The following is a 115,343-nucleotide window of genomic DNA, read 5'->3' as shown; positions in this document are numbered from 1 at the left end:
CTTTTCTGGGATCGCCCAAAGTGAGCAGATTGGTACGCAACTCGACCCCATCACCATTTTCTACATTCACACCCAAGACTACGCCATTCAATGGTGCAGTCACAATATTATCTTGGAGTTGCTGCTGAATAAGTTGGCGCTCCAATTGCAAAGTCTGAATTTTCAGGGCGGTTGTACGTGCCTCTGCTTGACTATCTCGCAGGCTAGCGCGAGCAACGCGTACAGTATCTTCCTGCGTTTTGGCTTGTTCTTGGGCAATAGCTCCCTCTCGCACCAAGGGAGCAAGCCTCTGGAGTTGTTTTTCTTCGGCTGTTAGTCGTTCTTGGGCTTCAATAATTTTCTCGCGACTACGTGCTAGGTTGAGTTGCTCTTGTTGAATTTGTAATTGCTGATTGGTAAGAGCAACTTTTCGTTCGGGGTAGCGCAGGGTCAGCAGCACTTGACCAAGTTTTACCCTCTCACCAGGTTTTACCATGACTTGTTCTACCGCACCCTCTTTTGGGGACTTCAAGATTCGCTGTTCCTGTAACTCAACAGTACCGCTCTCATTAATTGTGGTTTCAACATTACCTCGCTCCACGGTTAACAAGCGTACTGCTAATGGTTCGGGAGGTTGATTTAGAGCTAAAAAGTAGGTTAGCCAACCGCCAGCACCAGCTAAAGCCAAAACTCCTGACCAGGCTAGCCATCGACTTGGGATATTAAATTTAGCTTTTTCATATTTCCAGTTCATGACAACTCGATCCAGTGAGTTTGCAGTTGATTGCAAGTGAGGCTTTCACCGCAGATTAATGCTGGTTGAAGAATCTCATAGCGAGAGATCGAACACGATAAGGCGACTGTTGTCCAAAACGCGGCAAAAATTTGAACTGAGATAATTTCGTAGACCAGAGTAATAATCAAGCCACCAGAAAGCGGGCCAGGCGATGAGCATAAAACTTGCTCCCGTTTGACGCATTCGTTCCAGTTCCCGGATGGCGATTTCGTCATTCAGTGGCGCTCCCCAGTATTGACCCTCATGTTCTAAAAAGGGTAGAGCATCGAATTGCGGCAGAATCTCGCAGCCCAATTGATTTTCATCGACCAAAATCAAACGCTTCCCGGCGGGAATCACAGATGTAATTTCCTGCATCGCAATTCGCAGGCGTTCTGACCAGCTCAAATTAAGTTCAGGTATCAATTCAGACGTGAACTGACTGCGACGCATACTTATATGCAACAGGCGCTCTGCTAGCCACTGACGATAAGATGCATCCTCTGCACGTGGCGACTTTAACAAATAAGCGATCGCATCAGTACGTTCTGCGATCACACCAAGTGGGCCTGTTCCTCCAAAACTAAAATTAATTTGGGAATCTTGTTCAACGTGATATCGGACTTGGGCTAATTGTTTAGCAATAAAGAAGAGATCGAATTGCGCCGCCATACGTAAGTATAAGTTCAAATCAAACATGTACTTGGAGTGCGGTGCGTCGATTCCCCCAACCATTGCCAGGGCATTAGCGCGAAACACGATCGCTGAACATAGCAAAATCCATTTCCGCCCATCAGCAATTTGGTGGATGAACTCTAGACCATCAATTGACCCTTCTGGAAAGTTATCTGAAAGCTCTCTGCCTGTCATATGCACTGGAACACCATTAGTGTCGATAATTTCAGCTTGCGCAACTGAAAAACCAGCATCTGGATGGTTGTCTAATGCTAAGACAGATTCATGGATGAAGTTGGGCAGCAGAATGTCATCGTCCGACAAGAGAGCTAGATAGGGACTAGAATTTACCTCAATAGCTCGCTGCCAATTGCGAAACATTCCAATATTCGTTTCGTTGCGTATATAAGTGATGCGCGAATCCGCAAATGAACATACAACTGCCTCTGTATCATCGCTAGAAGCATTATCTAAGACAAGAACTTGAAAATCTGGATAGTCTTGTGCCAATGCGCTCTGCAAGCTAGTTTTTAATAACTCCGAGCGATTGTAAGTTGGAATTACAATGCTAACTTTGGTTTTAAGTGCCATGTTTTTATAATTACCGCCTTTTTAACTAAAAATTTTTAAATATAGCAAGGGACTGGGGACTGGTGACTGGGGATTGGGTGAAAAGTCTTGTTGTGTCTAAGTTTTATCATCTGTTAATGTCCTAACCACGAAGGCTTGTGCTATAAAATTAAACAGACATACGTAAATCAAAGACAACCAAGCGCTCATTATCTAAAACACAGCGAAACTTAGTACGTAAATAGCAAGCGAACTCAGCATAATAATCAAACCACCAGAAAGCTGGCCATCCAAACACAATGAAACTTGCTCCTTTCCGGTACAGTCGTTCAAACTCCTTAATGGCAATGGCATCATCTTTTGGCGCTCCCCAATACATCCCATCTTTTTCTAGAAAGGGAATTGATTGGCATTTGTCCAGAAGCTGACCAGATCCCCATTCGTTCATGTCAACTAAAATGTACCCTTGCCCGATTGGAATTAAGGGAGTTAGTTCCGGCTCCAACGCGCCCAGACGTTGGATAAACTCATACTCAGAACCCTTCCAACGCTCAAAAGCATCTTCGATTTGAATGTCGTGCTTGTGTAAAGACTCGCACAAAGCTTTTATATGATTGTGATATTGGCTAAGTTGCCAACTATAAGTAAGCTTGCTAGTGCCATTATCACCATGAATCCGATATAGGGCTTGGTACTCAGCAATGCGCTTGATGCTACCGAAAAAAGGAGACAAAAAAGTTAAGTACGCATCAGCGTTAAGAGAGTAGTAAATATCGTGCAGGGGAAAAATTTTCTCTAAATAGCTACGCGACCAGGCATTGCCGCTCGTGGGTGAGAAGACATAGCTTTCAATGCTACCTTGGAGATGCGCCTCGCGTAAATCTCCTTCTGGCAGAGGTCGATCGGGAATCAATTTTCCCAATGGCTTACCATCAGCATCTATTGCGGATAAAGGCCAGTGTACCTGTACTATATTCGGATCGCCCAGCAGTTCAACGGCTCTGGCGATCGCATCAGGCAGCAAAACATCATCTGCATCTAAAAAACAGACAACCTCACCACGGCTTGCGGCAAAACCGACGTTGAATGCAGAACCCTGTCCGCCATTTTCTTTTAGCAGAGGGATAATCTCTTCCCCATAATTGGTAATGATTTGCTGTGAGTCGTCTGTTGAACCATCATCAACCACAATCACTTCTAAAGGCTGATAGTTTTGATTGAGAGCGCTATCAATTGCCTCCTTCAGAAAACGTTCATAGTTGTAGTTGGTGATGATAATACTGGCTAGAGGCTTGTTCATGAGCGTAGGTCAAATACAATCAGATGGTCATTTTGTAATACACAGGGAAACTTTTGCCGTAAATATTCATCAAATCCGGTGTAGTATTCCAGCCACCAAAAGGTGTGCCACAAGAAAACGATCGCACTAGCACCAGTTTGGTATAGGCGATCGAATTCTCGAATAGCTGTGCCGTCATCTACTGGACGTCCCCAATACCACCCATCGCGTTCAGTAAAGGGGATTGTTTGAAAACCTTTGATGATTTCGTTACCGTTCAGGCGGTCTTCATCGACCAAGATAAAAGATTCCTGTGGCAATATCAGAGTTTTGAGTTTTTCTCTTACCTCGTACAGATGACCAATGTGATTCCGCTCTATGGCAAAACTTAAGTCTCCGTACAGTGAAACCAAGTTCCATTTTTTTTGAATACGCTCGAGGCTCTTGGCGGATTGTTCAAGATCCCATCTCATGAAAAAATAATCGAGGTCTTCTGGATGAGGAGGATAAGGGTGCCAGAAATGAACAACAGATTTCGGCTCAAAGACAACTGGAATTTTGGCATTATATAAAGCCAAACTAGAATCGAAATGATCTAGAAAAATAACATCTTCATCGAAAGGAGAGACTCGATCAAAAACACTTCGACGGTAGAGCCGACAGTGAGCCTCTCCAGCTAACTGTATCGTCCGGCGATAAGTTCCGCGATCGAGTTGCTGCTCGCTCGTAGCTGGAAGGACTTCCCATTTAACGCCGTCGGCTGTTTGTACTGACCGCACCTGACCCTGGTTTGGGTCCCAATGAACGTTTGTTGCTCCTAAAGGCCCCTCAATAATCCGGGGCACAGCTACATCAGCTGGTTGTTCTTCGCAGGCAGCGATCAGATGGGATAACCAACCTTCCTCAACAAGAACATCATTCTCAACGAAGCACAAAAAATCATCGTTAGCTTCCTGAATTACCAAGTTTCTTAATTGGTTGGGCTGCAAATAACAATCTTTGTAAATGACTTTGACATTACTGCGACCTTCTAATACCTGTTCCATCTGCTGCCAATACACTTTTGGAGTATTGCAGTTTACTACAATCAGGTTAAACGGGATGTGGGTGTAGTTGAAAATTCGCTGTAAAGATTCAGCTGCTAAGGTAAATTGTTCGCGAGGAAAGAATCCGATAGTTACTGTTGACATAATATATCTCCTATACTCAATGACAGTTAATTCATTGCCGCCTCTAGCAGAGACGAAAGAACTTTATCTGAGTCAAAATATTCCTCTGCTAACCTGCGTGCTGCATACTTGTGTCGCTCATAGTCAGCGTTGATGGCTTCTACACCTTTGACTGCCTCCTGTTGGTCGCAAAAAGTTAAAATCCCTTCTTCGATCGGCAACCAATCGCTTAAACCTGTGTCTTGAACTAGAATTGGCTTACCGGAAGCGAGATAACAAACGCTGCGATCGCTAAACCAGCCACCTTTGGTAGCAACATAACCCTGTTTTGCGACTCCAAACTCAGCGCGGGATGCTTGGACAAATTTCTGGTAAGATTCTGGTGTAAAGGAGGCAATCCATCCGGGAATCACTTCCCAGCCATACTGTGATAGTTGATCGGGAAAGCCACCGCTTAAAGCAATCCGAAATTGCTGTTTGGTGAGTTGCGGTATATCTATAAACTTTAAAAACTCTTTATCCTTATTGCCGTAGGTGACTCCTTCGTAGACCACCTCTCGATAACTGTGCCACTGCATAATCGAACTGAAGTGGGTGTTATCGTTTTGAGTCACTGGCCAGTAAGACAGTGCGACTGGAGGTAATGTCTTTTGCCAATGCCTACCGTTTGTGGGAATAAGACAGTCCTCAGCACCAATGCGTTGCCCAATCGTGAAGAGGCGATCGCAACGTTCAATTGTCTCTACTAATTCCGAATTACCGCTAGCAATCTTAATCTGCGTAAAACCTGGATCGGCGTCAATGTAGATGCGGCGCTGCGGCCATCCATACTCATCTCTCCAAACAGAAAGTGGAGAGCCACGAACAATCATTAAATCAGCTTGGGAACAAACATCGTTAAACTCGTCAACTGCCATCCCTATTGAGCGAGAGCCAGCGCGGTAAATCCATTGGTTTGCAAAGCCAAGCGGTTCCAGGCAGTTTGTCACATAATTGCTGGGATAGTCTAACTCGGTTGTGAATTCTTCAGTCTGCCAGTTATAAACCCACGACTCTAACCCGCATTCTTCTAAGTAGAAGATATCATGCCCAAGCGCACGCAGACCCAGGAGGTATTGCAGGTCAGACCAGGCGTTGCCTCCTATGGGAAACCGACCAATAGCACTAGCAAAAATAATAATCATCCTATTTTAAATTTGTTATATGTTTTCATTAGATTTATTAGCTGATGATTTTTCCTTCTCCAGAGGCAGTCAGACTCGAAATTGAGATAGATGGGCTGTGTTCTTGCTTAAAACTGTTTCCAGTAGTCGAGGTAGCACCACTTTGTAACTAAAGAATTGTTCGGCTAATTCCCTTGCTGCCTGACAGTGAGCTAGATAATTTGTATTGACGCGCTCGATGCAATCTACCGCTTCCTCCAAAGATGAAAACGCCAACACACCTTGCCCCGTCGGCAGCCAATCGCTAAATCCGGTATCTTGTAAGATGGCGGGACGACCAGCAGCGAGATAACAAACACTGCGATCGCTAAACCAACCGCTACGGGTTTTGACATAAGCTTGTTTGGCAACGCTAAATTCTCCACGGGAGCCAGTCAGATAAGTTATGTAGATTGACAGACTAGCGCTAATTTTTTTGCCATCTCGAACTAACCAACCTGCTGCCTTTAAAGATTTCGTAACCTCTGCTATTTCTGCGTCCTTGCCAGCAAGAGCGAGTTCGAGTTTCTGCGAACAGTGGCTAGGGAGTTCCAGCAAACGCATGAATTCTCGATCTTTCTGCCCATAATCCTCACCTTTGTAAGTCACACCTCCATAGGCATTCCAATTGGCAATTGTCGTGAATGGTAAATCTGCGCGTTCTTCGCCACTATCTTCGGGAATAAGTATTGGGCTTTTCCATATCTCTGGTACAACAGGCGGTACAGTAGGGAGCCATTCAATTCCATCACTCGGTATGCCGCAATCCGGTTGTCCAATATTAACGCCATAACTAAAGTAGGCGTGATACTCGTTGCGACCTTCGGCGGCGAACGTTCCAATCTGGGTAAAGAATGGGTCCATATCGATTAATACTCGATGTTTGCATAAAAGAAATTCAGATAACCAGCAAACTCCACCGATATTTAATAGCAGATCCGCCGTCTTGAGCATCTGCTTTATTTCTTGCCAATCTGCACCGTAGACATCTCCTGTATCCCGATTTACATAGCAGACTGTTGCATTCACGCCATAACTGTGTATTAGCGTTTGGACTGCGTGAAGTCCAAAGCCTGGGTCATCAGTGTAATTGTGGGCGATGGGGTTATAGCAAGACCCAGCCCAGCCGCTTTCCTCCAGGTATAAGATTTCATGTCCCAAATGATGTAACCCTAAAACATAATGAAAGTAGGCTAAGAGATTGCCAGCGACTGGATGTCGAATCATATATCCGCAAACAACAATGCGTGCCATACTTAGAACCCCCCTCGTTCCATGAGACTGCCAATCACTTTCTCTGCGGCAAAGTACTCTGAGGCAATTTCACGAGCTGCCCGACAATTGCCTTCGTAGTCGCTTTCGATCGCGTCCACTGCCGCGAGAATATCTTCCATAGTGTTGAATGCAAATAATCCCTTCCCTGTAGGCAAGAACTTGCTAAATCCTGTTTCTTGTGTTATGACAGGACGACCTGCCGCTAAATAGCAGACAGAGCGATCGCTGAACCAGCCAGTGCGAGGACGAACATACTGATCCTTTGTCACAGTGAACTCGCCTAGAGAGGCACAAATATAGTTACGATAGGCGATCGGATCGGATAATGCCCTAGCACAAACAATCCGCCAACCGTGATTAATCATTTCAGCTTCCTCTTGAGCATTAATACCTTCAAGAGCAAGCTCAAGCGGTAGCAAAGATTTTGCTGGAAGGTCTATGAAACGCCGGAATTCTCGGTCTTTGCGCCAGTAATACTTCTCCCCCTGCCAAAGGATATCATTGTCCCAATGCTCCCAGTTTGAGATAGTTGTCAGAGCTGAGTCCAAAATTGGTGGACTATCGGTAAACCACCAATCGAGGCAAACTGGCGGTCGCGTCGGATGCCACTGGTATCGATCGACGGGTACAAGACAGTCGGGCGCTCCAAGATTCTCGCCATAGGTGAATAAGTAATTGTAAGCATCAAGTTGCTCAATCTTTTGAGCGTCATTCTCAGCTACTTTAATCTGATCGACCATCGGATCGGTTTGTAAATATATAAGACAGGCTATATCGTCGTGCTCACTACGTAGGGGATGGTATCCACATAGATTGATGACTGCATCCGCTTCCTTGTATAATTTTGCCAATCCCATTAAGTCACGTGCTCCCAGGGTTGCATCTCGCACTCCTGGAGGACGGAAAATCCAACGATCGCCCAAACCGATACTATCCATGTATTGGGCAAGATAGCGCACATTTGCTGAATATTCTGATGTATGCCAGCAGAAGGTAATGGGATCTAATAGTTCGCTGTCAGTATCCTCGACGTACCAGACATCGAAACCTAATCGCCGCAAGCCTGCTAGATAGTGGAGCACTTGCCAAGTCATGCCTCCAAATGGGAAGGATGCTAGCATTCCCCAGACGACGACTATTCCCCGATTAGCAGGCGGATAGTCAAAAGAAAGGATCATTGGGTTCACTCCATCGATCGTTGAAATTTAAGAGCATAGTTGAGGATGCCATTCAAAGTTTGTTTAGCTTCAAAATATGTTTCAGCAATTTCCCTTGCTGCTCGACAGTGCTTTTCATAATTGGTATTTATTGTTGCTAAAGCATCAGCTGCTTCACTAAGCGTCGAGAACCGGAACATCCCCTCGCCATTAGGTAGGAAGGAACTCGATCCAGTATGTTGAACAACAACAGGTTTCCCGCTTGCTAAATAGCAGAGGGTGCGATCGCTAATCCAGGCATTTTGAAACTTCATGCATGAAGGTTTAGCGCAACTAAACTCTCCTCGCGACATTTGGATGTAAGATTGATACCTATCTGGACTGCTAGCCATTTTGTAGGCATGACCCACCCGCCAACCATAGCTCTCCAGCACTTCTCGATCCTCTGCGTCTCCTTTATAATCAGTAACATCAGACGGTACGGTATTGTTAGCTTGCCAGCTTTGCTCTTTTCTGCTTTGGTCATCTTCCACGTCTCCCTCACCCAGGCACAGCGCCAGCTCAAGCACTTGGTCGGTTAAGCGCGGTAGTTCCACAAATTGCATGAAGGAAACTCGCTTGTTGTTCTCGTAGCAGATATCCTGCCCGTCCGTAATCCATTCCCCTTTGCCACCATTGCCCCACCAACCGGAGACAGTCGTAAATGCTTCGCTGTTGGGATTGTAAACGTATGGCCACAATTCAAGACATACTGGTGGTCGAATTCGCATCCAAGTCAAACCACAATCCGAAAACTTAGCGCTAGGTGTGCCGACAGTTTCACCAGTACTAAAGTAATAATCGTGTGGGGGTACGACGAGCTGTCCAACTGTTATCCAAAATTGTAATAAACCTGGATCGATATCTATTAAAGCAGTCCGTCGAAAACATGAAAGCAAAGCTGGATGAATACCATAGTAAAAATTTAGTAAAAGGTCTGCTTGCCGAAAGATTGCCTGTGCCTTTGATGACCAAACTCCGACGTATTCATACTCGCTGCCACGATCCGATATCGCGTTCTGGTCTGAATAAAGGATGACCTTTCCACTCAGTCCATAGCGTTCCATACGTTGATAAAACGTAGAAAGCATAAGTTTATCCTGCTCTCGATCGCCGCTGCTGTGGAAGCGCTCTAGCCAATACACCTCACATCCCAACTGGCGCAGCCCCTGCACATATTGCATATAAACCCAGAAATGACCCCCTCCTTCTGGAAAGGTGACGACGTTTGATGGGGAGATGACAACGACAGACATAATACTTCCCTCCCAACTAAGCTGATAGGTTTGCTAGAAAATTGGCGAGTTCTCGAAAGCCTATAAGTTGGATCTGGAGTTCTGTGAGCTTGCTTCTGATGATTGGGCTGCAAAGCGTTTGTAATTCCGTTTCTCGCTCGATCGCATAGGTTGATGAAAACTCTGGATCGACGTAACCTGGATGGCAGCTCAATTCAGTAAACCCTTCCTGAACTTCGGTTTCTAGCATTTGGACTAAATTTTTCACGCTAATCTGCTCCAGGTGCGTCTCTCCATCCCATTGCCCATAAAAGCTGGGGAAATAACGAACCGGAGAGTGTTCTCTTAGTGGCAATCGATATTGCTGCGCCAAATTAAGGAAGTGGGGCAGTAATTGAGGAGAGCGATGGATGTTATGATGCGAGTCAAGATGAGTCGGTAGACGCCCTGTTAGCTCTTGAAAGCGTTCCAATTGGCGATTTAGTTCGGCACGGCATCGATCCGAAGTCGTGAGATCGAGTGCTAATTCTCCATCCTCGGTTGTGATATTGATATGCAAACCAACGCTCAGTTCGGGTAGTTTACGGCTTAAGATAGCTGCTTCCTCACTCGCTGGCATATTCACCATTAAGCTCGTGCTAGTTAGGACTCCCTTACAGTGGGCTTCAACAATGCCACTGTTAATTCCTTGACTAGCACCAAAATCATCTCCATTAACAATGCAATACTTCATGGATCAAACTCTTTAAACAGAAATCTTGCTAGTTTTCTAACCACCTGTTTGCGAATTCACGATCGCAGATCGCATGGTTGAGTTGAGCCGAAGTGTAATTTATACAGCTTCTTGTAATAGCCACTTACCGCTAGCAACTCCTCGTGAGTTCCCATCTCTACTACTTTCCCCCGATCCAAAACTACGATTCGGTCAGCTCGTTGAATTGTCGAGAGGCGATGGGCAATGATAAACGTAGTCCGTCCTGCCATCAGTCGCTCTAATGCCTCCAGCAGCAGAAACTCTGTTTGAGCATCTAGGGCGGAGGTGGGTTCATCCAGAATTAGCACTGGAGCATCCTTGAGCAGGGCGCGGGCGATCGCTAACCGTTGTTTCTCGCCTCCTGAAAGTGTTGCTCCGCGTTCACCAATTACCGTGTCATAACCTTGAGGTAATCGTTGAATAAAGCTGTCAGCATTGGCAACTTGAGCGGCTTTGACGATCGCTTCCCGGCTAGCATTAAAGCAGCCATAGGCAATGTTCTCAGCAATAGTTATCGGCAGTAAAAACGGCTCTTGTAGTACCAGGGCAATCTGCTCGCGCAAGTTTTTGACTGGCACGCTTTGGACATCCACCCCATCAAAGAGGACTCGTCCCTGCCAAGGATCAAAAAACCGGAGAATCAGGGAGACTAGGGTAGTTTTGCCAGCACCCGTTGCGCCTACGAGTGCGATCGTTTCTCCCGGTCGCGCTTCTAGGGTAATTTCTTGAAGGACGGGATAGTTCGGTTCGTAACCGAAGGTGACTTTCTCTAAACATACGTGTCTGCTTCCTCCGACTGGACGAACTGGCAATGGTCTAACATTAGGGGCATCCTGCACCCCATCTTGAGCATCCAAAACCTCTAACACTCTCCTAGCACTAGCAGCTGCCGCCGCAAAACTCGACGACATATAAGCTAGAGTTGCCATCGGCACGTACAAGGAGGCGAGATAAGAGAGGAAGACCAGTAAAGAACCAATTGAGAGCGATCCATCCAAAACCTGGAAGCCACCATAAGCCATGATTGCTGCTGTTCCAACTGCGGTTACGCCACCCACCCCAACTTTGAATTGCATTTGGGCAAGGATAGAGCGTACATAAGCTTGCAGGGCTTTTTGAGACAGGTAGCGAAAGCGCTGATCTTCGTATGCTTCACGTCCGAATGCTTGAATAATCGGTATTGCTGTCAAGGTTTGCTCGCTGAGTGCGACGATCTCACCTTCAAATTGTTGATACTGATAGGTTCGTTCAGTCATGGGCTGGTTAAAGACCCAAATTAGTAAGACTATTAAAGGAGCGATCGTCAGCGAGAGCAGTGAAAGCAGTTGATTAATCTGCCACATCACGCCGAACATTGCGACCAAATTCACCAGAGAAGTAAGCACGGGCAGAAAAACCCCCATTGCCAGATTCTGAATACAGATGCTGTCAGTCATTACCCGCCTGACCAGATCGCCAGCACGCTGTTGGTTGTGGAATCTCAAAGAAAGATGCTGTAAGCGATCGAATAGTGCTGCTCCCAAGTCATAAACCATCTGGCTGCCAACACCAGCTCCAACATATTCCTGTATCAGCCGAACTCCCTCACTGGATAAAAATAAAACGATTGTGGCAGCTGCTAACCAACCGAGCAACTGCATATCGGATTCACTACCAGGCAAGGTTTTGAGCCAAACAACGTTATTTGGTAGCGATTGATTGTTCAAGACGCAATCAACGATCAACTTCAAAGGCCAGGGTTTGAATACATTTAGCCCGACATTAATCAGCATTAGCAGCATGACAAAGGTGAGTTTGCGCCAACGAACCAGGGCGTAACGCGCCAGTCGCAGCCACCACAGTTTCATAGAACGGCCTCCTGCGGCGGTTTGGAAAACTGCAAGGAGTGCAAATGCTGGTAGAAACCACCGATAGCCAGCAACTCTTGATGCGTTCCCATTTCCACAACCTTTCCCTGCTCCAGAACTACAATCCGATCTGCTCGTTGAATCGTGGAAAGTCGATGGGCAATGATAAATGTAGTCCGGCCTTCGATCAGGCGATCTAAAGCTTCTAGGAGTAAATTCTCAGTCTGGGCATCCAGGGCAGAAGTAGGTTCATCGAGAATCAGTACTGGCGCATCCTTGAGCAGCGCGCGGGCGATCGCTAGTCGCTGTCTCTGTCCTCCAGAGAGGAGCGCTCCTCTTTCACCGATCGGGGTATCATACCCTTGGGGCAACTGTTGGATGAAGTCGTCTGCCTTGGCTGCTTTGGCTGCTGCGACAATCTTCTCTAGGCTTGCTTCTGGACATCCGTAGGCAATGTTCTGTGCCACCGAGAGCGGCAGTAAAAACGGCTCTTGCAGCACCAGGGCAATTCGCTCGCGCAAGCTTTTGAGTTGCACATCTCGGACATCCACCCCATCAAAGAGGACTCGTCCCTGCCAGGGGTCAAAAAAGCGGGGAATCAGAGAAACCAGCGTACTCTTACCCGCACCTGTCGCGCCTACAAGTGCGATCGTTTCTCCCGATCGCGCTTCTAGGGTAATTTCTTGGAGGACGGGATAGTTCGGTTCGTAACCGAAGCTGACTTTCTCTAAACATACGTGTCCGCGTCCTTCTGTTGGACGAGCTGGCAATGGTCTAGCACCAGGGGCATCCTGCACTCCATCTTCAGCATCCAAAACCTCTAACACTCTATCTATATTGGCATCTACAGACTTCAGGCTGCCGTAGATGCCAAATAGACCCTTAAATGCTCCTTGTATAGATTGTAGGTATGCTAAAAAGACAAGCAAGCTACCGATACTCATAGCCCCCAATAACACCTGCTGTCCGCCCACATACAGAACGATCGCAGTACCAATGGTTGTCACAGTACCATTCGCCACACCGTAAACACTCTTGAGCAGAGTTTCGCGTTGTGAGAGAACAACTGCGTCTGCCGCTAAATGCTCAAACTGCTGGGTATTGTAACTCTCTCTACCAAATGCCTGAATCATCGGGATTGCTGTTACCGTTTGGTGGACAAAACTGGTGAGGCGGGACTGGGCTTCCCGGTTAAGTTTTGTCCGGCGCTTGAGTCGGGAACCAAAAACAAGGGCTGAACAGCCCATTATTGGGGCTACGAAAAGCGAAAGCAGCGTTAGTAAAGGACTTAGATTCCAGGCGACGAGGCTAATAGTTGCTAGCGTCAACAGGTATTGCACAGGTGAAATCAGCAAAGCACCGCTTAAGGTATAAACGCAATAGGTATCTCCGGCTAGACGGCTGAGGGAATCACCCACAGTCCGTTGGCTATGGAACAGCAGTGAAAGGCGTTGCAAACGATAGAACAGTCTTTGGGCTAGTTCGTAGACCATACCTTGCCCAGCAGCGCTCCAGGCCCAGCTAAGGCTAGTTTCCAAGGTAGCGTTTAAAGCATAAAGTCCAAGGCTACAAACAGCGGCGACAACAACCAGCAACGCTGGTGTGAGCGCCAAGTTAAAAGTCTCCAGGAATGAGCGAACCGGCGGGGGGATGACTGCCTGGCCGAAAGCATAATCCACCAAGATTTTCATTGGCCAAGGTTGAAGTGTGGCGGTGGCACAAGTGCCAGCCGTGAGACCGAGGATTGCGATTAAGGTACGCCACTGGCGCAGCGGATATCGAAGCATCTGTCCGTATCGATGCATTATTGCTTTGATCTCTTGCCTCACTTGCAGATTTACCTCTCGTCTGGCCATTTGCTTACTGGAGTACCAAGACGTTTGTCATGGCTGTAATATTACACTTTCTGCGACAGACTGGTTGTTGGTGGTTTGTATTGGCAGCAAGTAAACTCTTTTGGCAACAATCTCCAGTACTTGGTAAAGAATACGTCCTAACTGGAAGTTCTGATATAAGATGACAGTGGCGTTCAGCGTACATAGTGCAATTGTGAGTTTTGCTACTTCTGGCATTCCCAGAACGATCGCCACAATTGCCAAGAGACAATAGCCAACCATCGCCATCATGGCTAACTGTGACATTCTCAAGGCACACCGCACCCGCAAAACTCTTTTGTTACCTCCATGATTTTCAGCACATACTTTCAGCTGAATTTTTGACCAAATACCCTGATAAATCTCTAAATCCCAGTCGCTCCAGCCTCGATCCATCGCAATGAAATACTTGCAAGGCACGAGTAAATCCATTACCTTTTGTAGCAGGTTCTCCTTCTCGATTCCTGCTTCTGTCCAATAGGACAACTCATAGGCGCGATCGCGCCAAGAAATATTTACTTTGTGCGCTGGCGAATCAAATTGAATTAAATCTGCTTGAGTTAGTGTTTGAGTCATTTTTTTAATGCTTCTATTTTTATTTACAGTTCATCAAACTTTATCGGCTCGGCTTTCTTAAGTTCCTCGATCCGCCATTTATAGCGTTCTATACTACGTACAAGCGGCCCCAGGTAAATCAGTAGTGCCACCAGCAACCGTGCCCTTCTTTTGAGAAAACGAGAGTCAATCCGCGCTTGTATAGCACCAGCTACACACCAGCTAAAAGAGATAAGGAACATTGCTGCACCCAACCAGGGGCGATCGCCAGATAAAAGCGCAGACACCAAGAGGATAAAAGCTGCGACATTCCACTCCAGTGTCAGTGGCAGGTAAGAAATCAGAGACGAGGAAGGCTCGTACAAGGTTTGAAACAGACCGCGACCAAACACCCCAGAGTAGATAATTGGTTGACCAATACGAAGAAATGCCGATAAATCTCCATAGATTCTCCCCAACCAAGAAGGCTGTCCCAGAAGGTTAAAGCGGTAGGGATGCTGAAAATAAACGAGCGCTTCTGCCTTGCCATAACCTTGCTGCTGTTTGAGATAGGCTGCTACTGTATTTCGGCGAAAATGCCATACGATTGCCGTTGGGCTAAAACCAATGGTGTAACCTCGATCTTGCAGTCGCCAGCAGATATCGACATCATCCCCAGCAGTACGAAATATCGGGTTGAAGCCGTTAATTTCTTGTAGAACCTCCCGACGAAAAGCCATGTTACAGCCAGCAATATGTTCGGCTACTTCATCACTCAAAAGTATGTGGGTAGGTACGCCAGGTGAGACAGCAACGCAGGCGGGAACAAGAGAGTCTTCCGGGGGAGATAAGTTTGGCCCGCCTACGGCAGCTACACCAGAGGAGAGATTGGCGACCAAATAGGTGAGCCAGTCTGGATCTGCCATACAATCAGAATCGGTATAGGCGACAATCTCGCCAGTTGCGGCGGTCATACCGACGTTGCGGGCGACGCTTAATCCTTTATTCTCTTGGCTAATTAGTCGTACATAGTCGTAACGCTGAGTAATTTCTAAAGTGCGATCGCTCGATCCATCATTAACTACAATGACTTCATAGTTGGGATAGTTGAGTTCTTTGAGAGAAGCTAGACAACTATCCATCGTGCGTTCAGCATTGTAAGCGCAGACAATCACTGAGACTTTAGGATACTCAGGTAGCGCTGGCGGTAGAGGCGCTGTGTAATACTGCTGAACTGTCTCAAAGGCAGGCTTTTTGAGCCGTTCGGCGTCAACTAGACCAAAAGCCCAGTCCTGTATGGCATATCCGCCGGTAAACCATTCATCCGTCCAAGAAAATATTATTGTCCCGGCTGCTCCCATCTCAAAACTAGAGGACAGCTTTTGAGAGAGAATTTCGGCTTGGGCTTGGGTTCCTTCACGCATTGAGTCAACGCCAAACTCACTCAGCACTAGAGGTTTATCCTCGGCTAGGTTATGGAGTCGTGAGAGGTAGCGGCGAAAATCTGTTTCTCGATGCAGGTAAACGTTAAAGCATGAGAAATCAGTAAAGTCAATATTTAAATACTCTGTAGAGGGGTAATTAGCATAGCTCACCAAACCTTTGGAATCGCAGTCTTTTGCTACCGCCATTAACTCTTTAATAAAAGCTCGAACTGGTTTTGCTCCATGCCATCGGACAATATCTGGAGGAATTTCATTGCCCACCAAATAGGCAAAGGTAGCGGGATGATTCCGGCAAACTTTAACTCCTTGAACAATGCAGTTACGGATTTCTGCTTTGACAGCAGAAGAGTTAAGGAAGGCAATATGCTGAGACCAAGGTATACCAATTAACAGCCTCAGACCAGAGATTGCAGCTAGATCCAACAGCCAATCAGGTGGAACAGTATAGGTACGCACACAGTTAGCCCCCATTTCTGCCATCATGGCGAAATCTTTTTCCACAACTGATTTTTCTGGAAAAGATTCACCGTGGCTACCAATGGAGAAAGGGCCGTAACTAACTCCTTTAAGAAAAAACTTTTTATCCTTAATAAAGAAAAACTTACCTTTTGCTGTGACTACCTCGCCTTGTGCAAGTGGTTCAGCACAGAAGCCAGAAGGTGTTGAAGTCAAGTTTCGCAAATTACCCCCGACAATTCCCTGCAAATTTATTTCCTTGTTACTGAAACGCTACGTCAATTGGCTCAAAAAAAGAAACACACATATACTTAGTTCAATGCATTGGCAGCATATTTTGCGTTAGTAAGTAAGTCGCTGTGAATATTTATCATCAGGTTCAGGCAGGAGGCAGGAGGCAGAAGGCAGAAGGAAAGAGGGTTTTAATCCACTTTACTTTTATTAACATAGTTTGATTTTTCCCACCTGTTCTACTTACCACCACAATCGCTATTAATTAACAACATTGCAATATTTAATACTGTGCCAGAAGTACGTTTGCGATCGCGTTTACGAAAATGTATGAATTAACGTATACTTTTAGTCCAGTTTTGTATCCAGTTGGTCGATCAAACTAGCAACGTTAGTTACTGAGTCAGTTCAAAAATGTGTAGTTGAATACATAGATTCAGCGTTCAATTTCAGCCAATGAACGAAATTTTGCTAAAAATTTTATACTACACTTACCAACTCGGAAAAGAGTAGTTTAAAACTTGTTACTACTATCCTTCATAAAGCTGCTAGCTGCCGTATCTCATCAATATTTTAGGGGTGGGTAACAATAACGTTGCTAAAAGACTCTCTGGTACGGTGGGAGTTACTTTACAAGCACTATTAAGGCAATCTACCAATAACTGACTGGCAGTGTAGTACTGCTTGAGTATTTCTTTGTGCTCCTCGCTGAACTGCCATTGATGACCAATGTTGCGACACTGAACTATCGTCAACCTCAAATTATTAGCCCAAGTTTGACCGTTAGCATTCCACCATTCTTTTAACTTTTCTCTGCCTTGAACTGGGGTTGGTAATTGTTCTTTGAGTTTTTGCAAAGAATGCTGTAACTCAGGGTGACAGACAAGAATTCGGTCATCAGAAAGAGCAAAGTTTAAAGCCAAAACTCGATCTAAAGTCGGCTCGTTAGAGAGGGCAACGCTTAAGTGAAGGGCACACTGAAGAGTTATATCTAGAGCTAAATCAGGGGTAAGATTGCTAGTAAGTCTGAGATCGATGCCAAGAGAAAAAGCCAAATCATTAGTCAAGCTCAGATCGTCGAGAAGTTCTAGGGTTAGATAAAAGGCACGAATAGCTACTCTTTTATGACTAGACTGAACTGAAAGAGACTTATGGTTAAGCCAGTTGAAGAAATTTTCTAATTGCCGATCAAATGCGACAAGCCGATCGATATGTTGCTTCATTAATTGCAACAGACAAGTGGGATTATCCAACATCCCAACGGTTAGTAAAAAAATTTTGCGCCAACGTGGTTCAGTTAAATGACTAACCAGATCGATTAATTTTTTTTCTAATATTTGGGGGTTAGCCCTAGTAACAATATTTTTAGCTGTTAAATACTCCTGAAAAGCTATATGCGAAAACGAGTAAATTCCCTGCGCCTGCTCTATTAGTAATCCATGTGTTTCAAGCAATTTCAGCACTGCTTCACTGTTGAGTTGCAGCATACCAGGCTCAGTTTGGGCTATGGGTAAGTTACAGAGGTAGTCCGTAATGTATTGCTCGACAATACTTTGTGTGAAAAAGTAATGACCTTGTTTAAACGTACTAGCAGCAATTTGACTCAGCAGTTCAATCTTCTGAGCTAAAGACAAATGAAGATAAATTTCATCTCGTTTAATGTTCCTCACTTTATCCCAGCGATTGAGCAAAATGTCCAATCCTTGTCTGTAAAATTCGACCCTTCTAATTGGAAAGTCCGAGCCAGCTTGAAACACACAACAAGCCAAATTAAGCAAAAGTGGTCTGACAGCTAGTTCTCGAATTTGTTGATTCTCTAATAACTGTAATTTTTGCACGAACTGACAAGCTAAGGCTTTTCCTTTTTCGATGGAATTTTTGCTAACGTTGACAAACCAATTTTGCACAAAAGCCTCAATTTGAGAACAATCAAAATCAGCAATTTCAACATCGCTAAATTCTTCAAACTGATACTGTTGATAACCGATACGACATGTTAGAATCAACTTATTTTGGTAATAGGTTGCAGCAAAACTACGAATTTTAGTGATGATTTTGGCGTTATCATCTTCTGGAATTTCATCTAAGCCATCCAGTAGAATTAATATTTTGCCACTAACTAGTAATGTTTGAATTTCTTGGTCTGAAGCACCGCAGTTGGCAAGCTCTTGACTAATATAGTTCAATAAACTATAATTTTCGGTTTCTCTAGCATCCTCGGCAAAGTTTTTCAAGCGAATAAAAATTGGTATCCGGTCTGATAGTAATTTGCCTTGATTGCATTGCATGGCAATATACTGTAAAAACGTAGTTTTACCAGACCCTGGTTTACCTAGTACCATGAGTTTGGGATAGGTGATAACTGCTTGAATTGCAGAAACTCGTTCTTGATAAAGTTGATTAAAAGCAAAACAGTCGAACTCTTCGGGAATGAAGCTTTGTAGGTCGAGGATATCTACCCATCTTCGACTTGTAATATTATTCAGAATATTGGTGCTGACATAAATTTCTTCTAGTTGAATTGGTCGATCGATATCTAACAATCTGGTAGTGCCACATTGGCATTTAATCTTATCACTTAGACGCGATCGCAACATTTGCACTAAGCTTTCGGTATCTTGGCAGTTTTCCCATTCTTGGTTGTTTTCTGTCAGTAGCTTCTGATTGGGTAGTTCAGCAATATCTTGCCAATCTAAACCGAGTCGAAAGCATATTTCCATAAAGTTCTGACGCTCAATCGGCTTGCCTGTAAAAAATTTCCAGATTGGTTGCCGAGTCTCAAGTCCTATCTCGCTAGCTAAATATTCTTGCGTCCATTCTCTAATTTTAAAAGCCTTTTTTGCTTTCTCAATACCTACAATAGATGCTTTCAACGAACGTCGTGCCATAAACCAGTTTTTTAATCTCCAGTTATTAACTTAAGGAAATATTTAATTAATTAATTATTGATTCATAATTATGTCACTTTCATGTTTAAGTTTTATCAATTTTTTTTGATATATTTAAATAAAAAATTGTAACCAACGTAATCGATGTAGTTGCACTGATATTTATTAATACGATCGGTTTAATTACTGGCTTTTAAAACTAACTAATTTATTTCGGGGCTTTCTTCCCTCTTATGGCTTATATTTTACCTTTCTTTTGAAAAAAATGTTTTTTATGATTCGTGATTTTAAATACGAATTAAAACAATTTAATTGAAAGTAGGAAAAGTAGGAAAGGTAGGAAAAGTAGGATAGATATACAAATTCAAGCAAACTCATCTGATATAACTTATACGTTAAGTCATACATCCTCCTGAACGCGATCGCAAACAGATTTATTGGATTCATCCTTTATTTAGAAAAACCTTGCTATTAGGTATCCCAAAAGACAGTTGCTATTTTCGCCAGTACTGAATGTAAACTTTCAGATTATTTTCAGATTGCGATCGCGTTGATGAAATTCTCAAAGGTTTTACGTCAAAAAGCTACGCCAAGTCCATCTTTAGCAGTGCGATCTGCGAAACTTTATGCCAAAAGAGGGAAGCAAAAAGCCCAAAAACCTCTCTTATCTGCATCTCTGCGATCTCAATGATAAGTTTTTAAGCGGACACGGTATCAACTAGCTACGCCTACGCAGGTATACTTAAAAGTTGTGAATTATACCACAATCTGAACCAAACAGTTGTGTTTGCTACTTCGAGTTGCTTAACCTAACTATGATAGAAGTTGCACTATAGGACTCATATTTGATTTCTGAAAAAACTCAGTACACCTTTATTCCTATCTTCCCAGTCCCCAGTCCCTAGTCCCCGATCCTTACGAGTAATCAGGAATCAAATAGGATTGCTATATTACCAGGAGAAAACATAACCTGGCAAATAAAACCTCTTTTCGTCAATTATGACCGAGAAATACTCAGATTTTAACTTTGGTGGCTTTTTTATAGATAATTATAGTGGGGAATTATCAGCTAAATCCACTACCAATAAAAAGCCATGAAAGAAAAACCTAAACAACAAATCCGTATATGGGCGATGTTGTGTCATCTCTCGGCTTTGCTAGGGTGGATATTATTGGGTTTTTTGGTATTTATTGGCATTCCTTTATATATACCTTTAAATATTTTGCCTCCATTCATAATTTGGCACTTTAAAAAATCTCAATATCCTTGGATTGATTTACAAGGTAAGGAATCCTTAAATTTTCAAATTTCTTTAACTTTTTATACTTTTATTGCGATTGCAATATCCTTAATTTTAGTAGTAACTAGCTTGAGTCTAGCAGTGACTACTAATGGTTCAATTAATCAAATAAAAAATACTTTAGATAATTTATTAATTATACTTATGTTATTAATTTTATTCAAACTGTTACTACAATCCTTTGTAGTGACTTTTGCTGCTGTTAAAGCTTACAATGGCGAGCATTATCGTTACCCCTTTACAATTAGAGTTTTACGATAAGCCTATCTGATAGTATACTAGATTCAAAAGAGCGATCGCTAGATGTTATCAACTCAATAGCAACCGCAAAGCAGGAGGAAAATATTGCCGATAAACTTTGATATAACTACATATTAGAGATAAATTATAAGTAAATAATAAGTTGCATAAATATGAGGATAAAAATTAGATGATTGGAGTTGCGATCGCAGGCACTGGATTTGGTCAAAAAGTCCATATACCCGGATTCCAAGCACATTCTCGGACTGAGGTAGTTGCTGTTTATCACCGCGATATAAATAAAGCTAAAGCCATAGCAGAATCCCATAATATTCGTCACGCTTCCGACTCACTTGCAGATATTGTGGCATTACCAGAAGTGCAAGCTGTCAGTATTTCGACACCGCCTTTTTTGCATTATGAAATGGCAAAAACTGTACTGCAAGCTGGCAAACATTTATTACTAGAAAAACCAACAGCTTTAAATGCATTTGAAGCGAAAGAACTTTATCAGTTAGCTAAAGCAAAAAGTATCATTGCAACTGTAGACTTTGAATTTCGCTTTGTACCAGCATGGCAATTGTTTGCAGAATTATTGTCAGAAAAATATGTAGGTGAGTTACGTCTCATTAAAATTGATTGGTTAGGTTCTTCTCGTGCTGATGTTTCACGCCCTTGGAATTGGTATTCTGAGAAAGAGAAAGGAGGCGGTGCATTGGGATCTTTGGGTTCTCACGCCTTCGATTATATTCACTGGTTATTCGGGCCAGTGCGTAGATTAAACGCTCATTTAACTACTGCTATTCCTACAAGAGTTGATCCGATTAGCGGGGAATCTAAAGCAGTGAATACAGATGATAACTGTATATTAACGCTGGAATTAGCCAATGGTACACCTTGCCAACTTTCTATCAGTGCGGTTGTTCATGCAGCAAGAACGCATTGGGTAGAAGTATATGGCGATCGCGGTACATTAATTGTAGGCAGTGAAAATCAAAAAGATTATATACATGGTTTTCGTGTTTGGGGTTCCCAGCCAGGTAAATCTCTAACAGAAATAGAAATACCGAATCGGTTAATTTTTCCCAAAAATTATGCTGATGGCCGGATTTCGGCATTTATCCGCGTAGTAGACCAATGGGTGCAAGGAATTGACCGCAATCAGGAAATTACACCATCACTACGCGAAGGAATTTATTCTCAGCTGTTGATGAATTTGTCTCATGAATCGCATCAAAAAGCAAGTTGGGTAGACGTACCCAGCTTGGAAAGATTTCTGAGTAACTAGGAAGAACATGAGTAAAACTCCCCGCATTCGTATCCCACCGGAAGTAAAAAAATACGTTTTACAACGCGACCAATACCAGTGTCAAAGCTGCGGTAAAACTACTATAGAAACTCACCTCAGCATCGACCATATCATTCCCCTCGTCCGTGGAGGTCAAAATGATATTAGCAATTTACAAACTCTCTGTCTTACCTGCAATCAGCAGAAAACAGATAATATTGACCCCCGCTTCCGGCGATATTTTCAGCTTTAGGCTACAATAGTACGGGCTATTCGTTTCTTATTTCTATGCCTGAAAATCACAATAGCAATTCTCGAAGATTCCCCAATATTAAAACTACAATTCTTTACCTCTTCACCTTCATGACTGTTTTAGTAATAGCCTTTCCCTGGCTATATGAGGTTAAAACTAAAGCTGGGATCAATATATCACGTAGCCGCCACGCAGGAACCTTTTTTGAGAAACATACCTTCGGACTTTTTAGGTGTGAGTGGCTTTATCCCTACCATTGCGATCGCTCTCACGTTAGGTAAAGCAAATTAAAAAGAGAAGGGGAAATTTTCCCCTTCTCTATGCGTGAGATTTTACCGTGCGTCCCTACATCTATTTCAACTGATTTGAGATCGAGCTAACATCAACGGCTAATTTTTTACCCAACTTGAGCAACTGAAGACACTGATTATCTGCTTCATTACCAAGGCCAGTTATACACACTGGTGCTATCTGACTTTGCAGACAACTAAAGTATAGTTCCTGCGATCGCTGTAGGGAAATATGAATATTTAGTTGATCCCCGACATCAATCAATCGCTCCAATAGTTGGATATCTGCATTAAAGCTATCATTGGCATCGTGCAACAATTGCCAGAGCGATCGCGCAATTAACTGTTCTAACATTTGCTTCCCGTCGGGAATATTCAGCCGACAACGCAGATGTTTTGCTTCAGTAGCGATCGCCTCTAATTCTAAGATGTGATTCCAACTTTTTTGGGGATCGGCAATCTCTTGCTCAAGCGATCGTAATGTCATCAGACAGCGATGCCCTAAAGCAATATCTGCTGCCACCTGCAATTCTTGCGGTACTGCGATTTCATCACGATGAAACGCCATCAGCACACCGTAATTATCACGGTAGGCTTGAGTATATAACTGTCCTAAACGTGCCAGTGTTTCCTGACTCAACAGCCGCATAATCCGGTGGCGTTCTTCAGCAAATAGATTTTGCAAGTTAAAAGCTTCTTTTCCAAATAGCTGTGTCATCGCCAAGATCGTATGAGCCGCACTAGCTTGTTTTAGCGCCCCAAACAGCTTTTCTTTTAATTTGCTATAGTCACGCCGCCCAGTAAATTGTTGAATACCACAGTGGAAATCCCAGCCTCCCAAATGTAGGACTGCAAATACCAAATGCTCACTTTCCCAAGTAATCTCTGATACTAGCTTTAAATTTCCCACAGCCAGAGTTAGCGATCCCATACGTTGCAGTTGGTAATCTAGCTCATTGGCAGCATAGCAATAAACCCGCTTCTGGTAACGCTGAGACTGTTTGTCAGCAGCATCTTTTCTCGGTAGAGAATTATGTGTTTCTGCTGGTTTCTGATTGGTAAACAGGGAAGTAATGGCGTAATGGGCTGCAACTTGCTTAAAGCCAAGTTGGGCAGTTAACACTAGTTGCCGATAAATTTCTGCACCGTGTTTGAACTGATCCACATTACTGGGGGCTAAACCTAGATGTTTGACGAAGCCTTTTTCTAGCTGCACGCCAGCCACTTCCCCTGCCAATTCCAAAGCACGGGCGGCATAGCGCAGAATTTGTGTCCCTTCTGGACGGGAAATTTCTTCAAAAAACCAGCCACAACTAGTGAACATCAACAAAGCATGACGCTGCATTTCTAACAAGCGCAAAGCGTCTACTTGTTCGGCTGCGGTTAGTTTGTGAGTTTGATGACGGGCGAGAAAACGGTTGACATTGCCAGCAGAGCGATCGCGTATTACTTGGATATATTCATCTCGCGCTAGCCAGGGATCGCGAAATAACTGTCTACCATGTTCTGCATACACTTCAGTTAGCCGATCCCGCAGCCAATTTAGAGCATCCCGCAGTGGACGACGCCATTTCTGATGCCAAACTGAGCCTTCCCCACCGCAACCACAGTCATCCTCCCATCTGCCGACACCGTGGGCGCAACTCCAGGCTGTGACTGACTTTAATTCCACTTCCCAACTGGGAGAATTTAAGCTCAGGTAGTGGGCGAAGTTCGTCACCGTCCAACCCTGTTGAGGAAAGTCTTTGGTAAAGGCGTAGGCTAAAGTTTTCTCAGTTCCCTTTTTGTGATGTCCGAAGGTTTCTCCATCTGTCGCCACAGAAATCAACTGTGCCAGACGATGATCCCCACGTACTGCCGAACCAATACGTCCGGCAAAGTGACTGGAATTATAAACCACATCACTAAAACCCATATCCCGCGATATCGGCCCGTCGTAAAAGAAGATATCAATGTAGGGTAATTCTTCTGTACTACTATCGTTGGGGCTAGTGGCGATCGCCTCCGGCGGGGCGTAGCCCATCGCACTCAGAGGTGAAGATGAAGTGTCTAGTGTGGGCTTCAAATAACAACGGTAGGGACGGGTGGAATCAATCTGACTACCGCCGACTTCGATCCATTCAGGATGGGGACGATCTGGAGTCGGGAGGGGACGGCAACGCAGCGCTTGAGATGGTGCCAGGACAATGAAGCGAATACCTTCAGCAACAAGAGCTTCTAGGGTGGCGTAGTCTACAGCCGTTTCTGCTAACCACATCCCTTCGGGATCGCGGCCAAAGCGGGAGCGGAAGTCTTCTTTACCCCAGCGAATTTGGGTATATTTGTCGCGCTCGTTCGCCAGAGGCATGATGATGTGATTGTATACTTGCGCGATCGCATTCCCGTGACCATGCAAGCGTTGGCTACTCTTGGCATCCGCCTCTAAAATGCGCTGATAAACCTCCACATCGTAGCGTTCTAGCCACGACATCAGCGTTGGGCCAATATTAAAACTGAAATACTCGTAATTATTGACGATCCCCACCACTTCACCTTGGTCATTTAAGACTCTGGCAAAGGCGTTTGGACGATAGCATTCCCAATGAATCCGCTCATTCCAATCATGGAAAGGTGCAGCGCTCGGTTGGCGTTCAATTGCGTCCAGATAAGGGTTTTCCCTTGGTGGCTGGTAAAAATGACCATGCACCGTCACATAAACACCATTAGCCTTTCTCAGGGGATCGGTTTCGTGAGCGTTTTTGGGATCTGAATGTAATGTTAACGTTGAGCCAGAGCTAGCTGGCATTTCAGCAGCAGAAGTCATGTATATTTATCCAAAACAAAAAACTTACAGTTGCACCGAAAACATTGTGCGTAAACCTTTCTCCAATGGTTTGAGCGCAAAATCCGGTATAAACAACAACTATGAAATCTAACTAAATTTTTGACAAATCTTCCTCATTGTAGTGGCAAATCTGCGTTATCGCACAGCCCTTTCCCTAAAGGCTTAAATGTAATTAGCCATTGAACAAAGACTCAGTTAGGGGTTTCCTCGTTAGTAGCGCCAATTAAAATTTTAATTGTCTTTTAATATATTAAACCCCATTTTTGGTGTAATATTTTGGCTCAAATTCATAGTTTTGCAACAAAAGATTACGAAAACTCATTATATCGCAATTTTGCTTTACACAACATCTGCAACGGTGAACGGAAAACAGTACAATTTCTGAATTGCTCTACAGGCGGTTGAGAGTATCCTATGGGAGTGCTGAATGAAAGTGATTGTTAATTCAACACTCCAAATTTGAAACTTAGGATTGCTCGCTGTGAATGATACCCTCAACTTAAGACAACAAATGTCAACCAAAAACATTATTCTTTTCGCTTTACTTCTGTTTATCCCAGTTTCCTTAGCAGCCCACTTTCTGGAGTGGGGAGAATTGGCAGTTTTCATTACAGCCGGATTAGCCATTCTGCCCTTAGCAGCTTGGATGGGTACAGCGACAGAAGAAATTGCTGTCGTAGTTGGGCCATCGCTGGGGGGCTTGTTAAACGCCACCTTTGGCAATGCTACAGAATTAATCATTGCCCTAGTAGCGTTGAACGCTGGGTTAATAGATGTAGTCAAAGCTAGTATCACGGGATCGATTATTAGCAACTTACTACTAGTGATGGGTTTTTCCATGCTTTTGGGAGGACTGCGCTACAAAGAACAGACATTTCAGCCAATTGTGGCGCGGGTGAATGCTGCCTCAATGAATTTGGCAGTGATTGCGATTTTGATGCCAACAGCAATGAACTATACTTCTCAAGGAATCAACGAACAAACATTGCAAAATCTTTCTATTGCTGTTGCCGTAGTTTTAATCTTGGTTTACGCCCTAACGCTGCTATTTTCGATGAAAACCCACTCCTATTTGTATGATGTGGGTGTAGCGGAGACAGAAGAAGAGGAAACCCCTCACGCGAAACCAAATATGATGTTGTGGGTTGGCGTGCTGCTAGTATGTACCTTACTAGTAGCACTTGAGTCAGAAATGTTGGTCGATTCTCTAGAAGTGGCTACATCTCAGCTAGGTTTAACGGCGCTGTTTACAGGGGTGATATTAGTTCCCATCGTCGGTAACGCGGCTGAACACGCTACAGCAGTCACCGTGGCGATGAAAGACAAGATGGATCTTTCTCTTTCGGTAGCTGTGGGATCGAGTATGCAGATTGCCTTATTTGTTGCACCCGTGTTAGTTATAGCAGGGCGGGTATTGGGGCAACCAATGGATTTGGATTTCAAACCCTTTGAATTAGTCGCTGTAGTTGTGTCAGTGTTGATTGCCAACAGTATTAGTTCCGACGGAAAGTCTAATTGGCTGGAAGGCACTTTGTTATTAGCTGCTTATACAGTGTTGGGGTTCGCCTTTTACTTCCATCCAGTTATGGAAGGTATGGGGTAGTTAGCAGGGCGGAAGTTAGAAAGAGGAAAAGGGGCAGGGGGCAGGGAGCAGGGGGAAACCCTATAAATAAATTTACTTTCTCTGTACCTTTTTATTTCTCCTAAAAAGTTCGTAGTAAGGAATTTAGTGCTTATCTTCTAAGCACGCTTTGTGCTTAGTACAAACCCTCAAAACGAGCTTATTGTACTAGTTAGTAGTGCGACGCCGAATAGCCCGTCGTAGAGATCGCTCATATTTTAACGGATTCGCAAAAGTCTCCACCCTTAACGCCAGTAAAATAAAGAGATATAAGAGCGATCGCCTGTATGAGCTACTGCCTTAACCCTCATTGTCCTAAGCCTGAAAATCCCAATCATGTCAATTTTTGCGTGACTTGCGGTACCAAGTTACTCCTCAAAGAACGTTATCGTGCTATCAAACCAATCGGACAAGGTGGTTTTGGCAAAACTTTCTTAGCTATGGATGAGGATAAACCCTCAAAACCACGCTGCGTAATTAAGCAATTTTATCCTCAATCTCAAGGCACTAGCACTCTGGCAAAAGCCGTAGAGTTATTTAATCAAGAAGCGGTGCAGTTAGATGAATTGGGCAAACATCCCCAAATTCCCGAACTACTGGCATATTTTACCCAAGAAGCTCGGCAGTATCTTGTACAAGAATTTATCGACGGGCAAAACTTAGCTCAGGAATTGGCACATAGAGGTGCTTTTAGTGAAATAGAAATTTGGCAACTATTAAACGATTTATTATCAGTTTTACAATTTTGTCACGCCAAACACGTAATTCACCGCGATATTAAACCAGAAAATATTATTTTACGCGAGAGCGATCGCAAACTAGTATTAGTAGATTTTGGTGCTGCTAAATCTGCCACTGGCGCTGCTTTAAATAAAACTGGTACTACTATTGGTAGTCCAGAATATGTTGCCCCGGAACAAATGAGAGGTAGGGCTATTTTTGCTAGTGATATTTATAGTTTAGGTGCGACTTGTATTAATTTATTAACAGCGCGATCGCCCTTCGATTCTTATGATACCAGCAACGATACTTGGGTTTGGCAGCAATATTTACAAACTCCCGTCAGTAATCAGTTGAGTCGCATTCTCAACAAGATGCTAGAAAGTATTCCAATTCGGCGTTATCAAACAGTAGATGAAGTTCTCAAAGACTTAAATCAACAGCCACAAGTAGCAGCACCAGCGATTGCACCAAAGCCTATCTCTCAATCACCACCAAATTCTCCACCCGCTTTTTTATCGAAATCTCCTAGTCAACTTGAGAAAGAATTAGAAGAAATGAAAACCCAATTTATGGGTAGTAGTAAACCTCAACCAAATAAAATACAGCCACCAAACCCGACACCTCAGCCTTCTAGTAAAAGCAAAATAGATGAAGAATTAGAAGAATTAAAAATCAAATATCTTGGTAATAATAACTCTTAATATTAAGGTAGTGAAAAAGACATAAGCTGTTATACATCTAAGAAAGCACATTTAGGCAGCAGAGAGGCAGAGGAACAAGAGAGAAAGATTGATGCCTTTTCTCTAAAATGAAAAATATGCAAGTTAATTAGACCTCTTGCATAAATCAAAAATAAAGAACCCCACCCCGCATTTGAGTAAGACAAACACTCCCCTCCTCGCAAGCAAAGAGGGATTGGGGGTGGGGTGTTAAGGACTTTTGCAAGAGGTCTAATGTGTATTAGCTTAACAATTAACAGTGATAACTGAACAAAAAAAGTGGCTCTTTACAGAGCCACTTTAAAATTTACAATTTAAAACTCTCTAAACTTTTGGAGAAGTTGTAGGTGTTGTAGGTGTAGTTGGTTCTGAAGTTTGCAGTTCTCTTGGTGTGGAAGTTTGCACTGATGCTTCAGAAATCGGTGTCCATTCGGTGTGGAAAGCTCCGGGCTTATCAAGTCGCTCGTAGGTGTGCGCCCCGAAGTAGTCGCGTTGAGCTTGAGTGAGGTTTTGGGGCAAGCGATCGCGTCGATAGCTGTCAAAATAATCTAATGACGCACTGAATGCTGGCACTGGAATTCCCAGTTTTGCTGCTGTTGCCAACACTTCCCGCCAAGCTGTTTGTCTGTCGAGAATCGTCTGCTTGAATTCCGGGGCTAATAGCAGGTTAGGTGGCGCTGGATTTTCGTTAAATGCCTTCTTAATCTTATTCAAAAATCCAGCACGAATAATACAGCCACCCTTCCAAATCCGTGCCATTTCACCTAAATTCAAGTTAAAATTATAGGTTTTTGAAGCTGTAGCTAGCAGTGCCATGCCCTGAGCGTAAGAACAGATTTTCGAGCAATACAGGGCATCTCGCACCATGTTGATAAAGGCTTTGGTATCTCCCTCATACTTGCCAGAAGGCCCTGTAAGTATCTTGGATGCTGCTACCCGTTCTTTTTTGAAGGAAGACATGATCCGGGCGTTCACCGCTGCAATGATTGTTGGTACAGAAACACCCAAATCCATTGCAGTTTGCACTGTCCAGCGTCCGGTTCCCTTTTGCCCTGCGGCATCAACAATCAAATCGACTAAGGGTAGATTTGTTTCTGGATCAATGTAGGGGAAAATCTTTGCCGTAATTTCAATCAAAAACGAATTGAGTTCGTCGGTAGTGTTCCATTCGGTAAAAACTTCGTGTAGCTGATTATGGTCTAGTCCAGCAACATTTTTCAGCAAGTCGTAGGCTTCAGCAATCAGCTGCATATCGCCATACTCAATGCCGTTGTGTACCATTTTGACGTAGTGACCGGCGCCACCAGGACCACAATAGGTTACGCAAGGACCATCGTCAACTTGGGCAGCAATTTTATTAAAAATTGGCGATAGATACTCGTAGGAGCTTTCTGTACCTCCTGGCATGAGTGAAGGCCCATTTAGCGCACCTTCTTCACCACCGCTGACACCCATCCCGATAAACCGAAGTCCAGCCGGTTCTAGTTCCTGAGTGCGTCGTTCCGTATCTTCAAACCAAGAGTTGCCACCGTCGATAATGATATCGCCTTCGTCTAACAAGGGTTTGAGTTGAGCAATCACCGCATCCACTGGCTTACCAGCTTGCACCATCACTAGAATTTTGCGGGGACGTTCCAATAAGGCAACGAATTCTTCTAGAGTAAAGGCGGCTTTGACGTTCCGTCCTGGCGCACGCTGCGCCATAAACGCATCCGTTTTTTCTCGGGAGCGGTTGTAAACTGCAATTGGGAAGCCATTGCGCTCTACGTTTAGAGCGATGTTCTCACCCATAACGGCTAATCCAATCACACCAAAGCTTTGTAGTGTCATAAAAAATTTCTGGCTAACTCTTGCAGATCCTTTTACTTTAAGGGTAGTCCGATATTTTCCCTTCTCTCCTAAAGAAGACCTTAAGACTTGAATAAATGACAAAAATCCACAACTAACAGGGATAATTAATTTTAAATTGTATCTAAATCAACAATTGACTGGCAAAATTTGCAAAATTGAAATAATTAAAGGACGTAGTAAGGAGTAACCAAATAATGCTGGCATATGTCCTAGCTTTGGTGGTCGGTCTTGGTAGTTTAGCCATTTACATAGCAGCTTTCTTTTTCCCAGAAATCCACCGCAAGAATGACTTTATCTGGAGTGGTGTAGGATTATTCTACGCCTTAGTCTTATGGGTGTTTGCACCACGCATTACTGGGGGTTTGTTGCTCGGTCATGTGGCTAGTGTGGCTCTTTTGGTCTGGTTTGGCTGGCAAACTCTATCATTACGTCGGCAATTGACCCCGCAGGTACAACAAACCCAAGTACCCAGTGCTGAGACAGTAAAAACTGGCATTCAGGAACAGGTGAATAAGTTGTCGCTTCAGGAACGGCTGGGCCAGTTGCAAAAAGGTCTGGGTAACACTTTCAGTGGCGCGAAAGACAAGGTGCAGCAGACTGTGAGTAAAAAGACACCCACAACCCCTAAACCTGAAGATATTATCTCTGTAATGTCAGAGAAACCTGCTGTTGAGATTATCGACAAAACTATTGTCATACCAGAACAACCAGCAGAGGAGACAGTTACTACCGACACCGAAGCAAAAACCGAGAGTGTACCGGAAGCGATTCCCCCACATCCCCCATCTCCTGAATTGGTGGAAGCAGCGCAACCAGATTTTGAAATTGAGGATAAGCAACCGATTCCTGTAGAAGAAATTGCGCCGGATGCGGTACTCGCTCCCCCAGCAGAAACGCCACCGGAAGCAACACCGCCGAATCAAGGTAGTTGAATGCTGTGAAACCCAACATTAACCTAATATATGATGTTGGGTTTCACTATTTCCATCAGACTATTTTAGAGCTAATTTCAAACGCTAATTCAGAACGATAGAAGCACACATCAAACGCTAAAAAGAAATTCATGTGTCCTAAAATCAATGGGGCATTTCTATCTTTTGTCCAAGCAAAAGCTAACTCTACTGTCGGAAATTGTTCAACATTCGCCATCAACACCAATGCCCTCGCCTCAAACCTAGCCAGATTACCACCCAATGGAACGGAGAGTCTTTGACGTTCCCAAACTGCTCCCAGCCTTAACCCGATTTCGTAGGGCAATACGTTGACAGTAGAGCCAGTATCTAGCAAGCCTGATACACTTACTGAACGATTTTCATAAGTAAGAATTAGAGGTAGATAAGGCAACGTACTTAATGCACCAAGTTCTGGATTTACCTCAGTAAATGCAAATCTAACTTTATCAACCATGTGTTGCCGCTTTTTCTTCTGCTAATGCCTTCGCTAAAACAGCAGCAGCTTCAAAAGAATCATATAAGCCAAGACTAGCTATTTTGTCTTGAGCATCCAATGGGACTAAACTTGATTCCTTTAACAATTCGGTTGCCAGTAAATGCATTAGTAAAAGTTTATCAGTGTGGGATAATTCTTTAAGTAGCGGTATAAGTTCGGTAAGAAGCATAAGTTAAGGCTTTAATGAATTTAGATAATTAGATAAATTTTAGAGCATAGTTTGGGGAATGCTTGCAAGATACTGTTCTAATTCTGGTGGCAAGTTCAGGGTTAAGGTCATAAGTCTCTTTTGAGTGACATCATACATTTATTCAAGAAAAGATTGAAAAAAACAGAAAAATATTTTGGGATGAGAAAGGCGATATACCTGATGACTTTGCTGCTGGATTGTCTGCTTCTCTCATGGCAGAATAAATTAGCGATTCAAAAATTTCTGACAAATTTTTACTGAATAATTTTTACTCCTTACCCACTCCAACGGTTAGCAGTGATAATACTGCCGTCTGGCATAGTGGTGTTATGGAGAATAACAGTATCATGACTGTCAAAACTCATATTGGTGACATTCATCAAATTGGTATTGGTAAAGTCAACATTCCTGAAAGAAACGTTAGTCAAATCGGCACCAGTCAGGTTAGCATCCCTCAAGATAGTATCTTCCAGGCAAGACCGATACAAATCAGCACCACTGAGGTCAGCCCCCGTCAGATTAACGCCCTCGAAAAGAACAGTCAGGGAGGCATCTCTGAAGTCAGTCCCAGCGAAGTTAGCACTTCCTCTTACGTAAACACTTTCCAACTTGGCTCTTCTCAAATCAGCCCCAGCGAAGTTAGCACCAACCAATTCCGCATTATCCAACCTGACTCTAAACAAATTAGCACCACTCAAATTGGAACTGATGAGATTAGCACTACTCAAATTGGCAAAACTCAAGTTAGCTCCAGTAAGATTGATACCACTCAAGTCAGCCCAACTCAAATCAACCCCAGTAAAATCTCTTTCCCCAGCAGTATATCGCTGCAACAACTCTTCAGCAGTTATCCTCATGTATATACCTCCGCACTAATCAACACATATAAAGATAACCCACTCAACCTGTGGCAATCACTATTCGACCCCACCTTCAACACCACTGTTTAGACTATCTTTAATTCTCAGTATTCCCAAACAGAGAACGCCGTCTAACTAACACCAGGATATTTATGTAGAATTAAATGTATGAATAAAAACTTTAATTCAGGCGATCGCACCTTTGAAAGTAAGATTAGTATCCAAATAAATTGTTAATTTGAGCCGTTCATGATTCAATATCTGATTAGACGTTCCTCACTTTCACGAAGAAACAACTTTCAAATGTGAGCCATGATGAGATAGGTAGCTGGAGTTAATCACCCGATTACGCCCAGAATTTTTAGCCTGTAACAGACATTGATCGGCACGATATAGCAGACTCTCTCCTTTCTCATCATCCTCAGCTTGCAGAGAGGCTGTACCCAGGCTAATGGTGATATTAATTGTCAGTTTATTGTTGAGGGCAAATGGTTCGTCGCTGACTACGCGATTGAGACGACGTGCTACTAATAGTGCTTCGTCATCGGTAGTGTTAGCTAGAAGAATTACAAATTCTTCGCCACCATAGCGGAATGCTGTATCTTGGCAGCGCAGATTATGGCGCAAACGCTGACATAATACTTGCAAAATGCGATCGCCTACTAAATGCCCATGAGTATCGTTAACTTTCTTAAAATGATCTACATCTAGAATAATCAAGCTCAAGGAAGTTTTTTGAGTCCTGGCTCTTTGAATTTGCCTTGGTAAGTCCCATTCTAAAGCACGACGATTATTTAATTCTGTCAACGAATCGGCTAAGGCGATCGCAGATAACATATCATTTGTCCGAATCAAATCTCGGTATTTTTGTGCTTTCCGCAAACCAACTGTCAATTGAGCAAGTATTAGTCCATGATTGGCAGTCAACTCTGCCAAGCTATAGTCTGTTTTTTCTTCAATAAGATGCCAAATATATGCATCGGCTCCTTGCTTTAGTGCCGCAGCACTCATTTCCAATTCCCTATGCCAACCTTTATTTCGATCGGTAAGCTGCTGGGAACGATCCTCGAAAAGAATACAATATATCCACGATAGTTTTGTTTGATCTTTCAACCAACCGCAGAGTTCCATACTACTATCCAGGCTAGCCTGCACCAGGATTATATCGGGGGGTGTTGTTTTAATCCGCGCCACTGCTCGATCCAAATTGTCTATAACTTCTACACTAAAAGCAGTCGCATAACGGATCTGATCTGGAAGTGTGGCGATAAAATTATTTTTTCCAAAGATCAGAATAGAAATATTCATTGCTTTATTTTTTATCCTATTTAAATTTTAAATAAATTCACTTGGGTAACTACTGCTTTTGTCGTCTAATACTAAATATTATGTTTTAGGCTCAATTATATTTTTTCATCTTGTTTTTTAAGCATCGATTAGATAGTGAAATTCCAAACTTAATCTCATTTGAAGACTTTATGTTTACTACTACCGTTTCGGAAAGATTCCTCTCTAATAACTAATGTCTTCTTTACAGTTTATTTTTAAAACAGTAAAAATACTGAATATTATTTAAATGTATAAAAACTATAATTCTGGGTTCTTAAGTACTATTCACATGATGAAAATACCGAAACAAATAGTTTGTAATAACCATTGCATTAGGTAAATAAATTTATTTTCAAGTAAAAAAATAAAGAAAATATAAAATTTTTAATTGAGTTATAAAATCCGAAATTCTATTATGCAATTCAAAATATTATTTCCCATAAAAATTTTTAGCTTTTTTATTTATAAGCTAGGGTTAGATCGCATATTAAGAAAGTGTTGAAAATAATATATAATATACACCGCAAAACTATATCCTGCTATGTACAGGAGCTTTTTGGGGCTGAACTCCCATCGAAAGAAAGACAGAAGCTGTTGGGTAAAAATTTATAATTTAATTAAAATTTTGTCCCCAAAAAACAATGCGTTAGCAGGAGAAATAAAATATTTCTGCCGAGGTTTTATCTAGATTTGCCTATTTACTTAATTCACGTCTTTTTTATTAGCTGTAACATCATAAATTTAGAAAACAAAGCTAAATAAAAAAATTATGTCAAAACCTGCTACTAATTTGGGGAAGTTATTTCTATTCCGCCTTTCTACAGGCGGAAAATATAAAAAAATTTTGTTAGTCTCGCTTGAGATATTAAAGTCTAAACTTCTTCTGTGAAAAGCTGGAATCCGATCGATAACCTTCTCCAGCGTAACCACCAGCAGCAACAATTACCTGTTTGGTGGAGTCTTCAGAAGCCTCGGACTCCACCGTGACAGTTTTAGCGTTAATATCGACATCCACTTTGACTTCAGGTTCCATAACCTAGTAATTATTTTTGCACATCCCTCAAAAGCAATATTTGATACTTTCAGTTTTAGTGCCATTTGCTACCTCAGTATGGGATTTTTAAAGTATTTCTTAATGATTAATTTTAAGCATTAAAATGCGATGTTAACAACGGGCTACGCCTATGGACATCCTGCCAAAGTGAGATAGTAGCTTAATAGCATCCTAGTAACTGCATATATATCGCCCAATGGCAGAATTCGCTGGCAGTAATATGAAACAAAATGCAAGAATATATAAAGCTATTTATGAAAATACACCTACCTAGTGCCGCTACGCCTAAGTCTCAAGTCTAAAGTTAAAAACACCTATGTCTTCAAATCCCCAGTACCTAAGCGGTAACGAAATTCGCAACATATTTCTCGACTTCTTTGCTCAACGGGAACACCAAATTCTCCCAAGTGCCTCCCTCGTGCCAGAAGACCCAACTGTACTGCTGACGATCGCGGGGATGCTACCATTTAAGCCAATATTCTTAGGGCAGCGCACACCAGAATTTAAGCGGGCTACGACTTCGCAAAAGTGTATCCGCACCAACGACATCGAAAATGTCGGACGCACCAAACGGCATCACACCTTTTTTGAGATGCTGGGTAATTTCAGCTTTGGTGATTATTTTAAAGAACAAGCGATCGCTTGGGGTTGGGAAATCTCCACGCAAGTCTTTGGCTTTTCCCCCCAAAATCTTGTCGTCAGTGTTTTTGAAGATGATGATGAAGCCTTTGGAATCTGGCGCGATAAAATCGGTGTGCCGATAGCGAGAATTAAACGCTTGGGCGAAGATGATAACTTTTGGGTATCTGGGCCGACTGGGCCTTGTGGGCCTTGTTCCGAAATTTATTATGACTTCCACCCAGAACGGGGTGACGAAAATATAGATTTAGAAGACGATTCCCGGTTCATTGAGTTTTACAATCTCGTGTTTATGCAATATAACCGGGATGCTTCCGGGAATTTAACGCCGCTACAAAACAAAAACATCGACACCGGCATGGGTTTGGATAGAATGGCGCAAATTCTCCAAAAAGTGCCCAATAACTACGAAACTGACCTGATTTTTCCAATCATCCAAACAGCAGGGCAAATTGCTGGTGTTGATTACCACAGCAGTGATGAAAAAACTAAAACTTCCCTAAAAGTCATTGGCGATCACGTTCGTGCTGTCATCCACATGATTGCTGATGAAATTCGCGCTTCCAATGTCGGACGCGGTTATGTGCTGCGGCGATTAATTCGGCGGGTAGTGCGTCATGGGCGATTAATTGGGATTTCTGGAGAATTTACTACCCAAGTTGCTGAAACTGCGATCGCTCTTTCCGAATCAGCTTACCCCAATGTGCGCCAACGAGAAGCAGCAATTAAAGCTGAGTTGCAACGGGAAGAGTCTAATTTCCTCAGAACTCTGGATAGAGGCGAAAAACTCCTAGAAGAAATCATTCAAGAGGTGAAACAACGAGGGGAAACTCAAATTAGCGGTGAAAGTGCATTTACTCTTTACGATACCCACGGTTTCCCCTTTGAACTTACTCAAGAAATTGCTGAGGAAAACAACTTAACAGTTGATGTTGATGGATTCCAGAAAGCAATGGAAATCCAACAACAAGGAGGTAGAGGCGCACATGAAACCATCGATTTAACTGTACAAGGTTCCCTCGATAAATTAGCAGAACACATCCAAGTCACCGAGTTTTTAGGTTATACCCAATCGGCAGCGACGGCAAAAGTCGAAGCGATTTTGGTAGAAGGTGTTTCTCAAGAGGAAGCAGAAGCGGGGACAGAGGTGCAAATTGTCCTTGACAAAACGCCATTTTATGGTGAATCTGGGGGACAAATTGGCGATCGCGGTTATATCTCCGGTGATGGTATTGTAGTTCGCGTTGAAGACGTGAAAAAAGAATCTGATTTCTTTGTTCACTTCGGACGCATCGAACGCGGTACACTGCGCGTAGGCGATAATGTTACAGCCCAAATCGATCCGGCTTGTCGCCGTCGCGCCCAAGCTAACCATACCGCAACGCACCTATTGCAAGCGGCATTGAAAAAAATTGTTGATGAGGGTATATCTCAAGCAGGTTCTCTGGTTTCCTTTGATAGGTTGCGCTTCGACTTCAACTGTCCCCGCGCTTTGACAGCAGAGGAAGTTCAACAAGTTGAAGAACAGGTGAACACTTGGATTGCTGAGGCTCATGCTGCGAAAGTGGAAGTATTACCAATAGCCGAGGCGAAAGCTAGGGGTGCTGTTGCCATGTTCGGCGAAAAATACGGTGAGGAAGTGCGCGTGATTGACTTTCCTAGCGTATCAATGGAACTATGCGGTGGAACTCACGTAAGTAATACTGCTGAAATTGGCGTCTTCAAGATTATCTCGGAAGCTGGCGTGGCTTCTGGGGTACGGCGGATTGAAGCTGTTTCGGGGCCAGCAATCCTAGATTATCTGAATCTGCGGGATAAAGTAGTTAAAGATTTGAGCGATCGCTTTAAAGTTAAACCCGAAGAATTACCAGACAGAATCACAAGTCTGCAAAGCGAACTGAGAAATAGCCAGAAGGAACTAGAAACCTTAAAGGTACAGCTAGCGATCGCAAAATCAGACAGCTTGCTACAAACAGCCCAAACCGTAAGCGAGCATAAAATTATTGTCGCCCAATTAGAAGATGTCGATCCAGAATCATTGAAAACCGCAGCCGAACGTTTATTGCAAAAAATTGGTAACGGTGCAGTGGTGCTGGGTTCTGTTCCAGAAGTTGGGAAAGTAAGTATAGTTGCAGCTTTTAGTCCAGAAGTGAACAAAAAAGGTTTGCAAGCTGGTAAATTTGTGGGTGCGATCGCTAAAATTTGCGGTGGCGGCGGCGGTGGAAGACCAAATTTAGCCCAAGCTGGCGGACGCGATGCAAGTAAATTACCAGATGCATTGGCACAAGCGGAAAGTGAATTAAAGTCCGCATTGGGTTAATCTCTTGCTGACTTTTCGCGTCATCTGGAAAAGAAGAGGGCGAAACCTAATCCCATTCCCGACGCAGGAAGAAAACTACAGTTTACTCACAAGTTCTTTGACCTGCAATGCCATTGTTAGTCGAAACAATGGCATTACTCTCGTTCCCATCTTCTGCATGAGAATATAGCGGTTCTCAATTGTATGAAATACAGACCTAACCCCCAGCCCCTTCCCTACTAGCGTTGGGGAGTAAGATTCAAAGCCTCTCTCCTTTTAGGAGAGAGGAATGGAAGTGAGGTCAAACTGTATTGCATCCAAGCGAGAAACGCTATAAGCAAAGCTTCACCAAGCTAAGTCTTTAGGACTATTATTCTCCTATTCCCAATTCCCCATTCCCCAGATATGCTTCAGACTTTTCTATAATTAAGTGATTCCCGTCATCAAAAACAGCCTGTGACTACCACTCCCCTATCTCCAAGTTCAACTGCTCAGGTTCCAGATACACTCGGCCGCTTCGGACAGTTTGGCGGTAAGTATGTACCTGAAACGCTCATGCCTGCCCTAGCTGAACTAGAAACAGCTTATCAGCAATACCGCAATGACCCTGGTTTTCAAGCAGAACTACAGCAGTTGTTACGAGACTATGTAGGACGTGCGACACCATTGTATTTTGCTGAACGCCTGACTGCTCATTATGCTAGACCCGATCGCACCGGGCCACAAATTTACTTGAAACGTGAAGATTTAAATCATACTGGCGCTCACAAAATCAATAATGCTGTTGGTCAAGTATTGTTGGCTAAACGCATGGGTAAGCAACGGATTATTGCCGAAACGGGTGCTGGACAACATGGAGTGGCTACAGCTACAGTTTGCGCTCGTTTTGGGCTGGAATGCATAATTTACATGGGCGTTCAGGACATGGAACGCCAAGCTTTAAATGTGTTTAGAATGCGGTTGATGGGGGCAGAAGTGCGTCCGGTGGAGGCGGGAACCGGAACTTTGAAGGATGCTACTTCTGAAGCAATCCGCGATTGGGTGACAAATGTAGAAACAACTCACTACATTCTGGGTTCGGTAGCAGGGCCTCATCCTTACCCGATGATGGTACGTGATTTCCATGCAATAATCGGCGAAGAAACTCGCGCTCAAGCAATCGAAAAGTGGGGTGGATTACCTGATATTCTCTTGGCTTGTGTGGGTGGTGGTTCCAATGCGATGGGACTATTTTATGAGTTTATTAATGAGTCTTCTGTACGCTTCATTGGGGTTGAGGCAGCCGGCGAAGGTGTCAATACCGAAAAACACGCCGCAACCTTGACAAAAGGACGAGTTGGTGTATTGCACGGAGCAATGAGCTACCTGCTGCAAGATGAAGATGGGCAAATCATTGAGGCACACTCAATTAGTGCGGGGTTAGATTATCCCGGTGTGGGGCCAGAACATAGTTATTTGAAAGATATTGGTCGCGCTGAATACTATAGCGTGACGGATGCCGAGGCTTTGGCGGCATTCCAGCGATTAGCGAAATTGGAAGGGATTATCCCGGCATTAGAAACAGCCCATGCGATCGCTTATCTCGAAACCCTCTGTCCTCAATTAATCGGCAGTCCTCGGATTGTAATTAACTGCTCTGGACGTGGTGACAAAGATGTACAAACGGTAGCCAAATTATTATATCCAGCGTAAATATAGCTCAAATTTTTGGGAGGAAGCAATCATGGCTCAACAATTCCAACACCCAATGTTACCGCAACCTACTCACGACGAGTTGGCACGCCAAAACTTTGTGCAAACTATGAAAATGCACATTTTCAAGAATGTCACTCCTGGTAATAAAGAAATTTATGAAAAACTAGCCAAGCCGAAGTTTGAACAAGAACATCAGCGCCCTCCCGAAAATCGTTATGAAATTCGGGAAGTAATGCAGCACGAACCCTACTATCGCTGGACTAGTGCCCTGAAGCGCATCAACCAGGAAATGTTATGGGATGCTGTAAATGCCAACGTTGACAGAGAACTGCCTGAGTTGATTGAGCGTGCCAAAAATAAGGGTGGTGAACTGGGTACTTTAACCCTCGATCCAAATTTTCAAATACCTGCTTATCAAAAGGCTGTAGACATTCACTGTATGCCCGGAGGATATCACAGTGAATTCACTGCTGATGATGTCGCAGCCGGTGCAACCTACGATCGCGGCGCTTACGTTTATGGACTAGGTTGGTTGGGGCCGCTCAACGATGATATGGGGCTATCTTTAGTCCAAAACTACCTTTTAGCAGAGTTTCCCAACTTTCGACCGAGAAAAATCCTCGATATGGGATGTTCTATTGGCAATAGCACATTACCTTATGTCGATGGTTTCCCAGATGCAGAAGTCCATGCTATAGATATAGGCGCATCTATACTGCGTTACGCTCATGCAAGAGCCGAAGCCTTGGGAAAACGGGTACACTTCTCTCAGCAAAATGCCGAACATACTAACTTCCCTGATGAATCATTTGATTTAGTGGTTTCTCACATTTTGCTGCATGAAATCCCTCCGTCATCTGTGCGTAAAGTTATGCAAGAGTCTTATCGTCTACTGGCTCCTGGTGGCATGATGATTCATCTAGAAGCACCCCTTTATCGTCACATGGATGTTTATACACAGTTTATTTATGATTGGGAAACCGCTAACAACAATGAACCTTTCTGGAGTGCTGTACGCGATTTAGATTTGGTGCCGCTAGTTACTGAGGCTGGTTTTGCAGCAGATAAGACATTCGAGAAATTTGTCCCGAATGGGGCATGGAAAGCAAAAGAAACTAATGGTATGTTTCAAAATCGTAACTCAGCCACCCAAGGCACGTGGTTTGTGGTTGCTGCAACTAAGTAAGCAGAGAAAATTTTGTAATTCGTAATAGGCTATGGCCTGCTACGAAGACAATAATTTGTAATTGGGAAAGTCAGATTTTTTCTGGCTTTCCTCATTTTGTATGTCTAGTCTTATTTTTGGAGAATTGGTATCAGGATGACAAAAATAGCCAAGGGTAAACGACCTGTTTACTTAGAAAATCCGCAAACTGATAAATTGTTAGCGATCGTCATGGCCTTGACTGGTGAGGTGTCCGTGCTGCATGAGCGGCTAGACACCATCGAACGGTTGCTAGAGGTGAAAGGTATTTTATCGACTAGTGAAATTGAAGCTTACGAGCCGGATGTCAAAGTAACCAAGGAACGGGAACAGTGGCGTGCAGAATATATTGCACGGGTGTTGCGTGTGATACAAGAAGAGTTAGAAACCCTTCCCAAAAGCTAGTTAAAATCACGTAGAAAAATGGCTGAATAAATCCAGCCATTTTTTATCAGACATTCCGCATCTTCAACTACCACAATCGGTTTTTACTGTTTTTTTAACATCAAAAAAGCTATCTAATATACTTAAGTACAGTAAAATAGCTGAATTTATGAAGATGAATATGCATAATCTAAAACTCATAAATTCAAATAAATCTAGTAATTACACTATATGACAGTCTAAATACGAAATCTTAAATAAAAATAATTATACTAATGCTAGAAGACAAATATTGATTAAATAGTATCAATTTTGCGTTAGATCGTGCATTTTAACGCTTGTTAGTAGTTTTTGAGCAAAAAAGCCCACAATTAGAGCAATTTAAACCTATAAGCAATTTGTCACATTGATATTAGTCGGTTACATTGTCTAAAACTTTACAGCCAACAAATGATCAAACAAATAGTTTACAGCGTTGTTTTAGGCACTCTTGCTCTCAGTAGTGGAGCGATCGCTACTTCTGTAACAAATCCAACTTGTACGCCTGTGTCTTCAAACGTATCGAATAATACTAATCAAATTGCAGCATCTAGTACGGACATTGCTGCTCTAGAACAGTCGATTTTTAACCAAATCAATAACTACAGAGTTTCCCAAGGGCTACCAGCGCTAACTCGTAATTCTGCTATGGATAATCAAGTTAGGCTTCACAGTAAGAACATGGCTAATGGTACTGTTCCCTTTGGACATAATGGATTTTCACAACGTCTTAATGCAACCGGTGTTTCTTACAGATCGGCTGCTGAAAATGTCGCTTACAACCAGGGATATGGCGATCCTGCCACAATGGCTGTTCAAGGCTGGCTCAAAAGTCCAGGGCATCTTGCTAATATCAGAGGTAATTATAATCTGACGGGGATTGGTGTTGCTAAAAACAGTCAAGGCGCAATCTACTTCACACAAATATTCATTCGCCAATAGGTTGGACGCGATGTGCAACTTAATATTCTGACCTAACTTTCATTGCTCTCTCCTGCAAAGAGCTATCCATTACCCGGATCTTTTTCAAAATTTGTAAGAGTATTCACTCACGTTTTTTATAACCCTGATTCGTTCGTCGTTAATTCTCAATAAAAACCTGCTTTTAGCGAGAAGAAGAGCTAACTTGTCAAGTATGCCACACACCTCAGTGCTTAAGATGCCTTACACAACAAGCGTGTCAAGATTGTAAAGAAAGATATGACTAATGGATAGCCTGCAAAAAGAGAGAGGCTTTGAATTCTACCTATTCCTTATTGTTAGGCAAGGAGATTAGGTTTGAGTAAAAATCGCACATAGCGTTAGATTTGGTAAAGTTTAGGTTTTTTCGTAAATTCCTCAGAGTTTAACCTGTTACTAAAGCTTTTGCTAGATAATTCATGACAATCTGAAATTATTAGCAAAATTAACCATGATTTTCATGAAGCTGACCTATTGAAGTACTGACAATTGGAAATTATTGTTTGTGTTACTTGTAAAGGATGTAGCCAAATTGCCGAAATTCATCATTACTTAATAGTATTGTGGTATATATCCTTGGAACAATAGGGTAGAGTAGAAGTCTTATATCTCTACACATTACGCAATTCTCCATGTTCCGACAAACTGCTTTTGGCATCGCTTTAAGTGCGCTTGTCCTTGCTAGTGGATTAACGACTGCTCCGATACCAAATCATACTTCTACGAATACATCCACCCGTAATAAGCTGTTGTCGCTTTTTTCTAGTCAAGTTGCAATATCGACTCCTACTTTTAAAACTACTGAGCTAGAAAAATCAGTATTTGACCAAATTAATCGATATCGGGCTTCTAAAGGGCTGCCAAAGTTGACTTTAAATGCAAATTTAACTCGACAGGCAAGAATTCATAGTCAAAATATGGCTAAAGGTAAAACCCCATTTAGCCATCAGGGATTTGAAGGGCGAGTCAAAGCTATTCCGATTCGCTACAACAGTGCAGCAGAAAATGTTGCTTTTAACCGGGGATATAGCAACCCCGTAGAGGAAGCTGTTACTGGTTGGATCAAAAGTCCCGGACACCTAAAGAATCTTAAAGGAAATTACAACTTGACTGGAATTGGCGTTGCTACTAATAATCAAGGCGAAGTCTACCTGACACAGATGTTTTTTCGCACTAGGTAGATTTAATTTCTGATTTTTTGCACAATAATAATGTAGTGTCTGACAAGACTTTTTTCTGCTGGACACTGCTATTATTTTTGAACAATTGATGACATTACCAGATTTTCAGGTGAGCGATCGCGATCTCAGTGACGCAGCCCTTAGCCAGTATTTAGAATCTACAGCGATCGCAGTTGATACAGAAACGATGGGATTGCTGCCGTTGCGCGATCGCTTGTGTCTCGTCCAGCTGTGCAATCTTGAAGGGAAAGTAACTGCAATCCGCATACCTAAAGGACAAGCTGACGCCCCCAACTTAAAAAAACTCTTGGAAGCAGTCAATGTCGTGAAAGTGTTTCACTTTGCTAGATTTGACTTGGCCACTTTGCGAGCCAATCTGGGTATTCAGGTACGGCCAATTTTTTGCACTAAAATTGCCAGTAAATTAGCCCGTACTTATACAAATCGCCACGGACTCAAAGACGTGGTACAAGAGTTAGAACAAGTGGAACTAGATAAAAGCTCTCAAAGTTCTGATTGGGGTAACGCCGTTAGCTTATCTGAAGCTCAACTAAGCTATGCTGCCAACGATGTACGCTATTTACTTAGTGTGCAGCAGAAGTTAATACAAATGCTGAAACGAGAAGAACGTTGGCAAATTGCTCAAGAATGTTTTGAGTTTCTACCAACTATAGTTTCCTTAGATTTATTGCAATTCAAGGATCTATTTGAACACTAATCGAATAGGGAATAGTGACAAGAAATTTTTATTGATCGTCAATTCCTACTAGTTATATGTCAAGTTGAAATTGATAGATAAGCAGGTTCGTAGTAAGTACTAAAGTCGTTATTTTTTCCCAGGCACTAAAGTGCTTACTACAAACCCTTATACTAAATTACAGCAGATTTCAAGTTAGTGGAATACACAAAGGTTAGTCTCAAAGCCGGGTATATATAAAGCCTCTTTTACTTTTGGATTCTGACGCCTTGGCGGAGCGTCTTTGGCTTTGCTCCCGAATTCTGAATTCTGCTGTATTTTTTACCTAAGAGCCAACATTGGAATCATTGGTGTCTCTAGAAGTAGATTCACTAATGCCTTCCTTAAGGTTACTTGCTTGCTCTTGAGCGCCTTCCTTGAGGTTACTTGCTTGCTCTTGAGCGCCTTCCTTGAGGTTATTTGCTTGCTCTTGAGCGCCTTCCTTGAGGTTATTTGCTTGCTCTTGAATGCCTTCCTTAAGGTTACTTGCTCCTTCTTGAATGCCTTCCTTAAGGTTACTTGCTCCCTGTTTAATGGAATCCGTGACGCTAGTACCGCCCTTTTGCAGATTTTCTTCGTGGTTTTTTAGCCGATCTACAACATTGTACTCATCTGCACCTGCGGCAGTTTTTGATTCAACAATACCTTCTGTTGGGCCGCCGATCGCCTTCCATGCGCCAAGACCACCTTTGAGTTGGGAGACATGCTCAAATCCATTAGAACGCAGTTGTTGTGCGGCTTGGGCAGTGTCTTGTTCATTATCACCGTAAAGGTAAATGTCACGGCTCTTATCTAAAGAAGCTACTGCACGCTCTACCAATTCATCTGCTGGCATTGGCATTGCCCCCATGATGTGACCTTCGTTGAAGGTAGCGCGATCGCGCACATCCAGGATTGTAAAAGCTGGTTCGCCCCATTCCAGACGACTCTTTAGGATATGAGCATCAGTTTGTGCTTCTATTGGTGGTTGTGGAGGAATGATGCCGCCGACTAAGTTATTAACCATAATTTTTCCTTGCTGACGATGTTAATAGTAATTTAGCGAACTGAAGATATTCAATTGATCTTTCTCTGGTATGAATATTTTCAAACTCTCTCCTCAGATAGACGAGTATTTTTCCGAAAATCAACCAATTAATCAATTGTAAATAATGCCCTTTGAGAGTATGAATAGACAATATTTTCTTTAAATTTAATTTAATATATTTAAAGTTTATCTTTTTTTGATATTTTAGTTATTTAGATATTTGAGCTTTTACTGAATTCCTCATCAATCGATAAAATATTAGTTTTAAATAAAAAACATTTAGCAATAAAATAGTAATTGATACCTTTTTACTAACAGCGATCGCTAATAATAATTTCTCTTCATTTCCTGCCAAACTTGTAGACTTATATACAGCAGATTAGAAGTTTGTGAGGTACATAAGTGAAATCTGTTAAGTAGGTAGACATAATTAAATATCAAAGAAACTTCTAGTTTGTAGTGAGCGATTTATCGCTCAGAGCAAGGATTATTAGGACTAAAGTCCTAACTACAAACTTTAAATTTATTTATGCTTAGATACTTACCCAAATACAAAAGGTGTTTTACTTCTTAATTCTGCTGTCAGCAGTACTATTGAAACAAGCTCCTAGCAAGTTATTGACATCATAATATTGCTAGAGCAATTCTTGTTGCTATTGCTTTTGTCTGTTAAAGCTGGTTTTGACGCCCTATATACCTTCTGGTGATGCTTTCAGTCTTTTTGTCATAGCTCAGGCTGAAACTTGTAGTATAGTATATGCTTAAGAGGGCAGCTACATGTAAATGCACCAGGGTAGATTTTCGTAGACCTTCTTCAAGAGAACATACCTATTGGTTATAGTACAGTCGAGTAAGTAAGAGTTGAGAATCTAGATTGGCTGATAAGTTAGTTTCTCAGCCTTTGTAGAGACCTAATTAACCAGGGAGTGCGTTACTCTTTTAAATTTGTAGCAATTACCGTCGCTTCTGGATGTGTCTTTTGACTATTTGCGGTTACGGAGATGGTTTTTAATTACACTTATTCAAAACTTAAAAATTTAACATTATACAATACAAATTCAAAATTATGCAAAAATCATGCCATAATTATAAATTTTATTGGCACTATCGTGGCTGAGGTTGCGATCGGCTTCATGGAAAATTAAATGTACACAAGTACTACAGTAGCGGTGGTACTCAACAGAAACACGTAAAGCTGGCACAACAGCAAATCGCCCAATCTACAAATAGATAGCATTATGGTTATGGTTACTGCTACTACTACTCCCAAAATTCTGATCGTTGATGACGACTTCGGCGTGCGAAATCTTGTCTATCGTTTTTTAAGTCGGAAATATCAAATAGAGTCGGCAGCAGATGGTAGGACTGCTTTATCGTTGTTTGAGCAATTCAACCCAGCTTTAGTAATTCTGGATTGGAATTTGCCGGATGTTACTGGTTATAGCCTTTGCCAAGAAATGCAGAGTCGTACTAATGTTTTAGTGCTAATACTGACTAGTAGGACTGACGAGGCTGATAAAATTAAAATCTTAAGCGCAGGTGCTGATGATTTCATGACTAAACCATTTAGTCTTGCAGAAGTTGAAGTTAGAGTAGAAGCTCTTTTGAGGCGGATACGCTACATCAATCCCTCCCCAACACAACGTATCGTTTTCAAGCAGCTAGTAATTAATCCAGAGGGTCGCGAGGTAACACTTAACGATAAAACTCTTCCCTTAACAGCACTAGAATTTAATATCTTACATTTTTTGGCAAGTCATCCTAATCAAGCTTGGAGTCGTCCACAGCTAATCCAAAAAATCTGGGGTTGCGACTACGTAGGAGATGGCCGGGTAGTTGATGTACATATTGGTCAACTTCGCAAAAAGATGGAAGTCGACCCCAGCATACCGGAGTTTATCAAAACTGTGCGAGGCTATGGTTATAAGTTTGAAGCACCCGACTAGAATACTAGTTTTTATGGCTACCACAAAAGTGCAAATAACACCGAAATAAAAAAGAAATGCTTAACTGAACCATATTCAGAACTGATTTGGTCGTGTCTTGAAGATTTTAAGCAAAGCTGCACTTAAAAATTATTTATTATAGCAAGGGACTGGGGACTGGTGACTGGGGATTGGGTGAAAAGTCTTGTTGTGTCTAAGTTTTATCATCTGTTAATGTCCTAACCACGTTGGCTTGTGCTATATTTTTCTTAGCCAATCTTTGACTAACTAACTCAGCGGCTAAATGTATTGCTGCTTTTATACTCGTAGCATCAGCGATTCCTTTACCTGCAATATCGAACGCTGTGCCATGATCGGGTGAAGTGCGAACGAAAGGAAGACCTATAGAAGTATTAACTGCCCGATCGAACGCCATTAGCTTTACAGGAATTAAGCCTTGGTCGTGGTAAAGTGCCAAGTAGCCATCAGCTGGATTTTGTACTAAAGAATTTCCATACCAAGCTTGACCAGGTTTAACCCACATCGTATCTGGCGGTATCGGGCCATCTAACTGCAATTGTGGTCGGTTTTGCCGCTCTTGCTCCAACCAGGGAATTAACCAATCTTGTTCTTCGTGTCCAAGTTGTCCCTGTTCGCCACTGTGGGGATTTAAACCGGCGATCGCAATTCTCCCTCTATATATACCAAAATCTTTCTCTAAACACTCCACCAGCAAATCCAGTTTTTGTGTCAACAACTGCGGTGTCAATACATCGGCTACTTGACGTAGGGGGATATGTGTGGTTGCAAGTAAGGCGCGGAGTGTCCAATTAGTATGAGGCGATCGCGCTACAAATAACATCCCAAAACGGTCAACACTTGATTTTTGTGCTAAAAGTTCTGTTTGCCCTGGATAATTATATCCTGCGGCCTTCCAAGCAGATTTAGCGATCGGCCCTGTGACAATACCATCAAATTTACCAGCCAGTGTTTGAGCGATCGCATATTCCATATACGCGAAACTAGCCGCACCACTGGCTGCATTACCTATTCCTGAAATAATTCGATCTTTAATTTTTCCATCCAACTGCACATCGCTGACTGACAACTCATCTGGATTTGCCAAAGCTACTAAATTCTCAGTTAAATTCAGTTTGTAATAAATCTGTGCCAGCAAATCTCCGTTACCCACTACTGTAACGTCATATTTTTGACGAATTTCTGGATCGGCTAAAGCTTTCAAAATCACTTCCGGCCCAATTCCCGCCGGATCTCCGAGCGTCAGCGCCAAACGCGGACGATTCTTTTTCACAAAATTTATTAAACCACCTTGATTATTTTGATACATAAAAATTCTTCATAATTATTATCATCAAAATGTTCCAATTTACCCATCTTCCCTTCTACCAAGAATGGGGATTACCCCCCAAGCCAGTAAGGATTAGCTGCTAAACTAGTTTAAAATTGTTTACACAGGTCTAATCCTAGCAACTGTTGAAAAGCTTCTGGTAGACCTAGTTTACACACCAATTTGCATAAGGAGAATCACACTAATGGGCGGCGAAATTTTGAATGCAGCTCTATTGTCTTTCGGTTTAATCTTCGTAGGCTGGGGCTTAGGCGCGTTGTTACTGAAAATTCAAGGCACAGAAGAATAATTGAGTGCTGACTTAGAAGTAGAGACGCGATTAATCGCGTCTGTACAAGAGTTATTATTCTCCCCATTCCCTACTCCCTACTCCCTTTTTCATCGAAATGAGAAAAAAGCTTGTCCGTTAATCGGACAGCTATTTTTTCATGAGTCCATCCAAATAAATTGATTTTCTGAGAAAAGATGTAAACTTTTGTTTGCATAGGTTATTCTGATAACATTCTTTTCATAAAACATTAAAATTTATTACAACCCTGATGACTTTATTAATCGTCGGTGCCACTGGCACCTTAGGAAGACAAGTGGCTCGTCGTGCTATCGATGAGGGATATAAAGTACGCTGTCTTGTCCGCAGCAGTAAAAAAGCAGCTTTCCTTAAAGAATGGGGAGCAGAACTCGTCCCTGGAAATTTACGTTACCCCGATACCCTAGCGGAAGCTTTAGTTGGTGTAACCCAAGTTATTGATGCCTCAACCTCTCGCCCTACAGATTCACTAAGTATCAAACAAGTGGACTGGGAAGGCAAAGTAGCATTGATTCAAGCAGCAAAAGCCGCGGGTGTCGAGCGTTTTATCTTCTTTTCAATTTTAGATGCTGATAAATACCCAGAAGTGCCGCTAATGGAAATTAAGCGGTGTACAGAACTATTCTTGGCTGAGTCAGGGTTGAACTATACCATCTTGCGGCTAGCTGGGTTTATGCAAGGTTTAATTGGTCAGTATGGGATTCCCATTCTGGAAGGACAGCCAGTTTGGGTAACAGGTAATTCTTCTCCCATCGCCTATATGGACACTCAGGACATTGCTAAGTTTGCAATCCGGGCATTAAGTGTACCAGAAACGGAAAACCAAGCTTTTCCTGTAGTCGGTACTCGTGCATGGAGTGCAGAAGAAATTATCAACCTGTGCGAACGCTTATCTGGAAAAGATGCCAGAGTAACGCGGATGCCAATAAACTTACTGCGTGCTGTACGGGGCATAATGCGATTCTTTCAGTGGGGATGGAACGTAGCAGACAGGCTAGCCTTTACAGAAGTATTGGCTAGTGGTAAACAGTTAAATGCTTCAATGGATGAAGTATACACAGTGTTTGGTTTAGATCCGCAACAAACCACAACCCTAGAAAGTTATCTCCAAGAGTACTTCAGCCGAATAATGAAGAAACTCAAAGAAGTAGACTACCAGAAAAATAAAAATAAAAAGCAAAAACCTAAAAAAACTCCTTTTAAACAGTCTTCAAAAGCTAATAGTCAATAGTCATTACGAAACAGACATTAGTCGTAAAACCCTAGACTCTGGATCTTTGACTCTAGATTAATGACTACATGACCAAAATGTGTAACGATTACATAATACAGAGCATCGCCTAAACTTGGATATTTGAGTGTGCCGAAAGCAGGCATTATCTACAATGACGTTAAACCGATAGCGGGCCGTGTCGCTATTGAGTTGAAAGACAAGCTAACCGCAGCCGGTTGGAATGTATGTATCACATCGAGTATCGGTGGGATATTGGGCTACCCTAACCCGGAGAGTCCTGTGTGCCACACCCCCATTGACGGTCTGACACCCCCTGGTTTTGATTCAGATATGGAGTTTGCAGTGGTATTAGGGGGAGACGGCACTGTTCTGGCAGCGTCTCGTCAAGTAGCCCCTTGTGGTATTCCACTGCTAACAGTGAATACCGGCCACATGGGATTTTTAACGGAAACTTTCCTGAATCAATTGCCCCAAGCACTAGAACAGGCAATGGCAGGTGAGTATGAAATTGAAGAACGAGCAATGCTCAATGTCAAAGTGTTTCGGGATGATTCAGTGCTATGGGAAGCCCTATGCCTGAATGAAATGGTGCTACACCGGGAACCTTTGACCTCTATGTGCCATTTTGAAATTGCCATAGGGCATCATGCGCCAGTAGATATTGCCGCAGATGGTGTGATTGTTTCTACGCCTACTGGTTCTACAGCTTACTCATTGAGTGCTGGTGGCCCGGTGGTGACTCCTGGCGTACCTGTTTTACAATTAGTACCCATTTGTCCTCATTCCCTAGCTTCTAGAGCATTGGTCTTTCCAGATACTGAATCGGTCAATATCTACCCAGTCAATATTCCTCGGCTGGTGATGGTGGTAGATGGCAATGGGGGGTGCTATATCTTACCAGAAGATCGAGTATATATGGAGCGATCGCAATATAGTGCCCGATTTATTCGCCTGCAACCGCCTGAGTTTTTCCGAATTTTGCGAGAAAAATTAGGTTGGGGTTTGCCACATATCGCTAAACCAACTTCGGTAGAATTGCCATAGTTATTGAGCGTTGGGCATTGGGCATTTGGCATTGGGCATTGGGCACAAGAAGCAGAGGGGCAGAGGGTAAAAACTTAGTGTAACTTCTCCTCTGCTACTATGCCCCATGCCCAAGAAAGCTGATTTCCTTCCAGAATTACTGGTATGGATATGGAATTTGGAGTTAGTTATTAAGATTGCATCCGAGAATTCGATAGCTGACACCTGAACGTGCTAAAACATCCTTAACATCGTGTCAAATCAGGATTGCTACATCACTAAAAGCTCGTAATTGCACTTTATAACTGATGTAAAAATTTTCTTTGGAATATCTTTACAATCCCAAATCCAATATCCCAAATTGTTATGACAGTTGCTCAAAGTCCTTGTGTTTTGGTGATTGAAACCGATGAGAGCCTTGCAAATCAGCTTTCTTGCGATTTGCAAGAGGCCGGTTATGAATCAATTTTGGCTCATGACGCAACGAGTGGTTTACAACACTGTCGCGATCGCCAACCTGCTTTAATTGTTTTAGACCGGATGCTAGCAGGAGAATCAGGACTCTCATTGTGCAAAAATATGAGAAGCACTGGTATGCGATCGCCTGTATTGATTTTAATGGCAAGGGATACAGTTGACGATCGTGTAGCTTGTCTAGAAGCTGGAGCGGATGATTACATCCTCAAACCTTACCGCTCAGAAGACTTTTTGAAATTGATTCGCCTCTACTTGAAACCCGATGTAGATACCACAGAGCAATTACGCTTTGGGGATTTAATTTTAGACATAGCAACTCGCCGTGCCATACACAACGGGCGACCAATTGACTTGACAATGAAGGAATTTGAACTATTAAAATTCTTAATGGAACATCCCCGTGAAGTGTTAACCCGCGAACAAATTCTAGAAAATGTTTGGGGTTACGACTTTCTGGGTGAGTCAAATGTAATTGAAGTGTACATCCGTTACTTGCGGTTAAAAATCGAAGATGAAGGTCAAAAGCGCCTGATTCAAACAGTGCGAGGCGTAGGGTACGTTTTAAGAGAATCCTAGTATACTATAGCGGGAGTTTGCCTATTTCCTTGCCTCATTCCCAGTTTCGGATTGGGAATGTAAATTTGGGTGCTAGTGCCTTCCAGCCAAGGGGTTTTTCTGCCTACAACACTGTAAAATTGAAGTCTAAATAACAAAATCGAAAAGCTATATGACTCGTCGGCTAAGTTTGCTCTCGATAGTGCTGAGTATTTTTCTGATGGGTTGTTCTGTGCCAACAACTGCTAAATCTCCTAGCCCCACCTCTGATTCTAAAACTCCAGCACCAGAGAGTTTAGGTCAAAAACTACCAATTTCCGCTAAAGCCATTGTGCCTAATGGTACAACGATTCAATTAGAGGTAGCGCAGACGCCAAAACAGCAAGCGATGGGATTGATGTATCGACCAGCTTTACCAGATGACCGGGGGATGCTGTTTGGATTCCCTTCAGCACAACCAGTCAGTTTCTGGATGAAGAATGTACCTGTACCCCTGGACATGGTATTTCTACATAAAGGTGTAGTTAAATATATTCAGGCTGCTGCGCCTCCTTGTACAAGTGAGCCTTGTCCTACCTATGGCCCCAATACACCAATCGATAAGGTGATTGAACTTCGTTCTGGAAGAGCTGCCGAATTGAAGTTGAAAGTGGGCGATATTCTCAAAATTGAGTTTTGAAACTTTAGTGCTTTGCGGAGATAAAAACTTGGGTAATTACTCGGTTGAGAGCCTATACGGTCGAAATATATGTTTTTTTTGTAAAAAATGTCACTGTATGTGGTCAAACAGCACTTGTAACGCTACTATTTAAAAACTGTGGTAATAATGTAAAATTCTACTGTCTCAAACCTGAAATCGCAGTTTTCAGGTTTAGTCTCAAAAATATTCCCTTGGGCGTAAGTGTAAATAGTCGCCAATAAGAGAGTATAGGCTATGGAATCTTTATTACTACCTGTGTAATTAAATAAAACACAAAGGTAAATAAGATGAAGCCAATTTAATTAAGTAAAAATACTGCTTAATAAGCTAACGAATGATTTGTATGAGAATTTTATTTCTCAGACCATCTATAAGAAGCCTCTGTTGAAGGCAGATTAACAAAAACTGTGCTGGGGTGTATGGCCGAAAACGGCACAGTCACAGATGAAATACTAGCTACTGTCTACCGAGTAATGGTGAACTGATATATGACAATACATTCTGCACAAGGAGGTGAGATACAAATGTCACCATCAAAATATTCTCGGCTAATTCATTTTTTGCAAGAAGATTTGGCAATTTCCACAGCATCACTAGCGGTGGCACTTCGGCATCGGGAGCAAGACCCAGGTCCTTTGGCAATGATTCTTTGGCAATATGGGTTAGTTACTCTAGAGCAATTAGAACAAATTTATGATTGGCTAGAGACGGCGTAGGTTATAGCAATTTTGGCTTGTAGTTTTTAGACTTTGACTTAAAAGTTTCTACCAAATGCATATTAGCAGAATCTCAAACAATACTATTTATGCCAATTTTGGATGATACTAAGTTGCCAAAGTTAGTCTTGTTTGGTGTCAAAGATACAGTACGACTTTCTTCAAAGCAAATAATACTATCTAGGGCAACTTGGTGTTATTTAAAAGGATTGAGGTATGTGACATCAACTCTACCTTATGCAAAGGTTTCTACTCTATATACAAATCAAAAGAGCGAGTTGATAATTTAACTCGCTCTTTTGATTTATTACTCAGGACTGACTAAACACTTTAACTGCTGCTGCTATGCCAGAACCAGGGGTGAAATCTTCGTAGCCAAGTTCTGTGAGGGTAACTTCTAAGGATGCTATACAGCTAAGGATATCGCGATCGCTCACAAAACCCAAGTGACCAATACGGAAAATTTTATTGCTCAAATGATCTTGACCACCAGCTAGGGCAATATCAAAGCGTTTTTTCATCAATGACCGAATCTTATCGGGTTCAATCCCCTGTGGTGCTACAGCTGTAATCGCCGGACTAGCAGAATTATCTGCTGCAAGCAAAGGTAAATTTAACCCTTTTATGGCGGCGCGGGTAGCATTCTTCAGGCGTTCGTGTCGAGCAAAGATTGATTCCAAGCCTTCCTCTTTCATGATTCGCAACGTGGTGTGTAACGCTACGATCAAGTTCACAGGCGGAGTAAATGGAGTTGTATTTTTGGCTGTGGCTTTGCGATATTTGCCTAAATCCAAATAATATTTTGGTAGCTTCGCAGTTTTGTAAGCTTCCCAAGCTTTGGCACTGACAGAAACAAAACCCAATCCCGGCGGAATCATATAACCTTTTTGGGAACCAGAAGCGACGATATCTAAGCCCCAAGCATCCACGGGTAGATTGAATGCACCCAAGCTAGTAACGGCATCAACGATAATTAAAGCTTCACCGTGTTCTTTAACGTGGCGGTTGATGGTTTCTAAGTCATTCAACACACCCGTCGAGGTTTCACTGTGGGTAATAATTACAGCTTTGATTTGCTTTTGGGTATCTGCTTGGAGTTTTTCGGCAAATACTGCGGGGTCTAAGGGTTTTCCCCATTCCACCTTAACTTCTTCTACATTCAAACCGTAGGCTTGACCGACTTCTACCCAGCGTTCGCCAAATTTACCATTAGAGCCAACTAAAATGCGATCGCCTGGAGAGAGAAAATTAATTATTCCCGCTTCTACAGCACCCGTACCACTGACATTCAGCGTCAGCACATCACTTTGAGTTTGGTGCAGCCACTTGAGGTTTTCTGTCACCTCTGCCAATATGTTGCTAAATTCACTAGTACGATGCCCAATCGGATGCTTGGCTAATGCCAGTAAGGCAGCTTCTGGCACCGGTGTAGGGCCTGGAATCATCAGCATCAGCTTATCGTTCATGTTTCTATCCTAAAAGTCAAATAAAAGTCAAAATTGTGGGAAGTCGGTTAAGTCTGATAGCAAATCCTAGATATTCATCTACAAATTCCACTCAGATTGTCACCAACATTGTTGTATATTTTCCAAATTTATAGGAAAAGTATTGTGGGAGTGTAACGATCGGTCAGCTTGACCTTTGCAATTTATACCAGACTCCAACTCAGATAAAACCTCTGTTCCAGGCAATCTTACCACACACCTAGACGCCAGGTTAAGGTGTCTGCTCGTAGGCGAACGGCTATTTTAGCCAAGGATGAAACATCTATCTAGATGAGGCATAGGTACGATAAATTCTTAAAATCTACCCATAATCCACCTCAGTTGTTTTTATAGAAAAACACGAAATCGTTTTGAACATCGCGGTAATTGTCACTGAAAAAGTTGTGTTTTGCTTCCATGAAAGAAGTAACTCACTACACTATACAGAAGACTTGGATGTTACCATTTGCTAAGAGATAAAAGATACCCAACCCAAACTTTTCAATCTATTTGGATCAAACATTTGTTCTTGGGTTGCCATTCTCTAAACAATACCTTCGTTTATGATTTATTTGAGTCAAAATCGCTTTGATACCAATATCCAAGCCTTTTCTAGGTTATTTGATTGCGACTAATTTGACGCAGAAGTTGAGATATCTATGCTACTAATTGCTGCACTTTTTGATACTGCACTTAGTAGTAAGCAATGTCGGCGGCGGGTAGTAATAAACTATAAGTTTTTATACTATACTTACAAAATTGCTACAATCGTGCTTAGTCTCCTTAGTTACTATTCACGGTGAGTCGTTTTTAACTAGTGTTCAGTTCATAAAGTGTCACTCACCAGATCCCCGGTATTCTTACAAAAGAGATATTCTTAGTTAGTGCAAGGAGTGATACCATTTCACCACATGTTTGTCACAAGTTATCCCCGTAATACTCCCTCAGTAGGGAGTGTTGCAGATTTCAAATGTTGCATCAAACGAGTGAGTTGGTATAAGCTTTTACGGAAAAGCGCTTGAGTAAGCAAAATTCTCAAGCGCTTTTTTGTGTATAAATAAAACAGTCCAACTCTCTGGACAATCGGATAGATGTTTTTAAATACACATATACCAAAGAAGGAACCTACTGTTATAAAAATTGTTGCAACATATACTTGATAACTCAAGCATTTGTGCGTACCATCAAAACCTTGTTAAGTTACTGGACGTACCACACGAATTAGTTTTCCTTGCAAAGGTTCTTCTTTTGCCACAGCCTCATCTATCCGTGCTGCAAATTGTTGCCAATTACGATTATTCGTGCAAACAAAAATACCGAAGTGGTTAGAATCACGACGATGCAAACGGATAAAATCAACTCTGTTGATAGTTAATATTGAGCGTTCTTGACTTATGGCAAATGCTAGCACTTCCTCATCAGGTATACCTTGTCTGCATTTTCTGCTTCTTGAACTGTCAAAATATCATGCCCCAAAGCGCGTAATAATTCTACAACTGGAAAGGGAAACTGCTCATCTGCGTAAAACCGTGCCATTGATTAGGCTACCTCATTACGCTCAATTGCCAATTCGATTTCATCGGGATGAGCTTCTGCATATACCCAAGCATTAGCTAAATCTGTAGCTGTAATAGTTGGATAGCTCGTCAAAAGGTCAGCATCACTATATCCAAGACCGCGAGCTTCCACAAGTACCCAAACAGGAATACGAGTTTTAGCGATGCGAGCCTCTCCACCACAAACTCTAGGAGTTTTTTCAATTCCTTGCCAATTGTTGCCAAGACTTTGAGCAAATAACTGTATAGCCTGCAATTTTTCATCAGGACTGAGGGCAAGAAGTTGTTGTTCTAACTCTTTGAGTGTCACGGATGTAAATCCTCTGATGTTTTGTCAGGCTAAATTTACAATTTTATCAATTGCTAAGTACAAGATTTCATTAATTCGTAGCGAATTCCCTATGGTAAGGCGTTCGCGTAGCGTCTCGTAGAGAAGCGCATCTGCGTTTAAATTTCAACTCTCAATTTGCCACGATTTTATGCAAAACTGTACTTAGCTAACTACAAAATTCACCAACTTTCCAGGCACCACAATTACCTTTTTAATCTCTTTACCTTCGATGTAACGCTGGGCAATTTCTGATTCACGAGCATATTTCTCCAACGCTGCTTTATCTGCTTGTGCTGGTACTTGAATTGCGCCGCGAGTTTTGCCATTAATCTGAATCGGCAGAGTAATTTCATCAGCTACCAAAGCAGCAGGGTCAAATGATGGCCAAGTTTGAGTATGAATTGAATCACTTTCACCCAATAAATGCCACAATTCATCAGCAATATGTGGTGCAAATGGTGCTAGTAAAACCACCAAAGTGAGAATACCTTCTGCGTAAATCGGTGAATTTTTGCCGTCAGCATGAGTTAAGGCATTACTCAACTTCATCAATTCTGAAATAGCAGTATTGAATTGATATTCGTCTTCCACGTCTTCTGTCACTGCTTGAATCGCCGTGTGAATCGCCCGCCGCAATTCCTTTTCTGCCTTAGTTAAATCAGATTGGGGTTTTTTATGGGATACCCCAGCCGCAATATAATCTGTTACCAAACGCCAAACCCGATTTAAAAACCGGAATTGTCCTTCCACATCGGCTTCATCCCATTCCAAGTCTTTTTCTGGCGGCGCTTTGAACAAGATGAACATCCGCGCTGTGTCTACACCGTATTTGGAAATTACATCTTCTGGCGCTACACCGTTGCCCTTTGATTTAGACATGGTAGCGTAGAGGCGTTGCAGTGGTTCGCCTGTTTGGGGGTCACGGGGGTCGGCTGAATTTACTAGATTAGAAGGAATCCATTTATCTTTCCCACCCTTATTAGGATTTAGATAAGTTAAACCCTGTACCATACCTTGAGTTAAGAGGCGTTGGAAGGGTTCATCAAAGTTTAACAAGCCTCTGTCCCGTAGTACCTTAGTAAAGAACCGCGAATACAACAAATGTAAAATTGCGTGTTCAATCCCACCCACATACTGGTCAACTGGCATCCAGTCGTTTATTTTACTAGAATCGAAAACTTGTTGTTCATTCTTAGCGTCAGGGAAGCGCAAGTAATACCACGAGGAATCAATAAAAGTATCCATCGTGTCAGTTTCCCGCTTTGCTGGAGTGCCACAAGTTGGACAAGGTACATTTACCCAACTCTCTAACTGAGTCAAAGGTGAACCACCACGTCCAGTAAATTCCACCTCTTCCGGTAACTGTACTGGCAAATCTCGATCGGGAACTGGTACTATCCCACAGTTGGGACAGTGAATTACAGGTATCGGTGCGCCCCAGTAACGTTGCCGTGAAATCAACCAATCCCGCAAGCGATATTGCACCCGTACTTTACCAAAACCTTGTTGTTCGGCGTATTCAATTATTGCTTGTTTAGCATCAGTGGAAGTCATACCAGTAAAAGCCCCAGAATTAATTAAAATTCCTGGTTCAGTGTATGCCTGGTTATATTCAATTTGGATGAGTTGTGTGACTTCATCATTCTCTGATGTTGGAGTTAAGTCAAAACCTGCAACATCATCTGGGGAAGCTATGACAAAATCAACTGGCAAATCATAATTTTTGGCAAACTTAAAATCCCGGACATCGTGTGCCGGTACACCCATCACTGCTCCAGTACCATACTCATACAGTACATAATCAGCAATCCAAATCGGCACTTCTTCCCCTGAAAATGGGTTAATTGCCTTACCACCTGTGGGTATACCCCGCTTAGGTTTGTCTTCAGCAGTACGTTCCAACTCACTTTGATTAGAAACCTCTTTAAAAAAGGCTTCTACCGCTGCTTGTTGTTCTTTTGTAGTGACGCGCTTTGTTAAAGGATGTTCTGGTGCTAACACTAGATAGCTAACACCATAAACTGTATCTGGGCGTGTGGTGTACACTCCAATTTTTTCATCTATCCCAATAATGGGAAATTCTAAGTAAGCGCCTGTAGATTTGCCAATCCAGTTTGCCTGCATAGACTTGACGCGTTCCGGCCAACCTGTCAATTGATGCAAGTCGTTGAGTAATTCTTCAGCATAGTCGGTAATCTTGAAAAACCACTGGCGTAATAATTTGCGCTCAACTATTGCTCCACTGCGCCAAGAACGTCCTTCGTTATCAACTTGCTCATTTGCTAGTACAGTTTGATCGATCGGGTCCCAGTTTACAGCCGCTTCTTTTTGATAAGCTAAACCCGCTTGCAAAAACTGCAAGAAAATCCATTGCGTCCACTTGTAATAATCTGGCGAACAGGTAGCGAGTTCGCATTCCCAGTCAATAGATAAACCGAGACGCTGCAATTGTTGCCGCATCTGGGTAATATTCTGATAAGTCCATTTAGCTGGCGGTACACCACGGTCAATGGCGGCATTTTCTGCTGGCAAGCCAAAAGCATCCCAACCCATTGGGTGTATTACCCGATACCCTTGCATTCGTTTAAGGCGGGCAATCACATCGGTAATCGTATAATTACGGACGTGACCCATGTGTAGGCTGCCCGATGGATAAGGGAACATGGAAAGAGCATAGAATTTTGGCTTGTTGCTAACTGTCGGTGTCTTATCTAAGCCAAGTTCTACCCATGTTTTTTGCCATTTTTCCTCAATTGCTGCTGGGTTATATCGGGAATCTACAGAATCACGTATTTCCAATGGTTTCATGCCTGTTACACTTTATTTCTACTAATTTTCTAGCATTTGCTTACTAGTACATTTGAACCACTATGTTAAGGGAATTATCTGTCTAGTAATTTTCTAATTTAATTTACAAAATCAATTTACTATTTCTTTCTACCCCCTATTTCTATCTATCTTATATCCCTAAAGTTCAACAAGTTTAGGTATATAGTGCATAAAAAAGTCCCTAAGCTTAGGATGCTGGGGACTAGATGTATTTGGTTCTAAACTGATTTACTGGGTTAGCAATCCGATAGCCATTTCAAGGTGTATCTTAGCTTTGTGCAAGTTAAGCAAATTTTCTTGGTCGTATCTGTCAGGATAGCTCATAGCTTTGCCTTCCATCGTCAGCTTAATCAGTGCTGCTTGCTCATCAGTGGGTGAATTCATCTCATCTCTCAACAATGGCTAATCCTAAAGGAAATCCAGAAAATTTAAAAAAATTTACTACTGATAGAGAGGAGCCACTGACCGAGAAAATGAATATACGCATGACTAAGACAATGAAAGAGGAAGTGCAGCAACAACATAACCCTCCTGAATTTTGTAAAGAAGCTATTCAAGAGAAGTTAGATAGGAATAAAGGGCAAGAGTAGTACTTAATTGTTTAACTATTAATCTGAGTAAACAAAAATATCTCTAGAACTGATATCTAGAGGTATTCAAAATCATAGGTTTTGATTGCTGTCAAGTTAGATGGTTAAAATAGGCGATGGTTGAATCAAATCTAAAATTTATTGATTTAGTACGGGTTTTTGTCTACGGCACGCTTAAGCCAGGTGAAGCTAACTATAAAAGATACTGTGCTGGCAAAGTAGTTGATGTCAAAACAGCCATTGTACAAGGCAAATTATTTGCTCTGCCAATGGGCTACCCAGCGATGACGCTAGGGAATAGCCAAGTTTACGGATATTTACTTTCTTTTTCCTACCCAAAGATTTTAAATGAGCTAGATGTGCTGGAAGATTACCAGCCCAATAGACAAACACCAGAAAACCTCTATAATCGACAAATTATCGAGGTTTATGAGCCACAGTCGCTCTCTTATAGTTGGGCTTGGGTTTATTTAATGACTCTAGAACAAGTTGAGCAATTAGGAGGTTTACTCCAACCTAGCGGCTGGTGGAGCGGCTGTGGTTTAACCCTAGAGTACAGTTTTGAACTGTAAACTTTGCGATTAGTTTATGTCCTGTTTGGGGTCGTGTCGTTGCGGCTGAACCTGATAAATTGAATTTTCTGGAGAGGCTACTGCTGCTTTCGGAATTTCAATTACCGGGTTATTTAGTCCCACCATCAGCGGGGAAGGGGGAACTATAGACGCTGAGGACGTTTGTATCGGTTCTCTTTGTGGTTGTTGCGCCAGTTGCGGCACCATCGAACCACCACCTACTAAGCCAGATATTGCACCGATCGCACAAGCAGCAACAGCTGCACCTGCCGCTATCCAGTTTAAACGGGAGCGGCGGCGCAAACGTGTCAATACTTGCTGAACTGTTTCTTCTGGCGACTGTTGGGCTGCTGGCACTGGGAGCGTCCGCAAACCTTGGCGCAGTTTTAACAGTCGGGCATACAAACATTTAACTGAGGCATCATTTGCCAGCCATTCTTCTACTTGCCTGCGTTCGGTGGCTGTGACTTCACCATCGAGGTAAGCACTCAATAACTCGAAGCGATCGCGCTTCACCATATCCATAAGACCCGTTGATTCATTGGTATGCTTGGCCATTCCATCTGACAAATCTTGAGGAAGTTGCAAAGGAGAACGGTCGTAAAACTGAGAATCAGTAGTCATCTTAACATTATTACCAATTCATACACGGGTAAACTGGGCGGGAATTTTGGGAGAATTAGCCAATTTTCTACCTTTAGGCAGAAACAATCTACGTCTTTCTAGTAATTTTTAATCTATGCTTAAATTCTGCCATTGGGCAGAAGCAAGATACTGTAAATTAAGAAAATTAGGAGTCTAGATAATTCTGCAAGTGGGCTTGCAGCCTCGATCTAGCTCTGGCGATTCTGGACTTCACAGTTCCTAGAGAAACTCCAGTGATTTCGGCAATTTCTTCATAAGCCATGCCTTCGATTTCTCTGAGGACAATGGTAGTACGAAAAACTTCTGGTAAATCCGCGATCGCTTCCCGCAATTGCTCGTAAAATTCTCTCGTTGTCAGTTCTTCTTCAGGGCCTGGGGTATCACCAGCGATTTCCCAATCCATCTCGCCGTCCTCTAAGGAACGGGGAGCATCCAGTGACAAAGGACTCATCACCCGCTTGCGTTTACGTAACTCGTCGTAAAACAAGTTCGTGGCAATGCGGCTTAACCAGCCCCGAAATTTAGCAGGCTCTTGTAATCGGTTAATGTTCCGATACACTCGAATCCAAACTTCTTGAGCCAAATCGGCTCTGTCAGGCCAATCTGGAGCTAAGTGGTATAGAACTCGATCGACTTGACTTTGATAGCGGCGTAATAGTTCCGCAAAAGCAGCACGATCTGGTCGCAGTCCGGCTTGACAGCGCAAAATTAAATCGTGGTTAGGGAGTTTGTCAACTTGCACTGATGCTTCTGGATACTTTGCATCAACCGTTGACCAGGATACAGTAATCGATTGACTCATAGATCGTACTGGCTCTAAATCATCCCTATCTATTAGACCTGCTAATGGTACAGAAGTTCCATGCTCAGGTGACGGATTTATGACTGGAACACTGAAGCAGACAATTTTGGATATATTTGTAGCAATAAGCAGAGCCACTTTTCCTTATACTGCTCCCATAGTTGCCTAAGACCTATCAACGAACAAAGGCGCGATCTAATGCACATTTTAGTACTTTTAGCAACTGGGTATATACGCTTGCTCGAGATAATTAAATTTAGCTATAAAAATGAAGATAAAATTTTGTAATTCTAACTTCTTGATACCTTTAAAATTCGGGTAATAATTTCTGGAAGTTAGGTTGCTGTGGTTGCTAAGATGGTGATTTAATTTTTTGATTTCGTTACCAGAATAGTTGCTGATTGTTCTGATTGTGGACCGAAAGCAGTACTAGAGTTATGTTGCTCTGGTACGCGAACTTGAAAAAATAAATTGAGGGAAAATGTAATTGTTACCGCTAGCAATAGTTTTTCAAACATGGTTTTTCATCCACCTACACCATTAATGATTGATTGCTACATTTCAAGAGTTCCACTAAAAAGTCTGAGGAGAGGCTTACGACCCTCAAAACTTTGGAGGAATGAGGTTGCTCACTTGAAGTTTTGCCGCTGGGAAAATTTGCATAGTCTTAGTTTGCCCAGAGGTGTTGGCAGATTTATAGCGGAAATGATAAGTATTGATAAATTTTTGATGACCGGATGATGAACTCATCCAATTGCTCGGCTGGATATGTCAGGGATAAACAATAGGCGATGGCAATGGTAAGAAACGAATCTGTAGGGCGTATGGTAATGCTGCTTTGTTTTGGCACAGCATTTTTATCCTTAGCTGTCCATTGGCGCATTAGTACGGCGGAACGGCAGTATGAGAAGTCTGCATCTACTTCGATGCGGCGAGATTCTACCCGAACCAATCTTAAGGGAAGCCGGACTGAAGGAGTCTACAAGAATCTTTCCCAAGTGAGTTTGGGGGAAATTGCGCTGGGTGGATCTGTGCCACCTGATGAAGTTACCCAAGGCTCGACTGCCCAGAGGACGTTTACACCAAAGTCCTCTGCTATTAAACCTAAAACTAAATCAAAAATAATTAAGAAGAATCTAGCTAAAACAACTACTCGTAAAGCTTCTACACTCAAGTCTTCTACCATTAAGTCGCAAATAATTAAGAAGAATCTAGCGAAAGCAGCTATTCGTAGGGCTTCTAAACTCAAGCCTGCTACCATTAAGCCTCAAACTAAACCCCAAATTATTAAGAATAATGTAGCTAAAGCAAGCGACTTACCAACTCAGCCGCAACTGGTAGCCCCAGTAGAAAGACAAAATCCAGTTGCAGATAGTTGGCCAAAAGGTCTGTGGTCTCAGGCTTCAGCCCAACAAGTACCATCTAGTAGGCTGGCAAATGTCAAGACGCAAGTGGTGGTTGATTTAAGCGATCGCCGCACTTATGTATATGCAGGAGAAGAGGTGATCGCCAGCTATCCCATTGCTGTCGGCAAGAAAGGTTGGGAAACGCCCACAGGTTCTTTCCAGGTGATCCACATGCGACATTATCCAATCTGGCGTCACCCGATTACTGGCAAAGTATTTGAGGCTGGTACGGATAGTCCCTTGGGAGATAGATGGATTGGTTTTTGGTCAGATGGACGGAATGAAATTGGCTTTCATGGCACGCCGGATGTTGACCTGGTAGGAACGGCTGTATCCCACGGCTGCTTAAGAATGCGTAATTCTGATGTCCGATTGTTATATGAGCAAGTGAGTATAGGGACAAAAGTGTTAGTACGTGATTAATTAGTTAAGAGTCATTAGTCCTTTGTCCTTTGTCCTTTGTCTAAAACAAATGACCAATGACTAATGACTAATGACTAATGACTCTTAAAATTATAATTTTTGCTCAAAGTTAGGCGCGTATGTTTGGAGTAAAGCACTAACTTGGCGTACAACCTCATTGCCAGTATTTTTACCCAATGCTTGCCGTTCTGGGAAGAAATTGGGTCGATCGAGGTAACGGTTAATCGCCTCGCTTATTTGTTGAGAAATTAAGTCTTGCAGTTGTGCCTGAGCCGTTTGGCGCTGGAAGTTAGCACCCTCTTCTGTAGTAGCATACAAAGGTGGTAGCCGATTGAGAGCGTAAGCGGCAATATCCCCGACATCTAAAGAACTTTCGCTGGTGGCTTCAATTTCTGCGACTCGGGCGATCGCTTCTGTCAGCACCAATTCTTCCATAACGTTAATGAATTGTTTGCGAGGTACCGCCACTACCTCACCAGTCAATAACGCACCCATCAGGCGATCTAACGCCATATACTCTTCAATTGAGAGTTCCGAGGCGTTATCACAGATTCTACCGACTTCTGCTTCCATAGCTGGTGTCAAATAACCATCCTGGAGAGCTTGTTCTACAATTTTTTCGATACTCATAACGCTTATCATCATTTATGTTGGCAAAGCTTGGTAGGGACGGTATCAATCCAATTTATTTTGCCTAATTCTCAGCAAAAAATACACAAATTATGCAAAGACAGGATCAATTCTGCCTCTACTAGTTAACAACCTTAGTTCGCCAAGGTGTTGGATCAACAGATTGTCCGTTGACATATAGACCCCAGTGTAAATGTGGCCCCGTGGCAGCACCTGTTGAACCTACTGCACCAATTAGTTGACCAGCTTTCACAAAATCACCTTCTTTAACGTTAATACGACTCAGGTGCATGAAAATACTAGTTACTCCTTGACCGTGGTCAATGCCAACTACGTTACCGTGTATCCGAAACCCTTGGGATACCCTACCTACCAAAGCAACTCGCCCAGCGGCTGGGGCAATTACCGGTGAACCGGCAGCACCAGCGTAGTCAAGACCACGATGATAGTAGTCTTTTGCAAATGTACCATTATAGTAGCGACGTACACCATAGTTTGTACTCATCCGCCCTGCATTTGGCTTCAGAAATACTCCATTCCAATACTTTTCTGGTGTTTGTAGCGCTTTAAAAGCTGCCACACGCTTAAGTTCATACTCTGTAGCATCCACTCCAGCTTTACCAGGTGGCAAAGTAATACGTTGTACGGGGAATTTGCGGTTAAGCACATTCACTGCTAAGTTTTGCACTTGACCATCCCCCGCAACCCGAAGTGTTCTAGTTCCAGCTTTTTCTAATGGAGTTGTGGGAACAAAAGCCCGATACTGATTGGGCGCAATTTCAAAGGCTGGGTATGTATTCTTTCCACTGGCTACTGTTGGTTTTGTACTATTCTCTGGATTATCTAGATTAATCTGCACCGAGAGTGTATCCCCTAATTTAGGATTAGTTGGAATCACCTTTACTTGCAAAGCATCTACAGGTAATGCCAAGGCCATCGGGAGAACAGCAAATATTCCCTTTAACACATTTATTGCACGGCAATTGGCTGTCAAAGTTTTGACATCAAAACCGAGCAAATTTTTGTTTGAACTACTAGCGCTATTCTCAATAATCATAGAACTACAAAAACCCTTGCTTGTATTGGAAAATAGATTAGCTTATTATCACTAGTGTTTCCTGTTTGAAGCCGATGTTGTTGACAACCATAAATTTTCGGAAATTCTCCAGGTACTTATGGATTGCAAGGGCAAATCATTTTATCTGTAATTTTAGGAAATTGGTTTTAACTCTAATAACCAAGGTGTATGACATTGGCAATGAGCATAAAATTTAACTGTGATTACATAAATAATACTTGAAGGAAATCTTGGAATCAACTGGACACTTTTTCAACTGGACACTAATATCACATTGTTAGGTTGAAATTGGTATGGGGAAATTACTTAAACTAGGTAAGTAAGTCAGTGAAGATAAATTAAACTATATACATACCATTTGGAAATATTTTAAAACTTACTGAGAATAGCGCTTTAGTTGCCAAAAAACTATGATACTAAGGCAAAAATGTGAGTCTGCCACGCCACACTTCAGATTTACTTTATAAATCAACTCTGAATCAGGGAATACGTTAATTAACTTTAGGCTGAAAGTATTACTTTTGACTTGAGTATGCCATCTTCCATCTGAACTATGCGATCGGCAATGTCTAGGATGCGGTTGTCATGAGTAACCATCAAGATGGTACAGCCTTGTTCTTTTGCTAGTTTTTGCATGAGATTGACTATATCTCGTCCTGATTGACTGTCAAGGGCGGCGGTGGGTTCATCCGCGAGGATTATTTGAGGATGACTGACTAAAGCACGAGCGATCGCTACTCGTTGTTTTTGTCCCCCAGACAGTTTATCAGGATAGTAATGCAAATGATTTCCCAATCCTACTTGCTCTAACATTTGGGCTGACCTAGCTCGCATCTTTTTTAACCCAAGATGTTTGTGCAATTCTAAAGCCATTTTGACGTTTTGGAGTGCCGTTAAACTACCATGCAAATTATGTGCTTGGAAAATATAACCGTTATGGCGTCGCGCTTGCACTAGTTCTTCAGCACTAGCACCACAAAGTTCTCGTCCCAACACCTGCAAACTACCAGATTGAGCAGAACGCAACCCACCCGCTAAGGTTAGTAAGGTAGTCTTTCCAGAACCAGAAGGCCCAGTCATGATAATAATTTCACCAGCATTAATCTCTAAGTTGATATTACATAAAACTTGCTTGCGGAGTGAGCCGTGACCAAAGTGGTGGTCGAGATTTTTAATAGAGATGACGGGTTTGCTAGTCATAAATAGCTCGATTACTCGTGATGATTGTCATTTGTCCTTAGTCATTAGTCCTTTTGAGTAACAAATGACAAATGACCAATGACAAATGACAATTTTTAGAACATATCTGCGGGATCGGTGGCTTGGAGTTTGCAGGTGGCGATCGCACCGGAAATTGTACACATAATGATGGTCAGTACTAATACCTGCAATGCCCGAATTGCAGTCATGTACATGGGCAAATTTGTAGCACTGCGAGTCAGTTGATAAAGCACTAAGGACACTCCCAGTCCGGGAAAGAAGCCCAATGCTGCCAAGATCAACGATTCTTCAAGCACCACACCTAGTAGGTAGTAATTGCGATATCCCATTGCTTTGAAGGTGGCGTATTCTCGAACGTGGGCATTAACATCGTTAGAGAGGACTTGATAGACGATGATCGTGCCCACTACAAACCCCATCGATACACCTAAACTGAAAATAAACCCAATTGGGGAATTTGTTCTCCAGAAGTTATTTTCAAATTCAATAAATTCGGCGTGGGTTAATACTCTGACATCATCTCTGAGGTAGGCTTTGAGCATTGCTGCTACTTTTTTCGGTTCATAGCCTGGTTTCAGAAGAATCAAACCTAGACTGACACTGCTCGACTGTCGCCCAGAAAATAGCCGCAAAAAGTTTTGATCGCTGGTAATCAGGTTGCCATCAAAGCCAAAGGAAGCCCCGACTTGGAATAAGCCACTAATGGTAATTGTGCGCCGTTCTATTTCAGTAGTCAGGGTTTTACCTTGGTCAATTTGAGCGATCGCTTTTTGATAATCTCCTCTTGCACCACGATCGAACAAGACGGTATCCGGCATTTTGATCGCTTGCAATTGCTGGTTAACATCTGGTAAGTCAAAGGCTGGTTTGTCTGGGTTAAAGCCGATAACTAACACCCCTGTCTCACGGTGTGTTTGGGGATTCTTCCAGATTGTGTTGTTGAAATACATTGATTCTGCCGACTTCACCCCTGGTATATCCATTGCTTGGTAAAGTCGCCGCCGAGAAAATGTAGACAAGCTTGCTAAGTTACGGGCTTGGGGACTGGTTAAAACAATGTCTGCTTGCAAACTGCGATGTAGTCTGGTGTTACTGTCATACAGCGCAGTCTGAAAACCTAGCTGCATAAACATGAGAAGATCCGCAAAGGCAATGCCTGATAATGCCACTAAAAGACGGCTTTTTTCATGATTCAATTGCAGCCATCCTAGAGGAGTTCGCCGTCGCAGTTGTTTGAGCAATCCCATCATTAGGTACTGGGGGTTGGGGAGTGGGGAGTGGAGACAAGGGGGACAAGGGGGACAAGGAGGACAAGGGGGACAAGGGAAATAACCAATGTCCAATTGCCCAATGCCCCATGCCCAATGCCCTTTTCACAATTCAATTACTGCCTTAACTTGCATATTGGTTAAGGTGGCGGCTTTTTGGCTGGAAGTTTCATCTAGTCGGATGTGGACTTCTACTACTCTGTTATCGATATTGCTGACGGGATCTGTGTTAATGACATTCTGTCGTCGCACTTGCAAGCCTTTGCGATCTACGATTCCCTGCAATTCAATCGGGAGGTTATCACCAAAGATTCGCACTTGCTGTCCTGAATGCACTTTGCTAATATCGCTTTCGTAGACTTCGGCGATGACATACATCTGGCTGGTTTGTCCAATATCTGCAATGCCATCATTTGATACTAATTCTCCAGGATGGGTATGGATCTCAAATACCTGTCCATTTTGGGGCGATCGCACTTCAGCTTGTTCTAGATTAACTTTTGCCAGATTCATGGCTGCTACGGCACGATTGACTTCTGCTTTAGCGGCTTCTACATCCACTCCCCGCACTTCGGCGATTTCATCGAGTGTTGCTGTGGCTTGTTTAACTTGTTGCTGACTTGTTGATTGGGTACGATTTAACTGTGCTTGGGCTTCTTGCAAGGTTTTTTGAGCGGTTTCCAAGTTTAAACGCTTGCTATCCCGTTGGGAGGCGGAAATTGCGCCTTGTTGATATAGTTGCTGATAGCGTTCGTCTTCTGCTTGGGCGTTACGCACTTCGGCTTGGAATCGCTCAATTGTCGCGGCTTGGGCATTAATATCACCTTGGCGTTCGGCTTCTAGGCGGGCGATCGCAGCTTTTTGGGCGGCAATTTCACCGCGTTTAGCACCTGCTTGGGTGCGGTTTAGGTTTGCCTGGGCTACTTTTACCTGCTCCTGTGCCTCTTTTAATGCTGCTTGGAGGCGATCGCGGCTGTTTAAAATTGCGATCGCTTGTCCTGCTTTTACCTTATCCCCCTCTTTCACTAATAACTTTTCTACCCGACTTCCTTCCGCAGACACCGCAGCAGAGAGTTTAATTACCTTTCCCTGTGGTTCGAGTCGCCCTAAAGCTGTTACCGTTTTTAACTGTGGTAATTGTGTTACTGGTACTTGTGCCTCTGGATTTGCATAATTTTGCCAGCGTTTTATTATATAAAAACTTATGCCGCCAACCAATAAAGATATAGTTATACCTATAGCAACGGATGGACGCAGAATAGACTTAGGGAACGTTCTGTACCCTAGCTTTGAGTTTCGCACCATAGATTACCTCTTAACTAGTGGCGCAGAAAAAAGAACAGATTAGGCTTTTCTCCGTAATTGTTTGCTAATTGCTACTTCTTTAGTCAGTTATTCTTGATTTATCACTTCCAAGTCCATAAAATAATTTGGAAATTGTTGAGCTTTTACTTAGATGAAGTGATTTAGCTGGTTAGGATAACAACGAATATCTCTACCGAATTAGAGGTTTATGTTTTTAGCAAACTACTTTTGTTTTATGAAAGTACTCAGGTATAGTAAACGGTTTTAAAATTCCGGGTTGTAACAGCGCCAACAATCACAATCAAATTAAGTAAATAACAAAAAATATTTGGTGTGATTAAGATTGGTGGAAATTTATATCAAATTTTGATGATTATAGCTTTTCCTAATCGTATTAGGTACATCATATTCCTCTCCTCACTTGCGGGGTGAAGTTGGTTTTTGTACCTCATAAGGGATAAGAACCCTTATAGTCCCATTCAAAGGTTAAAACGAAACATTAACCAAACCGCATTGGGACACCTGTAGCTTGCAATTCTCACAAATCAAATAGGATTACTGTATTAAGTCTGTTTACTATTGGGAATTATAAAGATAGGGACACAAAACTTTCACAATAGTTTTGACGTATCCCTTGTATAGTAAAGATGTACTACTATTTTTAGTGATACAGCCATGCAACCTCTTCAGCCAGTTAGTGTATCAGATTTGCAAGCATTCTTGTCAGCACCAGAGCTGTTGTTGCAGCAGCCAGTAGCTTTGCAATTAGCCGTTGCTAGTTTCCACCAAACACCGCGCAGTCTCTTAGAGGGTGTTTATAAATAAAAAATAAAGAACACCATAGTCATTTCTCCAGGACAGGTATTTTAAAAGAGACAGTCATAGTATTTGAATCGCGTAAAATGGCTCGGAAAGCTTATCCTACAGACGTTTCTGATACCGAATGGGATTTGATAAAATCAATGATTCCAGCAGAACGTCAGCCTTCATCGTGGAAAAAAGCGTGAAGTAGATATGCCGGAGGTAGTAAATGCAATCTTTTACATATTGCGTGCAGGCTGCTCGTGGCGAATGATGCCTCACGATTTACCTGCATGGCAAACAGTATATTCATATTTCCGACGCTGGGAGCGTAAAGGAGTATGGCAGAAAATTCATACAGTATTGCGATCGCAATTGCGTCAGATGGAAGGAAGAGATATAGAGCCATCGGCAGGAATTATCGACTCACAAACAGTTAAAACTACTGACAAAGGAGGGGTGAAGGGCTATGATGCCGGAAAAAAGATTAATGGTCGCAAACGCCATATCCTTGTTGATACGATGGGTTTAATTTTGATGGTTGTCGTACATACAGCTTCGATTCAAGACCGTGATGGCGCAAAGCTTGTATTCGACAAAATTGACCACTTATTCCCTAAACTATATTTAGTTTGGGCGGATGCCGCATATGCTGGCTCATTAGTCGATTGGGTTAGATATTTCATTGGTTGTGGACTCTCCATTATCAAACGTTGCGATCGCACAGACGGATTTAAAGTATTACCTCGCCGTTGGGTAGTAGAGCGTACACTGGCGTGGCTGGGTCGCTATCGTCGTCTCAGTAAGGATTACGAGTATCATCCCCAAACAAGTGAAACGATGATATATGCGGCTATGACAAATCTTATGTTACGTAGATTAGCCCGCAATCATCGTTGCTCGACTGCTTAATTTTTATTTTATAAACACCCTCTTAGAAATAGCAGAAAAAACCTAATGTCTAAAAAGTCTGATTCGCAGTTGCAAAATCTCTTTACTTCACAAATTTGATTTGTGAGAATTGCTCAAAAAGAATCTGCTTAAGATGCTGCAACAACAGCACTGTCATTTACTAACTTGCCATCTTCCATATAAACGATGCGATCGGCAATATCTAAAATGCGGTTGTCATGAGTAACCAAGAGAATGGTACAATCTTGTTCCTTAGCTAGTTTTTGCATCAGGTTAACCACATCTCGTCCCGATTTACTGTCAAGGGCGGCGGTGGGTTCATCTGCTAAGACAATTTTAGGACGACCAACCAACGCACGAGCGATCGCAACTCTTTGTTTTTGTCCCCCGGATAAATCATCAGGATAATAATTCAGGCGTTCTCCTAATCCTACCTCCTCTAACATTTGGGCTGACCGAGTTTTCATTTCTGTCGGTGAAATATTATTATGCACTTCCAAACCCATTCTGACGTTCTGGAGCGCTGTCAGGCTACCGTGCAAATTGTGGGCTTGGAAAATATAACCGTTATTGCGTCGTGCTTGGGTAAGTTGTGCTTTGTTAGCGCCACACAGTTCTTGTTCCAATATCTGCAAACTGCCAGATTGGGCAGAACGCAAGCCGCCAACTAAAGTGAGAAGTGTAGTTTTACCAGAACCAGAAGGCCCAGTCATAATAATAATTTCGCCAGCGTTAATATCCAAATTGATATCAAAGAGAACTTGCTTGCGGAGTTGACCATGACCAAAATAGTGGTCGAGATTTTTAACAGAAATTACAGGTTGACTACTCATAAATAGCTTGATTACTCGTGATGATTGTCATTTGTCCTTAGTCATTAGTCCTTTTGAGTAACAAATGACAAATGACTAATGACAAAGGACTAATTTCAAAACATATCTGCGGGGTCAGCAGACTGTAATTTCCGAGTAGCGATCGCACCAGAAATTATACACATAATCATCGTCAGAGTTAATACCGTCAAGGCTCGTGCTACGGTCATGTAAACTGGCAAATTGGTGGCATTACGAGTTAAATGATAAAGTCCTAAAGGTGCGATCGCTCCTGGGATAAAACCTAAAACCGCCAAAATTATCGCCTCTTCAAACACCACACCTAATAAGTAGAGATTGTTATACCCCATTGCTTTGAAAGTAGCGTATTCTTTGATATGAGAATTCACATCTGTAGAAAGAACTTGATAGACGATAATCACGCCCACCAAAAACCCCATTGCTACACCCAGGCTGAAGATAAATCCGATCGCCGTATTTGTTTTCCAATAATTTATTTCAAATTCGAGAAATTCTGCTTTGGTTAAAACTTTAACATCATTATCTAAATGAGATTCTAAAGCTGCTTTCATCTGTTTTGGGTCATAGCCTGGTTGCAACTGCACCAAACCGAGACTGACACTACTGGCTTCTTGTCTGGGAAATAATCGCAGAAAGTTCTGGTCGCTGGTGATTAAAGTACCATCGGCTATGAAGGAAGCTCCGACTGAAAATAAGCCGCTAACGGTAATTGTCCGCCGTTCTATTTCGGTTGTGACAGTTTTACCTTGTTCAATTTTGGCGATCGCTTCATTGTAATCTCCTCTAGAGGCGCGATCGAACAGAACAGTATCTGGTAGCTTAATAGCATCTATCTGGCGATTCACATCCGCTAAGTTCAACATTTGCCGATCGGGATTGAACCCCATAACTAATATTGTCGTCTTCTGATGTGTTTGGGGATTTTTCCAATCAACAATGTTGACATACATTCCTTCTGCCGACTTTACACCTGGTACATCCATTACTTGATACAACCGCCGCCGCGTAAAGCTAGACATATATGCTAGATTACGTGCTTGCGGGCTGATGACAAACATATCAGCCTGCATACTCCGATGCAGCATTGTGTTACTTTCAAACAGGGCATTCTGAAACCCTAGCTGCATGAACATCAAAACATCGGCAAAGGCAATACCTGACAATGCCACCAAAAGACGACCTTTTTCATGACTTAGTTGCAGCCATCCTAAAGGCGTTCGCCGCCGTACTTGTTCGATTAATTTCATAAGAGGGAGTGGGGAGTGGGGAAATGAGGGAGAGGAGGGAGCAGGGGAAGTAGGGGAAGTAGGGGAGGCAGGGGGAGCAGGGGGAGCAGGGGGAGCAGGGGAGCAGGGGAGACAAGGGGACAAGGGGACAAGGGGACAAGGAGATAAACAAAACTCTTAACTCTTAACTCCTAACTCAGCACTCCTAACGCCCAATGCCCAATGCCCAATTCCCTTTAAAGTTCAATCACCGCCTTGACTTGTAAATTAGTTAAGTTAGAAGCATTTTGGCTGGATAGTTTATTTAGTTGCACATGCACTTCTACTACTCTGGCATCAATATTGCTAGAGGGGTCAGCATTGATCAGATTTTGCCGCTTTACCTGCATACCAATCCAATCCACTCTTCCCCCTAATTCATTGCGGAGGGAATCACTGCTTACCAGCACTGGTTGTCCCGGACGCACTCTCTTGATATCACTTTGGTAGACTTCTACTACTGCATACATCTGGTCGGTTTGACCTAAAGCCACAATTCCTTCATTGCCAACAGTTTCTCCGGCTCGTGTATTTATTTCCAAAATTTGACCGGCTTTAGGAGCCACAACGTATGCCTCTGCCAGTTCTGCTCTAATTTTCTCTACAGTGGCTTGAGCGCTGTCTATCTCTGCCTGTGCATTTGCTATATCTGTAGGACGAACTTCAGTGGTTTGATTTAGGTTAGCTTTTGCTTCGTTAATCTGCTGTTGCAAGCTGGCAAGAGTTTGATTTTGGTTGGCTTTTGCTTCGTTAAGCTGCTGTTGTAGGGTCGCTACAGTTCTTGTCTGGGTGGCTTGGCTTTCAATTAAGGCTTGAGTAGAAGTTTCAGCGCTTAAGCGTCTTTTATCAACTTCTTCGCTAGAAATTGCTCCTGCTTTGTATAAAGTTTCGTAGCGCTGCACGTCAGCTTGGGCATTATTTTTTTCGGCGGCTACGCGAGCTACTGTTGCTTGCAAGCTGCGTTGTTGCCCAAGGAGTTCTGCTTCTAGACGATTAATTGTGGCTTGCTGAGTTTTAATGTTTCCTTGTAGTTCTACTTGTACGCGATTCACCGTAGCTTGACGCGCTCCAATTTCTCCCTGTTTGGCTCCAGCTTTTACCTGGTTAAGGCGGGATTTGGCAACTTGAACTTGTTTTTGTGCTTCAGCCAAAGTAGCTTGTAGGCGAGCGCGGTTGTCCATAATCGCAACTACCTGCCCAGCTTTGACGCGATCGCCTTCTTTCACCAATAGTTGCTCTACCCGATTTCCTTCACCCATTGAAGAAGGCGCTGACAGTTTTATTACCTCTCCCTTTGGTTCCAACCGCCCTAATGCTGTTACTGTTTTTACCACAGGCTGAACTGCTACTGGTGCTTTTTGCTTTTCATTACCTGTAGCCTGAAGCCTCGATACTGTATAAACACTGAATGCACCTGTCGCAAAAGCTGCAATAATCGCAAGTAGAAGAGGCGATCGCAAAAGATTCTGAGAAGACCTTAAACCCTCTGAATTCCTGTTTTGCTCCATACTATTTTCCCCTTACCACCAGTAGCAACTTGTACTAAACTGTCCAGTTCAATTTATGCTAAACTAAACGGACTAGTTTAGTCAAGAAGATACAACCAAACTTGTCAATCAATTTACTCGGCATTATTCAGCAAAATGCTATTTCCGATTAAGATTGATTGTCTACCACAAGAAAGTAGCAGAGAGGAAAGCTGATAATAGAGGCTTTTGGGCTTTATCGAAGGGTATATTTATCACCGAAAGCATGAGGAAGACTGCCCCCTGCCTCCTGCCTCCTGCCTCCTTCATTTTCGCCATTTCATCCTGGGGCATTTTGCAGCATCTATTAATATTGTTTATAAGAAAGGATGATTAATAAATGGTACGCATCAAAGCTGACGAAGTGGATCGAGACAATTCCGTTGATAAAGTGGAGCAAATTCTGCAAGGGGCAATGCAAGAATTCCTTCAACATGGCTATGCTGGTACAAGCATGGATCGGGTAGCGGTAGCAGCAGGTGTTTCTAAAGCGACAGTCTACAGCCACTTTCAAGATAAAGAAGGACTTTTTAAAGTACTGTTAGAGCAACTGACAAGTAAAAAGAATAGCTCCATTTTTGGCACAGAACCGATTGAGGGAGAACCAGCCACAATACTGCGCCAGGTAGCAACCAAAGCATTAGATCAGATGCTTAATGACGAAGAACATAGTGCATTTATGCGAGTACTAATCGGAGAATCTGGGCGTTTTCCTGAGTTAGCTCAAATTTGTGTTCGGGTGATGATTAAACCAGTAGCGGAAACTCTCACTCACTACTTGGCGGCTCCAGAATTAAACATACCTGACCCAGAGGCAACAGCAAGAATTCTCTTAGGAACATTGGTACATTTTCATATTACTCAAAATGTGATGCATGGACAGGACATTGTACCAATGGAAAGCGATCGCCTGATTGATGCCTTGACACACCTAATCACTAAATGTGCGGATTGATTTGGTTATCTCCCGGTGCGTAGCGCTTGTTTGGTCGAAAGGTCATAGACTGATAGTTAAAAACAAGCCCTAACAAAAATATGGCTATTGAAAACCTTCTGCTCACCGCCTTGCCCCACGAGGTGTACAAGCGGATAGAAAGCAAACTGGAGCAGCTAGACCTTTCATCCGGCAAGATACTCAACAGACCGGGCGAAGCCATCGAAGATGTCTACTTCCCCCTCACCTGCCTGATTTCAGTCACTATCACGATGATGGACGGCATTACAGTAGAAGCCGGAGTGGTCGGAAGCCGCGAGATGGTAGGGATCAACGCCTTCATGGGCGGTGAGGAGACGACGCAGACCGAGTACATCATACAGATTCCCGGTAAGGCGGTGAAAATGAAGGCACATCTGCTGCTTCACGAGTTCGACACCAATAAGTCGTTGCGGGACGTGCTGCTCAAATACACACAGGCTTATATCGCGCAAATCTCGCAGAATGTTGCCTGTAACCGCACTCATACTATAGAAAAACGCATGGCCCGTTGGTTGCTTGAGTCGAGCGATCGTCTCTACTCCGATGAACTATTTTTGTCCCATGAGTTCCTCTCCCATATGCTGGGCGTGCGCCGTTCTGGTATTACCGAAACCGCCCACATTCTAGAACAGAAAGGTCTCATCGAATGCGGCCGAAAGAAAATCAAAACCATCGATCGGCAGGGACTAGAAAAAGCTTCTTGCGAGTGTTATGGGGTAATCAAACAGGAATACGATCGCTTGCTAAAGTTTAAGCTAGAGAGATAACGAATAAAGTCCTTCTCACCTTTCTAGCGATAATAGAGGCTGATACGAGACGCGATCGGTGTCGCGCACCATCCAGCGCAAGCCTGTTAACTTGCCTTTAACATCGCGGATAGGAGCTACAGTTATAGCAGCCTCAAAAGGCTCACAGTCACGGGGCTGTATCTGTAATATCCACTTTTGCACATAGTCACACTCAGAACTGTGCATCTGGTTTAGTTTGGAACGAAACGCCTGACGTTCTTCTACTGCAATGAAACAGACCAACGGTTTGTTTACCAAAAATCGTTGTTGAAGATTGAACAGTGTGGCAGTGGCACAATTAGCTGACAGAATTTTCCCTTGTGTATCGCTCACCAAGTAAGCATTTGGTATGAAATTTAATAGGTCTTGGTAGCGCTTGTATACTTCTCTAAGCCGCGTTTGTACATTTACCAATTTTTGAGTTTGCTCGAACAGTTTCTCTGTAGCTATCTCTAGTGTTTTTGAAGCAGTATCAAGTTCTTTCAAGACTGCCAGCAGCAAATCGCTTTCTGGCTGTACTGTGGTGTTGGCATCTTCGTACAAGTTAGCTAAACGCTCTTGCAGTGACTGTAACTTCTGGGCAAACATATTTAGATTCATTATCAATTCAGGTGACATATAAGTTCAATCCCTGAATAGAAAGAGACTGTTAACCAATTCCTAATGGGTTTTATCCCACCAATCATTCGTTACTGGCTATAAACCTAGTAACGAGAAGTTAAGAGATATTACCATTGATGAATTTGCTCTCAAATTTCTTAGACTTAGGGGTTACTTAGATTTAAGTATTGTTTAAAGACTAAAAAACTTAGTGGCTCCTAGTCAGTACGATTCCGTACAATAGACCTGCAAGAGGTCTATTATCTTCGCTCTAAAAAGTGATAAACGACATAAACCCAAAAGCCGCACCTTTAATTGTTAGTGCGGCTTTGAGTTCTACAGAGATGGGGTTGGCTCTATTAATATTTGTAAAAAGTATCTGGGATATTTTGATGTCCCAGTACTTGGGGTTATGGCATCCCCCACTGGTTTAAGATTTCATCATCTCCAGCGTAGCTCTGTGCAAGCACGACTTGATGCACAATGAAAAAATCCCCTTGCTGTCTTAAACAGGGAGAATGCCAATGTTTTTTTCATAGAAGCTACAGTGCCTTCCTTACAAGCTGCTACAACTATATCCTCCAGCGATCGCTAGATAACTAGGCAGGAATGACTTGAATAACTAGGGCACGTTTATCTAGCGACTGGATCTTACCTACTTTACTAAGATCGTTTGCAATTCGGTCTAGCATCTCTCCCGCTTTGTCACGATATTGATGTTCTCGGCCTCGTAAACGAATGGCAAACTTGACAGAATCGCCTTTACTCAACCATTGACCTGCTTGTTCGATGCGTAAATTGTAATCAGCCAGACCCACGTTTAGACCGAATCGAACTTCTTTTACCGTGGGTCTAGCACTTTGGCTTTGACGTTTTTTCTTTTGATACTGAAGCTTGCCATAGTTGAGAATCTTGGCGATTGGAGCGTCTTTACCTTGAGAGACTACAACTAAGTCAAGCTCTAAGCTTTCGGCTAGCTGTAACGCCTCATTGGTGTCGATTAGACCACGATTGTTATTCTCATGGTCGATCAAGAAGACGCTAGGTGACTTGATTTGTGAATTAATCAGTTGCTTTTGGATTGCGATAACGAATTTCTCCCATTTGTTCAATACTTTGCTTTACAAGCAGGTAATGCCAATTTAACACAACACAGAATCAGAGCAACTTTAAACAACACAATGAACGCCAATCTGTTAGAATGAAGCACTGCGGCACTCGCTCTCAGTCTTTGCGCTACTGCCCATCCAGCTTTTCAATGATTTTTATCCGTCCGCCTAAGACTGACGCCATCATTGGCGACAGGCCGATGTTATTTTTGGAGTCTTATGTCTTTTTCCAATCTCGGCTTGTCCAATGAAATTATCCGTGCAGTTACCGAACGAGGGTACACGGAACCCACGCCAATCCAGATGCAGGCGATTCCTGCTGTTTTGTCGGGTAAAGATTTATTAGCTGGGGCACAAACTGGCACTGGAAAGACCGCTAGTTTTACACTGCCGCTCTTGCATCGATTGTCGTCTAATAAGAGCAAAGGTACGCCAAATGGATACCCACCAATCCGGGCACTGATTCTCACCCCGACTCGCGAACTCGCTGCCCAAGTGGAAGAAAGCGTGCGCGAGTACGGCAAGTACTTAAATCTTAACTCAATGGTGATGTTTGGTGGAGTCAGTATTAATCTGCAAAAACAGCGTTTGAGGGGTCGAGTGGATATTTTGGTTGCGACTCCAGGGCGACTGCTAGACCACGTACAGCAGGGTACGCTGAATTTATCGCAGATTGAGGTTTTGGTGCTGGATGAAGCCGATCGGATGCTGGATATGGGTTTTATTAATGATATCCGCCGCATCCTCTTACTTTTGCCCAAACAGCGACAGAATTTGCTATTTTTCGCTACTTTCTCAGACAAAATTAAGACACTAGCCGCCGGACTACTCAATAATCCAACGATGATTGAGGTAGCACGCCGCAACGTTACCGCCGACACGATCGCCCAGAAAGTTTACCAAGTAGACCGTGACAAGAAACGCCAATTACTTGCTCATCTGATTCGGCGAGATAATTGGTATCAAGTGCTAGTGTTCACTCGTACCAAGTATGGCGCTGACCGTTTGGTGAAGCAGTTGGGCGAAGACCGCATTCAAGCCTTGGCAATCCACGGTAATAAGAGCCAGCCTGTGCGTACTAACGCTCTGGCCAAGTTCAAAAATGGCACCTTACAAGTATTGGTGGCGACAGACATAGCTGCTAGGGGGCTTGACATCAGCGAACTGCCCCATGTTGTTAACTTTGATTTGCCCAATGTACCAGAAGATTATGTTCATCGTATTGGTCGCACCGGTCGCGCTGGCGCATCAGGTGAAGCTGTATCGCTAGTGTGCATTGATGAACAGCATCTCTTGAAAGATATCGAAAAACTGATTGAGCAACGCTTGCCAAAGGAAGTGGTTGCTGGTTTTGCGCCTAACCCCGATACCAACCCCGAACCAATCCCAAATGGACGGCAACACAGAGCCAAGCCTGGAGGTGAGAAGCGTCCGGCTCGTACTCCTAAACCGTTACCACAGAAATCGGCTAAACGTAAAGCAGCGCCACCTGCCACCAATGGCCAGAAACCTGGCGCTCGTTCATCGGCATCGCGCCGTTCTGCTAAAGGCGATCGCTAACATTCGCTAGCTGTTCAATAGATTGATTTTTCACGCCTCCTGGAAAATATTCAATGTAATATCTGTCACATACAGTTGTCGGAATGCAGTTAACAGTGTCATAAACAAAAGGTGAAGGTTAATCTGTAGGGTATAACTTACCTTAGAGTTGCTTGACCTCTAGCTTCGATGGATCTATCACACTCATGACTGAACTGACGCTACGCCTACAAGAGGGAGATACCGAAACCACGATCGCAGTTGACCAAGATGTATTTACAATTGGTCGTTTGCCGGAATGTAACTTGTACTTACCTTTTGGTGGAGTATCCCGCAACCATGCTCGCCTAGTAAAAACGGCTGACGGTGTGTGGACTATTGAGGATCTGGGCAGCAAAAACGGGACGCAAGTCAATAAATATCTGGTTAACTATCCTCAAGAGTTACATCATGGTGATATCGTTTGGCTGGGCAATGTTAGCCTGGTAGTGCTGCTCACAACCCCTGTTTCTCAACCGACACATGAGTATGCCGGAATTTCGGACATTAACGAGCAAAGAACAATCCTTCATAATGTTGAACAATTACAACAGCAATGGATTGCAGCTGATAGCAAAGATGGCAACATCAGTAATAAGGACAAAACTATTGCCCGTCTCAAAGATTTAGTTGACATAGCAAAAAATCTTTGTGCAGCCGCATCTATAGAAGAGATTTTTTCTCAGGTGCAGCAAGTAGTTTTTCGTTATCTTGATAGTATCGATCGCTTGGCATTATTAATTGATGTCAATGGTTGCGGTCAGTTGGAATTAATGAATGCTGCCACTAGAAATATTTCCCAACAGAAACATCTCCCTTCTGATGGTAGTTGGATTAGTCGTAGTATCTGTCAAAAAGTCTTTGACGAAAAAGTCGTCATTCAAACCGGTGATACTCATCAGGATGAACGGTTTGCTAGCGAACAGAGTATTTTAGTCAAAGGCATTCGTAGCGCGATGGCAGTGCCTTTATGGGATGAAAATAAAGTTGTGGGCGTACTGTATGCCGATGCCAATTTTTCTTCTTATCATTGGGCAAATGAAGGTGAAGAAGAATTGAGCTTTTTTTCCGCTTTAGCAAACCTTGTCGCTTCTAGCGTGCAGCGTTGGCTATTAGTAGAAAAACTCAAAACTGAAGAGATGATTCGTCACCGACTAGAACGCTATCATTCTCCAGCAGTTGTACAGCAGTTGATCTCTGTAGGCGGATTACCGGGTGGCCGTTTAGCTCCTACCGAGAGCGAAATCAGTATTTTGTTTGCTGATTTAGTTGGCTTTACGGCAATTTCTGAAAGATTAACACCAACTGCGATCGCTCAACTATTAAATAATTTATTTGAAGAAATGCTAAAAGAAGTGTTTACTTGCGGTGGCACTTTAGATAAATATATTGGCGATTGTATTATGGCATTTTTTGGCGCTCCAGAACCGCAAGCAGATCATGCCGATCGCGCTGTTACAGCTGCCAAGGGAATGCTCACTCGTCTCGAACATCTGAATGCCAATGGTTTTTGGCTAGAACCTCTGCAATTACGGATTGCGATTAATAGCGGTAAAGCAGTGGTGGGAGATGTCGGTAGTTCCCAAAGGGTAGATTATACGGCATTAGGCGCAACGATTAATCTTGCTGCTCGGATGGAAGCAGTTTGTCCCCCTAGTGAATGCGTGATTAGTGAAGCCACCCATACAATGCTTTCACAACCCTCAGACTTCCAAGAAATGGGAGATTATCGTTTCAAAGGTATTGAGCGATTAGTTAAGGTTTATCAGACAAAATTGCAACCAGTACCAACAATCATTGCTCCAATCATGAATCTTTAGGGATTGGCATGGGCTTTGAGGTCTAGATTATGTAACCCATCTAGTGACATACTCCTATAAAGATAAATTACGAATTACGAATTACGAATTACGAATTACCTGACTGTGCCAGCGCGAAAAATTTGCTCTGCGGTCAAATCTAACTCTGGAAATGTTGGCGACTCGATGCGGTCATTTCCTCGAAATTTACTAACGCGATACTCACCTTCTTCTAAAGAGCAAACCAAAATAGTAGGTTGTTTGGGTTTGCCAATAAATTCTCTACCACCTAATGCAGCATAATCGACAATCCAGTATTCAGGAATTCCCATTTCTTCGTAATCGGCGTATTTTTTCAGATAATCATCACGCCAGTTTGTACTTACCACCTCAATTACTAAAGGAATTGATGCTGCTTGAGTAACAGTTGATTCTTTTTTCCACCGAGGTTCATTAACTAAATTAGGAAGATTTAGGAGTAATACATCTAGTGAGTAAGCTGATTCATTTTCAAGTGGTTTGACTAATACTGTTTTTGGTATACCATATGGCAGACCAAGGCGACTATATTCTAAAGTAATTTTTGTAGCTAAAAATCCAATCACCTCTTCATGGTCGCCTGTTGGTGGTGGCATCTCTACTACTACTCCATCATATAATTCGTAACGTTGTCCTGTGTTATCTGGGTATTTAGCAACGAATTCATCGAATGTAACTACTTTGCGTAAGACTTGAGTCATGGCTTGATTCCTCAATTGTGCAAATTATAGCAACTTTACTTGTATTTAATTCCTCACTATTAACACTTATTAATTGGTATATTTTATTTCAGAAATAATTGCAAAATTGTAATATTAAGCAACTAATTCTGGGTTATAAGACTAGAATTTGGGTGTAGCTTCCAGAATTGATCTGTGTAACACTAGGAAGCCTACCGAAGCTATTTTTAACGGGAGGTCAGGTAATGGCGATCGCCACCATTAATCCCGCCACTGGGGAGACGCTTAAAACCTTTGAGGCGCTCAATGATGCAGAAATTGCCGCTAAACTCGATTTAGCCGATCGGATTTTTGAACAGTATCGTCAGACTAGTTTCTCTCAACGATCGCAATGGCTTTCAAAAGCTGCCGATATTTTAGAGCAGGACAAAGCAGAATTTGCTAAATTGATGACTCTAGAAATGGGTAAACCATTTAAAGCTGCGATCGCAGAAGTCGAAAAATGCGCCGCCGTCTGTCGCTATTATGCCGAACACGCCCCTGATTTCTTGGCTGATGTCAGTGTAAAAACTGATGCTAGTCAGAGTTTTGTACGTTATCAACCAATAGGTGCAATTCTCGCGGTGATGCCGTGGAATTTCCCTTTCTGGCAAGTGTTCCGCTTTGCAGCACCAGCCCTAATGGCGGGGAATGTCGGCTTACTCAAACACGCTTCCAACGTGCCGCAGTGCGCTTTGGCAATTGAAGATATTATCCGACGGGCAGGTTTTCCTGAAGGTGCGTTTCAAACTCTATTAATAGGTGCTGCCAAAGTTGCCGATTTAATGGCTGATGACCGCGTAAAAGCTGCTACCTTGACCGGAAGCGAACCAGCAGGCGCATCCCTCGCCGTCGCCGCCGGCAAACAAATTAAAAAAACAGTTTTGGAATTAGGAGGAAGTGACCCGTTTATTGTGTTAGAAAGTGCTGACTTAGAGACAGCAGTTGTCACAGCTACTACAGCACGAATGTTAAATAACGGGCAATCATGTATTGCAGCGAAACGTTTTATTGTCGCAGATGCGATCGCAGACAAATTTGAAAAATTACTTTTAGAAAAATTTGAGGCGCTGAAAGTTGGCGATCCCATGCAACCAGATACCGATTTAGGCCCACTGGCAACTCCTGGTATTCTCCAGGATTTAGAACAACAAGTGCAACGTGCTATTAGCAGCGGTGGTAAAGTCCTCACCGGCGGACATCCTTTATCAGATCGTCCTGGAAACTTTTATCCGCCAACGATTATCATAGATATCCCCACCGACACACCAATTGCCAAAGAAGAATTCTTTGGCCCGGTAGCCTTGTTATTCCGGGTTACAGATATTGATGCAGCCATTAAACTCGCTAATGACTCACCCTTTGGCTTAGGTGCAAGTGCTTGGACAACCAACGACCAAGAGAGCGATCGCTTGGTTGAAGAAATCGAAGCAGGTAGCGTGTTTATCAACAGTATGGTCAAATCCGATCCTCGGTTGCCCTTTGGTGGCATCAAGCGTTCTGGATATGGCAGAGAATTGAGTATCCAAGGTATACATGAGTTTGTCAATGTTAAAACTGTGTGGGTTAAATGATTAGTCATTGGTCATTGGTCATTGGTCATTAGTCATTAGTCATTGGTCATTAGCGATTAGTCAAAGAACAAAAGACAAAGGACAAAGGACAAAGGACAAATGACTAATGACAAAGAACAAAAGTCTTATTCGTTAATAGAGTTGTCGGAAAATAAAATGAATACAGCAGAGTTATTGGTGCAGTGCCTAGAAAATGAAGGAGTGGAATACATTTTTGGACTTCCTGGTGAAGAAAATCTTCACGTTTTGGAAGCGCTAAAACATTCTTCAATTAAATTTATTACGACTCGTCACGAACAGGGTGCAGCATTCATGGCCGATGTCTATGGACGCTTAACCGGAAAAGCCGGAGTATGTCTTTCTACTCTTGGCCCTGGGGCAACCAACTTGATGACTGGAGTAGCAGATGCTAACCTCGATGGTGCGCCCTTAGTGGCAATTACCGGTCAAGTGGGAACAGATAGAATGCATATTGAATCCCATCAATATTTAGATTTGGTGGCAATGTTTGCACCTGTTACCAAGTGGAATAAGCAGATTGTCCGACCGAGTATTACACCAGAAGTAGTACGGAAAGCATTTAAGCGATCGCAATCTGAAAAACCTGGTGCAGTTCACATCGATTTGCCAGAAAATATTGCTGCTATGCCCGTCGAAGGCAAACCTTTGCGTAAGGATAATAGCGAAAAAACTTATGCATCTTTTGCTAGCATTCGGGCAGCAGCTGCCGCAATTTGCCAAGCTGTGAACCCATTAATCTTAGTCGGAAATGGAGCAATTCGCGCTCATGCCAGTGATGCCGTAACGCAATTTGCTACCTTGCTGAATATACCTGTTGCCAATACTTTCATGGGTAAAGGCGTGATTCCCTACACACATCAACTAGCTTTGTGGTCAGTGGGATTACAGCAAAGAGACTTCATTACCTGTGCCTTTGATAACACAGATTTAGTAATTGCGATCGGCTATGATTTGATTGAGTTTTCCCCGAAGAAATGGAATCGTAATGGTGAAATTCCCATTGTGCATATTGGGGTAAATCCGGCAGAAATTGATAGTAGTTATATTCCCAACGCCGAAGTTGTGGGAGATATTTCAGATTCCCTCTATGAAATCTTAAAATTAGCAGACAGACAAGGCAAACCCGATCCCTTTGCTATTAGTTTAAGATCGGAGATTCGGGCTGATTACGAACAGTATGCCCATGATGACGGATTTCCGATCAAGCCGCAAAAGTTAATTTATGATTTACGCCAAGTGATGGGCCCAGATGATATCGTCATCTCTGATGTTGGCGCACATAAGATGTGGATGGCTCGTCATTATCATTGCCATAGTCCCAATACTTGCATAATTTCCAATGGCTTCGCAGCTATGGGTATTGCAATTCCTGGCGCTTTAGCAGCAAAACTTGTTCATCCTAAGCGCAAAGTTATTGCTGTCACAGGCGATGGCGGCTTTATGATGAATTCTCAGGAATTAGAAACAGCCTTGCGTGTCGGTACGCCTTTTGTGACGATAATTTTCAATGATGGTGGCTATGGGTTAATTGAGTGGAAGCAAGAAAATCAATTTGGCAAAGGAAACTCATCCTTTGTGCATTTTAGCAATCCTGATTTTGTCAAATTAGCCGAAAGCATGGGTTTAAAAGGCTACCGAGTTGAATCGGCTTTAGATTTGATTCCCACTTTGAAAGAAGCCCTCGCTCAAGATGTACCCGCCGTGATAGATTGTCCCGTAGATTATCGGGAGAATCACCGCTTCAGTCAAAAAGCCGGCGAGTTGACTTGTGCATTGTAAATGTAAAAAGCAGAGATGCAAATAATCGCGTCTGTACAAGAGTTAGGAGTTATTTATTCCTAACTTTTTTAGTGTTTTGGTAGGGTGCGTTCGCACTTGGTGTAACGCACCACTTTATTCTTTACGAGGAACAGTTATTCACTATGAAGATCCCTTTGAGCCTACTGTACCTATAAAGGATTGGGAAGTCTTGCAACGATTTAAATTATTATTGCGATCGCGCAGCGTCTCGTAGACAGGAGGAACGAAGAAGCAATCCCACCCGCAAGCGAATTTGATTGCGATCGCAATCAATACTAAGTTTGTACTTGATAACCCGCAACTTGGGTTAATAGATAGCCTTAACCATCCTCAAAAATTCTAAATTTCAGCACCTGATTTTGCTTCAGTACCCATTGGCGAAACATAATCGCGGAAAAGAGTAATCTGCTGCTCAAACTCTAATCCTTGAATTTTGCCAAACAAAGCTTTAGCTTCGGAAGGAAGTTGATAATCACCAGGTACAGGAATGATAGTCCCATCATCCATTCCTTGAGATAATCGATACCAAAATAGGAGTTTTGTGGTATCACCCAAAGAGCCATACTCACGAGAAATTTGGCTATCCGCTTTATTAATCAAATCACGCTGAACTTGTAATTGTTGTTCGTGAGATAATTCCTTAACTTGATTAAATAAACCTTCGGCTATTTCTGGAGAAACAGTACTGGCTCCAGGAGCAGCTGGAGTAATTGAACCCCCCATTTCTTTATAGATAAACCAAAACAAAGCAAGTTGTTGATCTACATTTAAGTTTTGCCAAGCTTGAACGTGTTCGCGAATAGTTGGATCGTTGGTTTGTGTGTATGTCATGATTAATTTCAATTGCAATTACTTATTTATTCTTAAGCAATGTTACCAAATGTATATTTAGAGTTTTACCCTACTGAAGACATATGTCTTAAAATCATAAAGAAGATCGTTCAAAGCCACAATAATGCTTGACAAGTGCCAAATGAAATAGTTGGCAATTAAAAGTCTGCTGCCAAATTGAATAATTGTTAAAAGCTATTTCCCTGGATAGATGTTATTTTTATTGTAATTGTGCAAACCAGTGATAGCGAGTTTGCGAACATTATTAGTAATTACTGAAAAGGGGAAAGGGTTAAAGGGAAAGGAAAAATTCCATTCCTTTACCCCTTCCCCTTTCCCCTTTGCCCATTCCCTCTTCTTCATAAATGAAGAATTGTTAATCTCTATTTTCACGGGTTGCGTTGGCGTAGCCCGCCGCAGGCATCGCTCTGCATAATTCAGTTTTTCATTATTTTATTAACTGCCTTCTTAACTGTCTTCTTAACTGTCTTAACTGTCATTGCATTTTTTTGAAGATGGCGAGAAAATACAAACGTGATATTCATAAGCACAGAAATAACTCATCTTTAAAAACAGTTATTTGCTCGCTAATAATACAATTATATCAATCAATTCTATTCTTTGGGAGAAGAAAAATTTGTGAATTCATTCAACGAAAGACAAAGTTATATAATAACGCAAGGTCAAGGCATTTATCTATCTGGCAATCCCGTTAAAACTGAAAATTTTTCTATTCAAAAGACCCTACGCGATGGTGGAAAAATCCGTTTCAAAATTCGTTATTCTGCTGAACTACAGGGTTTCTGTCTGCTAGAAATTTTTCTAATGAGAGCACAAAATAGAACACTAACTGCTGGCATGACTATCCCCAATAGTGGTTCGACAGCTAGTTTTCAAGAACAAGAGCAAGAATTTGGTATTTGGGAGCCAGAAGATTATTACTTCTTTTTCAAAATGTCTTCCAATAATGGAAAATTTTATATCGAGAATTATCAGCTTTATTGGTCAAACAATTAATTATTTTTCGTTGGGAACCTTGTTTATAATCCCTAGAGGGTTGCCAAGTAGGGGATTAAAAGGAGCCATTAGGGTGAACCTCAGAAAAAGAGTGTGTGATAGTTTTTTCTCAAGCACGTTTTTGCAATGATTCATATTCAAATTCAGCAACACCTAGTTGTTTTCTAAAGTAAGCACGGTAGAGTTCACAACGCGGTAGGATGCGATCGCTTTCATAAGCGATCAAACCCAAGCTTTCGAGCTTATGAGCGTCAATGGGATTGAGAGAAATACTTTGCTTTGCCGCTACAACGTCAACATACGCCTTTACTAAACTAGGATTTTCTTGTAAGATTGCCCAGTGTCGCCATAGATGATAGCGATAAATACCGCCGTTAGCGATCGCATCTTCTATCAGTTCTTCTAAGGTCATTCCTTGACAGCATAGATAATATAGAGCAATCCGAATCAGTGCTGGATGTCCCCCTACAAGAGACATCAGTTGCTTAACTTCGTTATCAGAAGTCCAATCTAAACCATGTCGTAGGGCTAAGTATTTTACTTGGTGGGCAGTAAATTCTGGCAGACGGATCGGTAGTCCAATATTAAATGGAGAACGGTTGATATCCAGCGAGACATATACTTCTGTGGAGTAAACTACCACTAGTCTGAGTTTCTGCAAATTGCCATCTTGTCGTGCTTCTTCATACCAAGAGCGCAACAAACCAAAGAACTCTGGAGCAATTTCTGGATATTCAAAAAAGCGGTCAACCTCATTTAAAACTAAAACTACTGGATTTTTGCACTGCTTGAGCAAATAAGATTGCAAATATAAACTGCAACTCAACTTACAACCTATTTCCTCATCCCAGTTTTCATTTAGCTTTGGATCAATGCCTAATTCTGTTGCAATTTGCCAACAAAGAGAACGCAAAAGTTTATTTAAGTCTGTCAGACAACTTGAATCGATTTGGTTGCAATTCACATTCACCGAGCGATAACTTTGCATCTTGGCAAAAGCTAACAGCCGCAGCACAAGAGAACTTTTTCCCATTTCTCTTGGTGCTCGAATCCGGATCACACAGCCTGGTTGAATTACTTCTCGATAAACAAGTTCCTCGATGGGGGGACGATCGACATAGAAGGGGGAATCTACAGGTACTGGCCCATCTGGGTATGACCAAAGATTTTCGAGCTGGTTGTGGTGTTGAGTCGCAAAAGAATCTAAGGATAAAGACGGAAATAATTTTCTTTCTCCTGTATCTAAACTCATTGAGAGAGTTGGAGAAGCTTCATTACGATCTGGCTCATTCAGGATTGCATAGTCTCCGCTGCATAATTCTAGGTTAAAGGCGCTAAAGCACAATTTCAAGGTTTTTTGATCCACGCCTGTATTCAATGACCATAATCGGTTTAGAGTTTTGGTAGATACCTTCATGCGATCGCCTAAATCTTCTAGAGTGAAGCGATGTCCATTGTTTTCTACCTTTTCTATAGCCAGAATTGCCCTTTGTAAACGCTTCAGCCCAGCGATCGTTAAGATAAGTCCCCGCTTTCGTGTATTCTTAGATTGCTTCATATCATTAATTATCTATCTACTTTTTTCTGACCGTCTTAGCTATCTCCTCATTGTTTCATGTTTTTAAGTAGTTATTGAACAGTTACTTACCCGTTCTTAAACTGTTTTTCAGCTAGTAAAAAAATATACATTTATATTTGAAGATAGTTAGATGGGTAGGTATAAATAAACGTCACTACATCAATTGCCATTTTTGCTATTTCTATGGAAAGGTGCAGACATTTCTGTATCAAGCATCCTTTACCATTTGCAAATAAAAAATCACAAGCCTTAATAGTTCACTTTATTTATACTGCTATATTAAGTGTTATAAAAATTACATCATAGAAGTAGGAGAGGAATGGAGGTGAGGTATTTTGAATGCAACACGCAGTAGGGGCGCATAGCTAACTATGCACCCCTACTAAAGACCTATATTTTAGGCAACTGAGAAACGCTATAATCTTTCATCAAGAAGAGTAAGCGCGTTACCCAAGAAGTATTTGAAGACTTTGTTGATTTATTACCAACGTCTCTATGCGTAACTAATTTATTGGCGAAAAGTTATTACTACTTGCTGCCAATAGGATATTCTGACGCATTTAGCGTGCAACTTTGTTTGTGATATTTCTGCCCGCCTTTGCCGCACTATCCCCTACATCACTAGCAGTTTCTTGAGCGCCCTCTACATACCCAGATCCAAATTCTTTAAAGGCTTCTCCTGACTGTTGCCCAATCTTCTGAAGTCGTTCGCCAGGAGAAGCTTCTGTTTCACGAGCGTCTTTAAACCACTGCCCTACTGTTTTCGGTCTTTGAGCATCATTCTGCTCTACCTGTTCACGAACTCTCTCTTTTAAGCCCTTGTCATTTTGCCCATCACTAACATTCGTTGTCAGCATTATAAAACCAACTAGGACAACAGCTAAAAAACCTTTGATCTGAAGTCCTTTAAGCAAGGAATTGATGTGACTAATCGTCCTAGAAACCAAATTTATCATGCCAATTAACTTATTTTTTGGAGTACTAGTAAAGACTAACTATAAAAAGGCAATCATCCTTCTAGCAAAAGGCATATCTTAGTTATAAAAAAGAAAGGCTTATTCAACCCTGGGGAAGAGAGAACTTATTTACGCTCTTTTGTGGATCTGAAAAAATACAATATTTGTAGATTGGGTTGAACAGAGTGAAACCCCCAACAAAAGCAAGGATTCTTGGTGTTAGGTTACTCTGCGGGAAGCCTCTTTGTGTCTACGTTGGTCAACTAAAGCTACACCTGTATTTATAAAAACTAGTCACAACAAGGGTTTCTTATTTTTATCTGTCAAGATTTCTAGTCTGTTATTTGGCATATTCACCTAACTTTGTCCTTAACAGTTATTCGATGTTAGATAATTTTGTATCAAAGTCTACCCCTGGCTCTCTCTCAACTGTTGTTAGCCCATTACGGAAAAGTATTATGCTCAAACAAATACAACAACTCAAAGCACTTCTGGCTTATAAAAACTCAGAAAACTTGGTTGATATTGCCATTCTTAAATCCAAGTTTTTTGGTACTAAAGTTTCTCCAAAAGTTGCTTCCAAACTACAACCAATAGTAGGATATTATCCCGTAATTGATTTGAACCAATTAAGTTAATATCCTCAAGGCTCCTTTGGACGAGAATATGCCAACTATATGCAAGCAAATCAACTAAAACCATTAAACATCAGTTCTGAACTAGAAGACGTTGCCAAACGTAATCTATTTGTTCTGCGATATTTAGTTACCCATGATATTTTTCATGTCTTACTTGATTTTGACACCACTTATGCAGGAGAAATTGGTGTACTTGCTTTTGCTGCTACACAAAACTACAGTAAATCACTTGAAATCGGTCTGTGCTTGGCTAGATTGCTCTATCCAATTTTAGCTCGCCAACAAATCAAAGCGATTTTCGCCAACCTGGAGAAAGGGCGAGAACTAGGCAAGAAAGCTGATTTTCTGTTGGGCTACCGCTTTGAAAACCATTGGGAAGAACCAATTGACCATCTGAGAAAAAAGTTGAGATTACCATAAATTTCCACAATTCATCCGAAAAAAGGATTTACTTGCTTAATAACAGCTTTTTTAAAAGCCCTGCTCTTTTTTTATAAAAAATGCTTGATATTGCTTAGGCTGTCAAATGTAGCGCTAAATACATTTTTAATGCTACATTTGGTTTTTAATACAGATATAAGCAAAAAAAACATATATCTTTAGCGGTAAAAATTATCTGCTTTAAGAGATAAATACTTAATGGGTAATTCCTAAAGAGCTACTAATAACAATTAATATTTACAGACTTTTAGGTTAGAGACATTGTTTATCTGACTAAGTGGATTTATATGGTAGTCCTTAGATATTTGAAGTACTTGCAGATGACAAACTAATCCACATTTTTCCTTAACACGATAACTGCTTCAGGTGGAAAGCCAAAGGATGAAATACTGGATAACGAAATTAGTATTTTGTATAGTATTACTGTCTAACTTGTTTCTATCAAATGATTATGCAGGAGCAACCCAACTTTCAAATACTTCTAATATTGATGTACAGCAATTAAATACACTGCCAGTAGTTGAAAACGTAGCAAGTGCTGACAAGAATATTGCTGAAATTAAAAAGGAGGATTTTTGCCGATTTAATGGGATTGTTAATCGGGTAGATAAACTAGAGGGACTTTTCACACTTTATTGCAGCGAGGATTCGGGAAAAGTTTTCTTAGAACTTAAGCCAGAGCAGCTAAATAAAGATTATCTAGCTATAGTGACATTGGAATCAGGCGTTGGGGAAAGTGGGGTTTATAGTGGATTACCTCTCTCTGATTTTATTTTTTACTTCCAACGAGTAAATAATAGATTGCATTTTGTTGTACGTAATTTAAAATTCCGTACAGATAATATACCAGAACAGCGATCGCTTGCTCGCTCATTTAGCGATTCAGTCCTTTATTCACTCGAAATAGCTACTATCGATCCAAAAAGTAAAAATATTCTGCTCGACCTGAATGGACTGCTAATGCAGGATTTACCTGGATTAACTCCTATATTAAAATATTCTTTACAAGCTGATTACCGCTTAGATGTACGCAAATCATATTTTGGTGATGTTAACAGCTTCCCAGAAAACGTAGAGATTGATTCGATTTACGGTTTTTCATCACTAGAAGGCTCAAATTTGATCGCTGTACCCGATAGCAGGGCACTCACTCTAAAGGTACACTACAGTTTTTCTCAACTGAGAAAAAACAATGGTTATATTCCTAGACTTGCCGATGACAGAGTTGGATATTTTACTACTGCTTTCCAAGATTTCTCTAAAAATAATGCTCGCGAATCATTTGTACGTTATATTAATCGCTGGCATCTAGAACCATCCAATCCTGATGCCCCCTTATCTCCACCCAAAAAACCAATTGTGTATTGGATTGAAAATGCCGTACCACTAGAATACCGCGATGCGATTCGTGAAGGTGTTTTGATGTGGAACAAAGCATTTGAAAAAGCTGGATTTAAAAATGCCATTGAAGTGCAGCAAATGCCAGATGATGCTGATTGGAAACCAGCAGATGTACATTACAACACCATTCGCTGGTTCAATTCTTTAGATGCAGGTTTTGCCAAAGGGCCGATGCGCGTCAACCCATTCACCGGGGAAATATTGGATGCAGATATCATTGTGGATGCCAATATGGTGCGTTTAGTTCAGCAAGAATATCACGCACTGATGGAAGCAAATTCATGTCAAGAAAATACCAAAGGACGTGAAGACGCGGGGAAATTCCTGGATAGATTTGCGTCATCTTCCTCTGCTCGCTTTTTCTCCTCAGAGTCCTGCTATGGTATGGAATCTTCAAATCAAGCAGCTATGGGGGCGCTGGCGTTGTCAATGTTGCCAAACACTACATCTAGTAGTGAAACGATGAAGGAGTATGTGCATCAATATTTGCGTTCTCTCATCGCTCACGAAGTCGGGCACACTCTGGGTTTGCGCCACAACTTTTACGGCAGCACCATGTTAGCGCCAGAAGAATTAAATAATACTGAAATCACTCGCACCAAAGGTTTAGTGGGTTCGGTGATGGACTATGTACCTGTGAATATAGCACCACAGGGAGTACAGCAAGGTGACTATTTCCCAAAAGTTATTGGGCCTTATGACGAATGGGCAATTGAGTATGGTTATAAAAAATTTCCATCAACAGCCCTTGAGGTAACTATTCCAGAATCAGAAAAAAGTTTTTTAAACCAGATAGCCCTAGCGTCGCCTCAACCAGAATTATCTTATGCAAGCGATGAAGATATCTGGGACATCAATCCTTTAGCAAATGTCTGGGATATGAGTAGTGATGTGCTACTGTATTCGCAGTGGCAAATGGATAATGCTCGTTTTATGTGGCAGCGTCTCGATCGGGGTTATCTATCGAAAGACAAAAGCTATAGTAACCTACGCCTTCAGTTTAATAGAGTACTTAAATATTATTTTCGGAATGCCACTTTGCTTTCTAAATACATTGGCGGACAATCGTTTCGGCGTCTCCATTCCAGTAATGATGCTGCTTGGGCATTTGTACCAGTTTCACTTTTAAAACAACGCCAAGCATTGACAAAATTGCAAGAATATGTATTTGCAGATGATGCTTTCAGCTTTTCACCACAATTGCTCAATCAACTAGCACCATCGCGTTGGGGAGACTGGGGTAGTTCTGCACCTAATAACCGCCTTGATTATCCAATTCACGATCGCATTTTGAGTTTTCAAAGTATGATATTGCGATCGCTATTAGACAGCGATCGCCTGAATCGGTTACAAGATATAGAATTAAAAACTCTGCCTGGAGAAGCGCTTTCCATACCAGAACTGTTCGACACCCTGCAAACAGGCATCTGGACAGAAATTTTCGCCCCCGGAGAACCAAAGCCAATTTCTAGCATCCGGCGTTCATTGCAACGGGAGCATCTGAATATTTTGTTACAGATGATGTTGGGTACTACTAATACACCTGAAGATGGTCGGACATTGGCTTGGTATAAATTGCGCCAACTCCAAAAAGCTATTGATGTCAAACTCAAACAACTTGGCGAAAGCCTTGATGTTTACACCTTAGCTCACTTAGAAGCTTCTGGCGATCGCATTACTAAAGCATTAAATGCACAATTATTTTCTAAATAGTCATTTGTCATTTGTCATTTGGCATTGGGCATTGGGCATTGGGCATTGGGCATTGGGCATTGGGCATTGAATCTTCAATTTTGAATTTTGAATTTTGAATTTTGAATTGATTTCTCCTCTACTCTCCACTTACCCAAGATACCGCTGCAACAGACCAATGAAAACTTCTGGTATTTCCAAATGAGGTAATATTCCGGTATCTGCGATCGCATAAAAATCTCGAATTGCTCTTGGATTTAAATTTGCCAAGCGTTGTCCTAATTTGATGTTGGTAAATTGTGCTTTTTCTCCCCAAAAAATGACGGTGGGAACTGTTAGTTGTTGAATATATAAACTCAAGTCGAAGTAAAGATCGCCTCGCAAAAATGCTAAAGCAGCAAACTTGGCATTAGGTTGTTGTGCCGAGGTTAAATAAGCCTCCACCATCTCTTGAGATACTCGTTGTGACTTAGCAAAGAGAAAACTTTGTAAAAAATTTCGGACTGCAATTTCATTTTCAGCACCAATCATGTAAATAAAATTGTCCAACAGAGGCGCATTGATTACCGAAAGCGGAAGTCTGCGTCCAGCACCCTGTCCAAAATCATCAAATCCAGAAGGGGAAACCAAAAACAGTGCTTTGAATAAATTGGGTTGAACAATAGCTAGGCGAATAGCAAAACCAGCTGTAAGAGATGAGGCTACCACTGTCACCGGCTGGCGACAAGTTTGGATGATAAACTCTGCGATCGTGCTGAGATAATCCCTAATTTTATAATCCCGCACTGGATGGGCCGACTCTCCCCAGCCGATTAAATCGGGAGCTAAAATGTGGTAATTAGAGGCAAAAGCTGGGTAAACTTTAGACCATTCATAGGCAGACGCTCCCCCACCAAAGTTATGGAGAAATAGTAGTGGAGGTAAATCTTCAGTGTCAGCAATCGTCCAAGGTGCATTCGTTTGGGTATAGTAAACCATTGCCCCCAAGAATGTATGAATGACTTTATGCCCAAAGCCAGGAGGTTGAAACTGAAGCATAAAATTAAAAAGTTTAGTTTATTTGAATTTGCCTACAGTCAAACTAATTCAGGAGTCAAAATACATCTGTCTGAATAGTTATATAGCAGAATTCAGTCCTTCTGAATTCAGAAGTAAAACAGGCTTTCAACCTGGCTTTTAAACTTAGATTGTGTACCTCTCTAACTTGAAATTCGCTGTATCCATTAGACTTGATTCTTTCTAAATTCTAAATTCTGACTCCTAGATGCTGAATTCTTGCAATTCATAATTCATCATTTACCCTTGCTTTTTCTCGGCATCTCCTGTGATTTGAACAAGTTGATGAAGGTTATCGCCACTAATATGATATGCTCCCCCAAAACCAACTACAAAGCGACCTTCACTTGGAGTTAATCGGAAAATCCGAAAGTCAGATAAGCCGCGCAACACCTCGATAATTTCACCAAACCGCCCTTGAAATTGCTCAACAATTTGATTCCAATTGTCAGTTTCACGCTCTATCAAAGTCGCCGTACAATCAAAACTCAAACGACGACGGGCAAAAATTAGATTACTTTTAGCTTCATCCTCGATAAACAAGACACTAACATGAGGATTGGCATAAAGATTTTTGGTGTGAATCGAAAGACCACTAACGTAAATGTAGATATTCTTGGAATCATCCATTACGAAGGGAGCATAACTAGCATTGGGTATTGCTTGTGCGCTCACAGTGCTAATAATTACACTCTCAAATGCTTCAGGGAACTTTTCGTACTCAGCTTGAATGTTTTCAAGTTGACTCATAAAGTAGATTACCACGCTTATTAGGAACACCTAATTAAGTATCTTAACGTGATTGAGCGATGTCTACGAGGAGCTACAGTTACGCATGGAATGCCCAAAAAATAAAAGCGATCGCTTTCTTTAACTCAAGAGCGATCGCTAATTTTTAACTTACAGAATACAGCTTAAGCAGCAACAGGTTCCAACAATTTAATGTCAGAGAAAATAAATTCCTGAGTAGAAAATTGTCCTGCTGTCTCGGTGCGAATCTCCCGACGATTTAGGATGAAATAGTCACCAACTTTTTCATACTCATCAATAAATTCGCTTCTACCGCCCTTCTGTTCCCCAGTTTTGGGGTCATGGTACACAGAGTCATAGGTATGGGACAAGTAGCCTTCCCCGGTATCGTGACTGCTGAAGGTGTCAATGGTAACGTAAGTCCCGTGGATTAGACGGTGAACATGGCAGACTTCATTATTGCGGACTTTGTATTTATCGCCCTCAGCCTTACCACCCATTAAAAGCTCAACCGCACCTGTTTCGTCAGTTTTACCATAACTAAACGTATTGGCGCTGTGAGTGTCTTCAAAGCTGCGGCGGACGCGGTGAATTGCTATCTCCCAGGCTTGACCATGAATTGCTTTCTGGGCTGACTCATCATCTACATCCAAAACTTCGGCTTTGAGATTGGCACTGATGATAACTTTGCCTGTAAACACTTTACCATCATGCTTATAGGTAATATTTGCAGTATAACCAGGGAAATTTTTGTCCCAAGTATAGCGGTTTTCATAAGCAGCCCGGAAAAGTTCCTGAGCAGAGAGTTGTGTAACTGTCATGTGCTTCTCCTAGTCGCTACTGTAATTAGCGTTTTAGTTTCCTTGGTATTAGCATAGAAGTAATTGTTGAGGCTTGGATAGTCCCCAACTGGGTACACTTATGGCTAATTCTCTACACGCTGTATTTCAGGCGATCGCTAATGTCCAAAATGAGCAAGAGTTAAGACTCGCTCTCACGGATAAAATTAGCGAGCATTTTGGCGTGCAAAATTGGGGTATTTATCTCCTAGATGAGCAACCAACCACTGAGATTAATGTTCCAGGCATTCCAGCAGTATGCTTAGAGAGCAATCCAGTGGGACGCTATGTGGTTGAGCGTCATGCTCCCGCCCACGAACAGTTATTATTATCGCCAGGAGACTGGAAGCATTTTTGTTCGCGTTCCGACCACGAACACGTGATGACCGGGCCAATTGTTTGCGATGGTCGTCTTGTCGGAACCCTTAACTTGGCACGTGACAAGGGAAATCCTGCCTTTAATGGTAACGATTTAGCTGACTTGAGCGCTTTATGCATTCATTTGTCAGCAAAAATGGCAACCCTACGAACAAAACCCAAAATATCCAATTCCCTTTTAGTTAGTCCTTTGACAGCGCGTGAGTTAGAAATTGCCGAGTTAGTGGCACAGGGGTTAACGAATGCAGAAATTGGAGAAAAACTTTGGATTACGCAAAATTCCGTCAAACAAGCTTTGAAGAGAATGTTTCGGAAGTTGAAGGTTTCGGCGCGTGCAGAAATGGTAGCAAAGCTACAAGATATACAAGTTTCTTGAAGGAGGTAGAAGCAGGAGGCAGTGCATTGGTTTCAGTGTGCTGAGTGCTGTACATGGATAGCGGGGCGTTTAGCCTGTGCTGAGTACAACCCCATAGTTGAAATAAGAAGGTATTTTTTCTTGCACTACGTGTCCTCGTGAACAGTGACCAGTGACCAGTGACCAGTTACCAACCGATTCTTGCTGATATAGCACAAGCTTTGGTGGTTAGGACATCAACAGACGATAAAACTTAGACACAAAAAGGCTTTTCACCCAGTCCCCAGTCCCCATTACCCCTTATCCCCAGAGGGGGCCCCACCATCCCTAGTCCCTTGCTATAACTGATAACTGTTATCTCAGCATCGCTAACAGCACCGATCATAATAATCCCTCCAATTCTGCAAACTTACGCAAACGCGGTAAACATTGGCGTTGATAAAAACTGCTTAATGTCGGAATTGACAACCTAAATTCCTCAGATAAATCTTTCCAGCTAACTTCTGGGGGTAAGCGTTTGAGAATTAACACCTGACAATTCACATCTGGACGCCCTTTAATGTAAGTACCGCGCAGTTCTCCATCCGAATCTGTCTTGGCCCATATCTCCAACTCTTCCAAAATCGGAGGTGCTTGGGGGGTAGCCTGTAGGTTATCTACAGGATCGATAGTTTCACTTGTTCCACCGGATGTAGACTGACGAATTCTCAGAGGAACTGTTGTGGCCTGTTCTCGGTTTTGCTTAAGGTAAAAGTCTTGTAGTCTCCGTTTTAAGTAAGCATTCAGCCAGGTGATCACACTGCCATAATTTGGATCGTAAATTTGACCTGTCAAACCTTCACAAACATTGCGACAGAAATACAACCAAGTTTGTTGTAGTGCGTCTTGATAGTAGGGAGTAGTTTCCCTCCAGAGTCTATTTGCTGTCAAGCGAATAATTTGCGTGAGCAGCTTCTGACGCTGAGGGCTTCCAGGTTGGTGTCCACAGGCTTCTGTAACTAAGCGGCGTAGCTGTTCATCGAATTGAACCATGACAATCTTGGCGAAGAAAGCAAGAATATCTTAGTATTGCGTATAACAACACCCGAAGAATTACCTTTCCTCAAGATAAGTAGAAGGAGTGGAAAAAATCAAACTATGTTAATAAAAGTAAAGTAGGCTAAAATCCTCTTTCTTCCTGTTTCCTGCGGACGCTCTCTACGTTCGCGAACAGCGTGTCGCAGACAGACGCTCTTGCTAGCTTGCAACTCTTACAGAGTACGCGGACTCGCTCTAAGCGTTGCTATGCCGTTGGCGTTCGCGTTCGCTGACAAATCCGGGTTCCACATCCCGTGAAAAGTCAGCTGAATTCCTTATCAATCCTTAAATTTAGAATTGCTGATATTTTTTCTTAATATAATTTGGTAAATTCTTTAATATTTATACTTGAGAACATTACGTGGGATGAACCTGGAGATTGCCAATTTTATTGATATTGTTAAAGCGAGAGCCTTGATTGAGCCAGATAAAACATCTTTTATTTTTCTGCAAGACGGAGAAACAGAAGTTGCCAAGCTTACCTATAAAGAGTTAGACCAACAAGCAAAGGCGATCGCATCTCAACTACAAAGTATCATAAATCCTGGCGATGCCTACGGCGCGCTACGCGTACGCGCTTTACTTCTCTACCCACCTGGACTTGATTTTATTGCTGCCTTCTTTGGCTGTTTATATGCTGGGGTAATTGCAGTTCCCGCTTATCCACCTCGACGAAATCAACATCAGTCTAGGTTAGAGGCAATTATTGCAGATGCTCAACCGCTAGTTGTTCTCACCACATCTGATTTATTTGCAAATATCAGCAATCAACTAAGTCAAAATCAACAATTCCCCAACTTGCACTATATAGCTACTAACAATATCCTTAGTAGTGAAAATTTTACCCCCTATCAAGCCTCACCAGACACCCTGGCTTTTCTGCAATACACTTCCGGATCTACAGGGATACCAAAGGGTGTAATGATTACGCATGGCAATTTGCTATATAACAGTCAGCTAATCCAGAGTTGTTTTCAAGACACACCATATAGTTTGGGAGTGTCTTGGTTGCCACCTTATCATGACATGGGATTGATTGGTGGAGTGCTACAACCGTTATATGTTGGTGCGCCTACGATCTTAATGTCACCTGTAGCATTTATCCAAAAACCTTGGCGCTGGCTACAAGCTATTTCTCGCTACAAAGCAACTACCAGTGGCGGGCCAAATTTTGCTTACGAATTATGTGTAAAAAAAATTACTTTAGAACAAAAAGCAGAACTTGACTTGAGTAACTGGATATTAGCTTTTAATGGAGCAGAACCTATTCGTATAGAAACTTTAGAACGATTTGCAACAGCTTTTAAGTCTTGTGGTTTTCGGCAGGAAGCATTTTATCCCTGTTATGGTATGGCAGAAGCAACTTTATTGGTTTCTGGCGGTTTGAAAACATCTCTACCTAGTGTTTGCCAAGTTGACAAAGCAGCATTAGAGAAACACCAGATAGTTGCAGATGTCAATACTTCAGAAAATGTTCAGAAAATGGTTAGTTGTGGTTACGCAAGATTAGACCAGAAAATAGCGATAGTCGATCCTGAGTTACAAATCCCATGTCCAGAGGGTAAAGTAGGAGAAATTTGGGTATCGGGTGCAAGCGTAGCTATGGGATATTGGCAGCAACGAGACCTAACAGAACAAACTTTTAATGCTTATCTAGCAGATGAAGGCCCCTTTCTCAGAAGTGGGGATTTAGGATTTTTACAGCATGGTGAGTTGTTCGTAACTGGCCGAATTAAAGATTTAATTATCATTAGAGGTTGCAACCATTATCCTCAAGATATTGAACAGACAGTGCAACAAAGCCATCCTGCTCTACTTGTCGGTTCTGGTGCGGCATTTGTAGTAGATTTAAACGGCGAACAGAAATTGGTAGTAGTTCAGGAAGTCGAGCGTACTTACTTGCATAAGCTAAATGTTCAAGAGGTAGTCAGAAATATTCGTCAAGCAGTAGCAACCGAAGATGGGATACAGATTAATACTATAGTACTGGTTAAAACTGGCTGTCTTCTTAAAACTTCTAGTGGTAAAATTCAGCGCTTTGCTTGCCGAGAGGCATTTTTATCTGGAAATTTACAAATAATAGATATGTAAATAACTATAAAAATGCATTGCAATCCGCAGATTTTATAGTAATATCAATTTTACTCTGAAAGAGAAATTTATAAGTCAGAAATAAAGAATAAAGACGTTAGTCACCAGAATTATCTAATTAAATTCTGCGTGATTTACGGATGTAGCTTGCTTTTTAGTAAGAGTATAAATGGGTTTCAATCCACCATAAAATTAACAATTTTGTGGTCTTGTTTTGGTGGGTTTAAATCCACTCACTTATTGATTATGACTTTATATTTAAACTTATTGCTAGGGGTAAAAAATGTCCGCTCAACTTAAAGTTTCAGTATCAAGTAGTTATTTAGAAAACATTAAGCGACGTTTTATTTTAGGAATTCTTTTTATATCTTTATTTGGATGTCTAGCGGCTTTAGCTGATTTTTTTCTATTAGGTATTACGGCTTGGAAAATAGGTCTATTGTTGTTCATGTTAATCCTGACTGGTATAGGAATTACTGTTGGCTTTCATCGATATTTTGCTCACAAAACTTTCAAAAGTATACCAGTAATCGGCATTATTCTAGCTATTCTTGGTTCTATGGCAGGTCAAGGTTCGGTGATTTCTTGGGTGTCTGTTCACCGATGTCATCATCAATATAGCGATCGCCCTGGAGATCCCCATTCTCCTCATCTTCACGGTGAAGGAATTGGTGGGAGGCTCAAAGGTTTGTGGTATGCCCATCTTGGTTGGTTATTAGATGGAGAACTACCCAATTCCCTTGTTTTTGCTAAAGATTTACTCCAAGATCCTATTTATCAAAAAATCAACCGACTATATGGGATATGGATTATTTTAGGTTTAATTCTTCCAGCTATTTTAGGGGGAATTATTACTTGGAGTTGGCTGGGTTTTTTACAAGGATTTATCTGGGGAGGAATGCTCAGACTTTTTTTTAGCTTTAATAGTGGTTATATTATTAACTCTATAGGTCATGTTTATGGAAAAAGATCGTTTAAAAACATAGACCAAAGTAAAAACAACATTTGGTTGGCGATTCTTACCCTTGGTGAAGGTTGGCACAACAATCATCATGCTTTTCCGAACTCAGCAAAGTTTGGTTTAAAGTGGTGGCAAATAGATCCAGGATACTGGGTGATTTTTACTTTACAAGCTATAGGTTTAGCTTGGGATGTAAAGCATCCTAGTTTAGAAGCAATTGAATTCAAAAAACTGAATGAAATTTCACAATAATACTCTCAATTAGCTAAAAATAATTAACAAAACTTTCAAATAATAAAAAATGGAACTTGAAAATTTACAAATTGATTCCACATTAAAAGCCTCAGAAGTATTGAAAACAAAGGTTACTGTAGCAGAAATTCAAGCCTGGTTAATTTCATATCTAGTTACCGCTTTAGAAATAGCTTCAGATGAAATAGATGTCACTTTGCCTTTACATAGTTACGGATTAGATTCTAGTGCCGCAGTCAGTTTGACTGGCGATCTGGGTGATTTTCTGGAATGCCAGTTAGAACCGGATTTACTAATTGATTACCCAACTATTGAAGCTTTGGCTCAATATTTGGGTGATATAGAGGAAATAACCTTATGAATCTCTATCAACTTTTTGATTGGCTTAATAAACAAGGAATTAAGTTATCGGCTCAGGATGGGAAACTACATCTGCGTGCGCCGAAAGGAGTATTATCTCCAGAAATTCAGACGATTCTCAGCGAACGGAAAGCTGAAATTCTGGAATTTATGACTCAAAATCATCAAAAAATTGAAAAATTTATAGATTTATCCGCAGAAGCAGTTTTAGAATCAACTATTTATCCAGAAAATACCGCTACCTCATTGGTAACTGAACCCACTTCTATTTTTTTAACCGGAGCAACAGGTTTTTTAGGGGCTTTTTTACTATCCGAACTGTTACAACAAACTCAAGCAAAAATTTATTGTCTTGTGCGTGCATCCGAACTTGAAACTGCCCAAAGGAGATTGCAAAATAATTTAAAATTTTACAACTTGTGGAATAGTTCTTTCCAGTCAAGAATTCTACCAGTTTTGGGTGATATTTCTCTGCCACAACTGGGTTTGACAACAGCAACATTTAGTAAATTAGCAAATGAGATTGACAGTATTTATCATAGTGGAGCATTACTAAGTTATGTGTACTCCTATGCTCGATTGAAACCTTGCAATGTTTTAGGAACGCAAGAAATTTTACGATTAGCCTGCCAAAGTAAAACCAAATCCCTGCATTACATTTCAAGTTTTGCTGTATTTGAATCATCAGCATATTGCCAAAAAATAGTTGATGAAAACGAATTACTAACTGATTGGGAAGATATTTATTTGGGATATTCTCAAAGTAAATGGGTAGCAGAAAAGTTGGTTATGGAAGCCCGCGATCGCGGATTGCCAATAAATATTTATCGGTCAGCTTTTATCTCTGGGGATAGTCAAAGCGGAATTTGGAAAAACAATGATATTATTTGTCGGATGATTAAGGGTTATATCCAGATGGGTAGTATGCCCCAACTCGACTATTTTTTAGATTTATCTCCAGTTGACTATGTAGCCCAAGGAATTGTTTATTTATCCAGACAAAAGCCAGCGATCGGCAAGTGCTATCATCTGAATAATCCTCATCCTTACCATTGGCAAGATTTGTTTGCTTGGCTTTGTTCTTTAGGTTATTCTATCCAACTTATTCCTTATCAACAGTGGCAAAAGCAGTTGTCTGCCACTATGCGAACAAACCAAAACGTTTTAACATCTCTAATTCCTTTCTTTTGCAAACAATGGGGGCGAGAAGAAATCACAATTCCTGAGTTATACCAACAAAATATAAGACCAAAAATTAGTTGTCAAGAAACTCTTAATACGCTGAGAGAAACTGCGATTATTTGCCCTCCTGTAGATACTGCTTTACTTAAAATATATTTTTCGTATTTCCTTAGTAGTGGTTATTTAGAACCAGCTTCATAAAGTTAAAACTAGGTAAATATCAGATTACCAAACATAGCTAATTCTAAAAATTTGTGAAGATAGAAGTAAATTCAAAGAAAAAATTTTCCTAATGACTCATAGCTGATAAATATTTACTGACCAATGACTAAGATAAAATAATGACAGAAAATCAACTTTTAAATTGGCTAGTTAATATAGGTCAAAACATTATTTGGATAAGTGGTAAATTGCTTTACCAACATTGGTTTCAGCTTAAATGTCAAGGACTAGAAAATATTCCCCAGGATAGAGCTTATATAATTGCAGCTAACCATGTTAGTCATCTTGATGGCCCAGCAGTGATAGCGGCCCAAGGCAAACATTTTAAAAATGTTTACAGCTTGGCAGCAAAAGACTACTTTTTCAATCGACCGTTCAAAGCATGGGTGTGCCAGAATTTTTTCAATATGATTTGCTTTGAACGCAAAGGCAATTTTTTAAATTCTCTGCGTTTCTGTCAAAAAATTGTGGAACAAAACAAGGTAATTTTGTTTTTTCCAGAAGGAACTCGCTCGATAACGGGTGAGCTGCAACGCCTAAAACTGGGATTAGGATTATTAGTGCTGCACCTAAACGTTCCTGTCATTCCTGTCTATATTCATGGAACTTATCAAGCATTGCCTAAAGGTAGACATTTTCCCAAACGACATCCAATTTACGTAAGTTTTGGCTTACCTTTAGACTTCAGGCATTATCAAACTAAACAAAATATACTTGACACTCGTCAAATTCAACAACAAATTATTAATGATGTGTATGTGGCGATCGCTCAACTGCACGACAATTTAAGAGGAGGAGTGAATTATGGAAACTTGGGGACATAAATGGGGGTTTGCCGATACCCAGTTTATCATCAATGACGATCGCTCGGTAACTTTGACAGGCGATCGCTATAATTTATCAGGCTACAAAATGCCTTATTTTATTTCCCATATAGAAGAACAATTAGGTATTGAAATTAATCCCCATGAACAGCAACCAGAAATAACAGAAAAATTTATTAACCCTCTAAATATCAATAAAGGTTTTTGTCAACAAATAGAAAATATATTTTCTAGTAATCAATACACATTTGACCAGCCAGAACGTCTTTTTCACAGTCATGGGCAAAGTGCTTTTAAAGAAGTTTACAAAGTTCTTTACTCTAAATTAGACCGAACTGTAGATATGGTATTTTACTGCCAATCAGAGTTAGATGCCCAAAAAATTATAAATCTTGCTATAAAACACAATATTTGTCTTGTTCCTTTTGGTGGTGGAACTAATGTTAGCTGCGCCTTGAAGCTACCAGAAGATGAAAAAAGAATGGTAGTTTCTGTAGATATGCGGCGGATGAATAAAATTGAATGGATAGATAGAGATAATCTCCGTGCTTGTGTACAAGCAGGAATTACAGGTCAGCAGCTTGAGGAACAGTTAAGAAAAAATGGATTTACTTGCGGTCACGAACCTGATAGTTTAGAGTTTTCGACTTTAGGGGGTTGGATTTCTACAAATGCGAGTGGAATGAAAAAAAATCGCTATGGCAATATTGAGCAAATTGTAGAAAACATTACTCTAATTACCCCCAAAGGCACAATTGAGCAAATACAACCAATTACCCGCGCTTCAATGGGAATGCAGATTCAAAATATCCTGTTTGGTAGTGAGGGAAACTTAGGATTAATTACCAAAGCTGTGATTAAAATTCATCCTATTCCCCAGGTAAAAAAATATGGCTCTCTCGTTTTTCCTAACTTCGAGTTAGGAGTAAAATTTTTATCCAGTTTAGCTCATAGTGGATTTGTTCCAGCTAGTATTCGTTTGGTAGATAATAATCAATTTCGCTTCGGTCAAGCCCTGAAACCACAGCCAACTAATATCAAAGGCTGGATTGATAAACTCAAAAAGTTTTATTTATTAAAGCTGCGTGGCTTTAATCCCTATCAAATGGTAGCAGCTACTATTGTTATGGAAGGATCTGCTCAAGAAATTGCTTATCAACAAACTAATATATATGCGTTAGCTAAAAAATTTCAAGGCTTGGCATCGGGTGCAGAAAACGGACAACGAGGCTATATGCTAACTTATGCTATTGCCTATATGCGAGATTTTTTAGCTAGTTTTTTTATTCTTGGTGAAAGTTTTGAAACATCTGTATCTTGGAGTCAAATTCACCAGGTTTGTCATGCTGTTGACCAGACATTAAAAGAGCAGCATGAAAAGTTTAACTTACCTGGAAAACCTTATTTATCTTACCGAATTAGTCAAATTTATCATACAGGTGTTTGTTTATATTTTATGTTTGGCTTTTATAGTAAAGGAGTTGAATCTCCAGAAATAATTTCTCTTCAAATCGAGCATTATATCAGAGTAGCAATCATGGAAAATGGTGGCTCTATTTCTCATCATCATGGTGTTGGGAAAAGTCGCCAAGAATTTATCAAAAATACTTTGTCATCTGACAGTATTGAATTGATTAAAGAAATCAAACAAGCCAACGATCCACAAAACATTTTTGGGATCGGCAATTTTTGTGCAGACGCTAAAACTATATGAGTCAGTTTAATGGTTTAGTGGCGTTGATTACTGGGGCTTCCTCTGGAATTGGGGCAGAAGTTGCCAAAGAACTTGCCCGTAAAGGTGCAAAGGTTGTGCTTTTGGCGAGACGGACGGAACGATTAGCAACTATAGCCGCAGAGATTGACCCCAGCAATCAGAGGGTACTAACTATACCCTGCGATGTAGCTTTAGATGGCGAAGTAGAAAAAGCTGCCAGTCTGGCTCGAAGTAAATTCGGTAAGATTGATATCGTTGTTGCCAATGCAGGCTGGTCTTTAAAAGGCAAATTGGCAGACTTAAATGTGGATGACTACCGCAAGCTGTTTGCAACAAATATTTTTGGAGTTCTCAACACAATTTACGCTACTTTAGATGACCTGAAGAAAACGCAGGGAAGATTAGTTGTTATTAGTAGCGTCAAAAGTTACATTGCTTTGAGTGGTGATTCTGCTTATAGCATGAGCAAATTTGCGTTGCGGGCTTTATGCGAGTCATTATCTCAGGAGTTAGCGCCCGATGGTGTATCGATAATACATATCTGTCCTGGCTACGTTGCTACTGAAATTCGTCAGGTAGATAACCAAGGTATTTGGCATCCAGAGTGGCAAGATTCTATTCCGTCAATGCTGCTAATATCGCCGTCACAAGCAGCAAAAGAAATTGTACAAGCGATTTCTCAACGTAAAAAGGAAAAAGCGATCGCCAATTACAGTAAGGTAATTATTTTTCTGAAACGCCATTTACCAGGCTTGGTTTTATGGATAATATCTAGGTTCAAAATTAAAGTTTCTTATAAGAAGTGAGAGAAGGTGTGGAAATTTTCAACCCGTTAATTTTACCGACGCTTGTTATTGCTGGGGGGGAAATAGCGATCGCTTTATTCTTTTTCATGATTTTTGCGATTATCTATCGACGCGACCCAGACAAAGTTAAAAATGATGCTCTCAAGTTAGCTATCTTAATCGGCATTGGATTGATTTTAATTGCGGCGGCGGGGCTAGGAAAATACGGATTACTCCCTGTTGGTTTGTTCTTAGCCTATTTTGGCTGGCAGGAATTACTAGAAACTGTGCAAATTAAATATGGCGCGATCGCTTTACCTGTGCTGTTGCAGTTGTTGGGAACTGTTGGGATTGTGGGCGGAGTTTGGGGAAATGTTTTTGCTATTTTTTGCAGTGCGATCATTGCTACTTGGGTGGCGATCGCTTTACCAATTGTAATCCTGCGTCATCCACCCCCAATGCACGGTATTTTAACTACAGCTTTTGGCATAGTTTTTATTACTATCCCCTTAGCCAGCTTATTAACACTTGCTGACTCTGCTTATCAGGAATTTAACCTACTCATCTTACTAGTATTAACTAATGATGGTTTTTCTCAAGGAATTGGCAAAATATTAGGAAAAACGCCTTTAATTCCTGGAATTAGTCCTAATAAAACTTGGGAAGGAACTCTGGGAGGATTCGTAGCTTGTCTTGTTTTAGGTTGGAGTATCAGCTTTCTGTTACCAAATTGGCGACTTTGGCAAGTTTTGTTATTGTCTGGAGGAGTTGCTTTGATGGCATTAACTGGTGATTTGATTGCGTCTTCGCTAAAGCGAGAAGCAGGAATTAAAGATTTTGGTCAAGTTTTAGCAGTAACTGGAGGAGTTTTAGATAAGTTTGATAGTGTAATGTTTACAATTCCAATTTTTTATTTTATTGTGCATTGCAAACAGTCTTTAAACTAACCTTTTAATAGTTTTTTGAATCTCCCGTATTTCTGGAGATAATTAAATTTGCTTGTCGGGTCTTATTTCGCTGAAATCTGGGTATTATAGCAATATCTTCGTTAAACCCGTCCTGACAAAATGTAATCAAATAAGTTTTTTATATTATCTGCAAAAACGCTATGTTTAGTCCAATTATACGGCAAATTGATTTAGCTAACAGTTTAACTTTAACAGGATTAGTTTTGAGTTTAATCTCAGTTTTTTTAGCAGTACATGGACATTATAATGAAGCTGTAATCTGCATGATGTATGCAGGAATAATTGATTTATTTGATGGTCTTGTTGCTAAAAAAATTTCCCGCACAGAATTACAATCTGAAGTTGGCAAGCAATTAGATAGTATTGTTGATGTTTGTTCGTTTGGTTTTGCTCCAGCAATTTTTGCTTACTGCTTTGGATTGAAGGATTTATTATCTATTGCAGTGCTAATATTTTATCTCGCAACAAACGCCTTGCGATTAGCATACTTTAATACTACAGGTTTAATGAATGAGGGAAGCGAACAATATTATACAGGCTTACCTGTAACTTACGCGGCTTTGTTTATTCCCCTAGCATTTACAGCTAGATTTGCTTTACCTGATGAAACAATGAAGTTTATCTTAGATGGTGTTTACCTACTATTAGCTCTAGCAATGATAGGCAATTTTAAAATGCTCAAGCTGCGAGGCGTTTGGTATGGGATATTTGCTCTCGGCGCGATCGCACTTACGGCTGTATATGGTTGGGTAAGTACTGTAGGGATATACTTCTAGGAATAAATGACAAGTAAAACGCTGAAAACTGAAATTTATTACCTCGAACGTCAAACAGGAGAAATTATTTATGAGCAGATATTTGCTGAAAAAACTTTACGTTTGTTATATGAAAATTATTTTGGATTTATAGTTTTTACCTATTTACTTAATAACAAAACATTTTGTTGGCTTTATGGCAAATATCAAGATTTACCTTTGACTAAAAGCCAAATTAATAAATTTGTTTGTCGGTATCAAATTGATATTAAAGAGACTGAATTGCCACTGAAAAATTATCACAGCTTTAATGCTTTTTTCTCACGCCGACTCAAACCTAATGCTCGCATATTTACTACCGAGTCAAATATATTTTGCGCTCCAGCAGATAGTAGAATTTTAGTTTATCCAAAATTGACAGCAGAAACTCAGATTCCTGTGAAAAGTTCTTCTGTTACGATTGCAGAATTACTAAACTGTGAAAAATTAGCTCAAATCTATCGCCAAGGTTCAGCACTTTGTCTGCGTCTTGCTCCCTATGATTATCATCGATTCCATTTTTCTGATACAGGAAAAGCGTTACCAGCAAAATATATTCAAGGAAAATATCACTCCGTTAATCCACTTGCACTTGCCAAAGTATGTAATATTTTTTCTCTCAATAAAAGAATGGTAACAGAATTTATTTCTGATAATTTTGGCAGAATCGCCTATATAGAGATAGGCGCTTTTACTATTGGCAGTATCATTCAAACTTATACTCATGGCATAGTTTATAAAGGTCAAGAGAAAGGATATTTTCAGTATGGCGGTTCTACTTTAGTTCTGTTGTTCCAACCTGGAACTATTTGTTTTGATGACGATTTAATTCAACATTCACTAGAAGGTCTTGAAGTTTACGTTCAGGCTGGTAATCAAATTGGAAAAAAAAACCAAATTCAAAGTTAAGGAATGGAAAAATGCGGACTTTCCTTTTCATCTGGTTTGGACAGCTAATTTCTCTAATTGGCTCTGGATTAACTAGCTTTGCGCTGGGAGTGTGGCTGTATCAGACTACTGGTTCATCAGTACAGTTTTCTCTGATGTATGTGCTGAACTTCCCTATATTATTCTTGCTCCTTTGGGGGGTGCGATCGCCGACCGATGGAATCGACGCTGGCTAATAATTTTAAGTGATAGTATTTCCGCTGTTTGTACTCTTTCTATTGCTGTATTAATGTGGCAAGATTGGTTACAAATCTGGCATCTTTACTTAGCAGTTGCAGTCAGTTCTGGTTGCAAAGGATTTCAACAACCCGCCTATTATACAACCCCGACTCTTTTTGTTTCTCCAAAACATTTTGGTCGTGCTAATGGCATGATTCAGCTTGCTCAAGGAGCGGGACAATTATTATCTCCTATCTTAGCTGGGATATTGGTAGATATAATTAAAATTTACGGCGTTATTTTAATTGATTTTATCAGCTTTATTGTTGCTCTCTTGACCCTGTTGACAATCCCTTTTCCTAGTGTTTCCAGTTCCCAATATATTCAACATTCTCAGACTTCACTGTTAGATAATATTGTTGAAGGCTGGAACTATATTAAAGCTCGTCCTGGTTTGTTGACGCTGCTGATGTTCTTTTTTATTACTGACTTCACTATTGGTTTAGTACAAGTTTTAATAACTCCAATGGTTTTAAGCTTTGCTAATGCTAAAATCCTCGGTCAAATTTTTTCCATCGGTGGAAGTGGTTGGTTATTTGGAGCAGTTTTAATGAGTACATGGGGCGGTTTTAAACGTAAAGTTAATGCAGTTTTATGTTTTGAGTTTATATTAGGTTTCTCGATTTTAGTTGCTGGTTTGCAACCTTCAGCAATCTTAATTACTGTTGCGGCTTTTTTTGCTTTTTTCAGCGTTCCGATTATTATTAGCTCTCATAATTCGATTTGGCAGGTTAAGGTTGACCCGAAAGTTCAAGGTCGGGTTTTTGCGTTGCGGGGTGCGATCGCCTGGGCCGCTTTTCCCCTTGCTTATCTCTTGGCTGGCCCTTTAGCAGACTATGTATTTCAGCCTTTACTACTTCCAGATGGATTGCTAGCAAATAGTATTGGACTACTCATTGGTGTTGGCCCAGGACGGGGTATTGGTTTGTTATTTAATTTAGTTGGAATTTTTGTCATACTGGCAACAATTGTCGCTTATAACTATCCCTATATTCGCAGAGTAGAAGACGACTTACCTGATTTTGTAAAACCTGTCTAGGTAATCATGGATAGCCAAAGCGTTGAAACTGCAACGATGGTATCAAAACAAGTGGTTTCGATCCTGACAAAAAAATTAAGGGACGTAAGCGGCATCTGATGGAGCGACAAAAGAGCCAGGATGCAGCTAGAATAAGTTCCATCGCCTTAAGAGCTTATGTGAGGAGTATTTTTTGAATTAACCTTACTCCCCACTCCCCACTCTCCTTAATATAATCCCAGCCAGGATAGGACATTTTCCCACCAAGAATATTGCAGATTACCTACACTCAACTTCATTTTGTTGCGAATGTCTTGGATTTTCCAGTTGGTTAGTTTAGCTAGAGTTTGCGCCTCTTGTTCAAAACGTTTGGGTAAAGACTGCTTATATTGTCTGCCAGCCTGACATTTGAGTTCCCCTTGGAACGGATGTTGCAAAACATAGCGTCCTTGAAAAGATTCACTGTTGGCAGTTTGTTGAAATATCAAGTCTTCAGGGAATTTGTCGCGGGTATAGCGAACATGCAATCGAGAGATGAAGACGTTACTTCTAGGAGAAGGACGACGAAAACTAGGAGGTACTGGCACATTACTTGTAGAATTATCATCTAGCCAAAATACACCTGCTTGCTTGAGTTCTTCTGGAGTCAGGGGTTCGGCGGAACAAGGATCGCAACTACCCATATCCCAAGCGTATTCTAAAAAACCAACTTTCCTGTCTTCTTTGGTGTAAACAGTTTGAAACATGGATTTGTAGAATTCACCAAATTCATCTTTGACAAACAAGGGAATATTTGCATCGGATGGGATTTTCACCGTTCGGTAGTTAGTGATTTCTGCTTGTCCTTGGGGCGAGAGAATGTAGACAATTAAATCCTGCTCTGTCGTAGCATTGATCATGCCTAAACGAATTGGCAGCATGAATTTAGGTGATTGATAGGAAATTTGTAACGGACGGAGGAACTGATAGCCAGATTGCTCGAATTTATCTAAGTTGACTTTAGCAACAAAGAATTTCATTGAGGAGCGAATATAAGGCTGAAGTAACTGTTTCGCACCTCTGGGGATTTTGTAGCCATTGCGTTTAAGCCAAGTTTCCAATCCACCAGATTCTTTCGCACTAAGGATCAAAATGTCGTATTCGCCAACGTTAAAACGTGCTTCAACCGTCACACCCAAACTAGCATCGCCCCTTGCATTCCCCGCCTCACTTCTCGGTGCTGCTGGCGCTGGTGCTGATAATTCTCTATCGTAAACTGGGGCACAAGGATCTGGGTCGAAATATTCTACCAATCGCGGCGCACTAAAAGCATCTAGGCGTTCGATAATCTTTGGTTCAGTGACGCGAACTTGTTCTTTTTGCAGCACCGTTGGCACAGGTACTACCATTGCAAAATCTTTGACTTCGCCTTGAAAATCGTTTGCCATTGTCATGATAGTGCGATCGCCATCCCGCGCTATAACTACTTGAGAAGCTTTGTTATACAGTTTTGTATCAGCTTTGGCTACATAAAATCCACAAAATGCCCAAGCTGCTGGTGCAAAGCACAAAACAGCTACAATTGCTAACAATAATGGTGTTAAAAGTCGAAAAAATTTCATTATTTTATACCTCTATTTTTTTAGTGCTAGAGACTAGAGACGCGATTCATCGCGTCTGTACAAGAGTGAAGTTCTTCCCCTGCTTCCTCATCTTTTTCTTGCCAAGTAAATCTTGGGGCTAACCAGAAAACATCTAGGAGGATGCTCAAGGGTGCAAGGGCAAATAGCGCCCAGAAAACTGCTGTGGAAACAAAGAAATAATTTCGCAGGATAAAAGTCAATCCGGCGATGCAGATTGCCCAAACTACACGCCCAATTCGGGAATTGGGAATCGATCGCGGATCGGTAATCATAAATAGGGCGAACAGCAGCAAAGATCCACTCATCAATCGATGCCAGTAAACATCCCAAGTCCAACCCAGCCAGAGATTGCGAATCGCCTCTAGCAAAGAGTAAGAACCCAAAAAAGCTGCTGTGGTGTCCCAGCGACCGATGCGCTGCAAAATCATGCCGCCAGTACCGAGAAATAATAGCCCATACCACCACTCTTCACCCCATTGTCCTGGCGAAACCCAAGCATCGGGGGTGAGAATCAAGGCAGATATAATGCCAAAATTGGCAGGATTGAAGAAATGCTTATCGCCGACTCGGAAGATAAATTTGCTAGCGATCGCAATTGCTGCGGCTATTGCCATTGTTGTCCAGTGGTCAGCCCGCAACAGTAAACTCAGTCCCAGTGAGGTAATTAAAGCACTGCGAAGATTCGGCATTTGTTTTTTGTCATTTGTCATTTGTCCTTTGTTGTTTGCTAATGACCAATGACTAATGACTAATGACAATATCCATTGAGTTGCTAGACTTGTGGCGATCGCTACCCCAATCAATTCTGGTCGCAACGTCCAATCTCGTGTACCGATTCCCAAGACTAGAAATAAGCCGAGAAATAGAATTTGATAATCTCGTATATCTTTGAGCAACATTACCCTTTTATTCAGGGATTCCCCGTAGATTTCTCATCAATTTAGACGAGTACTAGGTAAAATAGCATTGCTGTTACAGATTTTGTTACAAAATAAAGCATTGACAGACCAAAGCGATCGCTCTGCTGTTTGAACTTAAAGATCGCCAAAAAAGGTAGGGATGCGATCGCATCTCTACCTTCTTCAAGTTAATTCACCGAAGTATGAAGATATGGAATAAAAGGAAAAGATTTATACCAGCACAACATCCAGATTAACTGAGAATAAAGAAGGCTTGTTCTCAATGGTGGCGAATTGATACCCTGCGAAGAATAAGTCACCATTAGTGCTGTTGTAGCTGAACTGGTTGTTAGAGCTAGCACCAAATGCAGACTTGGAAATCTGGATTTTGTCACCCTCTTTCCACTCGAAGTCTTTGATGATATCGATACCTTCAAATTTGCTATTGAAGACAAACTTATCTGCGCCAGCACCACCTGTGAGTACGTCAGTGCCATAACCACCAACGATGAAGTCATTACCCGCTCCACCGCTGAGAACATTATTGGCATCATTACCAACAATCGTATCGTTGCCAACTGTACCAATTAAATTCTCAATGCTGACTAATTTATCCGTGAGAGGAGAATTTCCCGGAAACTTAACTACACCACTAGAGAGATTGGCATCAATTGGCCCAGAGAAGAAAGCGTAAGATGTGGTATCAGTTCCAGTACCACCATCAATGGTGTCAAAGCCAAAGCCACCATCTATGAAGTCATTACCCGCTCCACCGCTGAGAACATTATTGGCATCATTACCAACAATCGTATCGTTGCCAACTGTACCAATTAAATTCTCAATGCTGACTAATTTATCTGTAAGAGGAGAATTTCCCGGAAACTTGACTACACCACTAGAGAGATTGGCATCAATGGGGCCAGAGAAGAAAGCGTAAGATGTGGTATCAGTTCCAGCACCACCATCAATGGTGTCAAAACCAAAGCCACCATCGATGAAGTCATTACCTGCTCCACCGCTGAGAACATTATTGGCATCATTACCAACAATCGTATCGTTGCCAGCTGTACCGATTAAATTCTCAATGCTGACTAATTTATCTGTAAGAGGAGAATTTCCCGGAAACT

General features: G+C 41.8%; 96 protein-coding genes and 5 pseudogenes (1 of these 101 cut by a window edge). 48 read left to right on the top strand and 53 right to left on the bottom strand.

The window, feature by feature from the left end; genetic code table 11:
• From RM049_RS09640 to RM049_RS09575, 14 genes are all read right to left on the bottom strand, one after another.
• Window positions 1-733, bottom strand: the 5' portion of a protein-coding gene (locus RM049_RS09640; protein WP_322704015.1) for an efflux RND transporter periplasmic adaptor subunit. 539 nt of this gene lie to the left of the window's left edge; the window shows 733 of its 1,272 coding nt (coding positions 1-733); the start codon lies at window positions 731-733; its stop codon lies beyond the left edge, outside the window.
• A gap of 75 nt (window positions 734-808) precedes the next feature.
• Entirely contained in the window at window positions 809-2,020 is a 1,212-nt protein-coding gene (locus RM049_RS09635; protein WP_322704014.1) for a glycosyltransferase family A protein, read from the bottom strand.
• Window positions 2,021-2,168: 148 nt separating this feature from the next.
• Window positions 2,169-3,299, bottom strand: coding sequence for a glycosyltransferase family 2 protein (locus RM049_RS09630; RefSeq protein WP_322672459.1), 1,131 nt, complete (start codon window positions 3,297-3,299; stop codon window positions 2,169-2,171).
• A complete protein-coding gene (locus RM049_RS09625; protein WP_322704013.1) occupies window positions 3,296-4,468 on the bottom strand; it encodes a glycosyltransferase family 2 protein in 1,173 nt (390 codons plus the stop codon). The genes RM049_RS09630 and RM049_RS09625 overlap by 4 nt, the downstream gene beginning before the upstream one ends.
• A gap of 26 nt (window positions 4,469-4,494) precedes the next feature.
• Window positions 4,495-5,631, bottom strand: coding sequence for a glycosyltransferase family 1 protein (locus tag RM049_RS09620; protein ID WP_322704012.1), 1,137 nt, complete (start codon window positions 5,629-5,631; stop codon window positions 4,495-4,497).
• Between the two features lie 69 nt (window positions 5,632-5,700).
• The gene (locus tag RM049_RS09615; RefSeq protein ID WP_322704011.1) at window positions 5,701-6,903 is read right to left on the bottom strand and encodes a hypothetical protein; all 1,203 of its coding nucleotides are present in this window, start codon (window positions 6,901-6,903) and stop codon (window positions 5,701-5,703) included.
• Between the two features lie 2 nt (window positions 6,904-6,905).
• Complete coding sequence (locus tag RM049_RS09610) at window positions 6,906-8,102, bottom strand: hypothetical protein (RefSeq protein ID WP_322704010.1); 1,197 nt, start codon at window positions 8,100-8,102, stop codon at window positions 6,906-6,908.
• Between the two features lie 5 nt (window positions 8,103-8,107).
• Window positions 8,108-9,376: a hypothetical protein gene (locus tag RM049_RS09605; protein ID WP_322704009.1), complete on the bottom strand. Its 1,269-nt coding sequence runs from the start codon at window positions 9,374-9,376 to the stop codon at window positions 8,108-8,110.
• 16 nt (window positions 9,377-9,392) lie between these two features.
• Window positions 9,393-10,088, bottom strand: coding sequence for a carbohydrate deacetylase (locus RM049_RS09600; RefSeq protein WP_322704008.1), 696 nt, complete (start codon window positions 10,086-10,088; stop codon window positions 9,393-9,395).
• A gap of 56 nt (window positions 10,089-10,144) precedes the next feature.
• Window positions 10,145-11,956, bottom strand: a complete 1,812-nt coding sequence (locus RM049_RS09595) for an ABC transporter ATP-binding protein (protein WP_322704007.1) — start codon at window positions 11,954-11,956, stop codon at window positions 10,145-10,147.
• Window positions 11,953-13,743 (bottom strand): ABC transporter ATP-binding protein, encoded by a 1,791-nt coding sequence (locus RM049_RS09590; protein ID WP_322704006.1) that lies wholly within the window; start codon window positions 13,741-13,743, stop codon window positions 11,953-11,955. Before RM049_RS09590 ends, RM049_RS09595 begins: the two co-directional genes overlap by 4 nt.
• Window positions 13,744-13,839: 96 nt before the next feature.
• Window positions 13,840-14,406, bottom strand: coding sequence for a hypothetical protein (locus RM049_RS09585; RefSeq protein WP_322704005.1), 567 nt, complete (start codon window positions 14,404-14,406; stop codon window positions 13,840-13,842).
• A 23-nt stretch (window positions 14,407-14,429) separates the two neighbouring features.
• The gene (locus RM049_RS09580) at window positions 14,430-16,514 is read right to left on the bottom strand and encodes a glycosyltransferase (RefSeq protein WP_322704004.1); all 2,085 of its coding nucleotides are present in this window, start codon (window positions 16,512-16,514) and stop codon (window positions 14,430-14,432) included.
• A 530-nt stretch (window positions 16,515-17,044) separates the two neighbouring features.
• Window positions 17,045-19,384, bottom strand: coding sequence for an NACHT domain-containing NTPase (locus tag RM049_RS09575; RefSeq protein ID WP_322704003.1), 2,340 nt, complete (start codon window positions 19,382-19,384; stop codon window positions 17,045-17,047).
• 1,094 nt (window positions 19,385-20,478) lie between these two features.
• Here RM049_RS09575 and RM049_RS09570 point away from each other — a divergent pair.
• The 4 genes from RM049_RS09570 to RM049_RS09555 all read left to right on the top strand — a co-directional run bounded on the left by RM049_RS09570 (window position 20,479) and on the right by RM049_RS09555 (window position 22,747).
• Complete coding sequence (locus RM049_RS09570) at window positions 20,479-20,946, top strand: DUF4870 domain-containing protein (protein WP_322699116.1); 468 nt, start codon at window positions 20,479-20,481, stop codon at window positions 20,944-20,946.
• A 169-nt stretch (window positions 20,947-21,115) separates the two neighbouring features.
• Window positions 21,116-22,213, top strand: coding sequence for a Gfo/Idh/MocA family oxidoreductase (locus tag RM049_RS09565; RefSeq protein ID WP_322704002.1), 1,098 nt, complete (start codon window positions 21,116-21,118; stop codon window positions 22,211-22,213).
• A gap of 7 nt (window positions 22,214-22,220) precedes the next feature.
• The gene (locus tag RM049_RS09560; protein ID WP_322672473.1) at window positions 22,221-22,466 is read left to right on the top strand and encodes an HNH endonuclease; all 246 of its coding nucleotides are present in this window, start codon (window positions 22,221-22,223) and stop codon (window positions 22,464-22,466) included.
• A gap of 35 nt (window positions 22,467-22,501) precedes the next feature.
• On the top strand, window positions 22,502-22,747 hold the full coding sequence (locus RM049_RS09555; protein WP_322672474.1) for a hypothetical protein: 246 nt from the start codon (window positions 22,502-22,504) through the stop codon (window positions 22,745-22,747).
• 70 nt (window positions 22,748-22,817) lie between these two features.
• On the opposite strand, the gene RM049_RS09550 is transcribed toward RM049_RS09555, so the two are convergent.
• Complete coding sequence (locus RM049_RS09550) at window positions 22,818-25,559, bottom strand: DUF3536 domain-containing protein (protein ID WP_322704001.1); 2,742 nt, start codon at window positions 25,557-25,559, stop codon at window positions 22,818-22,820.
• A 532-nt stretch (window positions 25,560-26,091) separates the two neighbouring features.
• Here RM049_RS09550 and cax point away from each other — a divergent pair.
• Both cax and RM049_RS09540 read left to right on the top strand, forming a co-directional pair.
• Entirely contained in the window at window positions 26,092-27,183 is a 1,092-nt protein-coding gene (gene cax, locus RM049_RS09545; RefSeq protein WP_322704000.1) for a calcium/proton exchanger, read from the top strand.
• A 305-nt stretch (window positions 27,184-27,488) separates the two neighbouring features.
• Window positions 27,489-28,625: a serine/threonine-protein kinase gene (locus RM049_RS09540; protein WP_322703999.1), complete on the top strand. Its 1,137-nt coding sequence runs from the start codon at window positions 27,489-27,491 to the stop codon at window positions 28,623-28,625.
• A gap of 426 nt (window positions 28,626-29,051) precedes the next feature.
• On the opposite strand, the pseudogene gndA reads toward RM049_RS09540, so the two are convergent.
• Window positions 29,052-30,473, bottom strand: a pseudogene (gene gndA / locus RM049_RS09535) (NADP-dependent phosphogluconate dehydrogenase); the annotation flags it as partial.
• Between the two features lie 215 nt (window positions 30,474-30,688).
• Here gndA and RM049_RS09530 point away from each other — a divergent pair.
• Entirely contained in the window at window positions 30,689-31,426 is a 738-nt protein-coding gene (locus RM049_RS09530; RefSeq protein WP_322672478.1) for a Ycf66 family protein, read from the top strand.
• 55 nt (window positions 31,427-31,481) lie between these two features.
• Here RM049_RS09530 and RM049_RS09525 read toward each other — a convergent pair whose 3' ends face one another.
• The 5 genes from RM049_RS09525 to RM049_RS09505 form a co-directional block, all read right to left on the bottom strand.
• Window positions 31,482-31,901 carry a hypothetical protein gene (locus tag RM049_RS09525; protein WP_322672479.1) on the bottom strand — a complete coding sequence of 140 codons (420 nt, stop codon included), beginning with the start codon at window positions 31,899-31,901 and terminating at the stop codon, window positions 31,482-31,484.
• Window positions 31,894-32,112 carry a hypothetical protein gene (locus RM049_RS09520; protein ID WP_322672480.1) on the bottom strand — a complete coding sequence of 73 codons (219 nt, stop codon included), beginning with the start codon at window positions 32,110-32,112 and terminating at the stop codon, window positions 31,894-31,896. Before RM049_RS09520 ends, RM049_RS09525 begins: the two co-directional genes overlap by 8 nt.
• Before the next feature lie 296 nt (window positions 32,113-32,408).
• Window positions 32,409-32,990, bottom strand: coding sequence for a pentapeptide repeat-containing protein (locus RM049_RS09515; protein WP_322688085.1), 582 nt, complete (start codon window positions 32,988-32,990; stop codon window positions 32,409-32,411).
• A gap of 285 nt (window positions 32,991-33,275) precedes the next feature.
• Window positions 33,276-34,301 carry a diguanylate cyclase gene (locus RM049_RS09510; protein ID WP_322703998.1) on the bottom strand — a complete coding sequence of 342 codons (1,026 nt, stop codon included), beginning with the start codon at window positions 34,299-34,301 and terminating at the stop codon, window positions 33,276-33,278.
• Window positions 34,302-35,187: 886 nt separating this feature from the next.
• Window positions 35,188-35,355 carry a hypothetical protein gene (locus RM049_RS09505; protein WP_416212627.1) on the bottom strand — a complete coding sequence of 56 codons (168 nt, stop codon included), beginning with the start codon at window positions 35,353-35,355 and terminating at the stop codon, window positions 35,188-35,190.
• Between the two features lie 337 nt (window positions 35,356-35,692).
• On the opposite strand from RM049_RS09505, the gene alaS reads away from it, so the two are divergent.
• The 7 genes from alaS (at window position 35,693) to RM049_RS09470 (ending at window position 44,495) form a co-directional block, all read left to right on the top strand.
• Window positions 35,693-38,335, top strand: a complete 2,643-nt coding sequence (alaS, locus tag RM049_RS09500) for an alanine--tRNA ligase (RefSeq protein WP_322703997.1) — start codon at window positions 35,693-35,695, stop codon at window positions 38,333-38,335.
• Window positions 38,336-38,770: 435 nt separating this feature from the next.
• Complete coding sequence (gene trpB, locus RM049_RS09495) at window positions 38,771-40,006, top strand: tryptophan synthase subunit beta (protein WP_322703996.1); 1,236 nt, start codon at window positions 38,771-38,773, stop codon at window positions 40,004-40,006.
• Between the two features lie 31 nt (window positions 40,007-40,037).
• Window positions 40,038-41,195 carry a class I SAM-dependent methyltransferase gene (locus RM049_RS09490; protein WP_322688089.1) on the top strand — a complete coding sequence of 386 codons (1,158 nt, stop codon included), beginning with the start codon at window positions 40,038-40,040 and terminating at the stop codon, window positions 41,193-41,195.
• A 135-nt stretch (window positions 41,196-41,330) separates the two neighbouring features.
• A complete protein-coding gene (locus RM049_RS09485) occupies window positions 41,331-41,618 on the top strand; it encodes a hypothetical protein (RefSeq protein WP_322703995.1) in 288 nt (95 codons plus the stop codon).
• A gap of 429 nt (window positions 41,619-42,047) precedes the next feature.
• Window positions 42,048-42,578, top strand: coding sequence for a CAP domain-containing protein (locus RM049_RS09480; RefSeq protein ID WP_322703994.1), 531 nt, complete (start codon window positions 42,048-42,050; stop codon window positions 42,576-42,578).
• Between the two features lie 650 nt (window positions 42,579-43,228).
• Window positions 43,229-43,777 carry a CAP domain-containing protein gene (locus RM049_RS09475; protein ID WP_322672488.1) on the top strand — a complete coding sequence of 183 codons (549 nt, stop codon included), beginning with the start codon at window positions 43,229-43,231 and terminating at the stop codon, window positions 43,775-43,777.
• 88 nt (window positions 43,778-43,865) lie between these two features.
• Window positions 43,866-44,495 carry a ribonuclease D gene (locus RM049_RS09470; protein ID WP_322703993.1) on the top strand — a complete coding sequence of 210 codons (630 nt, stop codon included), beginning with the start codon at window positions 43,866-43,868 and terminating at the stop codon, window positions 44,493-44,495.
• 577 nt (window positions 44,496-45,072) lie between these two features.
• Here the strand turns inward: RM049_RS09470 and RM049_RS09465 are convergent.
• Together RM049_RS09465 and RM049_RS09460 are read right to left on the bottom strand one after the other, a co-directional pair.
• Window positions 45,073-45,519 (bottom strand): annotated as a pseudogene (locus RM049_RS09465) (rhodanese-like domain-containing protein); the annotation flags it as partial.
• Between the two features lie 1,085 nt (window positions 45,520-46,604).
• Window positions 46,605-46,742 carry a hypothetical protein gene (locus RM049_RS09460; RefSeq protein ID WP_322672490.1) on the bottom strand — a complete coding sequence of 46 codons (138 nt, stop codon included), beginning with the start codon at window positions 46,740-46,742 and terminating at the stop codon, window positions 46,605-46,607.
• 36 nt (window positions 46,743-46,778) lie between these two features.
• Between RM049_RS09460 and RM049_RS09455 the strand changes: the two genes are divergently transcribed.
• Window positions 46,779-47,486: a response regulator transcription factor gene (locus RM049_RS09455; protein WP_322672491.1), complete on the top strand. Its 708-nt coding sequence runs from the start codon at window positions 46,779-46,781 to the stop codon at window positions 47,484-47,486.
• 193 nt (window positions 47,487-47,679) lie between these two features.
• Here RM049_RS09455 and pdxA read toward each other — a convergent pair whose 3' ends face one another.
• The gene (gene pdxA, locus RM049_RS09450; protein WP_322703992.1) at window positions 47,680-48,813 is read right to left on the bottom strand and encodes a 4-hydroxythreonine-4-phosphate dehydrogenase PdxA; all 1,134 of its coding nucleotides are present in this window, start codon (window positions 48,811-48,813) and stop codon (window positions 47,680-47,682) included.
• A 205-nt stretch (window positions 48,814-49,018) separates the two neighbouring features.
• On the opposite strand from pdxA, the gene RM049_RS09445 reads away from it, so the two are divergent.
• The 6 genes from RM049_RS09445 to RM049_RS09420 all read left to right on the top strand — a co-directional run bounded on the left by RM049_RS09445 (window position 49,019) and on the right by RM049_RS09420 (window position 53,846).
• Window positions 49,019-49,123 (top strand): PetM family cytochrome b6-f complex subunit 7, encoded by a 105-nt coding sequence (locus RM049_RS09445; protein ID WP_094344256.1) that lies wholly within the window; start codon window positions 49,019-49,021, stop codon window positions 49,121-49,123.
• Window positions 49,124-49,373: 250 nt separating this feature from the next.
• On the top strand, window positions 49,374-50,372 hold the full coding sequence (locus RM049_RS09440) for an SDR family oxidoreductase (RefSeq protein WP_322672493.1): 999 nt from the start codon (window positions 49,374-49,376) through the stop codon (window positions 50,370-50,372).
• Between the two features lie 129 nt (window positions 50,373-50,501).
• Complete coding sequence (locus RM049_RS09435) at window positions 50,502-51,419, top strand: NAD(+) kinase (RefSeq protein ID WP_094352564.1); 918 nt, start codon at window positions 50,502-50,504, stop codon at window positions 51,417-51,419.
• Between the two features lie 345 nt (window positions 51,420-51,764).
• The gene (gene nblR, locus RM049_RS09430) at window positions 51,765-52,451 is read left to right on the top strand and encodes a response regulator transcription factor NblR (protein WP_099103317.1); all 687 of its coding nucleotides are present in this window, start codon (window positions 51,765-51,767) and stop codon (window positions 52,449-52,451) included.
• Window positions 52,452-52,602: 151 nt separating this feature from the next.
• Entirely contained in the window at window positions 52,603-53,109 is a 507-nt protein-coding gene (locus tag RM049_RS09425; protein ID WP_322671399.1) for a DUF192 domain-containing protein, read from the top strand.
• Window positions 53,110-53,618: 509 nt separating this feature from the next.
• Window positions 53,619-53,846, top strand: a complete 228-nt coding sequence (locus RM049_RS09420) for a DUF2949 domain-containing protein (protein WP_292736094.1) — start codon at window positions 53,619-53,621, stop codon at window positions 53,844-53,846.
• A gap of 311 nt (window positions 53,847-54,157) precedes the next feature.
• Here the strand turns inward: RM049_RS09420 and RM049_RS09415 are convergent, their stop codons facing one another.
• The 6 genes from RM049_RS09415 to RM049_RS09390 form a co-directional block, all read right to left on the bottom strand.
• Entirely contained in the window at window positions 54,158-55,312 is a 1,155-nt protein-coding gene (locus tag RM049_RS09415) for an alanine--glyoxylate aminotransferase family protein (protein ID WP_322671398.1), read from the bottom strand.
• A 1,213-nt stretch (window positions 55,313-56,525) separates the two neighbouring features.
• Window positions 56,526-56,741, bottom strand: a complete 216-nt coding sequence (locus RM049_RS09410; RefSeq protein WP_322703991.1) for a DUF5615 family PIN-like protein — start codon at window positions 56,739-56,741, stop codon at window positions 56,526-56,528.
• Window positions 56,735-56,866 carry a DUF5615 family PIN-like protein gene (locus RM049_RS09405; RefSeq protein ID WP_322703990.1) on the bottom strand — a complete coding sequence of 44 codons (132 nt, stop codon included), beginning with the start codon at window positions 56,864-56,866 and terminating at the stop codon, window positions 56,735-56,737. The genes RM049_RS09410 and RM049_RS09405 overlap by 7 nt, the downstream gene beginning before the upstream one ends.
• A 3-nt stretch (window positions 56,867-56,869) precedes the next feature.
• Window positions 56,870-57,196 (bottom strand): DUF433 domain-containing protein, encoded by a 327-nt coding sequence (locus tag RM049_RS09400; protein ID WP_322671395.1) that lies wholly within the window; start codon window positions 57,194-57,196, stop codon window positions 56,870-56,872.
• A 183-nt stretch (window positions 57,197-57,379) separates the two neighbouring features.
• On the bottom strand, window positions 57,380-60,025 hold the full coding sequence (gene leuS / locus RM049_RS09395; protein WP_322703989.1) for a leucine--tRNA ligase: 2,646 nt from the start codon (window positions 60,023-60,025) through the stop codon (window positions 57,380-57,382).
• Window positions 60,026-60,274: 249 nt separating this feature from the next.
• Window positions 60,275-60,430, bottom strand: coding sequence for a hypothetical protein (locus tag RM049_RS09390; protein WP_322671393.1), 156 nt, complete (start codon window positions 60,428-60,430; stop codon window positions 60,275-60,277).
• Between the two features lie 14 nt (window positions 60,431-60,444).
• Between RM049_RS09390 and RM049_RS09385 the strand changes: the two genes are divergently transcribed.
• Window positions 60,445-60,636, top strand: a complete 192-nt coding sequence (locus tag RM049_RS09385; RefSeq protein ID WP_322703988.1) for a hypothetical protein — start codon at window positions 60,445-60,447, stop codon at window positions 60,634-60,636.
• A 116-nt stretch (window positions 60,637-60,752) separates the two neighbouring features.
• Window positions 60,753-61,208 (top strand): gamma-glutamylcyclotransferase family protein, encoded by a 456-nt coding sequence (locus tag RM049_RS09380; RefSeq protein WP_322703987.1) that lies wholly within the window; start codon window positions 60,753-60,755, stop codon window positions 61,206-61,208.
• A 9-nt stretch (window positions 61,209-61,217) separates the two neighbouring features.
• On the opposite strand, the gene RM049_RS09375 is transcribed toward RM049_RS09380, so the two are convergent.
• Complete coding sequence (locus RM049_RS09375) at window positions 61,218-61,832, bottom strand: anti-sigma factor family protein (protein WP_322671390.1); 615 nt, start codon at window positions 61,830-61,832, stop codon at window positions 61,218-61,220.
• A gap of 166 nt (window positions 61,833-61,998) precedes the next feature.
• On the bottom strand, window positions 61,999-62,655 hold the full coding sequence (locus RM049_RS09370) for a sigma-70 family RNA polymerase sigma factor (protein ID WP_094352725.1): 657 nt from the start codon (window positions 62,653-62,655) through the stop codon (window positions 61,999-62,001).
• Between the two features lie 1,226 nt (window positions 62,656-63,881).
• Here RM049_RS09370 and RM049_RS09365 point away from each other — a divergent pair.
• Window positions 63,882-64,484 (top strand): L,D-transpeptidase, encoded by a 603-nt coding sequence (locus RM049_RS09365; protein WP_322686919.1) that lies wholly within the window; start codon window positions 63,882-63,884, stop codon window positions 64,482-64,484.
• A 90-nt stretch (window positions 64,485-64,574) separates the two neighbouring features.
• On the opposite strand, the gene RM049_RS09360 is transcribed toward RM049_RS09365, so the two are convergent.
• The 5 genes from RM049_RS09360 to RM049_RS09340 form a co-directional block, all read right to left on the bottom strand.
• Window positions 64,575-65,114 (bottom strand): late competence development ComFB family protein, encoded by a 540-nt coding sequence (locus RM049_RS09360; protein WP_190909652.1) that lies wholly within the window; start codon window positions 65,112-65,114, stop codon window positions 64,575-64,577.
• A 121-nt stretch (window positions 65,115-65,235) separates the two neighbouring features.
• A complete protein-coding gene (locus RM049_RS09355) occupies window positions 65,236-66,171 on the bottom strand; it encodes a M23 family metallopeptidase (protein WP_322703986.1) in 936 nt (311 codons plus the stop codon).
• 522 nt (window positions 66,172-66,693) lie between these two features.
• Window positions 66,694-67,392: a DevA family ABC transporter ATP-binding protein gene (locus RM049_RS09350; RefSeq protein WP_322703985.1), complete on the bottom strand. Its 699-nt coding sequence runs from the start codon at window positions 67,390-67,392 to the stop codon at window positions 66,694-66,696.
• Between the two features lie 95 nt (window positions 67,393-67,487).
• Entirely contained in the window at window positions 67,488-68,660 is a 1,173-nt protein-coding gene (gene devC / locus RM049_RS09345) for an ABC transporter permease DevC (protein ID WP_322704054.1), read from the bottom strand.
• A 126-nt stretch (window positions 68,661-68,786) separates the two neighbouring features.
• A complete protein-coding gene (locus RM049_RS09340; protein ID WP_416212628.1) occupies window positions 68,787-69,983 on the bottom strand; it encodes an ABC exporter membrane fusion protein in 1,197 nt (398 codons plus the stop codon).
• 678 nt (window positions 69,984-70,661) lie between these two features.
• Between RM049_RS09340 and RM049_RS09335 the strand changes: the two genes are divergently transcribed.
• Entirely contained in the window at window positions 70,662-70,811 is a 150-nt protein-coding gene (locus tag RM049_RS09335; protein WP_322703983.1) for a hypothetical protein, read from the top strand.
• A 77-nt stretch (window positions 70,812-70,888) separates the two neighbouring features.
• Window positions 70,889-71,699 (top strand): annotated as a pseudogene (locus tag RM049_RS09330) (IS5 family transposase).
• A gap of 128 nt (window positions 71,700-71,827) precedes the next feature.
• Here RM049_RS09330 and RM049_RS09325 read toward each other — a convergent pair.
• The 3 genes from RM049_RS09325 to RM049_RS09315 all read right to left on the bottom strand — a co-directional run bounded on the left by RM049_RS09325 (window position 71,828) and on the right by RM049_RS09315 (window position 75,326).
• Complete coding sequence (locus tag RM049_RS09325) at window positions 71,828-72,532, bottom strand: DevA family ABC transporter ATP-binding protein (RefSeq protein ID WP_322703982.1); 705 nt, start codon at window positions 72,530-72,532, stop codon at window positions 71,828-71,830.
• A gap of 95 nt (window positions 72,533-72,627) precedes the next feature.
• Window positions 72,628-73,800, bottom strand: a complete 1,173-nt coding sequence (gene devC / locus RM049_RS09320; RefSeq protein ID WP_322688105.1) for an ABC transporter permease DevC — start codon at window positions 73,798-73,800, stop codon at window positions 72,628-72,630.
• Between the two features lie 215 nt (window positions 73,801-74,015).
• Window positions 74,016-75,326 carry an HlyD family efflux transporter periplasmic adaptor subunit gene (locus RM049_RS09315; RefSeq protein ID WP_322699135.1) on the bottom strand — a complete coding sequence of 437 codons (1,311 nt, stop codon included), beginning with the start codon at window positions 75,324-75,326 and terminating at the stop codon, window positions 74,016-74,018.
• Between the two features lie 358 nt (window positions 75,327-75,684).
• On the opposite strand from RM049_RS09315, the gene RM049_RS09310 reads away from it, so the two are divergent.
• Together RM049_RS09310 and RM049_RS09305 are read left to right on the top strand one after the other, a co-directional pair.
• Window positions 75,685-76,299, top strand: a complete 615-nt coding sequence (locus RM049_RS09310) for a TetR/AcrR family transcriptional regulator (RefSeq protein WP_322671383.1) — start codon at window positions 75,685-75,687, stop codon at window positions 76,297-76,299.
• An 80-nt stretch (window positions 76,300-76,379) separates the two neighbouring features.
• Complete coding sequence (locus RM049_RS09305; protein WP_322703981.1) at window positions 76,380-77,087, top strand: Crp/Fnr family transcriptional regulator; 708 nt, start codon at window positions 76,380-76,382, stop codon at window positions 77,085-77,087.
• Window positions 77,088-77,102: 15 nt separating this feature from the next.
• Here the strand turns inward: RM049_RS09305 and RM049_RS09300 are convergent, their stop codons facing one another.
• A complete protein-coding gene (locus RM049_RS09300; RefSeq protein WP_322703980.1) occupies window positions 77,103-77,726 on the bottom strand; it encodes a PAS domain-containing protein in 624 nt (207 codons plus the stop codon).
• Between the two features lie 581 nt (window positions 77,727-78,307).
• A complete protein-coding gene (gene infC, locus RM049_RS09295) occupies window positions 78,308-78,820 on the bottom strand; it encodes a translation initiation factor IF-3 (protein ID WP_322671380.1) in 513 nt (170 codons plus the stop codon).
• A 216-nt stretch (window positions 78,821-79,036) separates the two neighbouring features.
• On the opposite strand from infC, the gene RM049_RS09290 reads away from it, so the two are divergent.
• Window positions 79,037-80,377 (top strand): DEAD/DEAH box helicase, encoded by a 1,341-nt coding sequence (locus RM049_RS09290; RefSeq protein WP_322703979.1) that lies wholly within the window; start codon window positions 79,037-79,039, stop codon window positions 80,375-80,377.
• 185 nt (window positions 80,378-80,562) lie between these two features.
• Window positions 80,563-82,215: an adenylate/guanylate cyclase domain-containing protein gene (locus RM049_RS09285; RefSeq protein ID WP_322703978.1), complete on the top strand. Its 1,653-nt coding sequence runs from the start codon at window positions 80,563-80,565 to the stop codon at window positions 82,213-82,215.
• A gap of 95 nt (window positions 82,216-82,310) precedes the next feature.
• Here the strand turns inward: RM049_RS09285 and RM049_RS09280 are convergent, their stop codons facing one another.
• Complete coding sequence (locus RM049_RS09280; RefSeq protein ID WP_322703977.1) at window positions 82,311-82,934, bottom strand: Uma2 family endonuclease; 624 nt, start codon at window positions 82,932-82,934, stop codon at window positions 82,311-82,313.
• Between the two features lie 224 nt (window positions 82,935-83,158).
• Here RM049_RS09280 and RM049_RS09275 point away from each other — a divergent pair, with 224 nt between their 5' ends.
• Both RM049_RS09275 and RM049_RS09270 read left to right on the top strand, forming a co-directional pair.
• A complete protein-coding gene (locus RM049_RS09275; protein ID WP_322703976.1) occupies window positions 83,159-84,526 on the top strand; it encodes an NAD-dependent succinate-semialdehyde dehydrogenase in 1,368 nt (455 codons plus the stop codon).
• A 156-nt stretch (window positions 84,527-84,682) separates the two neighbouring features.
• The gene (locus RM049_RS09270) at window positions 84,683-86,326 is read left to right on the top strand and encodes an acetolactate synthase large subunit (RefSeq protein ID WP_322671403.1); all 1,644 of its coding nucleotides are present in this window, start codon (window positions 84,683-84,685) and stop codon (window positions 86,324-86,326) included.
• A 360-nt stretch (window positions 86,327-86,686) separates the two neighbouring features.
• Here RM049_RS09270 and RM049_RS09265 read toward each other — a convergent pair whose 3' ends face one another.
• Window positions 86,687-87,178: an orange carotenoid protein N-terminal domain-containing protein gene (locus RM049_RS09265; RefSeq protein WP_322671374.1), complete on the bottom strand. Its 492-nt coding sequence runs from the start codon at window positions 87,176-87,178 to the stop codon at window positions 86,687-86,689.
• Between the two features lie 621 nt (window positions 87,179-87,799).
• On the opposite strand from RM049_RS09265, the gene RM049_RS09260 reads away from it, so the two are divergent.
• The gene (locus RM049_RS09260; RefSeq protein ID WP_322703975.1) at window positions 87,800-88,195 is read left to right on the top strand and encodes a hypothetical protein; all 396 of its coding nucleotides are present in this window, start codon (window positions 87,800-87,802) and stop codon (window positions 88,193-88,195) included.
• A 109-nt stretch (window positions 88,196-88,304) separates the two neighbouring features.
• Here the strand turns inward: RM049_RS09260 and RM049_RS09255 are convergent, their stop codons facing one another.
• Entirely contained in the window at window positions 88,305-89,753 is a 1,449-nt protein-coding gene (locus RM049_RS09255) for an AAA-like domain-containing protein (RefSeq protein ID WP_322699140.1), read from the bottom strand.
• A gap of 581 nt (window positions 89,754-90,334) precedes the next feature.
• Complete coding sequence (locus RM049_RS09250) at window positions 90,335-90,730, bottom strand: hypothetical protein (RefSeq protein ID WP_322699141.1); 396 nt, start codon at window positions 90,728-90,730, stop codon at window positions 90,335-90,337.
• Between the two features lie 458 nt (window positions 90,731-91,188).
• Between RM049_RS09250 and RM049_RS09245 the strand changes: the two genes are divergently transcribed.
• From RM049_RS09245 to RM049_RS09235, 3 genes and pseudogenes are all read left to right on the top strand, one after another.
• Window positions 91,189-91,368: a hypothetical protein gene (locus tag RM049_RS09245; protein WP_322671370.1), complete on the top strand. Its 180-nt coding sequence runs from the start codon at window positions 91,189-91,191 to the stop codon at window positions 91,366-91,368.
• Window positions 91,369-91,380: 12 nt separating this feature from the next.
• Window positions 91,381-91,788: pseudogene (locus RM049_RS09240) on the top strand (Coq4 family protein); the annotation flags it as partial.
• A gap of 402 nt (window positions 91,789-92,190) precedes the next feature.
• The gene (locus tag RM049_RS09235) at window positions 92,191-94,923 is read left to right on the top strand and encodes a zinc-dependent metalloprotease (RefSeq protein ID WP_322703974.1); all 2,733 of its coding nucleotides are present in this window, start codon (window positions 92,191-92,193) and stop codon (window positions 94,921-94,923) included.
• 129 nt (window positions 94,924-95,052) lie between these two features.
• Here the strand turns inward: RM049_RS09235 and RM049_RS09230 are convergent, their stop codons facing one another.
• The 3 genes from RM049_RS09230 to RM049_RS09220 all read right to left on the bottom strand — a co-directional run bounded on the left by RM049_RS09230 (window position 95,053) and on the right by RM049_RS09220 (window position 97,529).
• Entirely contained in the window at window positions 95,053-95,940 is an 888-nt protein-coding gene (locus RM049_RS09230; RefSeq protein ID WP_322703973.1) for an alpha/beta hydrolase, read from the bottom strand.
• A gap of 258 nt (window positions 95,941-96,198) precedes the next feature.
• On the bottom strand, window positions 96,199-96,708 hold the full coding sequence (locus RM049_RS09225) for a HugZ family protein (RefSeq protein WP_322703972.1): 510 nt from the start codon (window positions 96,706-96,708) through the stop codon (window positions 96,199-96,201).
• A gap of 164 nt (window positions 96,709-96,872) precedes the next feature.
• Complete coding sequence (locus RM049_RS09220; RefSeq protein WP_322686836.1) at window positions 96,873-97,529, bottom strand: DUF3386 domain-containing protein; 657 nt, start codon at window positions 97,527-97,529, stop codon at window positions 96,873-96,875.
• Window positions 97,530-97,629: 100 nt separating this feature from the next.
• On the opposite strand from RM049_RS09220, the gene RM049_RS09215 reads away from it, so the two are divergent.
• Window positions 97,630-98,301, top strand: a complete 672-nt coding sequence (locus RM049_RS09215) for a LuxR C-terminal-related transcriptional regulator (RefSeq protein ID WP_322671358.1) — start codon at window positions 97,630-97,632, stop codon at window positions 98,299-98,301.
• 360 nt (window positions 98,302-98,661) lie between these two features.
• Here the strand turns inward: RM049_RS09215 and RM049_RS09210 are convergent, their stop codons facing one another.
• A complete protein-coding gene (locus RM049_RS09210) occupies window positions 98,662-99,312 on the bottom strand; it encodes a sigma-70 family RNA polymerase sigma factor (protein WP_322688123.1) in 651 nt (216 codons plus the stop codon).
• A gap of 393 nt (window positions 99,313-99,705) precedes the next feature.
• On the opposite strand from RM049_RS09210, the gene RM049_RS09205 reads away from it, so the two are divergent.
• The 11 genes from RM049_RS09205 to RM049_RS09155 all read left to right on the top strand — a co-directional run bounded on the left by RM049_RS09205 (window position 99,706) and on the right by RM049_RS09155 (window position 111,716).
• Entirely contained in the window at window positions 99,706-101,448 is a 1,743-nt protein-coding gene (locus RM049_RS09205) for a fatty acyl-AMP ligase (RefSeq protein ID WP_322703971.1), read from the top strand.
• A 283-nt stretch (window positions 101,449-101,731) separates the two neighbouring features.
• On the top strand, window positions 101,732-102,661 hold the full coding sequence (locus tag RM049_RS09200; protein WP_322703970.1) for an acyl-CoA desaturase: 930 nt from the start codon (window positions 101,732-101,734) through the stop codon (window positions 102,659-102,661).
• A gap of 49 nt (window positions 102,662-102,710) precedes the next feature.
• A complete protein-coding gene (locus RM049_RS09195) occupies window positions 102,711-103,022 on the top strand; it encodes an acyl carrier protein (RefSeq protein ID WP_322703969.1) in 312 nt (103 codons plus the stop codon).
• Window positions 103,019-104,404 (top strand): thioester reductase domain-containing protein, encoded by a 1,386-nt coding sequence (locus RM049_RS09190; RefSeq protein ID WP_322703968.1) that lies wholly within the window; start codon window positions 103,019-103,021, stop codon window positions 104,402-104,404. The genes RM049_RS09195 and RM049_RS09190 overlap by 4 nt, the downstream gene beginning before the upstream one ends.
• Window positions 104,405-104,544: 140 nt before the next feature.
• The gene (locus RM049_RS09185; protein ID WP_322703967.1) at window positions 104,545-105,249 is read left to right on the top strand and encodes a lysophospholipid acyltransferase family protein; all 705 of its coding nucleotides are present in this window, start codon (window positions 104,545-104,547) and stop codon (window positions 105,247-105,249) included.
• Window positions 105,230-106,963, top strand: coding sequence for an FAD-binding oxidoreductase (locus tag RM049_RS09180; protein ID WP_322703966.1), 1,734 nt, complete (start codon window positions 105,230-105,232; stop codon window positions 106,961-106,963). Before RM049_RS09185 ends, RM049_RS09180 begins: the two co-directional genes overlap by 20 nt.
• Entirely contained in the window at window positions 106,960-107,769 is an 810-nt protein-coding gene (locus tag RM049_RS09175) for an SDR family oxidoreductase (protein ID WP_322703965.1), read from the top strand. Before RM049_RS09180 ends, RM049_RS09175 begins: the two co-directional genes overlap by 4 nt.
• An 8-nt stretch (window positions 107,770-107,777) precedes the next feature.
• The gene (locus RM049_RS09170) at window positions 107,778-108,695 is read left to right on the top strand and encodes a phosphatidate cytidylyltransferase (protein ID WP_322703964.1); all 918 of its coding nucleotides are present in this window, start codon (window positions 107,778-107,780) and stop codon (window positions 108,693-108,695) included.
• 161 nt (window positions 108,696-108,856) lie between these two features.
• Window positions 108,857-109,492: a CDP-alcohol phosphatidyltransferase family protein gene (locus RM049_RS09165; protein WP_322703963.1), complete on the top strand. Its 636-nt coding sequence runs from the start codon at window positions 108,857-108,859 to the stop codon at window positions 109,490-109,492.
• A 6-nt stretch (window positions 109,493-109,498) separates the two neighbouring features.
• Window positions 109,499-110,419, top strand: a complete 921-nt coding sequence (locus RM049_RS09160) for a phosphatidylserine decarboxylase (protein WP_322703962.1) — start codon at window positions 109,499-109,501, stop codon at window positions 110,417-110,419.
• Between the two features lie 91 nt (window positions 110,420-110,510).
• Window positions 110,511-111,716 (top strand): MFS transporter, encoded by a 1,206-nt coding sequence (locus RM049_RS09155; RefSeq protein WP_322703961.1) that lies wholly within the window; start codon window positions 110,511-110,513, stop codon window positions 111,714-111,716.
• 206 nt (window positions 111,717-111,922) lie between these two features.
• Here the strand turns inward: RM049_RS09155 and RM049_RS09150 are convergent, their stop codons facing one another.
• The 3 genes and pseudogenes from RM049_RS09150 to RM049_RS09140 all read right to left on the bottom strand — a co-directional run.
• Window positions 111,923-113,296, bottom strand: coding sequence for a DUF2330 domain-containing protein (locus RM049_RS09150; RefSeq protein WP_322688134.1), 1,374 nt, complete (start codon window positions 113,294-113,296; stop codon window positions 111,923-111,925).
• 26 nt (window positions 113,297-113,322) lie between these two features.
• Entirely contained in the window at window positions 113,323-114,216 is an 894-nt protein-coding gene (locus RM049_RS09145; RefSeq protein WP_322703960.1) for an RnfABCDGE type electron transport complex subunit D, read from the bottom strand.
• A gap of 231 nt (window positions 114,217-114,447) precedes the next feature.
• A pseudogene (locus RM049_RS09140) lies at window positions 114,448-115,343 on the bottom strand (hypothetical protein); the annotation flags it as partial.

It is taken from the genome of Nostoc sp. DedQUE04 (assembly GCF_034530995.1).
In the GTDB taxonomy this organism is placed as follows: domain Bacteria; phylum Cyanobacteriota; class Cyanobacteriia; order Cyanobacteriales; family Nostocaceae; genus Nostoc.
This window is presented reverse-complemented; position numbering and strand designations above follow the sequence as displayed.

Excerpts from the sequence above, each read along its gene's own strand:
- RM049_RS09485 (WP_322703995.1), top strand. The coding sequence starts at position 41,331 with ATGACAAAAATAGCCAAGGGTAAACGACCTGTTTACTTAGAAAATCCG.
- RM049_RS09195 (WP_322703969.1), top strand. The coding sequence starts at position 102,711 with ATGGAACTTGAAAATTTACAAATTGATTCCACATTAAAAGCCTCAGAA.
- RM049_RS09505 (WP_416212627.1), bottom strand. The coding sequence starts at position 35,355 with ATGGAACCTGAAGTCAAAGTGGATGTCGATATTAACGCTAAAACTGTC.
- RM049_RS09350 (WP_322703985.1), bottom strand. The coding sequence starts at position 67,392 with ATGACTAGCAAACCCGTCATCTCTATTAAAAATCTCGACCACCACTTT.
- RM049_RS09620 (WP_322704012.1), bottom strand. The coding sequence starts at position 5,631 with ATGATTATTATTTTTGCTAGTGCTATTGGTCGGTTTCCCATAGGAGGC.
- RM049_RS09510 (WP_322703998.1), bottom strand. The coding sequence starts at position 34,301 with ATGAATATTTCTATTCTGATCTTTGGAAAAAATAATTTTATCGCCACA.
- RM049_RS09160 (WP_322703962.1), top strand. The coding sequence starts at position 109,499 with ATGACAAGTAAAACGCTGAAAACTGAAATTTATTACCTCGAACGTCAA.
- RM049_RS09525 (WP_322672479.1), bottom strand. The coding sequence starts at position 31,901 with ATGGTTGATAAAGTTAGATTTGCATTTACTGAGGTAAATCCAGAACTT.
- RM049_RS09305 (WP_322703981.1), top strand. The coding sequence starts at position 76,380 with ATGGCTATTGAAAACCTTCTGCTCACCGCCTTGCCCCACGAGGTGTAC.
- RM049_RS09630 (WP_322672459.1), bottom strand. The coding sequence starts at position 3,299 with ATGAACAAGCCTCTAGCCAGTATTATCATCACCAACTACAACTATGAA.
- RM049_RS09290 (WP_322703979.1), top strand. The coding sequence starts at position 79,037 with ATGTCTTTTTCCAATCTCGGCTTGTCCAATGAAATTATCCGTGCAGTT.
- RM049_RS09635 (WP_322704014.1), bottom strand. The coding sequence starts at position 2,020 with ATGGCACTTAAAACCAAAGTTAGCATTGTAATTCCAACTTACAATCGC.
- RM049_RS09595 (WP_322704007.1), bottom strand. The coding sequence starts at position 11,956 with ATGAAACTGTGGTGGCTGCGACTGGCGCGTTACGCCCTGGTTCGTTGG.
- RM049_RS09520 (WP_322672480.1), bottom strand. The coding sequence starts at position 32,112 with ATGCTTCTTACCGAACTTATACCGCTACTTAAAGAATTATCCCACACT.
- RM049_RS09470 (WP_322703993.1), top strand. The coding sequence starts at position 43,866 with ATGACATTACCAGATTTTCAGGTGAGCGATCGCGATCTCAGTGACGCA.
- RM049_RS09570 (WP_322699116.1), top strand. The coding sequence starts at position 20,479 with ATGAAAGAAAAACCTAAACAACAAATCCGTATATGGGCGATGTTGTGT.
- cax (WP_322704000.1), top strand. The coding sequence starts at position 26,092 with ATGTCAACCAAAAACATTATTCTTTTCGCTTTACTTCTGTTTATCCCA.
- RM049_RS09245 (WP_322671370.1), top strand. The coding sequence starts at position 91,189 with ATGCTCAAACAAATACAACAACTCAAAGCACTTCTGGCTTATAAAAAC.
- RM049_RS09600 (WP_322704008.1), bottom strand. The coding sequence starts at position 10,088 with ATGAAGTATTGCATTGTTAATGGAGATGATTTTGGTGCTAGTCAAGGA.
- RM049_RS09615 (WP_322704011.1), bottom strand. The coding sequence starts at position 6,903 with ATGGCACGCATTGTTGTTTGCGGATATATGATTCGACATCCAGTCGCT.
- RM049_RS09475 (WP_322672488.1), top strand. The coding sequence starts at position 43,229 with ATGTTCCGACAAACTGCTTTTGGCATCGCTTTAAGTGCGCTTGTCCTT.
- RM049_RS09385 (WP_322703988.1), top strand. The coding sequence starts at position 60,445 with ATGGCTAATCCTAAAGGAAATCCAGAAAATTTAAAAAAATTTACTACT.
- pdxA (WP_322703992.1), bottom strand. The coding sequence starts at position 48,813 with ATGTATCAAAATAATCAAGGTGGTTTAATAAATTTTGTGAAAAAGAAT.
- RM049_RS09300 (WP_322703980.1), bottom strand. The coding sequence starts at position 77,726 with ATGTCACCTGAATTGATAATGAATCTAAATATGTTTGCCCAGAAGTTA.
- RM049_RS09200 (WP_322703970.1), top strand. The coding sequence starts at position 101,732 with ATGTCCGCTCAACTTAAAGTTTCAGTATCAAGTAGTTATTTAGAAAAC.
- RM049_RS09185 (WP_322703967.1), top strand. The coding sequence starts at position 104,545 with ATGACAGAAAATCAACTTTTAAATTGGCTAGTTAATATAGGTCAAAAC.
- RM049_RS09285 (WP_322703978.1), top strand. The coding sequence starts at position 80,563 with ATGACTGAACTGACGCTACGCCTACAAGAGGGAGATACCGAAACCACG.
- RM049_RS09210 (WP_322688123.1), bottom strand. The coding sequence starts at position 99,312 with ATGGTTCAATTCGATGAACAGCTACGCCGCTTAGTTACAGAAGCCTGT.
- RM049_RS09625 (WP_322704013.1), bottom strand. The coding sequence starts at position 4,468 with ATGTCAACAGTAACTATCGGATTCTTTCCTCGCGAACAATTTACCTTA.
- RM049_RS09175 (WP_322703965.1), top strand. The coding sequence starts at position 106,960 with ATGAGTCAGTTTAATGGTTTAGTGGCGTTGATTACTGGGGCTTCCTCT.
- RM049_RS09265 (WP_322671374.1), bottom strand. The coding sequence starts at position 87,178 with ATGACATACACACAAACCAACGATCCAACTATTCGCGAACACGTTCAA.
- RM049_RS09380 (WP_322703987.1), top strand. The coding sequence starts at position 60,753 with ATGGTTGAATCAAATCTAAAATTTATTGATTTAGTACGGGTTTTTGTC.
- RM049_RS09280 (WP_322703977.1), bottom strand. The coding sequence starts at position 82,934 with ATGACTCAAGTCTTACGCAAAGTAGTTACATTCGATGAATTCGTTGCT.
- devC (WP_322704054.1), bottom strand. The coding sequence starts at position 68,660 with ATGGGATTGCTCAAACAACTGCGACGGCGAACTCCTCTAGGATGGCTG.
- RM049_RS09220 (WP_322686836.1), bottom strand. The coding sequence starts at position 97,529 with ATGACAGTTACACAACTCTCTGCTCAGGAACTTTTCCGGGCTGCTTAT.
- RM049_RS09165 (WP_322703963.1), top strand. The coding sequence starts at position 108,857 with ATGTTTAGTCCAATTATACGGCAAATTGATTTAGCTAACAGTTTAACT.
- RM049_RS09235 (WP_322703974.1), top strand. The coding sequence starts at position 92,191 with ATGAAATACTGGATAACGAAATTAGTATTTTGTATAGTATTACTGTCT.
- RM049_RS09230 (WP_322703973.1), bottom strand. The coding sequence starts at position 95,940 with ATGCTTCAGTTTCAACCTCCTGGCTTTGGGCATAAAGTCATTCATACA.
- RM049_RS09370 (WP_094352725.1), bottom strand. The coding sequence starts at position 62,655 with ATGAGTCAATCGATTACTGTATCCTGGTCAACGGTTGATGCAAAGTAT.
- RM049_RS09360 (WP_190909652.1), bottom strand. The coding sequence starts at position 65,114 with ATGAGTATCGAAAAAATTGTAGAACAAGCTCTCCAGGATGGTTATTTG.
- RM049_RS09585 (WP_322704005.1), bottom strand. The coding sequence starts at position 14,406 with ATGACTCAAACACTAACTCAAGCAGATTTAATTCAATTTGATTCGCCA.
- RM049_RS09225 (WP_322703972.1), bottom strand. The coding sequence starts at position 96,708 with ATGAGTCAACTTGAAAACATTCAAGCTGAGTACGAAAAGTTCCCTGAA.
- nblR (WP_099103317.1), top strand. The coding sequence starts at position 51,765 with ATGACAGTTGCTCAAAGTCCTTGTGTTTTGGTGATTGAAACCGATGAG.
- RM049_RS09355 (WP_322703986.1), bottom strand. The coding sequence starts at position 66,171 with ATGATTATTGAGAATAGCGCTAGTAGTTCAAACAAAAATTTGCTCGGT.
- RM049_RS09515 (WP_322688085.1), bottom strand. The coding sequence starts at position 32,990 with ATGAGGATAACTGCTGAAGAGTTGTTGCAGCGATATACTGCTGGGGAA.
- RM049_RS09335 (WP_322703983.1), top strand. The coding sequence starts at position 70,662 with ATGCAACCTCTTCAGCCAGTTAGTGTATCAGATTTGCAAGCATTCTTG.
- RM049_RS09375 (WP_322671390.1), bottom strand. The coding sequence starts at position 61,832 with ATGACTACTGATTCTCAGTTTTACGACCGTTCTCCTTTGCAACTTCCT.
- RM049_RS09610 (WP_322704010.1), bottom strand. The coding sequence starts at position 8,102 with ATGATCCTTTCTTTTGACTATCCGCCTGCTAATCGGGGAATAGTCGTC.
- RM049_RS09270 (WP_322671403.1), top strand. The coding sequence starts at position 84,683 with ATGAATACAGCAGAGTTATTGGTGCAGTGCCTAGAAAATGAAGGAGTG.
- RM049_RS09255 (WP_322699140.1), bottom strand. The coding sequence starts at position 89,753 with ATGAAGCAATCTAAGAATACACGAAAGCGGGGACTTATCTTAACGATC.
- RM049_RS09425 (WP_322671399.1), top strand. The coding sequence starts at position 52,603 with ATGACTCGTCGGCTAAGTTTGCTCTCGATAGTGCTGAGTATTTTTCTG.
- leuS (WP_322703989.1), bottom strand. The coding sequence starts at position 60,025 with ATGAAACCATTGGAAATACGTGATTCTGTAGATTCCCGATATAACCCA.
- RM049_RS09405 (WP_322703990.1), bottom strand. The coding sequence starts at position 56,866 with ATGGCACGGTTTTACGCAGATGAGCAGTTTCCCTTTCCAGTTGTAGAA.
- RM049_RS09440 (WP_322672493.1), top strand. The coding sequence starts at position 49,374 with ATGACTTTATTAATCGTCGGTGCCACTGGCACCTTAGGAAGACAAGTG.
- alaS (WP_322703997.1), top strand. The coding sequence starts at position 35,693 with ATGTCTTCAAATCCCCAGTACCTAAGCGGTAACGAAATTCGCAACATA.
- RM049_RS09190 (WP_322703968.1), top strand. The coding sequence starts at position 103,019 with ATGAATCTCTATCAACTTTTTGATTGGCTTAATAAACAAGGAATTAAG.
- RM049_RS09390 (WP_322671393.1), bottom strand. The coding sequence starts at position 60,430 with ATGAATTCACCCACTGATGAGCAAGCAGCACTGATTAAGCTGACGATG.
- RM049_RS09550 (WP_322704001.1), bottom strand. The coding sequence starts at position 25,559 with ATGACTTCTGCTGCTGAAATGCCAGCTAGCTCTGGCTCAACGTTAACA.
- RM049_RS09315 (WP_322699135.1), bottom strand. The coding sequence starts at position 75,326 with ATGGAGCAAAACAGGAATTCAGAGGGTTTAAGGTCTTCTCAGAATCTT.
- RM049_RS09575 (WP_322704003.1), bottom strand. The coding sequence starts at position 19,384 with ATGGCACGACGTTCGTTGAAAGCATCTATTGTAGGTATTGAGAAAGCA.
- RM049_RS09590 (WP_322704006.1), bottom strand. The coding sequence starts at position 13,743 with ATGCTTCGATATCCGCTGCGCCAGTGGCGTACCTTAATCGCAATCCTC.
- RM049_RS09480 (WP_322703994.1), top strand. The coding sequence starts at position 42,048 with ATGATCAAACAAATAGTTTACAGCGTTGTTTTAGGCACTCTTGCTCTC.
- RM049_RS09325 (WP_322703982.1), bottom strand. The coding sequence starts at position 72,532 with ATGAGTAGTCAACCTGTAATTTCTGTTAAAAATCTCGACCACTATTTT.
- RM049_RS09445 (WP_094344256.1), top strand. The coding sequence starts at position 49,019 with ATGGGCGGCGAAATTTTGAATGCAGCTCTATTGTCTTTCGGTTTAATC.
- RM049_RS09145 (WP_322703960.1), bottom strand. The coding sequence starts at position 114,216 with ATGTTGCTCAAAGATATACGAGATTATCAAATTCTATTTCTCGGCTTA.
- RM049_RS09310 (WP_322671383.1), top strand. The coding sequence starts at position 75,685 with ATGGTACGCATCAAAGCTGACGAAGTGGATCGAGACAATTCCGTTGAT.
- RM049_RS09180 (WP_322703966.1), top strand. The coding sequence starts at position 105,230 with ATGGAAACTTGGGGACATAAATGGGGGTTTGCCGATACCCAGTTTATC.
- RM049_RS09250 (WP_322699141.1), bottom strand. The coding sequence starts at position 90,730 with ATGATAAATTTGGTTTCTAGGACGATTAGTCACATCAATTCCTTGCTT.
- RM049_RS09530 (WP_322672478.1), top strand. The coding sequence starts at position 30,689 with ATGCTGGCATATGTCCTAGCTTTGGTGGTCGGTCTTGGTAGTTTAGCC.
- RM049_RS09490 (WP_322688089.1), top strand. The coding sequence starts at position 40,038 with ATGGCTCAACAATTCCAACACCCAATGTTACCGCAACCTACTCACGAC.
- RM049_RS09420 (WP_292736094.1), top strand. The coding sequence starts at position 53,619 with ATGACAATACATTCTGCACAAGGAGGTGAGATACAAATGTCACCATCA.
- RM049_RS09605 (WP_322704009.1), bottom strand. The coding sequence starts at position 9,376 with ATGTCTGTCGTTGTCATCTCCCCATCAAACGTCGTCACCTTTCCAGAA.
- devC (WP_322688105.1), bottom strand. The coding sequence starts at position 73,800 with ATGAAATTAATCGAACAAGTACGGCGGCGAACGCCTTTAGGATGGCTG.
- RM049_RS09565 (WP_322704002.1), top strand. The coding sequence starts at position 21,116 with ATGATTGGAGTTGCGATCGCAGGCACTGGATTTGGTCAAAAAGTCCAT.
- RM049_RS09540 (WP_322703999.1), top strand. The coding sequence starts at position 27,489 with ATGAGCTACTGCCTTAACCCTCATTGTCCTAAGCCTGAAAATCCCAAT.
- RM049_RS09150 (WP_322688134.1), bottom strand. The coding sequence starts at position 113,296 with ATGAAATTTTTTCGACTTTTAACACCATTATTGTTAGCAATTGTAGCT.
- RM049_RS09560 (WP_322672473.1), top strand. The coding sequence starts at position 22,221 with ATGAGTAAAACTCCCCGCATTCGTATCCCACCGGAAGTAAAAAAATAC.
- RM049_RS09275 (WP_322703976.1), top strand. The coding sequence starts at position 83,159 with ATGGCGATCGCCACCATTAATCCCGCCACTGGGGAGACGCTTAAAACC.
- RM049_RS09415 (WP_322671398.1), bottom strand. The coding sequence starts at position 55,312 with ATGAACGATAAGCTGATGCTGATGATTCCAGGCCCTACACCGGTGCCA.
- RM049_RS09455 (WP_322672491.1), top strand. The coding sequence starts at position 46,779 with ATGGTTATGGTTACTGCTACTACTACTCCCAAAATTCTGATCGTTGAT.
- RM049_RS09215 (WP_322671358.1), top strand. The coding sequence starts at position 97,630 with ATGGCTAATTCTCTACACGCTGTATTTCAGGCGATCGCTAATGTCCAA.
- RM049_RS09555 (WP_322672474.1), top strand. The coding sequence starts at position 22,502 with ATGCCTGAAAATCACAATAGCAATTCTCGAAGATTCCCCAATATTAAA.